Origin of the sequence: Streptomyces sp. NPDC090108 (genome assembly GCF_044747185.1) — a bacterium.
Classification (GTDB): Bacteria; Actinomycetota; Actinomycetes; order Streptomycetales; family Streptomycetaceae; genus Streptomyces.
Map to the genome: position 1 here is coordinate 57,672 of NZ_JBIVDQ010000009.1, position 113,501 is coordinate 171,172.

At 73.2% G+C, this 113,501-nt stretch carries 97 protein-coding genes, 8 tRNA genes and 1 other RNA gene (2 of these 106 cut by a window edge); 53 read left to right on the forward strand and 53 right to left on the reverse strand.

Annotated features, from left to right (window positions below; genetic code table 11):
• From purF to ACIPRD_RS28445, 4 genes are all read right to left on the reverse strand, one after another.
• A protein-coding gene (purF, locus tag ACIPRD_RS28430) for an amidophosphoribosyltransferase (protein WP_401567138.1) crosses the window boundary here: on the reverse strand, positions 1–1,040 show its 5' portion. Its footprint begins 490 nt before the window's first position; 1,040 of the gene's 1,530 nt are visible here — the first part of the coding sequence; the start codon lies at positions 1,038–1,040; its stop codon lies off the left edge, out of view.
• 201 nt (positions 1,041–1,241) lie between these two features.
• Entirely contained in the window at positions 1,242–1,739 is a 498-nt protein-coding gene (locus tag ACIPRD_RS28435) for an META domain-containing protein (RefSeq protein WP_401567140.1), read from the reverse strand.
• 75 nt (positions 1,740–1,814) lie between these two features.
• Positions 1,815–2,612: a sterol carrier family protein gene (locus ACIPRD_RS28440; protein ID WP_401567143.1), complete on the reverse strand. Its 798-nt coding sequence runs from the start codon at positions 2,610–2,612 to the stop codon at positions 1,815–1,817.
• Between the two features lie 10 nt (positions 2,613–2,622).
• A complete protein-coding gene (locus ACIPRD_RS28445) occupies positions 2,623–3,279 on the reverse strand; it encodes a helix-turn-helix domain-containing protein (RefSeq protein WP_356402340.1) in 657 nt (218 codons plus the stop codon).
• A gap of 95 nt (positions 3,280–3,374) precedes the next feature.
• Between ACIPRD_RS28445 and ACIPRD_RS28450 the strand changes: the two genes are divergently transcribed.
• Entirely contained in the window at positions 3,375–4,847 is a 1,473-nt protein-coding gene (locus ACIPRD_RS28450; RefSeq protein ID WP_401567146.1) for an MFS transporter, read from the forward strand.
• Between the two features lie 151 nt (positions 4,848–4,998).
• On the opposite strand, the gene purL is transcribed toward ACIPRD_RS28450, so the two are convergent.
• The 3 genes from purL to purS are packed head-to-tail and all read right to left on the reverse strand — an operon-like array spanning position 4,999 to position 8,194.
• The gene (gene purL / locus ACIPRD_RS28455; protein ID WP_356402336.1) at positions 4,999–7,257 is read right to left on the reverse strand and encodes a phosphoribosylformylglycinamidine synthase subunit PurL; all 2,259 of its coding nucleotides are present in this window, start codon (positions 7,255–7,257) and stop codon (positions 4,999–5,001) included.
• Positions 7,254–7,934 (reverse strand): phosphoribosylformylglycinamidine synthase subunit PurQ, encoded by a 681-nt coding sequence (gene purQ, locus ACIPRD_RS28460; protein WP_356402333.1) that lies wholly within the window; start codon positions 7,932–7,934, stop codon positions 7,254–7,256. Before purQ ends, purL begins: the two co-directional genes overlap by 4 nt.
• A complete protein-coding gene (gene purS, locus ACIPRD_RS28465) occupies positions 7,931–8,194 on the reverse strand; it encodes a phosphoribosylformylglycinamidine synthase subunit PurS (protein WP_015659417.1) in 264 nt (87 codons plus the stop codon). The genes purQ and purS overlap by 4 nt, the downstream gene beginning before the upstream one ends.
• Before the next feature lie 310 nt (positions 8,195–8,504).
• Here purS and ACIPRD_RS28470 point away from each other — a divergent pair, with 310 nt between their 5' ends.
• The 4 genes from ACIPRD_RS28470 (at position 8,505) to ACIPRD_RS28485 (ending at position 9,844) form a co-directional block, all read left to right on the forward strand.
• Complete coding sequence (locus tag ACIPRD_RS28470) at positions 8,505–8,822, forward strand: Lsr2 family protein (RefSeq protein ID WP_356402331.1); 318 nt, start codon at positions 8,505–8,507, stop codon at positions 8,820–8,822.
• 191 nt (positions 8,823–9,013) lie between these two features.
• Positions 9,014–9,085: transfer RNA gene (locus tag ACIPRD_RS28475), tRNA-Gly, on the forward strand.
• 79 nt (positions 9,086–9,164) lie between these two features.
• A tRNA-Gly gene (locus ACIPRD_RS28480) sits at positions 9,165–9,237 on the forward strand.
• Positions 9,238–9,768: 531 nt separating this feature from the next.
• Positions 9,769–9,844 (forward strand) — tRNA-Gly (locus tag ACIPRD_RS28485).
• A gap of 104 nt (positions 9,845–9,948) precedes the next feature.
• Here the strand turns inward: ACIPRD_RS28485 and ACIPRD_RS28490 are convergent.
• The 6 genes from ACIPRD_RS28490 to ffs form a co-directional block, all read right to left on the reverse strand.
• Positions 9,949–10,848 carry a phosphoribosylaminoimidazolesuccinocarboxamide synthase gene (locus ACIPRD_RS28490; RefSeq protein ID WP_356402329.1) on the reverse strand — a complete coding sequence of 300 codons (900 nt, stop codon included), beginning with the start codon at positions 10,846–10,848 and terminating at the stop codon, positions 9,949–9,951.
• 92 nt (positions 10,849–10,940) lie between these two features.
• Positions 10,941–12,431 (reverse strand): N,N-dimethylformamidase beta subunit family domain-containing protein, encoded by a 1,491-nt coding sequence (locus ACIPRD_RS28495; protein ID WP_401567151.1) that lies wholly within the window; start codon positions 12,429–12,431, stop codon positions 10,941–10,943.
• 321 nt (positions 12,432–12,752) lie between these two features.
• On the reverse strand, positions 12,753–14,765 hold the full coding sequence (locus tag ACIPRD_RS28500; protein ID WP_401567153.1) for a hypothetical protein: 2,013 nt from the start codon (positions 14,763–14,765) through the stop codon (positions 12,753–12,755).
• 350 nt (positions 14,766–15,115) lie between these two features.
• On the reverse strand, positions 15,116–16,375 hold the full coding sequence (purD, locus tag ACIPRD_RS28505; RefSeq protein ID WP_401567156.1) for a phosphoribosylamine--glycine ligase: 1,260 nt from the start codon (positions 16,373–16,375) through the stop codon (positions 15,116–15,118).
• Positions 16,376–17,334: 959 nt separating this feature from the next.
• Positions 17,335–19,677, reverse strand: coding sequence for a DNA polymerase III subunit gamma and tau (locus ACIPRD_RS28510; protein ID WP_401567160.1), 2,343 nt, complete (start codon positions 19,675–19,677; stop codon positions 17,335–17,337).
• Positions 19,678–19,858: 181 nt separating this feature from the next.
• An RNA gene (gene ffs, locus ACIPRD_RS28515) (signal recognition particle sRNA small type) lies at positions 19,859–19,957 on the reverse strand.
• 119 nt (positions 19,958–20,076) lie between these two features.
• On the opposite strand from ffs, the gene ACIPRD_RS28520 reads away from it, so the two are divergent.
• Positions 20,077–20,164, forward strand: a tRNA-Ser gene (locus ACIPRD_RS28520).
• A 101-nt stretch (positions 20,165–20,265) separates the two neighbouring features.
• On the opposite strand, the gene ACIPRD_RS28525 is transcribed toward ACIPRD_RS28520, so the two are convergent.
• Positions 20,266–21,924, reverse strand: coding sequence for a ricin-type beta-trefoil lectin domain protein (locus ACIPRD_RS28525; RefSeq protein ID WP_401567162.1), 1,659 nt, complete (start codon positions 21,922–21,924; stop codon positions 20,266–20,268).
• Between the two features lie 548 nt (positions 21,925–22,472).
• Here ACIPRD_RS28525 and ACIPRD_RS28530 point away from each other — a divergent pair.
• Entirely contained in the window at positions 22,473–22,826 is a 354-nt protein-coding gene (locus tag ACIPRD_RS28530) for a VOC family protein (RefSeq protein WP_356402317.1), read from the forward strand.
• A gap of 375 nt (positions 22,827–23,201) precedes the next feature.
• Complete coding sequence (locus ACIPRD_RS28535; RefSeq protein WP_356402315.1) at positions 23,202–23,726, forward strand: hypothetical protein; 525 nt, start codon at positions 23,202–23,204, stop codon at positions 23,724–23,726.
• Positions 23,727–23,903: 177 nt separating this feature from the next.
• On the opposite strand, the gene ACIPRD_RS28540 is transcribed toward ACIPRD_RS28535, so the two are convergent.
• The 5 genes from ACIPRD_RS28540 to ACIPRD_RS28560 all read right to left on the reverse strand — a co-directional run bounded on the left by ACIPRD_RS28540 (position 23,904) and on the right by ACIPRD_RS28560 (position 30,890).
• A complete protein-coding gene (locus ACIPRD_RS28540; protein WP_401567166.1) occupies positions 23,904–24,863 on the reverse strand; it encodes a DUF4331 family protein in 960 nt (319 codons plus the stop codon).
• 106 nt (positions 24,864–24,969) lie between these two features.
• Entirely contained in the window at positions 24,970–25,800 is an 831-nt protein-coding gene (locus ACIPRD_RS28545) for a poly-gamma-glutamate hydrolase family protein (protein ID WP_401567169.1), read from the reverse strand.
• Positions 25,801–25,837: 37 nt separating this feature from the next.
• Positions 25,838–27,934 (reverse strand): copper resistance CopC/CopD family protein, encoded by a 2,097-nt coding sequence (locus ACIPRD_RS28550; protein ID WP_401567171.1) that lies wholly within the window; start codon positions 27,932–27,934, stop codon positions 25,838–25,840.
• 66 nt (positions 27,935–28,000) lie between these two features.
• Positions 28,001–28,627 carry a GNAT family N-acetyltransferase gene (locus ACIPRD_RS28555; protein WP_356402308.1) on the reverse strand — a complete coding sequence of 209 codons (627 nt, stop codon included), beginning with the start codon at positions 28,625–28,627 and terminating at the stop codon, positions 28,001–28,003.
• Complete coding sequence (locus ACIPRD_RS28560) at positions 28,620–30,890, reverse strand: penicillin acylase family protein (protein WP_401567503.1); 2,271 nt, start codon at positions 30,888–30,890, stop codon at positions 28,620–28,622. The genes ACIPRD_RS28555 and ACIPRD_RS28560 overlap by 8 nt, the downstream gene beginning before the upstream one ends.
• 75 nt (positions 30,891–30,965) lie before the next feature.
• On the opposite strand from ACIPRD_RS28560, the gene ACIPRD_RS28565 reads away from it, so the two are divergent.
• From ACIPRD_RS28565 to ACIPRD_RS28600, 8 genes are all read left to right on the forward strand, one after another.
• Positions 30,966–31,694: a siderophore-interacting protein gene (locus ACIPRD_RS28565; RefSeq protein ID WP_401567173.1), complete on the forward strand. Its 729-nt coding sequence runs from the start codon at positions 30,966–30,968 to the stop codon at positions 31,692–31,694.
• Between the two features lie 24 nt (positions 31,695–31,718).
• Entirely contained in the window at positions 31,719–32,339 is a 621-nt protein-coding gene (locus tag ACIPRD_RS28570) for an HhH-GPD-type base excision DNA repair protein (protein WP_401567176.1), read from the forward strand.
• A 92-nt stretch (positions 32,340–32,431) separates the two neighbouring features.
• Positions 32,432–33,100, forward strand: coding sequence for an HdeD family acid-resistance protein (locus tag ACIPRD_RS28575; RefSeq protein ID WP_356402300.1), 669 nt, complete (start codon positions 32,432–32,434; stop codon positions 33,098–33,100).
• A 94-nt stretch (positions 33,101–33,194) separates the two neighbouring features.
• A complete protein-coding gene (locus ACIPRD_RS28580) occupies positions 33,195–33,518 on the forward strand; it encodes a hypothetical protein (protein ID WP_356402298.1) in 324 nt (107 codons plus the stop codon).
• A gap of 62 nt (positions 33,519–33,580) precedes the next feature.
• A complete protein-coding gene (locus ACIPRD_RS28585; RefSeq protein WP_356402296.1) occupies positions 33,581–33,706 on the forward strand; it encodes a hypothetical protein in 126 nt (41 codons plus the stop codon).
• Between the two features lie 200 nt (positions 33,707–33,906).
• On the forward strand, positions 33,907–34,098 hold the full coding sequence (locus ACIPRD_RS28590) for a YegP family protein (RefSeq protein WP_356402294.1): 192 nt from the start codon (positions 33,907–33,909) through the stop codon (positions 34,096–34,098).
• 150 nt (positions 34,099–34,248) lie between these two features.
• Complete coding sequence (locus ACIPRD_RS28595) at positions 34,249–34,545, forward strand: type II toxin-antitoxin system VapB family antitoxin (protein ID WP_003986294.1); 297 nt, start codon at positions 34,249–34,251, stop codon at positions 34,543–34,545.
• 97 nt (positions 34,546–34,642) lie between these two features.
• The gene (locus ACIPRD_RS28600) at positions 34,643–35,281 is read left to right on the forward strand and encodes a LytR C-terminal domain-containing protein (protein WP_356402291.1); all 639 of its coding nucleotides are present in this window, start codon (positions 34,643–34,645) and stop codon (positions 35,279–35,281) included.
• Positions 35,282–35,394: 113 nt separating this feature from the next.
• Here the strand turns inward: ACIPRD_RS28600 and upp are convergent, their stop codons facing one another.
• Positions 35,395–36,030 carry a uracil phosphoribosyltransferase gene (upp, locus tag ACIPRD_RS28605; protein ID WP_356402289.1) on the reverse strand — a complete coding sequence of 212 codons (636 nt, stop codon included), beginning with the start codon at positions 36,028–36,030 and terminating at the stop codon, positions 35,395–35,397.
• Positions 36,031–36,521: 491 nt separating this feature from the next.
• Between upp and ACIPRD_RS28610 the strand changes: the two genes are divergently transcribed.
• From ACIPRD_RS28610 to ACIPRD_RS28640, 7 genes are all read left to right on the forward strand, one after another.
• Positions 36,522–37,055 (forward strand): hypothetical protein, encoded by a 534-nt coding sequence (locus tag ACIPRD_RS28610; protein ID WP_356402287.1) that lies wholly within the window; start codon positions 36,522–36,524, stop codon positions 37,053–37,055.
• A gap of 59 nt (positions 37,056–37,114) precedes the next feature.
• On the forward strand, positions 37,115–37,546 hold the full coding sequence (gene tadA, locus ACIPRD_RS28615; RefSeq protein ID WP_356402464.1) for a tRNA adenosine(34) deaminase TadA: 432 nt from the start codon (positions 37,115–37,117) through the stop codon (positions 37,544–37,546).
• 46 nt (positions 37,547–37,592) lie between these two features.
• Positions 37,593–37,677 (forward strand) — tRNA-Ser (locus ACIPRD_RS28620).
• A 172-nt stretch (positions 37,678–37,849) separates the two neighbouring features.
• On the forward strand, positions 37,850–38,029 hold the full coding sequence (locus ACIPRD_RS28625) for a hypothetical protein (protein WP_356402286.1): 180 nt from the start codon (positions 37,850–37,852) through the stop codon (positions 38,027–38,029).
• Positions 38,030–38,039: 10 nt separating this feature from the next.
• The gene (locus ACIPRD_RS28630; RefSeq protein WP_401567181.1) at positions 38,040–38,333 is read left to right on the forward strand and encodes a Dabb family protein; all 294 of its coding nucleotides are present in this window, start codon (positions 38,040–38,042) and stop codon (positions 38,331–38,333) included.
• Between the two features lie 193 nt (positions 38,334–38,526).
• Positions 38,527–39,399, forward strand: coding sequence for an RNA polymerase sigma factor SigF (locus tag ACIPRD_RS28635; protein WP_401567506.1), 873 nt, complete (start codon positions 38,527–38,529; stop codon positions 39,397–39,399).
• A 312-nt stretch (positions 39,400–39,711) separates the two neighbouring features.
• Positions 39,712–40,647, forward strand: a complete 936-nt coding sequence (locus ACIPRD_RS28640) for an RNA polymerase sigma factor SigF (protein WP_356402282.1) — start codon at positions 39,712–39,714, stop codon at positions 40,645–40,647.
• A 250-nt stretch (positions 40,648–40,897) separates the two neighbouring features.
• Here the strand turns inward: ACIPRD_RS28640 and ACIPRD_RS28645 are convergent, their stop codons facing one another.
• Positions 40,898–41,092: a hypothetical protein gene (locus tag ACIPRD_RS28645; protein ID WP_356402280.1), complete on the reverse strand. Its 195-nt coding sequence runs from the start codon at positions 41,090–41,092 to the stop codon at positions 40,898–40,900.
• 204 nt (positions 41,093–41,296) lie between these two features.
• Between ACIPRD_RS28645 and ACIPRD_RS28650 the strand changes: the two genes are divergently transcribed.
• From ACIPRD_RS28650 to ACIPRD_RS28665, 4 genes are all read left to right on the forward strand, one after another.
• Positions 41,297–41,791 carry a MarR family transcriptional regulator gene (locus ACIPRD_RS28650; protein WP_356402278.1) on the forward strand — a complete coding sequence of 165 codons (495 nt, stop codon included), beginning with the start codon at positions 41,297–41,299 and terminating at the stop codon, positions 41,789–41,791.
• Between the two features lie 13 nt (positions 41,792–41,804).
• Positions 41,805–44,348 carry an MFS transporter gene (locus ACIPRD_RS28655; RefSeq protein WP_401567186.1) on the forward strand — a complete coding sequence of 848 codons (2,544 nt, stop codon included), beginning with the start codon at positions 41,805–41,807 and terminating at the stop codon, positions 44,346–44,348.
• 91 nt (positions 44,349–44,439) lie between these two features.
• Positions 44,440–45,261 (forward strand): YceI family protein, encoded by an 822-nt coding sequence (locus ACIPRD_RS28660; RefSeq protein ID WP_356402274.1) that lies wholly within the window; start codon positions 44,440–44,442, stop codon positions 45,259–45,261.
• 181 nt (positions 45,262–45,442) lie between these two features.
• Positions 45,443–45,913, forward strand: coding sequence for a PPOX class F420-dependent oxidoreductase (locus ACIPRD_RS28665; protein WP_356402273.1), 471 nt, complete (start codon positions 45,443–45,445; stop codon positions 45,911–45,913).
• Positions 45,914–46,013: 100 nt separating this feature from the next.
• Here the strand turns inward: ACIPRD_RS28665 and ACIPRD_RS28670 are convergent, their stop codons facing one another.
• From ACIPRD_RS28670 to ACIPRD_RS28710, 9 genes are all read right to left on the reverse strand, one after another.
• Positions 46,014–46,772 (reverse strand): TetR/AcrR family transcriptional regulator, encoded by a 759-nt coding sequence (locus ACIPRD_RS28670; RefSeq protein ID WP_401567189.1) that lies wholly within the window; start codon positions 46,770–46,772, stop codon positions 46,014–46,016.
• A 110-nt stretch (positions 46,773–46,882) separates the two neighbouring features.
• Positions 46,883–48,316 (reverse strand): MFS transporter, encoded by a 1,434-nt coding sequence (locus tag ACIPRD_RS28675; protein WP_356402268.1) that lies wholly within the window; start codon positions 48,314–48,316, stop codon positions 46,883–46,885.
• Between the two features lie 92 nt (positions 48,317–48,408).
• Complete coding sequence (locus ACIPRD_RS28680) at positions 48,409–50,634, reverse strand: ArnT family glycosyltransferase (protein ID WP_401567192.1); 2,226 nt, start codon at positions 50,632–50,634, stop codon at positions 48,409–48,411.
• On the reverse strand, positions 50,631–52,055 hold the full coding sequence (locus ACIPRD_RS28685; protein ID WP_401567195.1) for a glycosyltransferase: 1,425 nt from the start codon (positions 52,053–52,055) through the stop codon (positions 50,631–50,633). The genes ACIPRD_RS28680 and ACIPRD_RS28685 overlap by 4 nt, the downstream gene beginning before the upstream one ends.
• Before the next feature lie 68 nt (positions 52,056–52,123).
• Entirely contained in the window at positions 52,124–53,854 is a 1,731-nt protein-coding gene (locus ACIPRD_RS28690) for an ATP-binding protein (RefSeq protein ID WP_401567196.1), read from the reverse strand.
• The gene (locus ACIPRD_RS28695) at positions 53,851–54,591 is read right to left on the reverse strand and encodes a response regulator transcription factor (protein WP_356402260.1); all 741 of its coding nucleotides are present in this window, start codon (positions 54,589–54,591) and stop codon (positions 53,851–53,853) included. Before ACIPRD_RS28695 ends, ACIPRD_RS28690 begins: the two co-directional genes overlap by 4 nt.
• 120 nt (positions 54,592–54,711) lie before the next feature.
• The gene (locus tag ACIPRD_RS28700) at positions 54,712–55,584 is read right to left on the reverse strand and encodes a DUF2797 domain-containing protein (protein ID WP_401567199.1); all 873 of its coding nucleotides are present in this window, start codon (positions 55,582–55,584) and stop codon (positions 54,712–54,714) included.
• Between the two features lie 24 nt (positions 55,585–55,608).
• The gene (locus ACIPRD_RS28705) at positions 55,609–56,652 is read right to left on the reverse strand and encodes a Bro-N domain-containing protein (RefSeq protein WP_401567201.1); all 1,044 of its coding nucleotides are present in this window, start codon (positions 56,650–56,652) and stop codon (positions 55,609–55,611) included.
• Positions 56,653–56,719: 67 nt separating this feature from the next.
• Complete coding sequence (locus tag ACIPRD_RS28710) at positions 56,720–57,094, reverse strand: HGxxPAAW family protein (RefSeq protein WP_401567203.1); 375 nt, start codon at positions 57,092–57,094, stop codon at positions 56,720–56,722.
• 422 nt (positions 57,095–57,516) lie between these two features.
• Here ACIPRD_RS28710 and ACIPRD_RS28715 point away from each other — a divergent pair, with 422 nt between their 5' ends.
• Complete coding sequence (locus ACIPRD_RS28715) at positions 57,517–58,434, forward strand: LLM class F420-dependent oxidoreductase (RefSeq protein ID WP_401567206.1); 918 nt, start codon at positions 57,517–57,519, stop codon at positions 58,432–58,434.
• Between the two features lie 146 nt (positions 58,435–58,580).
• Here ACIPRD_RS28715 and ACIPRD_RS28720 read toward each other — a convergent pair.
• Both ACIPRD_RS28720 and ACIPRD_RS28725 read right to left on the reverse strand, forming a co-directional pair.
• Positions 58,581–58,653: transfer RNA gene (locus ACIPRD_RS28720), tRNA-Arg, on the reverse strand.
• A gap of 283 nt (positions 58,654–58,936) precedes the next feature.
• Positions 58,937–59,027, reverse strand: a tRNA-Ser gene (locus tag ACIPRD_RS28725).
• A 220-nt stretch (positions 59,028–59,247) separates the two neighbouring features.
• Between ACIPRD_RS28725 and ACIPRD_RS28730 the strand changes: the two genes are divergently transcribed.
• Both ACIPRD_RS28730 and ACIPRD_RS28735 read left to right on the forward strand, forming a co-directional pair.
• The gene (locus ACIPRD_RS28730) at positions 59,248–59,736 is read left to right on the forward strand and encodes an SSI family serine proteinase inhibitor (RefSeq protein WP_356402460.1); all 489 of its coding nucleotides are present in this window, start codon (positions 59,248–59,250) and stop codon (positions 59,734–59,736) included.
• A 360-nt stretch (positions 59,737–60,096) separates the two neighbouring features.
• A complete protein-coding gene (locus tag ACIPRD_RS28735) occupies positions 60,097–64,800 on the forward strand; it encodes a PAS domain-containing protein (RefSeq protein ID WP_401567209.1) in 4,704 nt (1,567 codons plus the stop codon).
• Between the two features lie 197 nt (positions 64,801–64,997).
• Here ACIPRD_RS28735 and ACIPRD_RS28740 read toward each other — a convergent pair whose 3' ends face one another.
• The 3 genes from ACIPRD_RS28740 to ACIPRD_RS28750 form a co-directional block, all read right to left on the reverse strand.
• A complete protein-coding gene (locus ACIPRD_RS28740) occupies positions 64,998–66,641 on the reverse strand; it encodes a long-chain fatty acid--CoA ligase (RefSeq protein ID WP_356402458.1) in 1,644 nt (547 codons plus the stop codon).
• Between the two features lie 112 nt (positions 66,642–66,753).
• Entirely contained in the window at positions 66,754–67,455 is a 702-nt protein-coding gene (locus tag ACIPRD_RS28745; protein WP_401567212.1) for a SigE family RNA polymerase sigma factor, read from the reverse strand.
• 276 nt (positions 67,456–67,731) lie between these two features.
• On the reverse strand, positions 67,732–68,046 hold the full coding sequence (locus ACIPRD_RS28750) for a hypothetical protein (RefSeq protein ID WP_356402246.1): 315 nt from the start codon (positions 68,044–68,046) through the stop codon (positions 67,732–67,734).
• 368 nt (positions 68,047–68,414) lie between these two features.
• On the opposite strand from ACIPRD_RS28750, the gene ACIPRD_RS28755 reads away from it, so the two are divergent.
• The 4 genes from ACIPRD_RS28755 (at position 68,415) to ACIPRD_RS28770 (ending at position 72,675) form a co-directional block, all read left to right on the forward strand.
• A complete protein-coding gene (locus ACIPRD_RS28755; protein WP_356402244.1) occupies positions 68,415–69,281 on the forward strand; it encodes a bifunctional DNA primase/polymerase in 867 nt (288 codons plus the stop codon).
• 151 nt (positions 69,282–69,432) lie between these two features.
• The gene (locus ACIPRD_RS28760) at positions 69,433–69,873 is read left to right on the forward strand and encodes a hypothetical protein (RefSeq protein WP_356402242.1); all 441 of its coding nucleotides are present in this window, start codon (positions 69,433–69,435) and stop codon (positions 69,871–69,873) included.
• A 474-nt stretch (positions 69,874–70,347) separates the two neighbouring features.
• Positions 70,348–71,148, forward strand: a complete 801-nt coding sequence (locus ACIPRD_RS28765) for a DUF2637 domain-containing protein (RefSeq protein WP_356402240.1) — start codon at positions 70,348–70,350, stop codon at positions 71,146–71,148.
• A gap of 222 nt (positions 71,149–71,370) precedes the next feature.
• The gene (locus ACIPRD_RS28770; protein WP_401567216.1) at positions 71,371–72,675 is read left to right on the forward strand and encodes a hypothetical protein; all 1,305 of its coding nucleotides are present in this window, start codon (positions 71,371–71,373) and stop codon (positions 72,673–72,675) included.
• A 16-nt stretch (positions 72,676–72,691) separates the two neighbouring features.
• Here ACIPRD_RS28770 and ACIPRD_RS28775 read toward each other — a convergent pair whose 3' ends face one another.
• The 3 genes from ACIPRD_RS28775 to ACIPRD_RS28785 are packed head-to-tail and all read right to left on the reverse strand — an operon-like array spanning position 72,692 to position 74,265.
• Positions 72,692–73,117, reverse strand: coding sequence for an arsenate reductase ArsC (locus tag ACIPRD_RS28775; RefSeq protein ID WP_356402236.1), 426 nt, complete (start codon positions 73,115–73,117; stop codon positions 72,692–72,694).
• A gap of 27 nt (positions 73,118–73,144) precedes the next feature.
• Entirely contained in the window at positions 73,145–73,888 is a 744-nt protein-coding gene (locus tag ACIPRD_RS28780; protein ID WP_401567219.1) for an aquaporin, read from the reverse strand.
• Positions 73,885–74,265 carry a metalloregulator ArsR/SmtB family transcription factor gene (locus ACIPRD_RS28785; protein WP_356402232.1) on the reverse strand — a complete coding sequence of 127 codons (381 nt, stop codon included), beginning with the start codon at positions 74,263–74,265 and terminating at the stop codon, positions 73,885–73,887. Before ACIPRD_RS28785 ends, ACIPRD_RS28780 begins: the two co-directional genes overlap by 4 nt.
• Positions 74,266–74,344: 79 nt before the next feature.
• Between ACIPRD_RS28785 and ACIPRD_RS28790 the strand changes: the two genes are divergently transcribed.
• On the forward strand, positions 74,345–74,809 hold the full coding sequence (locus ACIPRD_RS28790; protein WP_401567223.1) for an ArsI/CadI family heavy metal resistance metalloenzyme: 465 nt from the start codon (positions 74,345–74,347) through the stop codon (positions 74,807–74,809).
• A 42-nt stretch (positions 74,810–74,851) separates the two neighbouring features.
• On the opposite strand, the gene ACIPRD_RS28795 is transcribed toward ACIPRD_RS28790, so the two are convergent.
• The 3 genes from ACIPRD_RS28795 to ACIPRD_RS28805 all read right to left on the reverse strand — a co-directional run bounded on the left by ACIPRD_RS28795 (position 74,852) and on the right by ACIPRD_RS28805 (position 77,493).
• Positions 74,852–75,637 (reverse strand): GltA, encoded by a 786-nt coding sequence (locus ACIPRD_RS28795; RefSeq protein WP_401567226.1) that lies wholly within the window; start codon positions 75,635–75,637, stop codon positions 74,852–74,854.
• A 138-nt stretch (positions 75,638–75,775) separates the two neighbouring features.
• Positions 75,776–75,862 (reverse strand) — tRNA-Ser (locus ACIPRD_RS28800).
• 122 nt (positions 75,863–75,984) lie between these two features.
• Positions 75,985–77,493, reverse strand: coding sequence for a trypsin-like peptidase domain-containing protein (locus ACIPRD_RS28805; RefSeq protein ID WP_401567229.1), 1,509 nt, complete (start codon positions 77,491–77,493; stop codon positions 75,985–75,987).
• A 333-nt stretch (positions 77,494–77,826) separates the two neighbouring features.
• Here ACIPRD_RS28805 and ACIPRD_RS28810 point away from each other — a divergent pair, with 333 nt between their 5' ends.
• Positions 77,827–78,654 (forward strand): glycerophosphodiester phosphodiesterase, encoded by an 828-nt coding sequence (locus tag ACIPRD_RS28810; RefSeq protein WP_356402223.1) that lies wholly within the window; start codon positions 77,827–77,829, stop codon positions 78,652–78,654.
• A 67-nt stretch (positions 78,655–78,721) separates the two neighbouring features.
• Here the strand turns inward: ACIPRD_RS28810 and ACIPRD_RS28815 are convergent, their stop codons facing one another.
• Complete coding sequence (locus ACIPRD_RS28815; RefSeq protein ID WP_401567529.1) at positions 78,722–78,847, reverse strand: hypothetical protein; 126 nt, start codon at positions 78,845–78,847, stop codon at positions 78,722–78,724.
• Here ACIPRD_RS28815 and ACIPRD_RS28820 point away from each other — a divergent pair.
• Positions 78,804–79,355 carry an ATP-binding protein gene (locus ACIPRD_RS28820; RefSeq protein ID WP_401567233.1) on the forward strand — a complete coding sequence of 184 codons (552 nt, stop codon included), beginning with the start codon at positions 78,804–78,806 and terminating at the stop codon, positions 79,353–79,355. The two genes, ACIPRD_RS28815 and ACIPRD_RS28820, sit on opposite strands and share 44 nt — an antisense overlap.
• A 244-nt stretch (positions 79,356–79,599) precedes the next feature.
• On the forward strand, positions 79,600–80,565 hold the full coding sequence (locus ACIPRD_RS28825) for a DUF5926 family protein (RefSeq protein WP_401567235.1): 966 nt from the start codon (positions 79,600–79,602) through the stop codon (positions 80,563–80,565).
• A 245-nt stretch (positions 80,566–80,810) separates the two neighbouring features.
• Here the strand turns inward: ACIPRD_RS28825 and ACIPRD_RS28830 are convergent, their stop codons facing one another.
• On the reverse strand, positions 80,811–81,596 hold the full coding sequence (locus tag ACIPRD_RS28830; RefSeq protein WP_401567238.1) for a hypothetical protein: 786 nt from the start codon (positions 81,594–81,596) through the stop codon (positions 80,811–80,813).
• Positions 81,597–81,651: 55 nt separating this feature from the next.
• Entirely contained in the window at positions 81,652–82,317 is a 666-nt protein-coding gene (locus ACIPRD_RS28835; protein WP_356402219.1) for a bifunctional DNA primase/polymerase, read from the reverse strand.
• 491 nt (positions 82,318–82,808) lie between these two features.
• Here ACIPRD_RS28835 and ACIPRD_RS28840 point away from each other — a divergent pair, with 491 nt between their 5' ends.
• Positions 82,809–84,425: a SpoIIE family protein phosphatase gene (locus ACIPRD_RS28840; protein ID WP_401567510.1), complete on the forward strand. Its 1,617-nt coding sequence runs from the start codon at positions 82,809–82,811 to the stop codon at positions 84,423–84,425.
• Between the two features lie 166 nt (positions 84,426–84,591).
• The gene (locus tag ACIPRD_RS28845; RefSeq protein ID WP_401567240.1) at positions 84,592–86,079 is read left to right on the forward strand and encodes an aminopeptidase P family protein; all 1,488 of its coding nucleotides are present in this window, start codon (positions 84,592–84,594) and stop codon (positions 86,077–86,079) included.
• 164 nt (positions 86,080–86,243) lie between these two features.
• On the opposite strand, the gene ACIPRD_RS28850 is transcribed toward ACIPRD_RS28845, so the two are convergent.
• Entirely contained in the window at positions 86,244–86,693 is a 450-nt protein-coding gene (locus tag ACIPRD_RS28850; protein ID WP_356402216.1) for an ATP-binding protein, read from the reverse strand.
• 505 nt (positions 86,694–87,198) lie between these two features.
• Here ACIPRD_RS28850 and ACIPRD_RS28855 point away from each other — a divergent pair.
• From ACIPRD_RS28855 to ACIPRD_RS28900, 10 genes are all read left to right on the forward strand, one after another.
• The gene (locus ACIPRD_RS28855) at positions 87,199–88,122 is read left to right on the forward strand and encodes a hypothetical protein (RefSeq protein ID WP_401567242.1); all 924 of its coding nucleotides are present in this window, start codon (positions 87,199–87,201) and stop codon (positions 88,120–88,122) included.
• Positions 88,123–88,339: 217 nt separating this feature from the next.
• Positions 88,340–89,128: a YcnI family protein gene (locus ACIPRD_RS28860; RefSeq protein WP_401567245.1), complete on the forward strand. Its 789-nt coding sequence runs from the start codon at positions 88,340–88,342 to the stop codon at positions 89,126–89,128.
• 90 nt (positions 89,129–89,218) lie between these two features.
• Positions 89,219–89,875 (forward strand): SCO family protein, encoded by a 657-nt coding sequence (locus ACIPRD_RS28865; protein ID WP_356402210.1) that lies wholly within the window; start codon positions 89,219–89,221, stop codon positions 89,873–89,875.
• Positions 89,872–90,336: a copper chaperone PCu(A)C gene (locus ACIPRD_RS28870; RefSeq protein ID WP_356402208.1), complete on the forward strand. Its 465-nt coding sequence runs from the start codon at positions 89,872–89,874 to the stop codon at positions 90,334–90,336. The genes ACIPRD_RS28865 and ACIPRD_RS28870 overlap by 4 nt, the downstream gene beginning before the upstream one ends.
• Positions 90,337–90,349: 13 nt before the next feature.
• Positions 90,350–92,560, forward strand: coding sequence for a copper resistance CopC/CopD family protein (locus ACIPRD_RS28875; protein WP_401567249.1), 2,211 nt, complete (start codon positions 90,350–90,352; stop codon positions 92,558–92,560).
• Positions 92,561–92,568: 8 nt separating this feature from the next.
• A complete protein-coding gene (gene efeB, locus ACIPRD_RS28880) occupies positions 92,569–93,852 on the forward strand; it encodes an iron uptake transporter deferrochelatase/peroxidase subunit (protein ID WP_401567252.1) in 1,284 nt (427 codons plus the stop codon).
• Between the two features lie 206 nt (positions 93,853–94,058).
• A complete protein-coding gene (gene pheA / locus ACIPRD_RS28885) occupies positions 94,059–94,991 on the forward strand; it encodes a prephenate dehydratase (protein ID WP_401567255.1) in 933 nt (310 codons plus the stop codon).
• Between the two features lie 911 nt (positions 94,992–95,902).
• Positions 95,903–97,180 carry a serine--tRNA ligase gene (gene serS / locus ACIPRD_RS28890; RefSeq protein ID WP_401567258.1) on the forward strand — a complete coding sequence of 426 codons (1,278 nt, stop codon included), beginning with the start codon at positions 95,903–95,905 and terminating at the stop codon, positions 97,178–97,180.
• Positions 97,177–97,995: an HAD family hydrolase gene (locus tag ACIPRD_RS28895; RefSeq protein WP_401567259.1), complete on the forward strand. Its 819-nt coding sequence runs from the start codon at positions 97,177–97,179 to the stop codon at positions 97,993–97,995. Before serS ends, ACIPRD_RS28895 begins: the two co-directional genes overlap by 4 nt.
• A gap of 115 nt (positions 97,996–98,110) precedes the next feature.
• Positions 98,111–98,524 (forward strand): hypothetical protein, encoded by a 414-nt coding sequence (locus ACIPRD_RS28900; protein ID WP_401567262.1) that lies wholly within the window; start codon positions 98,111–98,113, stop codon positions 98,522–98,524.
• 110 nt (positions 98,525–98,634) lie between these two features.
• Here the strand turns inward: ACIPRD_RS28900 and ACIPRD_RS28905 are convergent, their stop codons facing one another.
• From ACIPRD_RS28905 to ACIPRD_RS28920, 4 genes are read right to left on the reverse strand one after another with little or no spacing between them, the layout of a single operon-like run.
• Complete coding sequence (locus ACIPRD_RS28905) at positions 98,635–99,354, reverse strand: ABC transporter permease (RefSeq protein ID WP_356402193.1); 720 nt, start codon at positions 99,352–99,354, stop codon at positions 98,635–98,637.
• A gap of 10 nt (positions 99,355–99,364) precedes the next feature.
• Positions 99,365–100,276: an ABC transporter ATP-binding protein gene (locus ACIPRD_RS28910; RefSeq protein ID WP_356402191.1), complete on the reverse strand. Its 912-nt coding sequence runs from the start codon at positions 100,274–100,276 to the stop codon at positions 99,365–99,367.
• 49 nt (positions 100,277–100,325) lie between these two features.
• Entirely contained in the window at positions 100,326–101,249 is a 924-nt protein-coding gene (locus ACIPRD_RS28915) for an ABC transporter permease subunit (protein WP_356402189.1), read from the reverse strand.
• Positions 101,239–102,204: an ABC transporter ATP-binding protein gene (locus tag ACIPRD_RS28920; protein WP_356402447.1), complete on the reverse strand. Its 966-nt coding sequence runs from the start codon at positions 102,202–102,204 to the stop codon at positions 101,239–101,241. Before ACIPRD_RS28920 ends, ACIPRD_RS28915 begins: the two co-directional genes overlap by 11 nt.
• A 311-nt stretch (positions 102,205–102,515) precedes the next feature.
• On the opposite strand from ACIPRD_RS28920, the gene ACIPRD_RS28925 reads away from it, so the two are divergent.
• Both ACIPRD_RS28925 and ACIPRD_RS28930 read left to right on the forward strand, forming a co-directional pair.
• On the forward strand, positions 102,516–104,276 hold the full coding sequence (locus ACIPRD_RS28925) for an SDR family oxidoreductase (RefSeq protein WP_401567266.1): 1,761 nt from the start codon (positions 102,516–102,518) through the stop codon (positions 104,274–104,276).
• A gap of 280 nt (positions 104,277–104,556) precedes the next feature.
• Positions 104,557–105,105 (forward strand): RNA 2'-phosphotransferase, encoded by a 549-nt coding sequence (locus ACIPRD_RS28930; RefSeq protein ID WP_401567269.1) that lies wholly within the window; start codon positions 104,557–104,559, stop codon positions 105,103–105,105.
• A gap of 177 nt (positions 105,106–105,282) precedes the next feature.
• Here the strand turns inward: ACIPRD_RS28930 and ACIPRD_RS28935 are convergent, their stop codons facing one another.
• On the reverse strand, positions 105,283–106,185 hold the full coding sequence (locus tag ACIPRD_RS28935) for an LLM class flavin-dependent oxidoreductase (protein WP_356402183.1): 903 nt from the start codon (positions 106,183–106,185) through the stop codon (positions 105,283–105,285).
• A 602-nt stretch (positions 106,186–106,787) separates the two neighbouring features.
• Between ACIPRD_RS28935 and ACIPRD_RS28940 the strand changes: the two genes are divergently transcribed.
• Entirely contained in the window at positions 106,788–107,696 is a 909-nt protein-coding gene (locus ACIPRD_RS28940; protein ID WP_401567272.1) for a Cof-type HAD-IIB family hydrolase, read from the forward strand.
• A 109-nt stretch (positions 107,697–107,805) separates the two neighbouring features.
• Here the strand turns inward: ACIPRD_RS28940 and cydD are convergent, their stop codons facing one another.
• The 3 genes in view from cydD to ACIPRD_RS28955 are tightly spaced (at most 58 nt apart) and all read right to left on the reverse strand, a layout consistent with a single transcriptional unit that may run on beyond the window.
• Positions 107,806–111,426, reverse strand: coding sequence for a thiol reductant ABC exporter subunit CydD (cydD, locus tag ACIPRD_RS28945; RefSeq protein WP_401567275.1), 3,621 nt, complete (start codon positions 111,424–111,426; stop codon positions 107,806–107,808).
• A gap of 58 nt (positions 111,427–111,484) precedes the next feature.
• A complete protein-coding gene (cydB, locus tag ACIPRD_RS28950; protein WP_401567277.1) occupies positions 111,485–112,489 on the reverse strand; it encodes a cytochrome d ubiquinol oxidase subunit II in 1,005 nt (334 codons plus the stop codon).
• A gap of 15 nt (positions 112,490–112,504) precedes the next feature.
• Positions 112,505–113,501, reverse strand: partial view of a cytochrome ubiquinol oxidase subunit I gene (locus ACIPRD_RS28955; RefSeq protein ID WP_401567280.1) — the 3' portion only. Its footprint extends 512 nt past the window's final position; only the last 997 of its 1,509 coding nucleotides appear in the window; its start codon lies beyond the right edge, outside the window — the gene reads right to left on this strand; it ends in the stop codon at positions 112,505–112,507.

Here is a 113,501-nt window from a genome sequence, read left to right on the forward strand (position 1 = left end):
ATGAAGGTCCGGCCGACGTAGGCGTTCTTGACCAGGCCGGTGCCGAACGGGATGCCGGAGGCCTCCGCGTAGCCGACGGCGGCCGGGGTGCCGGACTCCGGGGTCGGTATCACCAGATCCGCGTCGACCGGGGCCTCCTTGGCGAGGCGCCGGCCCATCTCGACACGGGACAGGTAGACGTTCCGGCCGGCGATGTCGGTGTCCGGGCGGGCCAGGTACACGTACTCGAAGACACAGCCCTTGGGCTTCGCTTCCGCGAATCGCGAGGTGCGGAGGCCGTTCTCGTCGATGGCGACGAACTCGCCCGGCTCGATCTCGCGCACGAAGCTCGCACCCACGATGTCGAGCGCCGCGGTCTCGGAGGCGACGACCCAGCCGCGCTCCAGCCGGCCGAGGACCAGCGGGCGGATGCCCTGCGGGTCGCGGGCCGCGTAGAGCGTGTGCTCGTCCATGAAGGCGAGGCTGAAGGCGCCCCTCACCTGCGGGAGGACGCGCTGCGCGGCCTCCTCGACGGTCAGCGGCTTGCCGTCGGTGTCGACCTGGCCGGCGAGGAGCGCCGTGACGAGGTCGGTGTCGTTGGTGGCCGCGACCCGGGTGGAGCGGCCGTTGGTGTCCTTCGGCAGGTCGGCGACCATCCCGGCGAGCTGCGCCGTGTTGACCAGGTTGCCGTTGTGCGCGAGGGCGATGGAACCGTGCGCGGTGGCACGGAAGGTCGGCTGCGCGTTCTCCCACACCGAGGCACCGGTGGTGGAGTAGCGGGCATGTCCGATGGCGATGTGCCCCTGGAGCGAACCGAGGGCTGTTTCGTCGAAGACCTGGGAGACCAGGCCCATGTCCTTGAAGACGAGGATCTGGGAGCCGTTGCTTACCGCGATTCCCGCGGATTCCTGACCCCGGTGCTGGAGGGCGTAGAGCCCGAAGTACGTGAGCTTTGCGACCTCTTCGCCCGGAGCCCAGACACCGAAGACGCCGCAAGCGTCCTGGGGGCCCTTTTCGCTGGGAAGCAGATCGTGATTGAGTCGACCGTCACCACGTGGCACGCCACCGAGTGTAGGCGAGGCCGACCGCTGGTCCGAATTGGGGATACGTGCCGGTCTCCGATCCTGGAATGCCGATCACCTTGGTTGTTTTCGGGTTTTCGCAGGTCAGAGCGTTGGGCTCGAAACCGGTCCGGTGCGCGGGCGGCTCCGGGGCGGCCTCGGGGGCCCGTTACGCGCGCACCACGAGTGAGGTGTCGCACATCAGCCGGGGGCGTTCCGGCTGAGATCCACCCGCTCCCCGTGACCTGTGGTGAGGGTGAGTTTCCCTTTGTCCGCCCGGCTGCTGAGGGTGTGTCGGCCGAGCACACCGGCGAGCGTCCGCTCGAAGGTCATGCGGGCGGGGTCGCAGGCCATCCGGGTCGTCCGCAGGGCCCCGAAGGCGATCCGGTCGCCGTGCACGGTGACCGGCGCGCTGAAGAGGTTGCAGCCGAGACTGCCGCCCGCCCTTCCCTCCCCGTCGCCGCGGCCGCCCGCGGAGTCCAGGTCGACACGGAGGCGGGCGGCGGCGGGGGCGCGCAGGGTCGTGCCGTGGGCGGTGACGCTGTCGACGCGCCAGTCGACGCCGGCCACCGGGTCGCGCGCCACCGAGCCGCTGCCCGCCGCCCCGCCGCTGCCGGCCGCCTCGCCGCCGCAGGCCACCACGAGCGGGAGCAGCGCGGCGGCCAGGATCGGATACCTGTTCCTCTTGTGCCGGTACATACCGATTCGACGCGCCTCGGCAGCATCCGGTTCCGCTGCCGCGGGCGCGGCGCCGGAGAACGCCGGGCGGGGGCTTCAGTCCATGAGCGGCAGCAGCTGCGAGAGGTCCGCGCGCTCGCCGCTCGCGCTGACCTCGGCGCGCCCGAGGGCGTCGCTCCAGGACGTGCGGCCGGTGGCGAGCCGGATCCAGGTCAGCGGGTCGGTCTCCACCACGTTGGGCGGGGTGCCGCGGGTGTGCCGGGGGCCCTCGACGCACTGCACCACGGCGTACGGCGGCACGCGCACCTCGGTGGTGCCGCCGGGGGCGCGCAGGGCGAGGGCGTCGAGCAGCAGCCGGGTGGCCGCGGCGAGGGCCTGCCGGTCGCAGGGCACGTCGAGGCCGGACACGGCGGCGTTCAGGTCGTCGGTGTGGACGACGAGTTCCACCGCACGGGTGACGAGGTAGTCGTCCAGGGGCAGCGCGCCGGTGTCCGACCGGACGAGCCGGCCGGCCGGATGCGCGGCGAGAAGCCCGCGCAGGTCCCGCTCCGCCTCCTCCAGGAAGGCGCCCGGGTCGGGGTGGCGGGCGGCGAGGTCCCGGACGCCCGCGTCGGCCGCGGCGGCGCCGCAGGCCGAGCGGGAGGGCCACTGGACCACCTGGACGTCCTGCCGGAGCGGAGCCGGGGCCGCGACGGCCCGGCCGACGTCGGCGACGGCCTCCCCGATGTGCGCGACCAGCTCCCCTGCGGTCAGGCCGCCGAGCCGGGTGGGCAGGGCGAGCTGTCCGGGGGTGAGACCGCCTACGGCCTGCCGCAGGTGGCCGAGTTGGGCGAGGACCGCCGCACGGGTCCTGGCGGGGTCGTAACTGCGGGCACGCTTCTTGGCCGGAGGCATGGCGGTGAGCCTATGCCTCCGGGCCGCGGCCCTTGACGGCGAAGTCCCGCAGTCCGTTCTCCACCAGGCCGAAGGCGACACGGGCGCGTTCGGCGGCGTCGGCGGCGACCCGGTCGGCGCTCTCGCCCTCCGCGACACGGCGGTGGTGCTCCTCGACGAGGGCGTTGCGGGCGGCGCTGAGGGTGGCGGCTGCGACGGTGGCCTGCATCAGGTCCCCGGTCTCGGCGGCCAGAAGAGCGGCCAGTTCCCGGGTTCCCCTCTGCGCGGCGAGGAAGGCGCGCTCCATCAGGACCGGTGTCCCGAGAACCAGTTGACGCACCTGTCGGGCGAACGGGTCGGGGGTCAGGCCGATCGCGGGGTCGCGGCCCTCGACCAGCTCCAGGAACTGCCGACGCACGGCGTCCACGGCGGACTCGCCCGGCTTCCGTTCGCGCACCGCGCGGGCCACGTCGCCGAAGTGCTCCTCCATCGGCCGGAAGACCAGGTCCTCCTTGGTGCCGAAGTAGTTGAAGACGGTCATCTTCGAGACCTCGGCGGCGTCGGCGATCTCCTGCACGGAGACGTTGTCGAAGCCCCGTTCCACGAAGAGGCCGATCGCGGTCCGGTAGATCCGGTGCGCCGTCTGCAGCTTCTTGCGCTCGCGCAGCCCCATCGCCTCTTCCGCCATGTCAGCACCTTACCGCGACGAATTTTAGGCTGAGCTCAACTTTTGTTACGGATGAAATATTGACTCGGTATACGCAAGGCGGCCATGGTGGGCGCATGAGCCCGATCCAGCGCCGACTCGGCTTCCTCGTCTGCCTCGTCACGATCGTCCTGGCCGTACTCGACACGCAGATCGTGTCCGCGGCGACCGTCCCGATCGTCCGGGACCTGGACCCCGCGCACGGCATCGCCCGCATCCCCTGGCTGGTCAGCGCCTACTCGCTGGCCTCCGCCGCGATGCTGCCCCTGTACGGCAGGCTCTGCGACGTGCTCGGCGCCAAGCCCGTCTTCCTGGGCGCCCTCGGCGCCTTCCTGACCGGCTCGGCCTTGTGCGGCGCGGCCCCCTCGCTCGGCTGGCTGATCGCCTCCCGCGCCGTGCAGGGCATCGGCGCGGGAGGGCTGATGAGCGTCACGATGGTGGTGATCGCACACCTCAAGGGCCCCGAGGAGAAGAGGAACGGCGGCGCGGCGGCGGGCGGTTTCGTCGCGGGCGGCGCGATGTCCGTCGGACCGTGGCTCGGCGGCTTCCTCTCCCAGCACGCCGACTGGCGCTGGGCCTTCCTCATCAACCTGCCGCTCGGCGTTGCCGCGCTCCTCACCGGCGCCGTGGTCCTCCGGCTCCCCGGCGCCGGCCGCGACCGCTCTGTCGACGTCCCCGGCGCCGCCCTCGCCGCCACGTTCGCCACCGCGCTGCTGCTGGTGACCGAGTGGGGCGGCAAGCAGTACGCCTGGACCTCCCCGCAGGTGCTCGGCACGGCCCTGGCCTGCGCCGCCTCGCTCGCCCTGCTGCTGCGCCGCCGGCGGACCGTGTCCGAGCCGATCCTGCCGCCCGCGCTGTTCCGCGTCCCCGAACTGCGCCTGGGATTCGCCCTCCAGGGCCTGACCGGCCTCGCCCTGACCGGCGCGATCTACTACGTGATGATCTATCTCCAGGTGGCCCGCGCCGTCCCCAGCTCGTCCGCCGGACTGTTCCTCCTCCCCATGGCGGCGGGCATCATGACCGCCGGCGTCGTCACCGGCAGGCTCGGCGCCCGCGGCCGGTCCGAGCGGACGTTCGTGATCAGTGGGTCGGCCGTCACCCTCGCGGCGTTCCTGCTGCTGGCCGACACCGGGACCGGCACCTCGCTCTGGCAGGTGCGCGGCGCCCTGCTGCTCCTCGGCGCCGGCTTCGGCCAGCTCCTCGGCCAGCTGGTCCAGCTCGCGCAGACGGCGGCCCCCGCGCACAGCCTCGGCGTGGCCACGACCGCCGGCCGCTTCTTCCAGACCCTCGGCACGGCGCTCGGCGCATCCCTCTTCGGCACCCTGCTCGGCCGCCTCTACGACGGGCCCGGCGGCATCGGCTCTCTCGCCGCGCTGCGCGGCGCCGAGCGGGTGCGGGGCGTGGCGGCCTACGTCTCGGCGATGGACACGGTCTTCCTGTGCGCGGCCGGGATCATGCTGCTGTGCCTGGTCCTGGCCGTACGCCTGCCGAGGAACCGGCCCGCGCCGCAGGAGCCCGGCGAACCGGTGCGCGAGCCGGTCCCGGCGTGAACTCCCCCGCGCGCCCGGCGTCACCGGCGCGCGGACCGGACCTCGCCCGGCATCACCCGGCGCACGGGAAAGGCCCCGGGCCGGGTCACCGGCGCACGGGGAAGGCCCCGGCCGGGGGTCCGGGCGGGGCCTTCGCGATCCGGTGCGCCGCTTACGCGAGCAGCGCCGGGATCGTCGCCTCGTGGGCCTCGCGCAGCTCGGCGAGGGGCAGGCTGAACTCGCCCTGGACCTCGACCGCGTCACCGTCGACGACACCGATGCGGGTGGCCGGCAGACCCCGCGCACCGCACATGTCGGTGAAGCGCAGCTCCTCCGAACGCGGCACGGCGACGACGGCACGGCCGGCCGACTCGGAGAGCAGGAAGGTGAAGGCGTCCAGACCGTCCGGGACGATCAGACGGGCGCCCTTGCCGCCCAGCAGCGCGGACTCGACCACGGCCTGGATCAGACCGCCGTCGGACAGGTCGTGCGCGGAGTCGACCATGCCGTCGCGGGAGGCCGAGATCAGGATCTCGCCCAGCAGCCGCTCGCGCTCCAGGTCCACCTTCGGGGGCAGACCGCCGAGGTGGTCGTGGACGACCTGCGACCAGGCCGAGCCGCCGAACTCCTCGCCGGTGTCGCCGAGGAGGTAGAGCAGCTGGCCCTCCTCCTGGAAGGCGACCGGCGTACGGCGGGCCACGTCGTCGATGACGCCGAGGACGGCGACCACCGGCGTCGGGTGGATGGCCGCCTCGCCCGTCTGGTTGTACAGCGAGACGTTGCCGCCGGTCACCGGGGTGCCGAGCTGGAGGCAGCCGTCCGCCAGACCGCGCACGGCCTCCGCGAACTGCCACATCACGGCCGGGTCCTCGGGCGAACCGAAGTTCAGGCAGTCGGAGACGGCGAGCGGCTTGGCGCCGGTCGTCGCCACGTTCCGGTAGGCCTCGGCGAGGGCCAGCTGCGCGCCCGTGTAGGGGTCCAGCTTGGCGTAACGGCCGTTGCCGTCCGTCGCGATGGCGACGCCCAGCCCGGTCTCCTCGTCCACGCGGATCATGCCGGAGTCCTCCGGCTGCGCGAGGACGGTGTTGCCCTGCACGAAGTGGTCGTACTGCGAGGTGATCCACTTCTTCGACGCCTGGTTGGGCGACGCGACCAGCTTCAGGACCTGCTCGCGCAGCTCCTGCGACGTGGCCGGGCGGGGCAGCTTGTTCGCGTCGTCGGCCTGCAGGGCGTCCTGCCACTCGGGGCGCGCGTAGGGGCGCTCGTAGACCGGGCCCTCGTGCGCGACCGTGCGCGGGTCGACGTCGACGATCTTGCCGCCGTGCCAGAAGATCTCCAGGCGGTCGCCGTCGGTCACCTCACCGATGACGGTGGCGATGACGTCCCACTTCTCGCAGATCTCCAGGAAGCGGTCGACCTTCTCCGGCTCGACCACCGCGCACATGCGCTCCTGCGACTCGCTCATGAGGATCTCCTCGGGCGAGAGCGTGGAGTCGCGCAGCGGCACGTCGTCCAGGGTGACGCGCATGCCGCCGGAGCCGTTGGAGGCGAGCTCGGAGGTGGCGCAGGACAGCCCGGCCGCGCCGAGGTCCTGGATGCCGACGACGAGCTTCTCCTTGAACGCCTCCAGGGTGCACTCGATGAGGAGCTTCTCCTGGAAGGGGTCGCCGACCTGGACGGCGGGGCGCTTGCTCGGCTTGGCGTCGTCGAAGGTCTCGGAGGCGAGGATCGACGCGCCGCCGATGCCGTCGCCGCCGGTCCGGGCGCCGTAGAGGACGACCTTGTTGCCGGTGCCGGAGGCCTTGGCGAGGTGGATGTCCTCGTGCCGCATGACGCCGATGGCACCGGCGTTGACCAGCGGGTTGCCCTGGTAGCAGGCGTCGAAGACGACCTCGCCGCCGATGTTGGGCAGGCCCAGGCAGTTGCCGTAGCCGCCGATGCCGGCGACGACGCCGGGCAGCACGCGCTTGGTGTCGGGGTGGTCGGCCGCGCCGAAGCGCAGCGGGTCCACCACGGCGACCGGGCGGGCGCCCATCGCGATGATGTCGCGGACGATGCCGCCGACGCCCGTGGCCGCGCCCTGGTAGGGCTCGACGTAGGAGGGGTGGTTGTGCGACTCGACCTTGAAGGTGACCGCGTAGCCCTGGCCGACGTCCACCACACCGGCGTTCTCGCCGATGCCGACGAGCATGGCGTCCGACTGCGGCGCCTTCTCGCCGAACTGGCGCAGGTGGACCTTGGAGGACTTGTACGAGCAGTGCTCGGACCACATGACCGAGTACATGGCGAGCTCGGCGCCGGTCGGGCGGCGGCCGAGGATCTCCACGACCCGCTCGTACTCGTCCTTCTTCAGACCGAGTTCGGCCCAGGGCAGCTCGACGTCGGGGGTCGCGGCCGCGTGCTCGACCGTGTCCAGAGGCGTCCGGCTCATGCGTTGACCAGCTTCTTGAGGATCGAGGTGAAGAAGGGGAGACCGTCGGTGCGGCCCGTGCCGATCAGCGGCTCGACGGCGTGCTCGGGGTGCGGCATGAGGCCCACGACGTTGCCGGCCTCGTTGGTGATGCCGGCGATGTCGTTGAGCGAGCCGTTGGGGTTCATGTCCAGGTAGCGGAAGACCACCCGGCCCTCCGCCTCCAGCTGGTCGAGCGTGTAGGCGTCGGCGACGTACCGGCCGTCCATGTTCTTCAGCGGGATGTGGATCTCCTGGCCCTCGCGGTAGTCGCCGGTCCAGGCCGTCCCCGCGTTCTCCACCCGCAGCTTCTGGTCGCGGCAGATGAAGTGGAGGTGGTCGTTGCCGAGCATTCCGCCGGGCAGCAGGTGCGCCTCGGTGAGGACCTGGAAGCCGTTGCAGATACCGAGGACCGGAAGGCCGGCCTTCGCCTGCTCGATGACGGTCTCCATCACGGGCGAGAAGCGGGAGATGGCTCCGGCCCGCAGATAGTCGCCGTAGGAGAAACCGCCGGGCAGCACCACGGCGTCGACCTGCTTCAGGTCCTTGTCCTTGTGCCACAGGGCGACCGGTTCGGCGCCCGCGAGGCGGATGGCGCGCCGGGTGTCACGGTCGTCGAGACTCCCCGGGAAAGTGACGACGCCAATACGAGCGGTCACTTGGCCGCCTCCGCGACTTCTTCCACCTTGACGGTGAAGTCCTCGATCACCGTGTTGGCGAGGAAGGATTCCGCGAGATCGTGGATGCGGGCGAGGGCGGCCTCGTCGACCGGCCCGTCAACTTCCAGTTCGAAACGCTTTCCCTGGCGGACGTCCGAGATCCCTTCGAAACCCAGACGTGGCAGCGCACGCTGGACCGCCTGGCCCTGGGGGTCGAGGATCTCCGGCTTGAGCATGACGTCGACTACGACGCGTGCCACTGGCACTCCCGGTGTGTGGTGCTGAGCAGGTTCCTTCAGACTACCCGTACAAAATTTCTACGCGGGTAGAGTTGGAGGAATCTACGTGACCCGCATCACGATCGAGTGTCGAACGCCGACCTCCGCCAAAAATTCTGGGAAAGTTCTACGGTCCACCCGCGGCACGTATTGCACCCGGACACGCGGAAGGATTTAGTCGGGCTTCACATTTGATTGCCGGGCACTGTACAAATGAATTGGCAATAGCCGATACTCGGCACGTCATCGCTGGTGAGCTGTATCGACGTGCCGCACGAAGGGACCGATATTCGTGGCGCAAAAAGTCGTGGTCACTCTCTTTGACGACATCGACGGCTCGGAAGCGGCGGAAACGATCGCCTTCGGACTCGACGGCAAGTCGTACGAGATCGACCTGAACGAAACCAACGCCAAGAAACTGCGCAAGGCGCTCGCGCCGTACGTGGAGGCCGGCCGCAAGCGCGCACGGTCCGGCAAGGCGTTCAAGCAGACGGAGGTCGCCCCCGACCCCGCGGCCGTCCGCGCCTGGGCCCAGGCCAACAAGATGGACGTCCCCGCCCGCGGCCGGATCCCCAAGAAGGTCTACGAGGCGTTCAGCTCCGCCCAGTGAGCCCGCGAAGGGGCAGCTCCCCAGGGTCCGTCAGCGGGCCCTGGGAGCCGTTCACTTGACCGGGTGAGGTGGCGCGCGGCGCCCGCGGAGGAACCCGCGGCGGGAACCGACTTGCGCAACCCCCCTGCTGATCAGCTAATGTCTGGAACACGCCGAGGGGCGAGGCCGGAAGGCCGGATCCCGAGGACCGTGCGGGTGTAGTTCAGTAGTAGAACATCCCCCTTCCAGGGGGAAGGCGCAGTGTGCGATTCCTGTCACCCGCTCTGGCACCGGTCAGAACCACTCTTGTGGATCAGGTAGGCTGGTGCTCGCACCGATCGGTGGGAGCCGGTCGGGAGCAGTGCGGACGTAGCTCAGTTGGTAGAGCGCAACCTTGCCAAGGTTGAGGTCGCGAGTTCGAGCCTCGTCGTCCGCTCGGGAAAAAGACCCCGGTCCTCTGGACCGGGGTCTTTTCGTTGCCCTGACGCCCGCCATCGGCACCCGTCGCGTGACGGTCGCCACACCCCCGGCACCCGGGCCACCCGTCCGCCGGGCGTCGGCCGCCACCGGCCACGGGCCGCCCACACTCCCCGCACCCCTGAACCGGACCCTCGCCGCCGGACCGCACAGGCCCGCCCCGAAGGCGGCCGGCGCCGGACGGCCCGCCGGGACCGCTCGGACCGCGCACGCCGGAAACCACTGCGCGGAAACGGAGTTGGCCTCCTTCACGGCCGCCCCGGGAGCCTTCCCGCCGACCGCCCGGAAGGCCGGAGCGCCGGGACAGGCGGCCGACGGGGCACCGCTCGCGGAGATCGCCGAGATCGCCGAGCGGTCCGGCCCGTCGCCGGCGACCCGCGGAACCACCCCTCCCGGAGCCCCGCCGGACCCGGCACCGGGAACCGTCGCGCGGAGGTGTGTCCCGCGCACCCCCGAGAGTAGGTATAGTTATGCCTGCGCACAGCGCGTTGCGGACGTAGCTCAGTTGGTAGAGCGCAACCTTGCCAAGGTTGAGGTCGCGAGTTCGAGCCTCGTCGTCCGCTCCATTCAGAAGGCCCCCGGTTCACACCGGGGGCCTTCTGCGTTGTCCGGACCTGCCCGGGGCGCCGGTGTTCCCCCGGCGCGCTGCCGGGGGTGCACCGGAGTCGGATCACGACCAGTTCGCGCCCGTCAGCCGCTCGTACGCCTCCACGTACTTCGCCCGCGTGGCCTCGACGACCTCGTCCGGCAGCGGCGGCGGGGGCTGCTCGCCGCGGCGGTCCCAGCCCGAGGCCGGCGAGGTCAGCCAGTCCCGGACGAACTGCTTGTCGTACGAGGCCTGCGCGCGGCCCGGCTCCCACTCGGCGGCCGGCCAGAAGCGGGAGGAGTCCGGGGTGAGGACCTCGTCGGCGAGGACGAGGGTGTCACCGTCGAAGCCGAACTCGAACTTGGTGTCGGCCAGGATGATCCCCCGCTCGCGGGCGATGTCCCGGGCGCGGGCGTACACGGCGAGGGTGGCCTGGCGCAGCTGCGCGGCCGTCTCGGCGCCCACCTGGCGGGCGACCTCCTCGTAGGAGACGTTCTCGTCGTGCTCACCCACCTCGGCCTTGGTGGCCGGGGTGAAGATCGGGCCGGGGAGCTCGGAGCCGTCCACCAGGCCTTCGGGGAGGGCGAGGCCGCAGACGGTGCGGGACTCCTCGTACTCGGCGAGGCCGGAGCCGGTGAGATAGCCGCGGGCCACGCACTCGACCGGGACCATGCGCAGCGACTTGCAGACCAGCGTGCGGCCCGCCCAGTCGGCGGGGGCGTGCTCGGGGAGTTCGGTGCTGATCACATGGTTGGGGGCCAGATCGCGCAGCTGGTCGAACCACCACAGGGAAAGCCGGGTGAGGACGCGGCCCTTGTCGGGGATCTCGGTGGGCAGCACCCAGTCGAAAGCGGAGATGCGGTCACTGGCGACCATCACGAGATCGCCCGCCTCGTTCCGGTACAGCTCGCGCACCTTTCCGGTGTGCAGGTGGACCAGGCCCGGAACCTGGACCGGCTCGGGCTTTTCTACGAATCCGGACACGGTGCCTCCCCGTGGTTCTGTCCAAGTGCCTCGATTCTCCCGTATCCGGAAGATCGGCTGTGACCAGGGGTGTCCGTGACGGCCGGACGCCCTCAGTCCCGCTTGCAGATACGGTCCAGCAGGTTCGCCGTGGCCCGCTGGACGCGAGGGTCCACATGGCCGGGACGGTCCAGCGCCGGCGACCAGGCGAAGGTGCCGGAGGCGAACACCCAGGCGCCGGACGGGGCCCGGTAGAGGGAGGTCTCCTGATGGCGCAGGACGCCCTCGCTGTCGCTGTACGGGGAGTGCGCGAGCAGGATGCGCTCCTCGTGCTCGGGCAGGGCGGTGCGCGGGAAGTAGCGGTCGGCCTCGCCGGCGACCAGGCCTTCGATCTCGTCGCCCTCGTGCGCGCCGGTCGCGTCCCACAGCCAGTGGCCGGCGTTGCGGACGATCAGCGGATGCGGCTCGGGCACCCGGCCCGCGTACTGGATGCCGACCACCTGCTGCTCGGGCCGGTCGATCTCCCGCCAGAGCAGCGACCGGCCGGGGCCCTTGCGCTTCCGGCAGGTCAGCAGCCGGTCCGGGACGCCCGACGGGGACGGCCCCAACTCCACCTGCCAGTACATAGTGTTGGCGGAGAGGAAGACCAGCGAGGTGCCGCGGTCGCGGGCCTGCTCGACGGCCCGGCGCATCGGCACCGACCAGTACTCGTCGTGCCCGGGGAAGACCAGGCCGCGGTAACGGGCGGGGTCGACGCGTCCGGCGTGCAGATCGCGGGCGTCGGCGTACGCGAGGTCGTAGCCGTAGCGCTCGGCCCAGCGGATGAAGTCGTAGGCGTGGCCCACGTGCAGGGGCAGGCCGGCGCCCGCGTACGGGCGGTCGAAGGAGACGGTGGTGGCCGCGTCGGCCTCGCCGAGGAGCCGGCCCTTCTCGTCCCACGCGTGGTAGAGGCTGGCGCCGGTGCGGCCGTCCTCCGGGTAGAGGTTGTACGCCTGCCAGGTGATGTCGGGCAGCAGCAGGAGCAGGTCGGCGGGGTGGTCGTCGCGGATGGTGAACGGCACGTGGGAGCGGTAGCCGTCGGCGGTGGTCAGGACGGCGACATAGGCGCCGATCCGCCACTGCGCGGGCACCTGGAGACGCCAGGACAGCCACCAGTGGTGGCAGGAGACCGTGCGGTCGGCGGCCAGCGGCGAGGGCTGGACGATGCCGGACAGCCGGGGGCTGGTGGTGATCTTCGCGGCGCCGTGGCCGCTGTAGTGGCCGATCCGGTAGATGTCCACGCTGAACTGCTGGGGCGGGTCGACCGTGATGTGGAAGTCGATCGCCTCGCCGGGCGAGACCGCTCCGGTGGAGGTGAAGCCCTTGATCTGGCGGCGCACGTCGTCGGCGGAGCGGGGGCCGGGGCCGGCCGAGCGGGGGGCCGGGACGTGCGTGGCCGTGGAGTGCGGCTGGGGCGGGTCGATGTACCAGGGCACGACCTGGCCGGTGTCGTCGAAGTAGGTCTCGCTGCCGCGCAGCCAGGGAACCGGGCCCTGTCCGAAAGGGTCGGTGACGGCGTGCGCGAGTGCACCGGACTCCCAGCGGCGAATGTGGTCCGAGGCCATGGAACGCTCCCCTCCCTCAGCCCCCGTCGTCTGCGTCGGTGGTGCTCGGCCGTGCTGTCGTATGTCGCACGCCTTTGCCATGGGCGTTGTCGGTCCCAGCACATCACATAACGCACGGGTTCGGTCACGGTTCGTTGCGAATTGGCCTGAAGTGGAAGAGGCTGCTCCGTTACGTCCTTCCGATCGCCGGGAGCCGGGGTGCCGGCGATCGCGGGACCCCGGGCCGGTACGGCACCGGAGGCGCGGCGCGCGGGGTACAGGGTGCGGGCTGCGGGGTGCGTGGCCGGCGGTGGCGGGGGCCGGGATCCGGTCCCGGCGGGGTCAGATCAGCCGGACCGGCTTCTCCGGGCGTATCCCGGACGCGGCCAGCCAGTTGCGCAGCGGGCCCGGATCCCCCTCCTCGATCAGGCTCAGCACCTTCGGTCCGAGGTCCGCCGCCCGCTCCCCGCCCAGCAGCAGGGACGGCCCGTCGAGCCAGTCGAGCGCGGGCTGCGCCCCGGCCGTGTCCACCGCGGCGCAGCACACCATCGCCGTGACGTGCTCGGCGAGCAGGTCGCGTCCGGTGCGCGGCGGCTGGAGGGGGAACAGCGGCAGGGAGCCGTCCTCCCACAGCGCGCTGTCGTGACCCTGCCCGGCCGCCGTCGCGCCCTTCGGCGTGGAGACCTCCTCCCGGGCCAGCTCGGCGCTGAGCCCGGCGGCGAGGGCGGAGCTGCGCTCGGTGGCGGGGTCGGCGTCGTCCTCCTCGTCGGAGAAGGGGAGAGGGGCGGACTCGTCGGGGTCGGGCCCGTCGGGGGCAGATCCGTCGGGGGCAGATCCGTCGGGGGCAGGTCCGTCGGAGGGTCCGTCAGGAAGGAGCGGCGCGGGCCCGTCGGGGAGGAGCGGCGCGGGTTCGTCGGGGACGGGGAGGGATGCGGGTTCGTCGGGGACGGGGAGGGATGCGGGTTCGTCGGGGACGGGGAGGGATGCGGGTTCGTCGGAGACGGGGAGGCGGGCGGGGCGCTCCCGGTCCGCGGGGCCCTCGACGCGGTGCGCGGGTTCGGTGAGGTGGTCCAGGACCCGGGCCAGAGTGGGACCGCCCGGGTCGGGGGCGGACGGGTCGGCGGCGGGGCGGACCCCGAGGGTGTCGAGGACGCGGTGCAGACGGGCCGCGCCCGCGCGCCAGGTGCGGTCGACGACCTCCTCCGGGTACGACTGCCAGTCCACCGGCGCCCACTCCGGGCCGGGCTCGGCGGGGCCGCCGTGAAAGAGGCGGGCGGCGAGCAGGGAGGCGGCCTCGTCCACCGCGCCGGGCTCCTCCAGCAGGTCACAGGCGGGGCGCTCGCCGAGGCGCGAGGCGAATCCCTCGGCCAGGCGGTCGCGCCGGGAGAGCTCGGTGAGCGCGGCCACGACGCCCGCGTCCAGCCGGGAGGGCCAGCGGCCCATGCGCCAGGCGGGCAGTGCCACCTTGGTCAGCAGCCGGTCCCAGCCCGCGTAGGCGAGGCCGACCTGTTCCTGGGCGACGATCCGCAGGCCGTAGTCCACCGACTGGGCGCGCTCGGCGGCCGCCGCCGCGACCCCGCGCTCCATGAGCACGGCGTGCTCCCGGACGCCGCGCAGCAGCAGCCGGGCCACCCAGCCGAGCGCCGCGCACACACCACGGGTCAGCGGACAGCGGCCGGGAGTGGCGGCGACGGCCACCGCGGCGTCGAGTCCGCGCACGAAGCGCCGGGCGGCGGCTATGTCGGGGTGCGCGGAGGGTCCCGTACCGGCGACGACCGGGGCGAGGACCGCGCGCAGTTCGCCGACGCGCATCCACCACAGGAAAGGGGAGCCGATGACGAGGACGGGTGCGGTGTCGGTGCGCCGCCGGGTGTCCCCGCGGGACCCGCGGTCCCCTGACCGGCCGCCCGGACCGTCCTGCGCCTGGGCCGGCGGCGGGCCGTGGGCCCGGTGGGTGCGGTCCTCCAGCCAGCTGTCGCAGTCCGGAGTGACGGCTATCGCCGAGGGCGCGGGGACGTCGAGCCGGTCGGCGAGGTCGCGCACCAGCCGGTAGAGGTCCGGGGCGGACCGCTCCGGGACGGTGACGGTCGGGGTCACGGCGGGACGGGCCCGTGCCACGACCAGGGCGATACCCGTCGTGACCAGCAGGACGAGCAGCGCGGACACGCCAACGACCCAGCGGGCCGTGTCCCAGCCCGGGCCGGTGAAGTGCCCGGTGGCACCTCCGGCCAGCAGGATCACCTCGGCGGCCGCGGGCAGCACCGCGACGCCGAGCGCTCGGCCCCTGACCCGCAGCACGGCCAGGGCATGGGAACGCGCTGCCCGCGCGCCCGCTTCCCCACCGATTCCGGTCATGAGCGGTCCTCACCCCCTCCCTGCCGATGCCGAGCCGTCCTGGCGTTGCCCACTCCCCCACTGTGACATCCACCACTGACATCGCAATGCCGGTGGGCCAAGTGCCGGAATGCTTGCGCCGCACCCTAGTTGGGGCCTCGGCCCCCGTCAGCCGGATAGCCGATTGCTCACTCGATGGAATGGCTCTGGTCAGAGGTGAGTGACAGAAAGCAATGATCAGGCCGAGGATCGGGGTCCGGGGACCGGCCGCCGCGGGGCGGCCGGGGGACGTCGGATCAGCAGCCGGGGGACGCCGGAGCAGGGGCGGGGCCGGGGGTACGCGTAAGCCCCCGTACCCCCGTCCCGATGCGCTACGCGCCTGCCGCGCCCGCGGCCTTCGCCGCGATGTCCGTGCGGTGCTGGGAGCCGTCGAGACCGATGCGGGTCACCGCGCGGTAGGCCCGCTCTCGGGCCTTCGCCAGGTCCTCGCCGGTGGCCGTCACGGACAGCACGCGGCCGCCCGCGCTGACGACCGCGTCGCCGTCCCGCCGGGTCCCGGCGTGCAGGACGTAGGCCTGCGGGGCATCCTGTGCGGCCACCTCGTCGAGGCCGGTGATCGGGTCACCGGTGCGCGGCGCGCCCGGGTAGTTGTGCGAGGCGACGACCACGGTGACGGCCGCGTCCTCGCTCCAGCGCAGCGGCTCCAGGTCGCCCAGGGTGCCGTTCGCGGCGGCGAGCAGGAGTCCGGCCAGCGGGGTCTTCAGACGGGCCAGGACCACCTGGGTCTCGGGGTCGCCGAAGCGGGCGTTGAACTCGATGACCCGCACACCGCGCGAGGTGATGGCCAGACCGGCGTACAGGAGCCCGGAGAAGGGGGTGCCGCGCCGGCGCATCTCGTCGACGGTCGGCTGCAGCACGGTGCGCAGGACCTCGCCGACCAGCTCCGGCTCGGCCCACGGCAGCGGCGAGTAGGCGCCCATGCCGCCCGTGTTGGGGCCCTCGTCCCCGTCCAGGGCCCGCTTGAAGTCCTGCGCGGGCTGGAGCGGTACGACGGTGTGCCCGTCGGTGACGGCGAAGAGCGACACCTCGGGCCCGTCGAGGAACTCCTCGATGACGACGCTGTCGCAGGCGGCCGCGTGTTCCTTGGCGGCCTCGATGTCGTGCGTGACGACGACACCCTTGCCGGCCGCCAGCCCGTCGTCCTTCACGACGTAGGGGGCACCGAAGGCGTCGAGCGCCTCGGCGACCTCCGCGGGGGTCGTGCAGACGTACGACCGTGCGGTCGGGACCGCCGCCGACGCCATGACGTCCTTGGCGAAGGCCTTGGAGCCCTCCAGCCGGGCCGCCTCGCGGGAGGGGCCGAAGACGGGGATGCCCGCCTCGCGCACCGCGTCGGCCACACCGGCGACCAGCGGGGCCTCCGGGCCGACGACGACGAGGTCGGCCTCCAGCTCACCGGCCAGCGCGGTCACGGCCTTGCCGTCGAGCGCGTCGACCTGATGCAGCTCGGCGACCTCGGCGATGCCGGCGTTGCCTGGGGCGCAGTACAGCGCGGTGACGTCGGGATCGAGGGACAGGGAGCGGCACAGGGCGTGTTCGCGGGCGCCGTTGCCGATGACAAGGACCTTCACGGGGGTCAGCCTAATGGAGAGGTGCCCGAAGACCGGGGGGCGGGGAAGCTGTGGGATCGCACAAGGGAGGCGGGGGGCCGCCTCTTCGTGGATCCGCCGGGTTGCCGGTCGCCGGGTTGCCGGTCGCCGGGCTGGCGGCCGCCGGGCTGGCGGGCTGGCGGGCTGGCGGGGCGAGGTCGCCGGGCTGACGGTCGCGGACTGAGCGCAGGTCCGGCGCGGGAGCCGTCGGCGGAGCGGGCCTGCGGACCCGGCTGCGGGGGGGGTGCCGGGTTCGGGGTGCCGGGTGCGGCCCAGAGCGCAGGTCCGGCGCGGGAGCCGTCGGCGGAGCGGGCCTGCGGACCCGGCTGCCGGGGGGGCGGGGTGCCGGGTTCGGGGTGCCGGGTGCGGCCCAGAGCGCAGCGCTCGGGGCGAAGGCGATCCCGGGGGCGGGCAGCGGGCCGGAGGGATGCCGGATCGGGGCCCGTCGCGGCTCGTCGGGGCCCGACGCCGACCGTCCACCGGTGGGTCCACGGCCCGGAAAGCCCGCAGCTCCCGGCCTCCGGCCCACGGCCCCGGATTCGCATACGCATGCCGCGCGGGAGCGGAAGGGGGCCGGTGCCGGGGCCACCGCCGACAGGCAGGCCTCGGCCGGGGACGCTCCAGCGTGCGGGACCGCGTACCGCGCCAGGGTGCGGCGGGAGGCTCCGGAGCGCGCTCAGGCACGGAGTGCTGGAGTCCACGAGGACCGGACCCACAGGCTGCCAGGTCCGGCCGGACACGCGTCAGCGTGCGGGACGGCGCATCGCGCCGGAATGGCGGGCGGCACGTCGGGGCGGCAGGTGGCTCGGGGTTGCTCGGGCATCCCGTGACCCCTGGGCCGAAGAGGACCAGGGCCACGGGCGGCAGGCACCCGGCCGGACACGCGTCAGCGTGCGGGACCGCCGATCGCGCCGGAGTCGCGAGGCGGCTCCCGGCGTCGGCTACTCGTTGGAGAACTCTTCGACGACCGTCGCGCCCAGTTCCCGCACGATGAGGTCGTGGCCCGAGAGGGCCGACTCGTCGAGGTCGGGGTCGTCGTCCTCCGGGGTGTCGTCCTCCGGAGCGACGGGAACCGGCTCGGGCGCTCTGGCGGGCTGCGGGCCGGGAGCGGAAGGGGCCGGCGCGGACGGGGCGCCGCCCCGGGATGCCGCGGGGGCGGGGGCGGCCGGCTGGGTGGCGGCGGGGGCCGCGGGGGCGCCGTAGCCACCGGTGGGCGCGCCGCCGTAGGCAGCGCCGCCGCCCGCGCCGAAGCCGGACGCGCCACCGGGCGGCGGGGGCGCGGAGCCGCCCGACGGGTCGATGATCGACTCGATCTTCCACTGCACGTTGAACTGCTCGGCCAGCGCCTGGCGCAGCACGTCCTCGCTGCCGCTGCTCGCGAAGTTGTCGCGGGCGCCGGAGTTCACGAAGCCGATCTGGAGCGTGGTGCCGTCGAACCCGGCCACCTGGGCGTTCTGGCTGAGCAGGATCCAGGTGAACCGGCGGCGGTTCTTGACCGCCTCCAGGATGTTCGGCCACAGCATGCGGGGGTCGATCCCGCCGACGGGAGCGGCCGGAGCCGGGGCCTGGGGCGCGGCCGGGGCGCTCGGTGCCGGAGCGGAGACGGCCTGGGGCTGCGCCGGGGCCTCCTGCGGAGCGGCGGGCGCGGGCGAGGCCGCCGGGGCCGCCGTACCTCCCGAACCCGCCGCGGCGGCCGTGGGCCAGCCACCGGGACGACGGCCGCCGCCGGCCGGGGCCGCGGTGGGCCAGGCGCCCGGGGCCGCGGCGGCCGGAGCGGGAGCGGACGTGGGAGCGGCGGCCGGGGCGGGAGCCGGAGGCTGGGCGGCGGGGGCCACCGGCGCCGGGGCGGGAGCGGGCGTAGGCGCGGGCGTGGGCATCGGCGTGGCGGCAGGTGCGGGAGCGGGAGCGGGCGCCGGGGGGACTCCGCCACCGCTGCCGGGGCCGCCGGGCGCGCCCGGACCCCGTACGGCCGCCCGGGCCGCGGCGAGGCCACCGCCGGACGGCACGGGTGCGCCGCCCCCGGCGAAGTCACCGCCGCCGGCGCCCATGCCCGCGGGCATCGGGGCGTGGGCCTCGGGCCCGGGGACGTATCCCATGGCGGGAGCGGCGGGGGCGCCGGAGAGGTTCACGCCGCGTTCGAGACGGTCGAGGCGGGCCATGAGGGACCGCTCGTCGCCGTAGGCGGCGGGGAGCAGCACGCGGGCGCAGATGAGTTCCAGCTGGAGGCGCGGCGAGGTGGCGCCGCGCATCTCGGTGAGGCCCTCGTTGACGAGGTCGGCGGCGCGGCTCAGCTCGGCGGCGCCGAAGGTCTCCGCCTGGGCCTGCATGCGCTCCAGGACGTCGGCGGGGGCGTCGATGAGCCCCTTCTCCACGGCGTCCGGGACGGCGGCGAGGATCACCAGGTCCCGGAGCCGCTCCAGGACGTCGGTGACGAAGCGGCGGGGGTCGTTGCCGCCCTCGATGACACGGTCGACGACCTCGAAGGCCGCCGCGCCGTCGCCGGTGGCGAAGGCCTCGACGACGGAGTCGAGCAGGGAGCTGTCGGTGTAGCCGAGCAGGGAGGTGGCCATGGTGTAGGTCACACCCTCCTCCCGGGCGCCGGCGAGCAGCTGGTCCATGACGGACATGGAGTCACGCACGGAACCGGCGCCGGCGCGCACCACCAGCGGCAGCACGCCGTCCTCGACCGGGATGTCCTCCTTCTGGCACACCTCGCCGAGGTAGTCGCGCAGGGTGCCGGGCGGGACCAGCCGGAACGGGTAGTGGTGCGTGCGCGACCGGATCGTCCCGATGACCTTCTCGGGCTCGGTCGTCGCGAAGATGAACTTGAGGTGCTCCGGCGGCTCCTCGACGACCTTCAGCAGGGCGTTGAAGCCGGCCGACGTGACCATGTGGGCCTCGTCGATGATGTAGATCTTGTAGCGGCTGCTCGCGGGGCCGAAGAAGGCCTTTTCGCGCAGCTCACGGGCATCGTCCACACCACCGTGGGAGGCGGCGTCGATCTCGATGACGTCGATGGAGCCCGGCCCGTTGCGCGCGAGGTCGCGGCAGGACTGGCACTCGCCGCAGGGGGTGGGAGTGGGACCCTGCTCACAGTTCAGGCAGCGGGCCAGGATGCGCGCGCTGGTCGTCTTGCCGCATCCGCGCGGACCGCTGAACAGGTACGCGTGATTGACCCGGTTGTTCCGCAGCGCCTGCTGCAGCGGGTCGGTGACATGCTCCTGGCCGATGACCTCGGCGAAGGACTCCGGGCGATAGCGGCGGTAGAGCGCGAGAGACGACACGCATACGAGGTTATAGGCGCCCACCGACAACCGGCTCCGCCGAAAGCTCCGACCTCGGCATGCGCCCGGTTCCGGCCGGGATTCCGCCCCAGCCGTCGGCCCGGGCCTCGGCCTCCGCCCCGCCCGGGATCCCGGCCCCACCGTGGGCCCGGCCCAGCCGTACCGGCCTGGCCCGCCCCGGAACGCAAGCGCCCCCCACGCACCCGCCAGAGCCGACCTACCCTTGCTGCCTTCCGGCCCTGGGGGAGTTCAGTCAGATAGCGCCGCGTGAGGGGCTGCGCAAAGAGTACCCGATCCGAGCCCCTGGGGCGTAACCCGTCCTCGCCTCGCGGAGGCACCCGTCCGGGTCAGCGGGAAGAGGTTCGTGAGCACCCCCTCGGGTCATGTAATGTTTGCCCCGGAGGATTCGCCTAGTGGCCTAGGGCGCACGCTTGGAAAGCGTGTTGGGGGCAACCCCTCACGAGTTCGAATCTCGTATCCTCCGCCAAGTGCCTCACCGGGCACTAAGTCGAAGGGCCCCACCGCTTGCGGTGGGGCCCTTCGGCGTATGTGGCTGCGGTACGCAGGCGGTGATATCCGGAGGGTGGGTCAGGCCAGGGAGAATTTCTGGGCTGCGGAGTTGTTGCAGTCCCAGATCTGGAGGCGGGTGCCGTTGGCGGTGGCGCCGGAGGGGGAGTCGACGCAGCGGCCCGTGGTGGGGTTGGAGAGGGAGCCGTCGGCGCCCGCGACCCAGTTCTGGTAGCCGCCGCCGTTGCACGTGGCGAGCTGGAGCTTCGTGCCGGCCGCGTTCACGCCGCCGGCGATGTCCAGGCACTTGCCCAGCGTGCGCAAGGTCTGGCCGTTCCAGGTCCACTTCTGGTCGAGGGAGGTGGCCTGCTGGCAGTCCCACAGCTGGACCGCGGTGCCGTCGCCGCCGGTGTCGTCGCCCGCCACGTCCACGCACTTGCCGCCCGGACCGTAGATCGGCGTACCGATGGCGAACTGCTGGGCGCCGGAGGCGTTGCAGTCCCAGATCTGCAGGCGGGTGCCGTTCGCGGTGGCGCCCGAGGGGGAGTCGACGCACCGGCCCGACGTCGGGTTGCGCAGCGTGCCGTCGGGCTGGCGGACCCAGTTCTGGTAGCCGCCGCTGTTGCACGTGGCGAGCTGCAGCTTCGTGCCCGCGGCGCTGTTGCCGCCGGCGATGTCCAGGCACTTGCCGAGGGTCTGCAGGGTCTGGCCGCTCCAGGTCCAGTGCTGGTCCTTGGCGCCGGCCTGGCAGTCCCACAGCTGGACCGCGGTGCCGTCGCCGCCGGTGTCGTCACCCGCCACGTCCACGCACTTGCCGCCCGGACCGCTGATGGTCTGGCCGCTCACCGAGCCGCCGCCACCGCCGCCCCCGGAGCCGGGTCCCTTGTTGTAGACGGCCACCGAGTCGATCACCAGCCTGCCGCCGGAGACCGTGGCCGCGTTGGGGCCGCCGCCGAAGGCGTCAGGGAAGCCGCCGCCCATCGCCAGGTCGTAGATGATGAAGAACGGGTGGTCGACCGCGTCCGCCCAGGTCGTCGCGTCGACCTGGCCCGCGTTGACGGTGAAGAAGTTGTTCCCGTCGAGGTAGAAGCGGATCTGCTCCGGCGACACCGAGCGGTCGATCTCCGCCGCGTAGTCGTGGAAGCCGGTCTGGCAGCCGGAACAGGCGCGTTCACCCGAACCGATGCCCGTCGACTCGTTGCACGGCCCGCCCGGGTTCACCCCGCAGTGCAGGGTGCTGAAGTCGGAGCTGCGGCCGTTGATGTCCTCCATGATGTCGATCTCGCCCGACTTGGGCCAGGTGACACCGGAGCGCAGCGGTGCGCCGAGCATCCAGAACGCCGGCCAGTAGCCCGCGCCGTTGGCGGTGGTGACGTTCGGCTGCTGGAGGACCGACTCGATGCGTACGACTCCGCCGGCCGCGGCGCCGAAGCCCGCCGACTGGGTCTCCACCCGCCCGGACGTCCACCCGGCCCGGGGGTCGGAACCGGAGTGCAGGGCCTGGAGCACCAGGTGGCCCTGGCCGTCGTAGAAGACGTTCGACGTGCTGTTGGTCATGGTCTCGATCTCACCGGTGCCGAAGCTGCTGCCCGGACCGGTGTCGTACTTCCACAGGCTCTGGTCGATGCCGGTGCCGGAGGCACCGTTGAAGTCGTCGCTCCAGGTGAGGGTGAAACCCGACGGCGTCGGAGGCACCGCCGCCTCGGCGTCCAGCGACGCGACCGCGGTGGTCGCCGTCATGACCGCGACGACGGAGACCAGGTTGAGTAATGTCCGCCATCTGCCGCGCCGCGGCTCCGCACTTCTCAGGCGCATCCGACCGACCTCCGGGGGAAAGGGCGTGCTCGTGTGGGGATGTGGGGGTTCGCTGCGACGTCTCCGGCGGGATGTCACCGGGTCCGTGACGCCGGGACACGCCGGCCTGACCCGCGGGACGGGCAGCCCGAGAGTGTCATGTACATAGCTTGTCCGTCGGTCCGTCGCCCGACAAGAGAACTCGCACGTTCTTCCCCTCGGAGCCCGTGCAGCCCCGCGAAGCACGGGAAGCACGGGAAGGCCGTGAAGCCCGTGGACCCCGTGAAGCCCTCGAAGGTCTCGAAGCACCTCCCGCCCCGTCGACGCATCCCGGCCCCCTCGATGCGCTCCGCCCCCTCGGCGCACCCCGGCACCCTCGATGGCACCCCGACCCCTCGGCGCACCCCCGCCCGGGGAGACACCCGCCCGGGGAGACGCCCGCGGCCCCCGTCCGAGGCCTGTTCCGGACGCCCCCGCGCCCCTAGGCTCGCGAAATGACCTTGGAATGGCGCAACGTGATCGTTCACTCGGCAGACCCGGCGGCCCTGGGGCAGTGGTGGGCCGACGCCCTCGGCTGGACCGTGACCCACACCTCCGACGTGGAGTTCGAGATCCGCCCGGAGCCGGGCCGTACGCCGGGCATCGAGTTCGTCCTCCTCGAGGAGGCCAAGAAGTCCAAGAGCCGGCTGCATCTCGACTTCGTGCCCGACGACCAGGACGCCGAGGTCGCCCGGCTGGAGGCACTCGGCGCACGGCGGGTCGACATCGGCCAGGGGGAGCGGTCCTGGGTGGTCATGGCCGACCCCGAGGACAACGAGTTCTGCATCCTCGGCCGGCGGACTCAGTAAGCCCCTGGCCCCCCTAGGTCCCGCCGAGGCCCCTGGACCCCGCAGACGCCTGGACCGCCGTAGGTCCCTCGCCGACGGCCGGGGCCGGTGGGAGTCGGTCGGAGCCAAGGGGAGCCGCCGTCCTGGAAGGGCAGCGGGACGGCGGTCCCGGGCGCGGTCCCGGCCCGGATGGACACACCTTGCGGGGCGGCGGAGCATGGGAGGCAGGGGCAGCACACCGGTCATCCACGACCGCGTGGACGCCATGCGGCCGTACGTCCGCGCCCCCGCGCCCGGACAGGGTCCTCGCGGGGTTTCCGTCGCGGTCCGGCATGCTCTCGTTCCCGCTGCGAGCCGCCGCGTCGGCATGCCCTTCCCGTCCCGGGAGGAAGAACGATGACCCGCACCCGACGTCTCGCGATGCTCACCCCGCTGTTCGTGTCGGCCCTGGCCCTCGGCCCGGTCGTCACCGCGCACGGGGCGGACCGGCAGGCCCCGGCCGCCCCCGCCAAACCCAGGTGTGTCCTCACCCAGGACACGGCCAACTCCAAGCCCGACGACCCGAAGTTCACCCTCTCCGCCTCCGGCTTCGAGTCGGGCTCCGTGTCCTTCTCCGGCGGCAACGGAGGCGGGGCGGCGAAGACCACGAACGGGTCCTTCTCCGTCAGCAACCTGGGACCCGGCCGCTACACCGCGACCAGTGACGAGGACGGCACCGTCAACTGCGGCCGCACTCCCGCCGACAAGAGCGAGCGCAAGGACGCCAGGGCCCAGTACCGAAAGGGCTTCGCGGACGGCTTCTCGGCGGTCAGGGAGCACTGCGGCGCGAAGCCCAAGCAGGGCGCCGCTAAGGGCGACAAGAACTACGAGCGCGGGTTCAGGGACGGCGCGGACCTCGCGGCCAAGCGGTTCTGCCACTGAGCGCATCCGCCACTGAGCGGCTCTCCCACCGAGCGGCTCTCCCACCGAGCGGTTCGCCACCAAGCGGCCGCCGGTGGGCGCTTCCGCCACTGAACTCCCCCGGGGCGAGCGGTCCGGCCGGGGACGGATCGCTCGCCCCCGGCCCCTGTTCACAACTCACGCCGGACGGCGTCGGGTTCAGGACGTCGGGTGCGGGTGACCCAGGTAGGGGAAGTCCGGGAGCAGGTCGGTGTGGGGTGCGATGTGGTCGTCCGTGATCTTTCCGCCCGAGACCATGGCGAGCCGGGCCGAGGTGACGTCGTCGGTGAGCGTACGGCCGTTGGGGTACGCCGCCGCCTCCGCGCGGTCGTACCGCAGCACGTCGGGCAGCACGGTGCGCAGCGCCCGCTCGGCGTCCTCGGCGCCGTAGCCGCCGGTGTGGGCGAGCACGGCGCTCCACGGTTCCCGGTAGGTGTCCCAGTCGTCGGCGGGTTCACCGGCGTTGTACCGGTCCTTGACCTCGTCGGCGTTGAAGTACGCGGTCAGGGAGGGGTGGGCGCCCCGGTCCACGGAGACGAGTTCGCCGTCCTGCCGCACGCTGACCCGCGCCCAGACGCCGATCGGGCCGTCGCCCAGTTCCTCGTCCGGGACCTCCAGGACGATGCCGAAGACGTTCTTGTCGATCCCGAAGTCCTTGCCGGTCCACCGGAATTCGTCGGTGATCCCCTCCAGGTCCGCGAAGAAGGGGTCGCTGCGCAGGCCCGCCGAGAAGCGGAGGCCGTCGGCGTCCACGATGTTCGGCTCCGGCCCGAAGGCGACCTCCGCCTCGGAGACGATCACCTCGCCGCCGGCCGCGTGGTCCCGCGCCCGCGCTCCGGTGGCCCGGTGGACGGTGACCGTCTGACGGCCGTCGGCGGGCTCGGAGAAGACGAAGCTGTAGGCCAGGTCGGCGACGGCGTCCCCGTCGGTGTCCACGTTGATCCGGTACACGGCGTCCGGGTGGAACGCCTCGCCCTGAGTGGGCGCGAACGGGTTCACGTTCATGATCAGGACGGTGCGTCCGGCCTCGGCGGCGGGGAAGGCGAAGACATCGGTGAGGTCGAGGCGGGCGTCGTCCTTGGGGGAACGCAGATGGGGACCGCTGAGGTGGTGGGACATGGTGACCTCTCGGTGAGTGGCTGCCCCCCTCGCACCGCACGCGTCGTTCCAGACAACCACAGCGCCCCGCCGCCTGCCCGGTGACGGCAGCGGCGTCCCGGGCGGGTCAGCGGGAGCGGCGCAGGACCCCCAGTCGCCGTACGCCGTCGGTCAGCGCGGCCGTCACCCGCGGCGGGGGCGACTCCGGGGCACCCCGCACCCGGTCGGGGCGGGCGGTCCGCGCGGCGAGGGGCAGCTCGACCTGCACCCCGCCCGCCCGGGTCAGGTTCACGGGGTTCCGCGGGTTCAGACCGCGCAGACCCGACGGGACGGCGTCCGGCTCGGCCACCGCCTCGAAGGACGGGGCGAGCTGGGCGAGGGCCCCGGCCATGGCGCGGGCGGCCGCGCGGTCGGTACCGCCCAGGAAGATCGACCGGGACGCGTCCGGTCTCAGGTGGCCGTGCAGGGACACCACCAGGGCCACCCGGGCGAGGAAGTCGCGCAGGGTCTCGCAGTGGGGGACGGACATCCGGTGCGAGGGGATGTGCACCGGGTCGCCCTCGGGCTGTGTGAAGACCAGGCACGTGGCGTCGGTACGGGCGGCCACCTCCCGGGCCAGTTCCGCCGTACCGCCCTCCCGGCCGCCGTGCAGCGCGAGCACGCCCACGTCCGAGCGGAGGGTGAGGGTGGCGAGGAACTCCACCCCCTCGATCACGACCCGCTCGACCCGCTCGACCCGCTCGCCTCGGTCCCCCCGCGGAGTCCGCACGGCCCGCACCGCCTCCTCGGCCCACCGGGCCCGAATCCCGGCCCGCTCACCGGCCCGCTCAGCCTCGTCATCGGCCCTGCCGTCGACCCGCCCGGCCCAGTCGTCGACCCGCCCGGCCCAGTCATCGGCCTGCACGGCCCGGTTGTCGGCCTGCCCGGCCCCATCGCCCGCTCGGTCGTCCGGGGTCACTCGCACCTCCCGCGCGTCTCACCCCCAGGAAACCCGCTCAGCCCGTCACCCGCACCGTCCTGGACACGGTCACCTGGTCCACCTCCGACACCCGTACCGTCGCCTTCATCGTCCAGTTCCCCGCCATCGGCAGCTGGAAGGAGTCGGCGGCCCAGTAGCCGCCCCGGTCGGTGACCTCGGTGTCCAGGGGGCCGATCCGCCGGGCCGGGAGCGTGAGGGTGATGCGGAGTTCGGGGACGGACGACAGGCCGCCGTCGGGGCCGTAGACGACGGCCTGGACGGAGTTCGTGCCGACCCGGCCCGCGTCCAGGGTGATCTGCACCTTGCCGTGGCCGCGGGGCGTGCCGACGTCGAAGGGGATGGTGGTGACGGAGGCGGTGGGGATGCCGGCCGCCGTCGCGGTCTGCGCCTCCGCCGCCGCGCGGCCCGGCAGGGTGCTGGTCAGCAGGGTCGTCAGGACGAGGACCACGACCCCCACGGCCACCTCCGCCAGCACCGAGCGGCCGAGGTGGCGGTAGAGGCGCGCGGGCGACGACGAGGACGGGTCCGGTGAGGCCGGTGAGGAGAGGGACAGGGGCACGGACCGCGACCGGACCGGTCCGTCGGCCCCCTCGGACCCGGCGCGCCCACCGGCCCCTGTGCCCCCACCCGACGAGCCGGACCCACCGGCCCCTGCGCCCCCACCGGACGAGCCGGACTCACCCGCCGCACCAGACTCACCGGACTCACCAGCCGCACCGGGCAGCGCCGGACCGCCGGCCGGCTGCAGAACGCGGCCGGGGGCCGGCGCGGCGGACGGCAGCGCGAGCCGCAGCGTCCAGTTGCGGGACCAGGACGCCGCCATCAGCAGCAGCGTCACGGCGGCCAGCTTGGCCAGCAGGGTGCGGCCGTAGGTGGTGCCGGTGAGCGCCTGCCAGGAGCCGAGGCCGCGCCAGGACTGGTAGACGCCGGTCACGACCAGGACGGTCACCGCGGAGAAGGCGAGGCGGGAGAAGCGGAGGACGACGCGCGGCGGCAGTGCGGCCGGGTCGGAGGAGGCACGGCGCAGCGTCGTCAGCAGCGCGGCCAGACCGCCCAGCCAGGCCGCCATGGCGAGCAGGTGGAGGCCGGCGGAGGTGATGGCCAGGGGCACCTGGACGCCGGCCGAGGCGTGTTCGGACGCCGCCCAGGTCAGGGAGAGGAGTACGGCGAACACCGTGCCGGCCGCGAGGGCGTCCCGGCGCGGGACCCTGCGCCGCCAGCGCCTCGGCAGCAGCCCGCGCGCGCGCTTCAGGACCAGGGCGAGGACGGCCGCGCCGAGCAGCAGGGCCAGGCGCAGGAGGAGGAGTTCGCCGGGGCGGCTCGTGACCGTACGGGCCAGGGAGGAGAGGCCGAAGGCCCGCAGCGGGGAGGTGCCCTCCTCGTAGGGGCCGCGCAGGAGGAACAGCAGGACCGTCGAGGCGCACAGGGTCCCGCCGCCGGTGAGCAGCAAGGGGCGCAGGTGGGAGCGGCTCGGCGGGCGGCAGTACGCCACGAAGGCGGCCGTGCCCAGGAGCAGGGCCACGGCCAGGTAGGCGAGATAGCGCGCGATGTCGTACAGGCGGGTGGTCGTGCCGTCCTCCGCCGGGGCGGCAGGTACGCCGGTGATGGCCGCCGAGCGATGGCCGACCGAGAAGGTGAGCGCGCCGGACACCGGGTGGCTGTCCGCCGACACCACGCGCCAGGCGACGGTGTAGGTGCCGTCGCGCAGGTCCGCGGGGAGGGTGACGCGGGCGGTGTCGGAGCGGCCGGGCGCGTGGTCCGCGGCGCCGGTGCGCAGGCGGTGGTTCCCGGGGTCGTAGACGCGGAAGGAGTCGGTGAGCAGGCCCACCGACTCGGTGAAGGTCAGTGTCACGTGCCGGGGGGCGTGCGCGATCACGGTGCCGTCCTCCGGATCCGTCCCGCGCAGCGCCGCGTGGGCGGAGGCGGGGACGGCGGTGCCGAGCACGCCCAGGACGCCGAGGAAGAGGGTGGTGCACAGCAGGAGCAGGCGGCGCGGGCCGCGCGGCCGGCGGGCGCTCCGCGGGCGCCCGGTCCCGACGCGGGGGCCCGCGGCACCGGCCGGGACGCCGGTGTCGTCGCGGCCGTTCGGTTCGTCGTACTCCTTGGTGCGCACGTCACCCGCCTTCCGTCCGTGGAGCCACCACTCCCCTGATACGTACGGACGGCCGCGCCCTCTCGCTCAAACCGTGGCCGTCTCCTCCGGGAAGACCGTCTCCCTGGTGAGGAAGGCCAGCCGGGCGCGCTTCTCCGGGAGGTACACGTCCGGCAGGTCGATCTCGGGCAGGACGACCTCGGGGCCGGTGACGAAGCCCTGGCGCGCGAAGCGGGTGATCGCCTTGGTGTTGCGCGCGTCCGGGTCGACCACGATCCGGCCGCGGTCCAGGACCAGCAGGACGTACGACGTCATCGCGGACAGCAGCGCGGCGGTCCAGCCGGGGCGCCGGCCGTCCGGTCCGGCGGGGGCGAGCAGGAGGTGGACGCCGATGTCGCCGGGGCGGACGTCGTAGCACTCGCCGACCCGGTCGGCGCCGGGCTCGTAGGTCTGGAGCAGGGCGGCCGGCACGCCGTCCTTGAGGACCAGATGGGCGTGGTGGGTGTCGAGGGTGGCCATGTGGGCGTAGATCTCGGCCACTTGGGCGCGGCTGAGGCCGTTCATGCCCCAGAACACGGCGCGTTCCTCGCTCGCCCAGGCGTGGACCGTCTCCGCGTCGGCCTGCGGGTCGAGGGGGCGGATGCGGACGGTGCCGTATCCGTCGACGTGCCGTTCGTGGACGGGGGTCGGGGTGCCGTACCGGTCGTCAGACATCGCTCTTCTCGGTCCTCTCTGCCTTCACTGTCACGTCTGCCGTGTCGTCTGCCATGTCGTCTGCCATGCCGTCCGCCGTCCTGTCCGGCGTCTCGTCCGGCGTCCTGTCCAGCACCCCGTCCGGCGTCTCGTCCGGCACCCCGTCCAGCACCCCGCCAGGCGTCGCGTCCGGCGGCTCGACGTCCTCACGCGTGAGGACGGTCCAGTCGGTGACCACGGGTGCCAGGTCCCCGGCGAGCCACAGGGGGAGCTGGTCGTGGTGGTGGGGTCCGCCGGGGACGCCGTCCGCGCCGAACGGGACCACCCACCGGCTGTCCTCGCGGCGGGCCAGGTCCCACACGTAACGGGCGGCCGGGCCGCGGGCCGCGCGGTCGGTGAGACCGGGGACGGCGGAGGTGCACAGCACGCAGTCGTGGTCGCCGGCCAGGCCGGGTTCGTCGTGCCCCTCCTTCGGCAGCGCACGCCAGGGGGCGAGGCGGTGGGTGTCGGACCAGGTGCCGGCCGGGGGTGCGGCGGCCACCTCCTCCAGGGCCGCGCGGACCGCCGCGTCCCGGTCGACGCCGTACAACTCCTCGGCGGACAGCAGGTGTTCCAGGGCGAATCCGATGCGCGGGGTGAGGGCGAGCCAGGGGAGCAGGACCTCGGGGTAGGCGGGGCTCTCGGTGAGGGGCGCGAACACCGGGTGCGCGGCCAGCCGTCGTACGACCGCGGTGCGCACCGCCGCGTAGACGGCCGCGTCGGTGCTGCCGGCGTCCATGTGGCGGTCCCAGGACAGGAGCCGGCCGCGGAGGCGGGCCGCGCCCGGGGTGAGGCCGTCGAGGGCGGCCAGCCGGTCCAGCAGGGGCGCGGCGGAGCCGAGGTGGGTGTCGGTGTGGATCGCGGGCATGCCGGCGGCCGACCAGGTGCGGCGCCCGGCGAGGAGGGCGCGGATGCGGTCGGCGCGGTGGGACGGGGCGAACTCCACGCCGAGGGGGCCGGCGAGGCCGCGCTGGTTGGCCATCACCGCGATGCCGTCCTCGGGCAGGCCGCGGGCGGTTTCGTGCCAGCCCTCCCACGCGTGGCCGGGCTCCCAGGCGGGCACCGGGCGGACCCGGTTGGCCCACGCGCGGACGGGGACGCGGCCCGCGACGCGGTGCAGCACCCCGCCTCCGGTGTCGGCGGCCTGGACGACGTTGACCGGCTCGGCCCAGGCGTCGAAGGCCCGGTCGACGTCCGCGACCGTGCGGGAGCGCAGCAGCGGCAGGAGGGCGCCGAAGCCCAGGTCGTCCGTCACCCGGGGCGGGTGGCGCAGGGCGAGGGCGACGGGGGGCCCGGCGTGGGTGTCCGGCACCGCGTCCAGGCCCTCGGGCCCGCCGGCGACGACGGGTCCCCGCTCGGTCTCGATCACCTCGATCTTGGCGGGCGCCTCCCCCGCCACCCCGACGGTCTCGGTGTGCCGGTGGGCCGCGTGCCACTGTCCGTCGGGTCCGAGGGCCTCGACGCCCGCGCCGGTGCGCCGCAGGCGTTCGCGGTAGAGGTCCTGGTAGTCGGCCATGGCGTTGGTGATGGACCAGGCGGCGGTGCCGGTGTGGCCGAAGTGGGGGATGCCGGGGACGCCGGGGACGGCGAGGCCGACGACGTCGAACTCGGGGCAGGACAGCCGGATCTGCTGGTAGACGCCGGGGTCCTCGATGAAGCGGTGCGGGTCGCCGGCGAGCAGCGGCAGCCCGGAGTCGGTGCGGGTGCCGTCGAGGAGCCAGCCGTTGCTGCCGGCGGTGCCGGGGCCGTCGGTGGCGAAGAGACCGGCCGCCCCGGGGCCGAGGTGCCGTACCGCCTCCTCGCGCCACAGTTTGGCGGGGAAGCCGGCGAAGAGGATGTGGGTGGTGAGCCAGACGCCGAGCGGGGTCCAGGGCCGCCAGGTGCCGGGGGCGAGGGAGACGCGGGCGAACTCCGGTGCGCGGGCGGCCCCTTCGGCCAGTCCGGCGTTGACGCCCTCGGTGTACGCCCGCACCCAGTCGGCGGTCTCGGGGTCGTCCCTCTCCAGTGCGGCGAAGCAGCGCCTGGCGGTGTCGTCGAGGCGGGCGCGGCGGGCGAAGACGTCCCAGGGGAGCGCCTCCGCGCCCAGGAAGGCCGCGGTGGTGCCCTGCGAGCGGTGCCGCTCGACCTCGATCTGCCAGGCCCGGTCGCGCGCGGTCACGCGGCCCTGGGCCCAGGCGAGTTCGCGCGCGCCCGAGGCACGCAGATGGGGAATGCCCCAGGCATCCCGGTAGGTCTCGGTGGTCACCCCGGACACCCCTTCACTTTAGGTTAGCCTTGCCTAAGTTAGCAGTCGGGGAATCGTACGCGAGGGGTGGACCGGATGGCGCAGGCGCGGCGGGGCTGGGAGGGTGCGGTCCTGAGGCTGATGGGCGCGAAGGACTTCGTGTGCACGGTCACCGGGGCGGAGGACGTCACCCCGCACTACCGGCGGCTCAGGCTGGACGACGGCGGACTGCTGGCCGCGGCCGGCGTCCACCCCACGATGTGGGTGCGGCTGTGGTTCTCCGACGCCTCCGGGCGTCCGCACCAGCGGGCCTACACCCTCGTCGACCCCGACCCCGCGACCGGCACCTTCGGGCTGGAGTTCGCCCTGCACGAGGGCCGGGCCTCGGACTGGGCGCGCGCCGCCCGGCCGGGCGACACCATCGAGGCGACCGTGCAGGGCACCGGGTTCCAGCACCCCGAACCGGCACCCTCGCATCTGGCCCTCGTCGGCGACACCGCCTCGCTGCCCGCGATCGGCTCCCTTCTCGGGGCGCTGGACCGGACACCGGCGACCGTCTGGTTCGAGGGCTCGCTCGACGGCCTGCCGCTCCGCCGCGACCCGTCCCGCCACGAGTTCCGCGAGGTGCCCCGCGAGGACGGAGGCGGCCGCCTCGCCGCCCGGGTGCGCGCCGAGCTGCCCGGCGTCCTGTCCGCCACCCCCGACCCGTACGTCTGGATCGCCTGCGACACCGCGACGACCCGGGGCATCGCCTCGTACGTCCGCAAGGAACTGGGCGTGCCGAAGGCGCGGCTGCACGCCCTCGGGTACTGGCGGGCGGACTGAGCCGGCGCGCGGGATCATCGGCCCATGGACGTCACTCTGCACCTCGCCCAGGACCCCGACGCCGACGCGCTGCTCGGGCGCAGTCCGCTCGCCGCGCTCACCGGGATGCTGCTGGACCAGCAGATCCCGATGGAGTGGGCGTTCCGGGGTCCGGAGACGATCGCCCGCCGGATGGGCGCCGACGACCTCGACGCCCACGACATCGCCGCGCGCGACCCGGAGGCCTTCGCCGCGCTGCTCTCCGAGAAGCCGGCCGTCCACCGCTACCCGGGCTCGATGGCCAAGCGCGTCCAGGAGCTGTGCCGGTACCTGGTCGAGCACTACGACGGCGACGCCGAGGCGGTGTGGCGGGACGTCGCCACCGGGACCGAACTGCGCGAACGGCTGGAGGCGCTGCCCGGGTTCGGCAAGCAGAAGGCGCAGATCTTCCTCGCCCTGCTCGGCAAGCAGCTGGGGGTCCGCCCCAAGGGCTGGCGGGAGGCCGCCGGGGCGTACGGCGAGGCCTCGTCGTACCGTTCCGTCGCCGACATCACCGGCCCCGAGTCGCTGGCCAAGGTGCGGGCGCACAAGCAGGAGACGAAGGCGGCCGCGAAGGCGGCGAAGGCGGCGAAGGCGGCGAAGGCGGCGAAGAGCACGGGGAAGTGACGGCCCGGGGCTGACGGGGGAGAGACTCCCCGGCTCCACCGGCCGGCCCCTCCCGGGTGGCGGGGCAGGCCCGGACGGTCCAAGCATGGAACATGACCGAGGCTTCCACCGGCGGCTCCTCCTGGGACCGCGAGTCCGACGACCGCAGTGTCCACTCACCCCACGCACCGCACGGGGTGCACGAACCCGAACCGCCCTTCGAGGGCCCCCTGCACGCCCTGTCCCGAGCCGCGTGGCAGGTCGTCCTGCTCACCGGCATCGCCTCGCTGATCCTGGGCGTGCTGGTGCTGGTGTGGCCGGGCCCGTCCCTGCTCGTCGCCGGCATCCTGTTCGGCGTCTACCTCGTGGTCAGCGGCGTCTTCCAGCTGATCTCCGCCTTCGGCACGCACAAGAAGACCTCTCTGCGCGTCCTGGCCTTCCTCAGCGGCGGCCTGTCGATCCTGCTGGGCCTGCTCTGCTTCCGGGGCCCCATGCAGTCGATCCTGCTGCTCGCGCTGTGGATCGGCATCGGCTGGCTGATCCGCGGGATCACCCAGACCATGGCCGCCGTCTCCGACTCCTCGATGCCCGGCCGCGGCTGGCAGATCTTCCTCGGGGTCATCACCTTCATCGCCGGCATCGTGCTGATCGACTCGCCGTTCGAGTCGGTGGCCGTGCTGACCCTGGTCACCGGCTGGTGGCTGATCGTCGTCGGCATCGTGGAGATCGTCACCTCGTTCCAGATCCGCAGCCGGGCCCGGAAGATCCCGCAGACGGTATGACCGCCGTCAACCACGGGGCCCGCGGGGTACGCCGAGCGAGCGGATCTCGCCGCCGCACGATGAACCCCGCGCCTCGCACGGGGAGATGAACAGGGTGAGCACCGCACGCCGCCGCCCGCCGCGCCACCGCACGTGGCCACGGCTGCTCGTGCTGCTGCTCGCCCTGCTCGTGCCCGGCGCGCACGCGCAGGCCCAGGCCGCGCCGGCGCTGACCGCGTCCGCCGAGACCACCGAGCACGACACCCTGGACACACTGCTGCGGCCGCCCGCGCGCACCCTGCACCAGGCGGACGCGCCCGAACGCGTCGCGTCCCTGCCCGGCCCCGCGCCCGCCGGGGCGGCGGCCCGCCCGCACCCCGCGGCCCCCGGACCGTGTTCCTCCCTCTCGCTGCCCCGCACGGTGGTCCTGCGCTGCTGACCCGCGCCTCGCTCACGCAAGGCACCTGTCAGTCCGACGCGAGGAACACGAGGAACACCGTCATGCCCACCGACCCTTACGCGGTCCTGCGCGCCCTGCTGCGCGCGGAGGCCAGGCGCAGCACACCTCCTCCCCGGCCGAACCGCGAATCGCCCCCGCCGCAGCGCCCGGAGAAGGCCGGCCGCTGAACCGCCGGCGGAGGCGGCACCGCGCCTCCGCCGGATCCCGGTCCACAGGCTGCCTCCGCCGGATCCCGGTCCACAGGCTGTGGACAGACCCGCCGCACGGACGCGGCCGGCGCCGCGGGTCCCGCCCCCTCGTCAAGCTGCGTGGACCCCTCACCCGGCTTAGCGTCATCACAGGGGGCAGATCCGAGAGGTGACACGCCATGACCGGCAAGTTCGAGGTCTACGAGGACAAGAACCACAAGCACCGCTTCCGCCTCAAGGCGGGCAACGGAGAGATCATCGCCGCGAGCGAGGCCTACGAGAGCAAAGAGTCCTGCATGAAGGGCATCGAGTCGGTGAAGCGGAACGCTCCCACCGCTCCCGTGGTCGACAAGGAGCAGCCGACGGCCTGACGGTCCGTCGCCCGGTGTCCCGCCGCCCCGCCCCGGCGGGACACCGGCACGCCGGTAGTCCCCCGTATGCCCAGATTGCCGCTTCTTTTCGGGCGGTGCACTCCGCCGCCATGGCTGCGCCCGGAACGCCTCGCCCGGTAGGCTTTCCGTGTGATCTTCAAGCGCATCGGAAACGGCCGGCCGTACCCCGACCACGGCCGGGAAAGCACCCGGCAGTGGGCGGACGTCGCGCCGCGCCCGGTCCGCCTCGATCAGCTCGTGACCACCAAGCAGCAGCTCGATCTGGAGACGCTGCTGGCCGAGGACTCGACGTTCTACGGCGACCTCTTCGCGCACGTCGTGAAGTGGCAGGGCGACCTGTATCTGGAGGACGGCCTGCACCGCGCGGTCCGCGCCGCCCTCCAGCAGCGCCAGGTGCTGCACGCACGCGTGCTCGAACTCGGCTGACCCCGGCGGCACTCCCGTTGACCCTTTCGGGTTCCACTGGGCGCCGTCGACTGATCATCTAATAGGCATCTCCGCCGCGGCACACTACGCTGCGCCCATGAGCATGCTGACTCCCCCCGGCATGGGTGGCCAATACCGGATCACGGGGGACAAGTACCCCCGGATGCGCCCTCCTCGGCGGCGCGGCAGGCTGGTGACCGCCGTCGCGGCGTCCGCAGCAGTGCTGGGCCTGATCGGCTGGGGCACGCTGCAGCTCATCGACGTCTTCACCGGCGGAGACAAGCACATCTCGGCGGCCACCAAGGCGGACTGCCGGACCGCGGTGCAGCCCGTCACCCGCAGCAGGCCGGCCCCCCGGCCGGGCACGATCACCGTGAACGTCTACAACGCCACCGCGCGCAGCGGGCTCGCCAAGCAGACGGCGGACGAGCTGAAGAAGCGCGGATTCCGGATCGGCGCCGTGGGCAACGCGAGCAAGGACTTCGACAAGAAGGTCAAGGGTTCCGGGGTGCTCCTCGGACCCGCCGCGGCCCTCGACACCTCGCTGCCGGTGCTGACGACCCAGCTCGCCGACGCCGAGCGCCGCACGGACGCCGCGCGCAAGGGCGCCGACCTCGACCTGATCATCGGTGACGGCTTCAAGTCGCTCACCCAGCGGGCCGCCGCCGACCTGGCCGTGGCCAAGCTGACGTCGCCCGGACAGGCCGCCGACGCGCCGAAGAAGAAGGGCTGCTGAAAAGGCGGGCCCGCCGCGACGGCGGCGGGCCCTGACACCGCGCGGCCGGTCCCCCGCGGCCGCGTGACGCGGTGCCGCGCGGGACCGGCCGGGTGCGGCTCGGCGTCGTACCGCTACTCGGCGGCGCCGTACAGGCGGTCGCCCGCGTCGCCCAGGCCCGGGATGATGTAGCCGTGCTCGTTCAGGTGGTCGTCGACGGCCGCCGTGACGACGGTCACCGGCGTCCCCGCCAGCTCGCGCTCCATGACCTCGACGCCCTCCGGGGCGGCGAGCAGGACGACGGCGGTGACGTCGTCGGCGCCGCGCTTGATCAGCTCCTGGATCGCCGCGACCAGGGTGCCGCCGGTGGCCAGCATCGGGTCCAGGACGTACACCTGGCGGCCCGAGAGGTCCTCCGGCATACGCGTGGCGTACGTGGACGCCTCCAGCGTCTCCTCGTTGCGGACCATGCCCATGAAGCCCACCTCGGCGGTCGGCAGCAGCCGGACCATGCCGTCCAGCATGCCGAGGCCGGCGCGCAGGATCGGCACCACCAGCGGGCGGGGACGGGCGAGCTTGACGCCCGTGGTCCGCGCGACCGGCGTCTGGATGTCGACGGCCTCGGTGCGCACGTCCCGGGTGGCCTCGTAGGCGAGCAGGGTGACCAGCTCGTCGGCGAGACGGCGGAAGGTGGCGGAGTCGGTGCGCTGGTCGCGCAGCGTGGTGAGCTTGTGAGCGACCAGAGGGTGGTCGACGACATGGAGACGCATGTCTCTAACAGTAACCGCGCCCGGCCACCGCTCGCTCTGACGGCAAACCGCCCGTCCGGGGGAAGGGCCGGAACGGCCGGCCGCAGAGGCGTGTCCGCGCCCGCCCCGCCACGCGCCGGCCGCGCCACGCCATGCGCGGGCGTACGTTCCGCCGACGGCCCCCGCCGTCGTACGGTCCTGTACGCAAGGACCGCGGGGAAGAACCCGGCAGGAGGGACCGACGCCCGCCCAGGCGTCGCGGAGACGGCCGTGCGTGGGCATGCGGAAAGCCGCGTACGATCCGCAGGTGGTGGCAACAAGTGCGCTGGTGGGTCGAAGCGGGATCCACGATCGAAACAGCCAGACACAGGGAGCCGAAGACGTCCCCTGAACGCCTTGTTTCTGCCACGATTCCGAGTGGGCGGGGCTCGGAGCGCAAGGCTTCGCTCCGTCCAGGACCTCCGCCGGGGGGACCCCCAACCGGCACGCCTCTGACCAGTGGGAGAGTCACGGTGTACTTCGCCGCACTGCTCGCGCGCACCGAAGACGGGTGGAAAGCGAGCGACACAGAGCTCGACGATGTGGAGACCCTGTCGGATCTGGCCGACCTGGCCCGGGAAGCCTCTCCCGAGGAGGACACCGTGCTCGTCCTGATCGAGCAGGAGGACGCCTGGTTCGGCGTCGTCCGCGTCGACGGCGAGGACGACCCCCGCATCTACGTCTCGGACGCCGCCGCAGCAGCCCGCAGCGCCTACGGTGAGCTGCTGCTCACGGACGAACTGCTGGGCCGCGACCCGGATGCCGACGACGGCACCGACGTGGACTCCTTGGACCTCGACGGCACGGAGGACGGCGAGTCCGGGGACGAGGACGAGGAGGACGGCCCGTCCGCCGACGCCGTCCCGCACAGCCCGGTCGGCGACAGCGAGATCCTCGACGACCTCGGGATCGCCGAGAAGGAGCTGCGCACCCTGGACGCCGAGGACGCCCTCGGCGCGATCGCCGAGGCCCTGGGCGCCTCGGAGGTCCTGGAGACCGTCCGCTGACCGCACCACCGCACCCGCACGGCGCACCGGACCCGGTGCGCGACCCCTGGCGGCCCGCCATGCGGCTCGCCCTGGCCGAGGCCGAACACGCCGTCCGGGGCGGTGACGTCCCCGTCGGGGCCGTCGTCCTGTCCCCGGACGGGACGACGGTGCTGGCGACCGGGCACAACGAGCGCGAGGCCACCGGCGACCCCACGGCGCACGCGGAGGTCCTCGCGCTGCGCCGGGCCGCCGGCGTCCTCGGGGAGTGGCGGCTGACCGGCTGCACGCTCGTGGTCACCCTGGAGCCCTGCACGATGTGCGCGGGCGCGCTCGTGCAGTCCCGGGTGGACCGGGTGGTCTACGGCGCCCGCGACGACAAGGCGGGCGCGGCCGGCTCGCTGTGGGACGTGGTGCGCGACCGCAGGCTCAACCACCGCCCCGAGGTCGTCGAAGGTGTGCTGGCCGGGGACTGCGCACGGCAGCTCACGGAGTTCTTCCGGGACCGCTGACCCGCCGATTTCGAACCACGCCCCACCTTGCTGTAAGGTCTCCCTCGGTAGCGTGTCCGAGCGGCCGAAGGAGCTCGCCTCGAAAGCGAGTGTGGCGCAAGTCACCGAGGGTTCAAATCCCTCCGCTACCGCCGAAGAAGGGCCCCGTCGAAAGACGGGGCCCTTCGTGCATGTGTTTCACGCCGCGGCACGGCGGACGGCAAAGACCTTCCGCGCACGGGGCGTTGATCTCCGCCGGTGGGTGACGGTTACACTCGCCGCCGGCAGCAGGGGGCCCACGGGCCACGGACAGGGGAGGCCGCGGTGGCGGTGAACGCCAAGAAGATCGCCGTGTACGCGCTCGTGGTCTTCGCGCTGTACGTCATCATCACGGACCCGGCGAAGGCCGCGGACTACGTCCAGATAGGCTTCGAGGGCATATCGGACGCGGCCAAGGCCATAGGCGACTTCATGACGTGGGCCGCCGACGGAGGAAAGAGCTGAGGTACCCCCCATGATCCGCCACCTGGTTCTGTTCAAGCTCAACGAGGGCGTCGACCGCGACGATCCGCGGGTCGCGGCGGGCGTGGCCGCCTTCCGGGCGCTCGGCGGCGAGATCGGGGAGCTGCGCTTCTGGGAGTGCGGCTGGAACGTCACCGACCGGCCGATCGCCTACGACTTCGCGATCAACTCGGCCGTCGAGGACAGGGAAGCGCTGGTGCGCTACCTGGAGCACCCGGCCCACCAGGAGGGTGTGGCCCTGTGGCGGGAGTTCGCCACGTGGGTGATCGCCGACTACGAATTCTGAGCCGCGCGCCGGTCACGGCCGCTCGCGGAACTCCGGCCCCCCGCCGTCCCGGCGGGGGGCTTTCGTGCGTCCGGTGCCCCGACTTGGCGGCGTTTGAACTCAACACGACGTAATGCGGTGCTTGCACACAGTGCACATGTCTTGTGATGCTATGACCGCTTTTGACGGATGATTGACCGATGAAGAGGTGGCGTTGACCGTGTCGGCCAGTACTGCGCCGCCCCAGGCGGAGGCCTCCGCCCCCCCCCCCGTTCCCCCGTCTCCGGCCCCGTCTCCGGACCCCTCCCCCGCCCCCGAGAAGCGCCGCGGTGCCGACACCCGCGCGCTGACCCAGGTGCTCTTCGGCCAGCTCAAGGACCTCACTCCGGGCTCTCCGGAGCACAACCGGGTGCGCGGGGCGCTCATCGAGGCCAACCTCCCGCTCGTGCGCTACGCGGCGGCCCGCTTCCGCTCCCGCAACGAGCCGATGGAGGACGTGGTCCAGGTCGGCACCATCGGCCTGATCAACGCCATCGACCGCTTCGACCCGGAGCGGGGCGTGCAGTTCCCGACCTTCGCGATGCCGACCGTGGTCGGCGAGATCAAGCGGTACTTCCGGGACAACGTCCGCACCGTCCACGTGCCGCGCCGGCTGCACGAGCTGTGGGTGCAGGTCAACAGCGCGACCGAGGACCTGACGACCGCCTTCGGACGCTCGCCGTCCACCGCCGAGATCGCCGAGCGCCTCAGGATCAGCGAGGAGGAGGTGCTGTCCTGCATCGAGGCGGGACGCTCGTACCACGCCACCTCGCTGGAGGCCGCGCAGGAGGGCGACGGGCTGCCCGGCCTGCTGGACCGGATCGGCTACGAGGACCCGGCCCTGGACGGCGTGGAACACCGCGACCTCGTCCGGCACCTGCTCGTGCAACTCCCCGAGCGCGAACAGCGGATCCTGCTGCTGCGCTACTACAGCAACCTCACCCAGTCGCAGATCAGCGCGGAACTCGGGGTGTCCCAGATGCACGTCTCCCGGCTCCTCGCGCGGAGCTTCCAGCGGCTGCGCTCCGCCAACCGCATCGAGGCATGACCGGCGCACGGGAGCACGGAGCGGAACACACCAGCTCGCACGCGTTCGCAAGCGGGATCGAACGGTAACCGCGGAGAGCGAATCACGCACCGGAGTCTTTCTCGGCGGTTGTGCGCCGAAAGACCGTCAGACCCCTTGTTTCCAGGGCCGATTCGCATCTTGCATGTCGACATGTCACTACAGCGCGTTGCCGACATGTGACATTCTGCGGGAAGCGCGTTTGCCGTGGCTCCGGCTCCGGTATTCAGGTGAAGGCCGCGCTGCCGTCCATGGCAGCGCACCGCGACCGTCCCGCGACCCAAAGGGGGTGGCATGTCCGCAGACCAGGGCAGCTCGAAGGTACTCACGCCCACGAGCGAGGCAGCGCCCAAGAAGCTCGATGTTCTCGACGTCCTCGACACCGTGGAAGGCGTCACGCCTCTCGATGCCGTGCCGGCCCCGGCGGGTGCGGCCGCGGCCGACGCCCCCGTCCTGCCGGCCACGGGTGACATCGACACCCGCACCCTGTCCCGCTCCCTGTTCCTGCGGCTCGCCGCCCTGGACGAGCACAGCCCCGAGCGTGCCTACGTCCGCGACACCCTGATCGAGCTGAACCTCCCGCTCGTGCGCTACGCGGCGGCCCGCTTCCGCTCGCGCAACGAGCCGATGGAGGACATCGTCCAGGTCGGCACCATCGGCCTGATCAAGGCGATCGACCGCTTCGACTGCGAACGGGGCGTGGAGTTCCCGACGTTCGCCATGCCGACGGTCGTGGGCGAGATCAAGCGCTTCTTCCGCGACACCTCGTGGTCGGTGCGCGTGCCGCGCCGGCTCCAGGAGCTGCGCCTGGCCCTGACGAAGGCCAGCGACGAGCTCTCCCAGAAGCTGGACCGTTCGCCGACGGTGACGGAACTGGCGGCGGCCCTCGGGGTGTCCGAGGAGGACGTGGTCGACGGTCTCGCCGTCGGAAACGCCTACACCGCCTCCTCGCTGGACTCCCCGGCCCCGGAGGACGACGGCGGCGAGGGTTCGCTGGCGGACCGGCTCGGTTACGAGGACAGCGCGCTGGAGGGCGTGGAGTACCGCGAGTCCCTCAAGCCGCTGCTGGCGAAGCTGCCGCCCCGCGAGCGACGGATCATCATGCTCCGCTTCTTCGCGAACATGACCCAGTCGCAGATCGGCGAGGAGGTCGGGATCTCGCAGATGCACGTCTCCCGGCTGCTGACCCGGACGCTGGCGCAGCTGCGGGACGGGCTGATCTCGGACTGAGCCCCGGCGACGGCGGAGCGTCGGGACAGGGCGCCGGCACCCCCGGCGCCCGGAGACGGAGTCCGGCGCTTCGTACGGCGGCGCGCGCAGCCGCCCCCGCCGGCCTCGCGGCCGGTGGCCTCGCGGGGCATTCCGCAGGCCGGCACGGCGGTGCCGGCGCCCCGCGCATGTGGTGACCCGCGTGACGGCACAGGCAGGTCACCGGGAGCGGGAACCGCTCTCGGCGACGTCGGTGCCGCCCGCGAGGGTGTTACTTGAGCGCGAGCCACGCCACCGCGGCGACGACGGCCACGGCGACGACGATGCCGAGGATGAGGCCGACGCGCGGACCGGAGGAAGTGGCCTGCTGAACCTGCGCCGGCGGCGCCTCGTCGACGAAGGCGCGGAACATCTGGGTGCTGCCTGCGGGGTCGTAATTGCCCTGAGGGCCCTGGGTGTTAGCCATGGGCCGAGACACTAGCGAATCCCGGACCACGGCCCAAGTGCGGGGCCACCGGGACAGAAGAGGGCACGTCACCCGCGCTCACCTGCACATTTACTATCGCAATACTTGCCTTTGCCAAGTTTTTGCGCCGCCCTACCCTCCATTATTTGCCTGCGGCAACCAAGCACCCTTACGGTTGCCTCAAGCAACAATTACGGAGGTGTCATGGCCGAGCAGGCGCAGTTCGAGGAACTGGCGCGGCAGCTCAGTGCCGTCGGCGCCGTGAAACGGGACCTGGGGCGCATCCTGCCGCCCGACTGCCCGGCCGGGTCGGCCACCGTGCTGACCCTGCTCGGCCGTCACGGCGACATGCGCATGAGCAAGCTCGCCGAGCTGCTCGCCGTGGACATGTCGGTCACCAGCCGGCATGTCACGCACGTCGCCGTACGCGGCTGGATCGAACGGTCCCCGGACCCCGCGGACAAGCGCTCACGCATCCTGCGTCTGACGCCCGCGGGCCTGGAGCAGCTCGACGAGCTGTCCCGGCGGACCAGCCGGCTGCTCTCCGAACGGCTGGCCGACTGGAGCGACGAGGACCTCGCCCAGCTCATCCGGCTGATGACGCGCATGCGCGCGTCCTTCGGCGACTGCCGCTCCGTCCCGGCACGGCCATCCGCACCCGTAGTCGACGAGACCACCCGTACACCCGCAAGCACGTAAGAGAAGGAAGCTCATGGCAACAACCACACCGTCCGGTGTGCGGGCCCACGCCAAGCACGGGGGAGGCCCCGAGCAGGCCCCCATGACCCACCGGCAGATCATGGAGGCGCTCTCCGGTCTGCTGCTCGGCATGTTCGTGGCCGTGCTGTCCGGCACGATCGTCTCCAACGCCCTGCCGAAGGTCATCGGCGACCTGGGCGGCGGCCAGTCCGCCTACACCTGGGTGGTCACCTCCGCCCTGCTGTCGATGACCGCGTCCACCCCGCTGTGGGGCAAGCTCGCCGACCTGTACAGCAAGAAGGCGCTCGTCCAGATAGCCCTGGTCATCTACGTCGCGGGCTCCGTGGTCGCCGGTCTGTCGCAGAACCCCGGCATGCTGATCGCCTGCCGCGTGGTCCAGGGCATCGGCGTCGGCGGTCTGACCGCCCTGGCGCAGATCATCATGGCCGCGATGATCTCCCCGCGTGAGCGCGGCCGTTACTCCGGCTACCTCGGTGCCACGTGGGCCGTGGCCACCGTCGGCGGCCCGCTGATCGGCGGTGTCATCACCGACACCTCGTGGCTGGGCTGGCGCTGGTGCTTCTACGTCGGCGTGCCCTTCGCGGTCATCGCGCTGATCGTGCTCCAGAAGACCCTGCACCTGCCCGTCGTGAAGCGTCAGGTGAAGGTCGACTGGGCCGGCGCCCTCTTCATCACCGCGGCCGTCTCGCTGCTGATGGTCTGGGTGACCTTCGCGGGCGACAAGTACGACTGGGTGTCGTGGCAGACGTACACGATGGTCGGCGGCTCGATCCTGCTCGGCCTGGTCTTCGTCCTGATCGAGTCCCGCGCCGGCGAGCCGATCATGCCGCTGCGCCTGTTCCGCAACCGCACCATCACGCTCGCCTCGCTCGCCTCGCTGTTCGTCGGTGTCGCGATGTTCAGCGGCACGGTCTTCTTCAGCCAGTACTTCCAGCTGGCGCGCGACGAGTCCCCCACGATGTCGGGTGTCCTGACCATCCCGATGATCGGCGGTCTGTTCGTCTCCTCCACCGTCTCCGGCCAGCTCATCACGCGCACCGGACGCTGGAAGGGGTGGCTGGTCAGCGGTGGTGTGCTGACGGCGGCCGGCCTGGGCCTGCTCGGCACGCTCCGGTACGACACCGCGTACTGGAAGATGGCCGTCTTCATGGTCCTGGTGGGCATCGGCCTCGGCATGATGATGCAGAACCTGGTGCTCAGCACGCAGAACCAGGTGTCGGCCGCCGACCTCGGCTCGGCCAGCTCCACGGTCGTCTTCTTCCGCTCCCTCGGCGGCGCGATCGGCGTCTCCGCGCTGGGCGCGATCATGTCCCACAAGATCACCGACTACGTCAAGGACGGCCTGGCCGCCCTGGACCCGAAGTACGCCGCCGCCCTGGCCGGTTCGAAGTCCAGCGACAGCATCCCGGACATGGACGCTCTCCCCGCGCCGCTGCGCACGGTCATGGAGAGCGCCTACGGCCACGGCATCGGCGACGTGTTCCTGATCGCGGGCTGCCTCGCGGCGGCCGCGTTCCTGATCACGCTGTTCATCAAGGAGGTCCCCCTGCGGGCCAAGAGCGCTCCGGCGCAGGACACCACCGAGACGCAGGCCGCCGAGACCGTCGCGGCCGCCGCGCAGACCCTCGCCGCGGCCGAGGCCGCCGCGCCCGCCCCCGAGCAGGTCCCCGTCCCGGCCCTGGCCGTGGCGGACACCGGCGAGGGCACCGGTGCGGCTCCCGCCGCGCAGCCCGCCGCCCTCGCGGCCTCGGACACCTTCGAGCCGTCCGGCCCGGCCGGCGTCCCCGTCCACGGTTTCGTCCGCGGCGCGGAGGGTGCCCCGGTCGCCCAGGCCGCGGTCACGCTGATCTCGCTCTCCGGCCGCCAGCTGGGCCGCGCGGTCACCCAGGCCGACGGCTCCTACGCGGTCGACGCGCCGGGCACGGGCTCGTACGTCCTGATCGCCGCCGCCGACGGCCACCAGCCGCAGGCGTCCACGGTCGTCGTGCAGGACGGTCCGCTGTCCTACGACATCCTGCTCAGCGGCACCAGCGGGCTGACCGGTGTGGTCCGGGCCGCCGGGAGCGCGCAGCCGGTCCGGGACGCCATGGTGATCGTCACCGATGTGCGCGGGGACCTGCTGGCCACCGCCGCCACCGGTGAGCAGGGCGAGTTCGGCTTCGCCGACCTGGTGCCCGGCATGGTGACCGTCGCGGTCAACGCGGGCGGCTTCCGGCCGCGCGCGCTGCCGGTCGAGGTCGCGGCCGCCGGGATCACCCGGGTCGAGGTCGACCTGGACGCCGGCGCCCGGCTCCAGGGTGTCGTACGGGCCCCGCACGGCCCGCTGGCCGACGCCCGCGTGACCCTGGTGGACCAGGCGGGCAACGTGGCCGGCACGGCCACCACCGGAACGGACGGGGCGTACGCCTTCGCCGACCTGGACGCCGGCGAGTACACCGTGATCGCCACGGGCTACCCGCCGGTGGCCTCCGCGCTGACCGTCACCGGCGCCGGAACCGACGGACACGACATCGAACTCGCCCACCCCGGCGAGTAGTTCACCCCCGGCCCGTGGTGCGCGCCTCCCGCGCGCACCACGGGCCGGACTCTTTGCGACCAATTTTTGTGCTTTTACAGGGAGATACGGGATGGGACTGACCGCGAGAATCCGCACCCGGGACGGTTGGGCCGTGTCGCACGCGGTCGTCACGGTGACCGACGCGACCGGATCGCAGGTGCTGCGGGCCGAGGCGGACGCCGAGGGGACCGTGCGGGACACCACCGCGCTGGCGCCCGGCGCCCACACGGTGATCGTGACCGCCGTGGGCTACGCGCCCGCGGCCTCCAGCGCGATCGTCACCGCGAGCGGCCGCGCCGAGGTCGGCACGGTGACCCTGGCCCGGCAGGGCGGCACCGAACTGCCCCCGCCCGGCACCTGGACCATCGACCCGGCGCACTCCTCCGTCGCCGCCGTCGCCCAGCACCTGGGCATCTCCAGCGTGCGCGGCCGGTTCACCGAGTTCGGCGGCACGATCGAGATCGCGCCCGGTGACCTCGCCGGGTCCCGGGTGGACGCGGTGATCCGGGCCGCGACCATCGACACCGGCAACGCGATGCGCGACACGCATCTGCGGTCCGCCGACTTCCTGGACGTCGAACAGCACCCGGAGATCACCTACCGGGGCGGCGAGCTGACCCAGGCGGGCCCCGACCGCTGGACCGTGCACGGCGAGCTGTCGATGCACGGCGTCGTCCGCCCGGTCGACCTGGACCTGGCCTACCTCGGCACCGGCGCCGACCCCTGGGGCGGCACCCGCGCCGCCTTCCGCGCCACCGCCGAACTCCACCGCGAGGACTTCGCGATGAACTACAACCAGATCCTCCAGGCCGGCATCGCCGCCATCGGCACGACCCTCCGGGTCGAGCTGGACATCCAGGCGGTCCAGGGCGACTCCCTGCCCACCGCCTGAACCACCCGCCCCTCGGACCGCGCCGCCCCGCGTGCGGCGGCCCGGCCCGGGGGGCGGCGGGCTCCGGGTGAGCGGCGGCCGCGGGGACGGCGGGCCCGGGGGAGACACCCAGGGGTGACGTGCCGGTCGTACGCACAGCGGGATCGGGCGGACCGGGTCCCGCGCGTTCTACGCTGCGGCCATGGCACCCCACATCGCGACGAACACCCGAGTGTCCCTCGACGGACTGCTGGACTTCGTACGCCCCCGCCACCGCGCGATCCTGCTCACCCGCCGCGCCGACGGCAGCCCCCAGGGCTCCCCGCTGACCTGCGGCGTGGACGACTCCGGCCGCATCGTGATGTCCACCTACCCCGAGCGCGCCAAGACCCGCAACGCCCGGCGGGACCCCCGGGTCAGCCTGATCGTCCTGAGCGACGACTGGAACGGCCCCTGGGTCCAGATCGACGGCACCGCCGAGGTCGTCGACAGCCCCGACTCCGTCGAGCCCCTGGTCGAGTACTACCGCAACATCGCCGGTGAGCACCCCGACTGGGACGAGTACCGGCAGGCGATGGTCAAGCAGGGCAAGTCCGTCGTCCGGGTGACGCCGGAGAAGTGGGGCCCGGTGGCGACCGGCGGGTTCCCGGCCCGCCTCGCCGAGCAGGAGTAGCGGCGGGCGGGCGCCGGCGGACGGGCGGAGGCCGGCGGCGGGTGCGCGGGGCCCGGCGGCGGGCGGCGGCAGGCCGCGGGTCAGTCGCGGTCAGCCCCGGTCAGCCGCGGGCGACCATCGCCTCGATGCCGGCGATCAGCAGGTCCAGGGCGAAGGCGAAGTCGCGGTCCAGCATCTCCGCGACCGTGTCCCCGCCCCGGGCCGCCATCAGGTCCTCCGACTCACGGAACACCTCGGCGGATCCCGGTGCCTCGGACACCAGCTCCATGGCCTGCCGGTGGAACTCGTCGGCGCTCAGCCCGGTGTCCGCGATCCGGGCGAAGAAGTGGCCCTCGATCGTGCCGAAGCCGTAGACGAACTGGAAGACGGCCGAGATGGCCCCCGTCACCCCGTGCGCGGGCAGCCCCGCGCGGCGCACCACCCGCTGGACCACCCGGGAGAAGGCCAGGGAGTTCGGGCCGATGTTGAGGTAGCGCCCGGCGAGCGGGGACAGCCAGGAGTGCCGCGCCAGCAGCGCCCGGTACTCGGCCGCCAGGGCCCGCAACTGCTCCCGCCAGTCGGCGTCCGCGTCCTCCAGGTCCGGCAGCGGCAGCTCCCCGAAGGCGGCGTCCAGGGCGAGTTCGAGCAGATCGTCCTTGGTGTCGACGTACCAGTACAGGGACATCGCGGTGACGTCCAGCTCGCCGGCGAGGCGCCGCATGGAGAACTTCTCCAGCCCCTCGGTGTCCAGCAGCCGTACGGACACCGAGGTGATCCGGTCCCGGTCCAGCCCGGACGGCTGTCCCCCGCGTCCGCCGCGCCGCTCCTTGCCCTCGAGCCAGACGCTGTCCCGCGCCGGCCGCCCGTCCGCCTTCGCCATCGACGCACCCTCCTGGAACTCCGGCCACTCCTCACGATGCTAGGCGCAGGCCGGGGGGCCGGGGGAACCGCGCTACCGGCCACGGTCGGCCCGCGTCCGTTCCCCCGCTCTCAGACGGCCGCGCGCTCCGCGCGCCGCAGCAGACCCGCCGCCAGCAGCCCGCCGAGCAGCACGGCGACGGCGCCCACCAGCTGCCCGGCCCCGAGCCCGGACGCGAGGGACTTCCCCGAGGCGACGGAGGAACTGAGCACCGCGCCCAGGACGGCCACGCCGAGGCCGTTGCCGAACTCGGCGACGGTGCCGTTGATCCCGGCCCCGACCCCCGCCTTCTCCGGCGGGATCGCGCTCATGATGGCGTGGGCCATCGCGGGGTTGGCGACCGCGCATCCGACACCGATGAGCACCAGCCCGAGCAGCGTGCCCGCGTACCCGGCGGAGTCCAGCTCCGCGATGGACACCAGGCCGCAGGCCATCAGCGCCATGCCCAGCCCGATCGCCACCGGCGTCCCCAGCCGCGCCGCCCACTTCGCGGACACGCCGGTGAAGTTGAGCAGGACGACCGACAGGGCCAGCGGGGCCGTGCGCAGCCCCGCCTCCAGCGGGCCGTACCCGAGCACCAACTGCAGGTGCTGGGTCAGCAGGAACAGCGCCCCGCCCATCCCGAAGGTGATGAGCACGGCTCCGGCGACCGCGCCGGTGAACCTGCGGTCGCGGAAGAACTGGACGTCGACCATCGGCTCCGCGGTCCGCCGCTCCCACAGCGCGAAGACGGCGAGCACCACCACGGCCGCGCACGCGGCGCCGAGCACCCGCGGCGAGGTCCAGCCGTGCCGCGGTCCGGAGATGACCGCGAACACCAGCGTGGCCATGCCGACCGTCGACAGCAGCGCGCCGGGCAGGTCGGGGCGGGACCCGTCCGCGGGCGGGTTCTTCGACTCCGGCACGAACACCACCGCCGCGGCCACGCCCAGCACCGCCACCGGGAGGTTGACCAGGAAGACCGCGCCCCAGGAGAAGTGGTCCAGCACGAAGCCGCCGATGAGCGGGCCGGCCGCGAAGCCCAGCGAGTTCACCGCGCTCCAGACGCCGATCGCCTTCGGCTGTTCCGCGGGCGCGAAGATCTGCATCGCCACGGCGAGCGTGGTGGTCAGCAGCAGCGCCCCGCCGACGCCCATGCCGGCCCGCGCGGCGATCAACTGGGCGGTGGTACCGGCCAGTCCGGCCGCCAGCGAACCGAGCCCGAACAGGGTCAGCCCCGCGATCAGCATCTTCTTGCGGCCGTACCGGTCCGCGGCGCTCCCCGCGGTGAGCAGCAGGCCCGACTGCACCAGGGAGTAGGCGTTGATCATCCACTGGATGTCGGAGGTGGACGCGTGCAGCGCGCGGGTCAGCGAGGGGATGGCCACGTTCAGGACGGTGTTGTCCAGCAGGACGGTCAGCTGGGCCAGGCAGATCACGCCGAGGATCAGCCAGCGCCGGGGGTGGCCGGAGGGGCCGGGGCCGGAGGCCTCGGAGGAGCCGAGGGAAGGGGACGCGGTCGACATGCCGTACACCGTATAGGACTTCCTATACGGTGTACGGCACATTTTCGGGTGCCCGGCCGGAGTGGGGCAGGCCGGGGAGCCGGCCCCGGGCGTCAGCTTCCGGAGGGCCGGGTCAGGTCGTAGAACGTGGCCGGACCGGCCGTCACCTTCGTGAAGTTCTTCTCCACCCAGGAGGTGATCGCCGATGCGGTGCCGCTGCCGCCGCTCCGGCCGCGTTCGCCCATGCCCATGCCGCCGCCCATGCCGCCGCCGGAGATGAAGTAGTGGATCCGTCCGTCGGTCACGTACTTCTTGAACTCGGCGAGCGTCGGGGACGGGTCGGTCCCGTTGAAGCCGCCGATCGCCATCACCGGGTCACCGGTGGCCAGCTGGTAGCTCGCGGCGTTCTGGGAGCCGACGGACGCGCCGGCCCAGGTGTAGTGCCCGGCGTCCTTCTCCAGCAGCTTCTTCGCCGCGGCGGAGACCTTCGCGCCGTCCAGCAGACCGCCGAGGCCGCCGCCGCGTCCGCCCTCGCCGGGGAACGCGCCGCCCGGGAAGCCGCCGCCGGGGAATCCGCCCGTCCGGCCGTTGCCCTGGCCCTGGCCCTGCGGTGCACCGTTCTGCCCGGGCGTCCCGCCGCCCGGGAGGCCCTGGCCCGGCGCGGGCATGCCCCCGTTGGCATTGCCGTTGCCGTTCCCGTTCCCGTTGCCCTGGCCCTGCATGCCGCCGCCGAAGCCGCCCCGCGTCCCGCCGCGTCCGCCGCCGGGACGGCCGCCGCCGAAGCCCATCGTGCTCGCGCCCGCCGGGCCCGCCGTAGGAATGGACCCGGTGTGCGCGGAGGCCACCGTGCTCAGCGTGAACGCCGTCGGACCGGCCAGCGCGGTCACGAGCGCCACCGACGCGGTGGCGAGGGCGAGGGGCCGGGAGAGCCGGCCGGCGAAGACCAGCCCCAGCGCCGCCAGGAGGCCGCCGGCCAGCACCGGCAGGCGCAGCCACGGCAGGTAGTCCGAGGTGCGCTCCAGCAGGACGTACCCCCACACGGCCGCGGCCACCGCGGAGGCCGCCAGCGTGAGGGCGGCCCAGGTCTGCGCCCGCCGCTCCCACAGCAGACCGGCGCCCATGCCGATCACGGCGGCGACGTAGGGGGCGAGGGCCACCGTGTAGTACTGGTGGAAGATGCCCGCCATGTAGCTGAACACCGCCATCGTGATCAGCATCGAGCCGCCCCACACCAGGAACGAGGCGCGCGTGACGGACGCCCGCCGCAGTCCGCGCGTCGCCCACAGGCCCGCGGCCAGCAGGATCAGCGCGGCCGGGATCAGCCAGGAGATCTGGGCGCCGACCTCGGCGCCGAACATCCGGTCCCAGCCGGTCTCGCCCCAGCCGCCGCCGCGGCCACCGCCACCGCCACCGACGCTTCCGGTCTCGTCGCCGCTGATCCGGCCGAGGCCGTTGTAGCCGAAGGTCAGCTCCAGGAAGCTGTTGTGCTGCGAGCCTCCGACGTACGGCCGCGAGGAGGCCGGCCACAGCTCGACCACCGCGACCCACCAGCCGCCGGAGACCACGAGCGCGAGGGTCGCGAGTCCCAGCTGGACCAGCCGCCTGAGCGGCCGCACCGGAGCGCAGAAGGCGTACACCAGGGCCAGCGGCGGCAGGATCAGGAAGGCCTGGAGGGTCTTGGCGAGGAACGCGAAGCCGATGGCCACGCCGGCCCACACCAGCCACCTCGTCCGGCCGTCCTCGACCGCGCGGACGACGAAGTAGCAGGCCAGCGACATCAGCAGGGCGAGCATCGCGTCCGGGTTGTCGAACCGGAACATCAGCGCCGCGACCGGGGTGAGCGCGAGGACCGCGCCCGCGACCAGACCGGCCACCGGACCGGACCGGCGGCGTACCCCGGCGTACACGACGGCCACCGTGCCGACGCCCATGAGGACCTCGGGCACCAGCAGCGCCCAGGTGTTCAGGCCGAAGATCCTGACCGACAGCTCCATGGGCCACAGGAACGCCGAGGGCTTGTCGACGGTGATGGCGTTGCCCCCGTCCAGCGAGCCGAAGAAGAACGCCTTCCAGGACGTGCTGCCCGCCTGCACGGCCGCCGTGTAGAAGGAGTTGGACCAGCCGGAGGCGGAGAGGTCGTACAGGTAGAGCAGGAGCGTGGCGGCCAGCAGGCCGAGAAAGGCCGGGCGCACCCCGACCGGGTCCTCGGGGCGGCCGCGCCACAGCCCGTGCACGACGGACCTCCGCCCGGTGCCGCCGGACGCGGCGGCGGCCGGGGACGGCGGCGCCGGTGCGGGCACGCCGCCGTGCGGGGCCGGGGAGTCGTAGTGGGTGGTCATCGGGGGTCCCTCTGGTCGGTGTCGTGGACGTACGGCGGGTTCGCCGCGCGGGCCGGCATGGCCGGGATGTACGGGACCTGCGGGGCCTGTTGGGCCTGTTGGGCCTGATGCGTCTGATGCGCCTGATGCGCCTGATGGGCTTTCTGCGCCTGATGGGCCTGCGGCACCTCGGGGCCGCGGCCGGCGCTGTCCGGGAAGACCCAGGCGCGGAAGAGCAGGAAGCGCAGGACGGTCGCGGCGAGGTTGGCCGCGACGAGCACGCCCAGCTCGGTGGAGTGGGCGGGACGCGCGGTGGCCGTGTTCAGGGCGGCGAGCGAGCCGCTGGTCAGGGCGAGCCCGATGGCGAAGACCACCAGGCCCTGCGCCTGGTGCCGTACGGCACCGCCCCGGCCGCGCACCCCGAAGGTGAGGCGGCGGTTGGCGGCCGTGTTGGCGACCGCGGAGACCAGCAGGGCGAGCGCGTTGGCGGTCTGCGATCCGCAGAAGTGCCGGAAGCCGCTGTAGAGGAGCAGATAGAACAGGGTCGACAGGCCGCCGACCACGCAGAACCCGACGAGCTGGCGGGCCAGGCCCCGCGGCACGTCCTGGATCTCACGGTCGCGCGGGTCGTCGCCGAAGGGCCGGGCGAGCCGGTCCAGCGGGAGCGAGCCGGAGGTCAGCGCCCGCCCGACCCGCCACACGCCCCTGAGGTCGTCGGTCGCGGTGCGCACGATGTGGACGGTGGAGTCCGGGTCGTCGACCCAGTCGACGGGCACCTCGTGGATGCGCAGCCCCGCCCGCTCGGCCAGCACCAGCATCTCGGTGTCGAAGAACCAGCCGGAGTCCTCCACCAGCGGCAGCAGCACCTGGGCCACCTCGCGCCGGATCGCCTTGAAGCCGCACTGCGCGTCGGAGAAGCGTGCCTGGAGCGAGCCGCGCAGGATCAGGTTGTAGGTCCGGCTGATGAACTCGCGCTTCGGGCCGCGCACGACCCGCGAGGCGGGCGCGAGCCGGGAGCCGATCGCCAGGTCCGAGTGGCCCGAGATCAGCGGCGCGACCAGCGGGAGCAGGGCGTTGAGGTCGGTGGACAGGTCGACGTCCATGTACGCGAGGACCGGTGCCTCGGAGGCGGACCACACGGTCCTGAGGGCGCGGCCGCGGCCCTTCTGCTCCAGCCGGAAGCACCGGACCTCGGGGATCTCGGCCGCCAGCAGGGCCGCGACCCGCGGGGTGGCGTCCGTGGACGCGTTGTCCGCGACCGTGATGCGGAAGGCGTACGGGAAGGTCCGCGCGAGGTGCTCGTGCAGTCTGCGCACACACGGCCGGAGGTCCTTCTCCTCGTTGTAGACGGGGATCACCACATCCAGGACGGGCGTGCCGGCGTCTGTGGCCGGGAGATGCTCCCGCGCCGGCAGGGTGCCGGGAGAAGAGTCGGTTCGCATGGGACCGACTCTTCTCAAGTGGCCTGTCGTGCCCGTGTGGTGACGCTGTGCCGTGCCTGTGAGTCGAGTTACCGGTCCGCGTCACCGGCCGCGCCGGCCGTCCCGCGGGCGGCCACGGCCGGGCCCGCGGCGCCCATGACACCCGAGGCACTTGAGGCACCCGAGGTATCTGGGACACCTGGGGCACCCATGGCACCCATGACGCCCACCGCATCCCAGGTGCCCGACGCGTCAACGGCGTCCGTGGTGGTGCCCGCCGGGCCGGCGGCGCCGTCGAGCGAGGGCAGGCGCACGGAGAACGCCGTACGGCCCGGGACGCTCTCCACCGTCACCGAGCCACCGTGCGCGGCGGCGACGGCCCGCACGATGGCGAGCCCCAGACCGGTGGAACCGGTGGCACGGGAACGCGCGGAGTCTCCGCGCGCGAACCGCTCGAAGACATGCGGCAGCAGCCCGGCCGGGATGCCCGGCCCGTTGTCCTCGACGTCGGCGCACAGCCACGGACCGTGCCGCCGCACGCGCGCGGTGACGGTCGTCCCGGGCGGGGTGTGGGTACGGGCGTTGGCCAGCAGGTTCACCAGCACCTGCTGGAGCCGGGCCGCGTCGGCGAGCACGAGCGCCGGTTCGTCGGGCAGGTCGAGCCGCCAGGTGTGGGCCGTTCCGGCGGCGCGGGCGTCGCTGACGGTGTCCACGAGCAGCGGCACCAGGTCGGTCCGCTCGAACCGCAGCGGCCGTCCCGCGTCCAGCCGGGCGAGCAGCAGCAGGTCCTCGACCAGGAGGGTCATCCGGGCCGCCTCGGACTCGATACGGCCGAGCGCGTGCCGGGTGTCCGGGCCGACCTGTTCGCGGCCGCGCCGGGTCAGCTCGGCGTAGCCCCGGATGGAGGCGAGCGGGGTGCGCAGCTCGTGACTGGCGTCGGCGACGAACTGCCGGACGCGCGTCTCGCTGCGCTGCCGGGCGTGCAGGGCGTCGTGGACGTGGTCCAGCATGCGGTTGAGCGCGGCGCCGACCCGGCCGACCTCCGTGTGCGGATCGCACTCCGCCTCCGGGACGCGCTCGCTGAGGTTCACCTCGCCGCTGTGCAGGGGGAGTTCGGAGACACGGCCGGCGGTGGCGGCGACCCTGCGCAGGGGGCGGGTGGCCACGCCGACGATGACGGTGCCGGCGATCCCGGCGGCGACGAGCGCCGCGACGGTGACACTGACCTCTATGAGGATCAGGGTGCTGATGGTTCCGTCGGTGTCCTTGGTGGGGATGCCGACGTAGAAGTCGCCGTTCGGTCCGTGGGCGTACGTCACCCGGTAGGAGCCCAGTCCGGGCACGTCCACGGTGTGCGCGTCGTCGTCGTGCGGGACGGAGCCGAGCGCGGTCAGCTGGGTGCCGCCGAGAACCTTGGGCTTCATCTGCAGGGTGGCGGTCGACTTGAAGCCGAGCACTCCCTCGGCGGCACGGCCGTCCACGACCCGGGCCACGACGGTGAACTGCGGCTGCGGGCCGCGGGTGACGAAGTCGGACAGGGTCTTCTCCCCGCCGAACCGGCCGCTCCGCCCGATGTCCGGCGCGGCCGGACCGCCCTGTCCGGGCGGGGCGAACCGCCCGGACACCCGCTTACCGGCCTCGTGCAGTCCCCCGTCCAGCTGCTCGTACAGATGGGAGCGCAGGGCCAGCGTGGTCACGCTGCCGATCACCGCGCACACCACGGCGATGAGCGTCACGGACGCGACGACGAGCCGTGTCCGCAGGGTGCGCGGCTGACCCGCCCGCCGCACGCGCGCGTGCGGCCGGCGCCGGCCGCTCATGCCACGGCGGGCTTGATCAGGTACCCCGCGCCGCGCCGGGTGTGGATCATCGGCTCCCGGCCGGCGTCGATCTTCCTGCGCAGATAGGAGATGTACAGCTCGACGACATTGGCCTGGCCGCCGAAGTCGTAGGACCACACCCGGTCCAGGATCTGCGCCTTGCTGAGCACCCGGCGGGGGTTGCGCATGAGGAAGCGCAGCAGCTCGAACTCGGTGGCGGTGAGATGGATGCCCACCCCGGCCCGCCACACCTCGTGGCTGTCCTCGTCCAGGGTCAGGTCGCCCACCACGAGCACGGACTCCGAGCGGCGGTCCGCCGCCCCGGCCCGGCGGATCAGCCCGCGCAGCCGGGCCACGACCTCCTCCAGGCTGAACGGCTTGGTGACGTAGTCGTCGCCGCCCGCGGTGAGCCCGGCGATCCGGTCCTCCACCGCGTCCTTCGCGGTCAGGAACAGCACGGGCACGTCGGGCAGTTCACGGCGGAGCCGGCCGAGCACCGCCAGTCCGTCCATGTCGGGCAGCATCATGTCCAGCACGACGGCGTCGGGCCGGAACTCGCGTGCCGCCTGCACGGCGCCCTGCCCGTCCCCCGCGCTCCTGATCTGCCAGCCCTCGTACCGCAGAGCCATGCTCAGCAGTTCGGTGATCGACAGCTCGTCGTCCACCACCAGCACGCGGACGGGGCTTCCGTCCGGCCTCAGCAGTTCGGTGCGCCCTTGGGGGGAGGTCGTCGTCATGGTGCACACCTTGTCGGCGACCTCTGAGAAGAGACTTTCCTCCGTCTGTGATTTTCCTGAGAAAGGCACAGGCGGCTCCCAGGAAGCACCCGGGAACGGGCGCGGCTCCCGCGCGCGCCGTCAGAAGAGTCCTTCCTGCTCCTTCTTGAACTCCCTGATCGGCACGGTGATTTCACCTTCCGGTGAGTCCAGCGGCGTCAGCTCCCAGCCGGTCAGCAGGCGGGTGTCGAGGACGACGACGCCCCTTCCGGCGACGGCGAGATGCAGATCGGGTCCGGCGGCGGCGACCAGCTCGCCGCTCACGCGGCCGCCCGGCAGGAGTTCCACCACGCCGCCGACGGCCGGATCCGCGCCGGTGATCCCGAACACACCCACATGGTCGACGACTTGGCAGGGTTCGCGGGTGAGCGACTCGGGCCAGCCGCCGAGGGCGACGGCCCGCGTGTGCAACTCCTCGATCTCCGCGGCGCGTTCGGCTTCCGTGGCCGGCAGGGCGGAGCGCACCGCCCGCTTCACGGCGTACGGGATCCGGTCCGGGACCTGGAGGGCGGCCCGGAGCAGTTCCTCGGTGCGCCGGGCCGCCATCAGCGGACCGGTGCCCAGCCAGCTGAAACACACGGCACCCTGTTCCAGCAGGCGTGCCGGACCGCGTTCCAGGGCCGTGATGCCGACCTTGACCAGGCCGGGGCCGAACCAGGCGAGGTAGACACGGTAGGGCCGGGGGTCGTCCGCGATCGTGTCGGCGGCCACGGAGTGCGCCCGGTCCAGCCGCGCGCACTCCTCGCACCGCGCCCCGGTGCTCCGCCCCGGCACCGCGGCCACCACCGGGCACGCGTGTCCCCGCGCGCCCACGCACCGCCGCGCCGATCCGTCCGCGACCGCGAAAGCGACCCGCTTCCCCCGGGTCAGCACGCTGCGCCGCCCCCCGTCCCAGAGCAGCACGGGCCCGCCGGTCGACCAGCGCTGTCCGGAACATCTCCACATGTGTGCCATCACCCGTGAGCGTAGAGGCAGCCCCTACGGCAGGGCGTACACCGGCATCCCGTCCGCCGCGCTCCCCACCTGCCGCATGCAGCCCCGCTTGATCAGCATGCGCAGGCAGTCGTGCACCCGCTCGAGCGTCAGCCCGGTCCGCTCGGCGACCTCCTCCAGCCGGCAGGGCACCGGCCCGCGCACCAGCGCCGGGGCGAGACAGGCCGCAACCGCGTGGACGTCCTCGGTGACGACCAGATTCCGCTCCCTCCAGACCGCGAGCAGCAGCTGGGCGTTCATCACCGGGGGCGGGACCGGCGGAGGCTGAGGCGCGGGGGCCCGAGCGGGTGCCGGTGCAGGTGTCGGTGTCGGTGCCGGTGCAGGTGTCGGGGGCCGCAACCGCTCAGCGATGAGGTCGAGGGTGTCGGCGATACGTACGAGGACGTCCTGGACGCCGCCGACGCGGGCGCCGATGGCGCCGAGACGCTCGTTGCCGCGGCCCAGTTCCGCGTTGGTGCGGCGCGTCTCCTCGATCCGCTGGAGATCCGCGACCGCGAGCGCCTCGTCCGCCCGGATGTTCCTCTCCTCCAGCCGGACGATCGCGTCGGCGACCTCCTGGGGCATGAGGTAGGCGGTTCCACCGGTGGGGGCGGGCTGCATGGGGGCGGTCCGGAGCGTGTAGGAACCTTCACGCTGGACGGTCTCGATCACTTCGGAGACCCAGGCTTTGAAGGGTGCGCACTCCGGCTTCGTACAGCCGTTGATGAGAGTGATCAGGCCACGCAGATTCACCATACGCATCGATCTTTTCAGGCCATGACCTGCGACTTTGCTCGAAGCGTCCACTCCATAGACGCTTCGGGCAAGATCTTCGAGAGACTGCTGGCTCTCGGCTGCGACATGCCACAGCACGGCTTGCCGCGTGTTCGCGTAACCGAGGTTCACGGCCACGTCCACTGCCGGGAACCAGTGCTCACCGTCCGGCGTGGTCAGCCTCCGCACGCGGGCTCCCGTGGCCGCGAACACGAAGTCGTCGATCTCGATCACGTCCTGTTTCCGCCCCGACCACGCGTCGTCCTGCTCGTACATCGAGCATCACCTCCACCCCGGAAGCTAGGGACGCAAGATCCCCAACTTTCCTTCAGGGAAGGCGCATTCACTCGATAGGGGACAGAGGTATCGATTCATCGGAAGACGCCCCCGGGCTCGCGCTCAGCGGGCCCGGGTGTTCGGGCGGGGCTCCTCGGCCCGCCAGGCGGCAGGACACGCAGCCCGGGTGTCCTGCGCGGGCGCCGGTGTCCCGTGCCCGCATCCCCCACTGGCCCCGGGACCGCACTCCCGGCGGTTTTCCCCAGCCGGAGAGGTGGAGGGCCCAGGTGACCAGGACGCTCACCCCGGCGAGCACCAGGCCCACCACGGCCAGTGGCCAGGAGGTCGTACACACCCCCGCCCCCAGCAGGCCGGTTCCGGCTGTGGCGACAGCGAAGCCGGTCCAGCCGGCGATCGTGTGTCCCTCGTCGTGCAGACTCATGGGCACCCCCAAGCAATCCGTCTCCCGGGCCGAGACGTCCACATCCGAATATCCCAGGCCCCGCCCGCCTCAGGAAGACCACCGACCGCCCGGCCCGCCCGGCTCCGGGGACACCTGGCTCACGCCCGGCTCAGGGGGACACCCGGCTTACGGCCGGCCCGCCCGGCTCCGAGGGACACCCGGCTCACACTCAGCTCGCACGGCTCAGGGGGACACCCGGCTCACGCCCAGCCCGCACGGCTCAGGGGGACACCCGGCTCACGCCCAGCCCGCCCGGCTCAGGGGGACACCCGGCTCACGCCCGGCCCGCCCGGCTCCGGGGAAACACCCGGCTCGCACCCGGCTCGCCCGGCCGACACCCCCGCCCGTCTCCCCGCGCGGCGCCGGCCCCGCGACCCTAGGCTGGCGGCAGGAGGTAGCGGATGCGACTGGGCCTGCACGCGCTCGGCATCGGCGACGGTGCCCGTCCGGAGATCGTCCGGGCGGTGGCCACGGCCGCGGAGGCGCACGGTTTCGCACGGCTGTGGTGCGGCGAGCACGTGGTGCTCGTGGACGCGCCCGCCTCCCGTTACCCCTACTCCGCCGACGGCCGGATCGCCGTGCCCGCGGACGCGGACTGGCTGGACCCCCTGCTCGCCCTGACCTACGCGGCGGCGGTCACCAGCCGGATCGAACTCGCCACCGGCGTGCTCCTGTTGCCCGAGCACAACCCGGTCGTGATCGCCAAGCAGGCCGCCACGCTCGACGTGCTCTCGGCCGGGCGGTTCAGCCTCGGTTTCGGGGTCGGCTGGTCGGCGGAGGAGTTCGAGGCGCTCGGCGTCCCCTTCGCCGGGCGCGGACGGCGGACCGAGGAGTACCTCGCCGCGATGCGCGTCCTGTGGAGCGAGGATCCGGCCTCCTTCGCGGGGGAGTTCACGCGCTTCGACGCGATCCGCGTCAACCCGAAGCCGGTGCGCGGCGGCCGGCTCCCGGTCGTGGCCGGAGGCAACGGCGCCGTCGCCCTGCGCCGCGCGGCCGCGCTCGCCGACGGCTGGTACGGCTTCGGCGTCGCGGTGGCCGAGACCGGCGCGCACGTCGCGTCCCTCGCCGCCGAGTGCGCCCGCCTCGGGCGCTCCTTCGACGGGTTCACGGTCGCCGTGGCACCGGCCGACGCCACTCCGGAGGACCTGCCCGCCCTCGCCGCCGCGGGGGTCACGGAATGCGTGGTCGTCGGCGCGCCCCCGGCCACCCCGGACGCGGCGGCCGCCTGGGTCGCGGAGCTCGCCAGGACGTGGATGGTGACAGGGACGGGAACGGGGACGGCGACAGAGACGAGGACGGGGTCGGCGGCGGGGAATTGACCGCGGGGGCGCGCTCGCGAACGGCCGGCGGATTCCCTTTCGCCCGGCGGGGATCAGGAACCGGGCGGAGAGATCGCGGCCCGGCCGGAGATCCGTTCCCGGAAACACCGAAGGCCCCGGATCTCTCCGGGGCCTTCGGTCTGCTGTGCACTCGGCAGGATTCGAACCTGCAACCTTCTGATCCGTAGTCAGATGCTCTATCCGTTAAGCTACGAGTGCTTGTTCTTTTGTTTTTGTCTTTGTTTCCGGCCCTTTCGGCCCGTCCCGGCGACAGGAAGAACATTACATGACTGCCGCCGCCATGTGAAATCCGATCCACACACCCCTTGTGACCTGCAAAAACGCAGATCCGGCCGCACGGGTGCGCGGCGGCGGGACGCAACGGGCCGGTGCCGCGGAAGACCCACGGAAGACACGGGAGATCACTCGTGGGGCACGAGGGAATCCGAGGCGGAGAACACCGAAGCCCCGGTCCTGGGGACCGGGGCTTCGGATCGAGGTGCGGAGGCGGAGGGATTTGAACCCTCGATGGGGGGTAAGCCCCAAACCGCATTAGCAGTGCGGCGCCATAGACCGGACTAGGCGACGCCTCCAGCACAACCATTCCCGCGAGCGCGCGAACGGTGCGTGCAGATGATGACACAGACACGTGCGGTGTCACCAATCGCCCCCCACGGTACTAGGCGCGGGGGCCACAGAGCAAAGGGCTTACCGGGCGGCGCGGCAGGTGGCGGACACCGCCGGGGAGCCGAGGCACCGGCGGGGAGCCGGCGGGGACCGCAACGTCCGGGGAGCGTGCGCGTTGGGCAGGGCATGGTCTCCTTCCTGCCCGGCGTCCCGCGCGGCGCCCTCGTGTCCTCCCTCGCCGCCGCCCTGTCCTCCCTGACGGCCCTCGGCGCCGTACCGGCCGCGGCCACGCCCGGTTCCGCGCCCGCGGCACCGCCGCCCGTACGGCCCGAGGACCGGGCCGGCGACCACCTCACGGTCGTCGTCCGGCACGCCGGTCCCGGCCGGGACGGGACGTACGAGGTGTCCTGTCATCCCGCCGCCGGGGATCACCCGGACGCGGCGGGAGCCTGTCGCGTGCTCGACGAGAACACCCAGTGGGGACGGGACACCTTCGCCCCGGTACCCCCCGGAAGCATCTGCACGCTGATCTACGGCGGCCCGGCCACCGCCCATGTCACCGGCACCTGGGCCGGCCGCCCGGTCGACGCCCGGTACGACCGCGGCAACGGATGCGAGATCGGCCGGTGGGACCGGCTGGTGCCCCTCCTCCCGGACATGAACGCCTCCGGATGAGGGACACGGGGCGCGAGGGGACACGGAGGCGCGAAGGAGTACGGCCGCCGAGCCGCGACCACGTCACCCCCGCGCAGCCCCCGCGCCGTCACCACGCAGGCCCCGTGCCGTGACCGTAAAGGTCCGGCGAAGGTCTCGGGCGGGCGGCACCCGCCCGGGAGGGGGATCGGCGCGGCACCGTACGTACAGAAGAGGAGGTGCGGTCACCTGTTCGGCATCACTTCGTCGTGCGACCTCCCTCTCATCCGGCAACGCGCCCCCGACTCCTGCCCTTAGACTCCCTCGCGTGACACGCTGCGGGCCGGTTGGCAAGATGGCCCGAGCGGTCGGCAAGGTGCGGTAACAGGGAGGAAGCGTCTCGTGAGCAGCAGGCCATCCCGAGGCGCTGCTCGCCTCGCGGCGATACTCGACGCGCTGCCCGACGCGTTGGTCCTGGTCAACGCCAACGGGACCGTCGTGAACGCCAACACCATCGCCCTGGAGGCCTTCGAGGCCCCGGGCACGGCACTCGTGGGGCGTGGGCTGCTCGATCTGCTGCCCGAGTTCGACTCCAGGCTGATCCCGGGCTCCATGCGGCGCCCCGATCACATGGACCCGCGCGGACGGACCAAGCCGACGCGGATGGTCGCGCGGCGCACCGACGGGACCGAGTTCCCGGTCGAGGTCACGAGCGCGAACCTGGAGAACGGCCAGCAGGCGTACGACGGTTCCGGCTACACCGGCGACGAACTGCTGATGATCGTCGTACGGGACCTGTCCGGGACCGTGGACACCGAGGCCGAACTGGCCCGCTCGCAGCGGCAGACCGAGATGATCCTGCGGGCCGCCGCCGAGGGCGTCGTCGGCACCGACACCGACGGGCGGATCGTGCTCGTCAACCCGGCGGCCGCCCAGATCCTGGGCTTCCGGGCCGGCGAGCTGGGCGGCAAGGAACTGCACACGCTCTTCCTGCACTCCCGCGCCGACGGCTCCCCCTTCCCGTACGACGAGTCGCCGCTCGCCGACACCCTGCGCTCCGGGCGCAAGCACCGGGTGCGCGGGCAGGTGCTGTGGTCCAAGAACGGCGACAAGGTCGCGGTCGACCTGACGACCGCGCCCGTGCGCGACGGCGACCAGCTCGTCGGCGCCGTCATGACCTTCACCGACCGCCGCCCCTACGACGCCCTCGCCGACGAGAAGAGCACGCTGGAGCAGGCGCACGCGGACGAGGTGGAGAAGCTCTCCGAGGAGCACGCCTCCGACCTCACCGCGCTGCGCCAGCAGCACGTCACCGAGCTCGACGAACTGCGCGAGCGGCACACCGCCGAACTCAAGGAGCTGCGCGAGCAGCACGACGAGGAGGTCGCGGCCGGCGAGGAGCGGTACGCCGCGCTCGGCGAGCGGGAGAAGGACCGGTACGAGGCCGTCTCCGGCCGGCACGAGCAGTTGCTCACGCTGCTCGGCGGGTCCCTGCGCGGACCGCTGGACGAGCTGCGGCGCGAGCTGGCCGCCCTCGCCGCGGACGACGCCGGCCAGCTGTGGCCCGAGGCCAACCAGGTGCTGCACCACCTGTCGGCGGGCTACTCGCGGATCACCACCCTCATCGACAACGTCCTCGGCTACCAGCGGCTCGACGCGGGCACGGAGGACATCACCCGGACGAAGGTCATGCTCGACGCCGTCGTCGCCGCCGGCGTGGACGGGGCCGTCGAACTGATCGGGCCGGGCCGGGTGCAGTTCGCCGTGCACGCCCCGCCCATCGAGGCCGAGGTCGACCCGCAGCGGCTCGCGACCGCGCTCGCGCACCTCGTCGCCGACGTGGCGGGCGTGGACGCGACCGGCAACTCGCCCGTTTCCACGGGCGGTTACCTGGACAACACCGTCGTGGTCGCCGCCGCGCAGCGCGGCGAGGTGGCCCGCATCGAGGTGCGCGGCCCGTACGCCGGGGGCGACCCGGTGCACGAGCCGATCGTGCGCGGCATCGTGCGCGCCCACGGGGGTGTGCTGCAGACGCACGAGGTGCCGGGCATGAGCGGCAGCGCGTACGTCCTCGAAGTACCGCTCGGGGGCGGGGCCGGAGCGGTCGCCGCCCGGGTCCCGGACCCCAGGGAGGCCGTGGCCGCGGAGGCCGTGCCGGACACCCCGACCGAGCAGGTCGCCGTGGGCAGGCGGCGGGCCCGGAGGTCCTCCACCGACGCGTTCCTGGAGATCGAGGTGCCGGGCCAGGCTCCGGCCGAGGGCCCGAACGGCGACGGCGAGGCCGCCGTGCCGACCGGCCGGCGCCGCAGGCGGGCCGGCGCGCCCGCCGAGGAGGCGGGCCCGATCGCGATCGAGAGCGCGGAGGCCTCCGGTTCCGGAGGCACCGGACGGCGTCGCGGACGCCCCGCCGAGATCGGCTCCGGCGAAGGCGGCCCCGCGGGCGCGGTGCCCGCCCTGGGTGCCGCGGGAGTCGTGGTGACGGCGGCCGAGCACGCCGCCGGGGCCGCCGCGTCCGGTTCGGGACTCGGCGGGGCCGTGCCGCCCCAGGGGGTTCCCGTGCCCGCCGGGCAGCGTGCCCCGCAGGACGGCGTCCGGCCGCAGGCGGCCCTGCCGCCCGCGCTGCCGGCACCGGCGGCCGCCGGGAACGTTCCCGATGCCGACGAGGCGGAGGACGACGGTACGGCCGACGGCGGGGAGCCGACCGGCCGGCGCCGGCGTGCGCTGGCCGCGGCCGCGGACCGTGCGGCGGCGCAGGAGGCCGGCGGGCGCCCCGTCTTCGCGCTGCCTCCCGCCGAGGCCGACCGCTCGCCCGAGTACATGGCCGCCGAGGGCGCGCCCCTCGCTCTGCCCGCGGGCCCCGGGGCCCCGGGCGTCGCGGCACCGGCATCGGCACCGGCACCGGGCGAGGACGGACGGCACGACGCCGTGGCGGCCGGCCCGGACGAGGACCACACTCCGCCGCAGCCGCATCCGGCCACCGCGCCGACCGGCCGCCGCCGCAGGGCTGTCGCGCCGCCGGCGGAGGCCCCGGAGGCCGTCGCGGTCCCGCAGGCTCCGCAGGCCGTGCCGGTCGCCCCGGGGGTTCCCGCACAGACGGCCCAGGTTCAGCCGGCTCAGGTTCAGGCCGCTCAGGTTCAGGCGGCTCCGCAGGGCGTCGCCGTCGAGGCATCCGCCGCCGGGCAGCCGGTCCCCGTACCGGGCGCCCCGGCGCAGACCGCCCCGCAGGCGGGCCCCGTCGGCCCGGCCGGCGTGGTCGCTCCGGGCGGCATCGTCGCTCCGGGTGGTGCCGTGGCCCCCGCGGGAGTCGTGGCGCCGGGCGGTGTCCCGGCACAGGCCGCGCTCCCCGCGCAGGCAGGACTCCCCGCGCAGGCCGGGCTTCCGGGCCAGGCGGGCGTCGTGGCGGCGCCCGGTGCCGTGGCCCAGGCCGCGCCCGGCCAGGCCGTGCCGGCCGCCGGGGGTGTCGTACCGGCGCAGGGCGTCGCGGGCCAGGGCGTGCCGGTGGCCCCGGGACAGCCGGTGGTTCCGGGACAGCCGGTTCCGGCGCAGGCCGTACCCGGTCAGCCCGCGCAGCTCGCTCCCGGGCAGCCCGTTCCCGGACAGGCGGTCCCGGCGCAGCCCGTGGCCCCGCAGGCCGTGGCGGGTCAGCCGGTGCCCGCGCTCCCGGGTCAGCCGGTTCCCGCACAGCCCGTACCCGGTCAGCCGGTCCCGGTTCCGCCGGGCCAACCGCAGCCCGCTCCCGCCCCGCAGGCCGGTCAGCCGGCCGCGGCTCCCGCGGCCCAGCCGCTCCCCGTCGAGGCCGCCCCCGGCACGGCGCAGACCCCGGCGACCGGGGTGCCGCAGCAGTGGCCCGGCACGGACGGCACGTCCGGCGCGGGCACGCAGGCCCCGCAGGCCGGCGCCGCGGCGGACGCCGCCCAGGCGTCGCGGGCCGCGCAGCCGCTGCCCGCCGAGGCGTCCGGAGCGACGGCGGACCCGAACTCCACCCAGGGGCGCGCGATCAGCGTGCGCACGCTGGGGCAGGGGGTGCCGTTCGCCCGGCAGGCCCTGCAGGTGCAGCAGCCCGGCGCGACCCCGCCCCCCGGCTCCCCGGGCGGCTCCGGCCGCCGCCGGAAGCTGGGCACCCCGCCCGATCCGGCCGCGCGCCCGGGCCAGCAGCCGGAGCAGCCCGGCCGGCCGAACCCGGCCGAGGCACCGGCCGGGCAGCCGTCCGCGGCGGGACAGTCCCGGCTGGCGCCGAACACCGAGGGCGCCGGACGGTCGTACGCCATAGGAGCTCCGGACGCGAACGCGGACGAGGGTCCCGAGCCCCTGGACGGTCCCGGTGGCGCCGTCGAGGTGTCGGACACCCCGCGTCCGCAGCCGCTGGACGACGAGCTGCCCCCGGAGCCGCTGGACAACCCGCGCCGGCTGCTGGTGTGGCCCGCGCCGGACGTGACGACCCAGCAGGCGCTGAGCGACCGCGGCTACCGGCCCGTCATCGTGCACTCCCGCGAGGAGGTCGACGCGCAGATCGCGGCCTTCCCGGCGGCGCTGTTCGTGGACCCGCTGACCGGTCCGATCACCCGTACCGCGCTCCAGTCGCTGCGTCAGGCGGCGGTCGCCGCCGAGGTGCCGGTGATGGTCACGGCGGGACTCGGGCAGGCCACGCGCGAGGCGGCGTACGGCGCCGACCCCGCCGTACTGCTGAAGGCGCTGGCACCGCGCGACAGCGAGCAGCACCCGCCGCGGGTCCTGCTGATCGAGGAGCACGCGGAGATCGCGCTGGCGCTGACCTCGACGCTGGAGCGGCGCGGGATGCAGGTGGCGCGGGCCGCGAGCGACGCCGACGCGGTGACGCTGGCGGGGCAGTTCCGGCCGAACCTCGTGGTGATGGACCTGATGCAGCTGCAGCTGCGGCAGGCCGGCGGCACCGGGATCATCGACTGGCTGCGCGCGAACGGCCAGCTCAACCGCACCCCGCTCGTCGTCTACACCGCCGCCGTCGACACGGCCGACCTGCCGGGCCTGGCCTCGGGCGAGTCGGTGCTGTTCCTCGCGGAGCGGTCCACCAGCGACGAGGTCCAGGCCCGGATCGTGGACCTGCTGGCCCGGATCGGCACGAACTAGACGACCGGCGGCGACCCGGCCGATCGCCGGCGCCCGGCCGTACGCGGGGGCGGGCTCGGCGCCGGGCCGTATGCGAGGCGGGCGGCCCCGGCGGCTGTCCTGTCCCGGCGGCTGTCCCGCCCCGGCGGCGCGTTCCCGCGGCGGAGGTCGCGGGAACCCCCGGGCACGGGGCCCAGGGGTTCGCGGAGGACCGGCGGTCAGAGGGTCGTGACCTCCAGCTCACCCTCCGCGTACTGCCTGCGCAGCACCTTCTTGTCGAACTTGCCCACGCTCGTCTTCGGGACCGAGGCGATGACCGCCCAGCGCTCGGGCAGCTGCCAGCGGGCGATCCGGGCCTCCTCCGCGAGGAAGGTGCGCAGGGTCGCGAAGTCGGCGCCGGCGCCCGCCTTGAGCACGACGGTGGCCAGCGGCCGCTCGCCCCACTTGTCGTCGGGCACGGCGACCACGGCCGCCTCGGCGACGTCCGGATGCGACATCAGCGCGTTCTCCAGCTCGACCGAGGAGATCCACTCGCCGCCGGACTTGATGACGTCCTTGGCGCGGTCGGTGAGGGTGAGGAAGCCGTCGGGCGAGATGATGCCGACGTCACCGGTCTTCAGCCAGCCGTCCGCGCTGAACTTGTCGTCCGGACGCAGGGGTTCGCCGTCGGGGCCGTTGTAGTAGGCGCCCGCGATCCACGGACCGCGCACCTCCAGCTCGCCGGCCGACTCGCCGTCCCAGGGCAGGCGTTCCCCGTCGGGGCCGGTGAGCCGCGCCTCGACGCCGGCCGGGAAACGGCCCTGGGTGAGGCGGTAGGCGAACTCCTCCTCGGTGCCCACCGCGTGGGCCGGGGGCCGGGAGACGGTGCCGAGCGGCGAGGTCTCCGTCATGCCCCAGGCGTGGCAGACGCGCATGCCGAGCTCGTCGAAGGCCAGCATGAGCGAGGGCGGGCAGGCCGAGCCGCCGATGGTGACCTGGGTGAGCGTGGAGACGTCACGGGGACGGGCGCGCAGCTCGCCGAGCAGGCCCTGCCAGATCGTGGGGACGGCGGCCGCGTGCGTCGGCCGCTCGCGCTCGATCATCTCGGCGAGCGGGGCGGGCTGCAGGAAGCGGTCGGGCATCAGCATGTTGACGCCGGTCATGAACGTGGCGTGCGGCAGCCCCCAGGCGTTCACGTGGAACTGCGGCACGACGACGAGCGAGGTGTCCCGGTCGGTCAGGCCCATCGACTGGGTCATGTTGACCTGCATGGAGTGCAGATAGATCGAACGGTGGCTGTACACCACGCCCTTGGGGTCGCCGGTGGTGCCGGAGGTGTAGCACATCGCGGCGGCCCGGCGTTCGTCGATCTGGGGCCAGTCGTAGGCGGTGGGCCGGCCCGCGATCAGCTCCTCGTACTCGTGGACGCGCGCGGTGGCGCCCTCCAGCGGTGAGCGGTCGCCGGGTCCGCAGACCACGATGTGCTCCACCGTCGGCAGCCCGGACAGCAGCGGCGCGAGCAGCGGGACCAGCGAGCCGTTGACGATGATCACGCGGTCGGCGGCGTGGCCGACGATCCACGCGAGCTGCTCGGCCGGCAGCCGCAGGTTCAGGGTGTGCAGCACCGCGCCCATGGAGGGGATCGCGAAGTACGCCTCGACGTGTTCGGCGTTGTTCCACATGAGGGTCGCCACGCGCTCGTCCTCGCGGACACCGAGCCCGTCGCGCAGCGCGTGGGCGAGCTGGGCCGCGCGGGTGCCGATCTCGGCGAAGGTGCGCCGGTGCGGCTCGTCCTCCCCGGTCCAGGTGATCACCCGTGAGGTCCCGTGGACCGTCGACCCGTGGGTCAGGATCCTCGAGATCAGCAGCGGTACGTCCTGCATGGTGCTCAGCACGGCGTCCTCCCGGGTGATATCGCCTGCGCGGCAGTAGGGGCTGCGCTGATTCTGCGCACATACCGCGCGGTATGTCACTAGCGGGAGCGTGATTCACCCCTCAGCGGACGAGTCCGAGCTCCGGATCCTCGCGCAGTTTGCCGAGCGCCCGCGACACCGCCGACTTCACGGTGCCCACCGAGACCCCGAGCACCTCCGCGGTCCGGGCCTCGCTGAGATCCTCGTAATACCTGAGGACGACCATCGCCCGCTGGCGTGCCGGCAGCTTGGCGACCGCGCGCCACATGGCGTCGTGCAGCGCCTGCCGCTCGGCCTGGTCCTGCGTGCCGGGCACGGGGTCCGGCTCGGGCAGCTCGTCGCAGGCGAACTCGTCGACCCGGCGCTTGCGCCACTGCGAGGTCCGCGTGTTCAGCAGGGCCCGGCGCACATAGCCGTCGAGCGCGCGATGGTCCTCGATCCGCTCCCACGCGACGTACGTCTTGGCCAGCGCGGTCTGCAGCAGGTCCTCGGCGTCGCTCGGGTTCGCGGTCAGCGAGCGGGCGGTGCGCAGCAGGACGGTCTGCCGTGCCCGCACGTACGACGAGAAGGAGGCGTAGCCGGCGTGCGAGGGGTACGAGGGCGGAGCCTGACGGGACGGGCGCGAGGGGGACGACGGAGACGAGGAGGACGAGGGGGACGCCGCGCGCGGGGTGGGAACCGGGGCCGGTGCGGGCGGGGAATGCCGGGCGGGCGGCGCGTGCGGGGCAGCCTGCCGCGCCGGTGCGGCGGCGGCCGAGGCACTGGTGCAGACAGGTGTGGTCACGTCTTCCACGCTAGGAGCGGACCGCGTCCCGGGGATCGCCCCCAGGTGCCGAAACGGGGTCCCCCTCAGGTTGTAGGGGCCGGTCCGCCCGCACCTCCTGAAGGTGGAGGGCCGGACCCCCCTCCCCTGCCGGGTCGGCCCCGAGAGGGCGCCGTGCGGGCGGGCGCCACGCCCCCAACGCCCGCGCGGCGGTACCGAAGTACCGCCGCGCGGACGTGTGACGACCCCGGAGCACACCCCGCGGGACCCCTCAGCGGAAGGGGCCCCGCCCCAGACTCACCCCCACAGGGGGCCGAAGTGGACGGCGACGTTCGAGTTGCCCTGCTGGATGGCGGTGAAGGCGGAACCGTTGACCTGTGCGGTGTTGCTCTGGTTCGAGGCGCCCGAACCGACGGCGTTCTGCTGGGTGGTCGACGAGTTGCCGTTGTTGTCGTGCCCCACCCCGCTGCCGATGACGCTCGCCACACCCGCGTTCGATCCGTCGTCCGCGATGGCGCCGTTGTCCGCCGCCGCGACGCCCGAGAAGAGGGCGACCGCGAGCGGAAGGGCGGAGACGGCGGCGAGAACGCGGGCGGTACGGATGCTTGCCATGTTGTTCCTCCAGAACCATGAACTCGGCGGCCGGAGCGGCCGTAGTGCGTGAAGTACTGCTGTTGTCGGGGCAGTTGGCCGACCGCCTCGACTTCGTGGACGACGTCGCGAGTCCAGAGTTGCCCAGCGGAACGGCACGGAACCACCCCGGGCGGCCTGATTCGCACGCAAGCGTGATGACATGTCGATAAACCCCTTTCGCCACCTTTCCCGCCCTCACGCCGCACGACCGGACGGATCGGACCTTCCCTCCTCAAGCGCCCCAAGCGGCGAACCGTTCCCGCACCTTTCCGGCCGATCTGTCCCACATCGGCGTGTCGCCCTCACGCCCCCTTCCCTTTCTCGAACACGAGTACGAACATGGATGCATGGCCACCATCCACCGGCAGGCCACGGCCCTGGCCCTCGCGTACGCCCTGTCCGCCGCCGAGCGCGGCCTCGCGGTCATCCCGCTGTCCCGGACCAAGCTCCCGGCCCTGCGCTCCCCGCATCACGGCGACACCCCGCCCGCCGCCTGCCACGGCGAGTGCGGCCGCTTCGGCCACGGGGTGTACGACGCCTCCGCCGACCCCGTCCGCGTCCGCGCGCTGTTCGCCGCGGCCCCGTGGGCCACCGGGTACGGCGTCGCCTGCGGCCTCCCGCCGTACCGCCTCATCGGCGTCGACCTGGACACCAAGCCCGGCACCGACGCCCCGGCCGCCCTGCGCGCCCTGGCCCTGCGGCACCGGTTCACCGTCCCGGCCACCGTCGTCGTCCGCACCCCGAGCGGCGGCCATCACCTGTGGCTGGCCGGACCGCCGGACGTCGTGGTCCCCAACTCCGCGGGCCGGCTCGCCCCCGGCATCGACATCCGGGGTGCCGGCGGCTACCTGGCCGGCCCCGGCTCGCGCACGTCCTACGGCGTCTACACGGTCGCCCCCGGCGCCACCCGTCTGCCGCCCGCCGCCTGCCCGGAGGCCCTGCTGCGCCTGCTGCTGCCCCCGCCCCGCACGGCACGCGCCGTCCCGGCCTCCACCACCGGACAGGGCGCGGGCCTGGTCCGGTTCGTCCTCGACTCCGACGCGGGCACCCGCAACACCCGTCTGTACTGGGCGGCTTGCCGCGCCCATGAGAACGGCATCGGACCCGCCCTGACCGAAGCCCTGGTCGAGGCGGCCCGCGCCACGGGCCTGACCGAACGCGAGGCCCGCGCGACGATCGCGTCGGCCGCCCGGATGTCCGGCCGCCTCCCGTGAGCCCCGGCGGGCGGCCGTACGCAGAGAGGCCCGGCGGGCGGCCGCTTCCCGCGGCCTGCATGCGCCCCGGGCGGCCGGAGCTCCGCCCGCCCTGGCTAGAATCCGCCTGCCCTGATGGCGGAATGCACGATTCCCATCTCTGAGAGAGTCCATGAACAAGCGTAGAAACCGTCAACTCCTCGAAACGGCCTCGCCTCTGCTGCTGGGCGGTGAGCAGGTCGAGCTCACCGGAATGGCGAACGTCGGTTCCGTCTCGGCCAAGCGCCAGATCCTCACCACGGCGCTGGTCGCCGCCGTGTCCGCCGGCACCGTCATAGCCACGGTCCAGCCCCGCCCGATGTACTGGGTGCTGACGGACCAGCGGCTGCTCTTCTTCGACGGCAAGACCGCCACGGGCAAGCCGGGCAAGCTGCTCGTGAACATCCCGCGCCAGATCATCACGGCGGCCCCGCTGAGCCGGGCCCTGCTGGGTCTGGGGCTCAAGACGATGCTGACCGTCCAGGGCCAGGACAAGGCCCTCAAGATGGTGTTCCCGCCCGCCGCGAAGGCCGCCGGACGCGACTTCGCCGCGCGGATCCCGTCCTCGCTCTGACACCGGGCCGCACACGCTCGCTGTGACACCGGGCCGCACACGCTCGCTCCGGCACCGGCCGCACGCGCCCGTTCGCTCGCTCGCTCCGACACCGGGCCGCACACGGAAGGGGTGTCCTCCGCCGGGGGACACCCCTTTTCGCGCACCTGTTCCGCATTCGCTTCGGCCGGGTGTTCCCCTGGGCCGTCCGCGATCACTCCTGCGGGGGAGTCAATCCCCCGAACGCCGTACATCCGCCTGCCGATCACGCTCGTTAAGCGGACGTGACGGGGAGCAAGCGGGTGCGGAGAAAGGATTCTTCCGGTCGGTACCCGCTCGTACCCCGGGATGTTCTTCCGACCCCGGTCAGGGACAGGGCGGCCGGCCGGCCGCGGGCTGCCGCGCAGGGACCGGCGGCGCCGGCGCCGTGCCGGACACCCTCCCGCTCCCGCGTTCCGGACGGAAATCTCGCATACGGGCGTGGAGGCAATTCGGATGGACCGGTACAGCGACGAGGCACACCTCTACGGCCCGCAGTACCCCCTGAGGCCGGACCAGGACCCGCCGCTCCAGTACGGCGTCCCGCAGGTCCAGTACGGCACCGTCCCGCCCAGCCAGTACGGCACCGTCCCGTTCCCGGCGCAGCAGTCCTGGAACGGCCCGGCACCGGCCGCCACCCTGAACCCCTGGGACCTGGACGAGGAACTGGCCCACATGCTCTCGGCGGAACCGGCGCCCTCCCCGGCACCGGCTTCGGCACCCGCGCCGGTACCGGAGCCGCGGCCCGCCTCCGACCCACCGGACCGTATGCCCGGCCGGAGCGAACGGCGGCGTATGCAGCGGCAGTCGCGCCTCCTCGTCGTCGGCGGACGGCACATCACCCAGGCCACGATCCTCATCGCCGTCATCGCGGTGTGCGCGGCCTCGCTGCTGGGCTGGTCCATCAGCTACACCTACGGTCAGCTCCGCGCGATCGCTGAAACGGTACTGCCGGGAAGACTGGCGCACTGGTGGCCGCTCACGGTGTACGGACCGTGGTTCGTGGCGGCCCTGTCGATCCTGCGGGCGACCGTCCAGCACCAGCGCGCGCCCCGCTCCTGGGGCGTCCTCCTCACGGCCTCGGCCATGGCGGTCGCGCTGTGCGTCAGCCACTCCTCCCGCTCGCTGCTGGCCTACGTGATGCTCGGCGTCCCGCCGATCACCGCCCTGGTGTGCTTCTGGGAACTCGTCGGCCAGCTCTCCTCCAAGTACCGCACCCGGCAAGGGGCGCACGCCCAGCACAGGCCGGGGGCCTGAGGGCGGATCCGTGCCGTTGCGGGGCTTCGGCGGCGGCGTGACACTTGGGGGGAACGAGACCCGCGGTGGCAGTGCCGGGGGCCTCCCGCCGACCGGGAGGGCCCGTCCGGCGGCCACATTCCGGTGGTCCCGGGCCCGGCGCCGTCCGCTGCCGCGAGGGTCGTCCGCCGTGTGCCGCCGCGAGCGCCGTCAGCCGTCGCGAGCCACGGATGGAGCGGCTCCATGCACTTCCTCAAGCGCACACCGGCAGCCCCCGCCCTCGCGGTACTGGGTCTCCTCATGACGGCGACCGCCGCTCCGGCGGATGCCGCCGCGGCAGACGCCGCCGCACCGGCATCGGCGGCGCGGGCCGCGCCCCCCGCCGTCTCCTGCGCCTGGCCCGCCGTCGTACGCCCCGGCAGGCTGAACTTCGCCTTCCCCGAGACGAACGCCACCTACTGGATGATGCCGTACCGTCTGGCGGCCGGGGACCGGCTGACCGCCCAAGGGACCTATCCGGCCGCCCGGTTCACCTCGCTGACGACGTACGACGCCAAGGGCGCCCCGGTCGACTCGCTCGCCGACCGCCAGATGACCCCGGACCCCGGCAGCAGGAACCCGTTCGCCCAGGAGCAAGCCGGCACCGACACGGCCCGGCACCGCTACACGGTCACCGTGAAGCCCGGCGTAACGGCCGGCTCCGGCGGCAACACGCTGGCCGCCGGCGCCGGCGGCGCGGACTCCGGAACCGGCTTCCTGGTCCTGCGGATCTACGTGCCGGACAACGAGGCCGACCCCACGGGCGGCGTGCCCCTGCCCGCGCTGTCGGTGCGGCACAGGAACGGCGACACCAGCTCGGTGAAGACGTGTCCGGGGGCCGGTTCGGCGAAGGGGGCCGCGGGACCGCTGGCACAGTTCCTCAGGCAGCGGGTGCAGGAGGACAGAGCCGCCGGAGGCTTCGAGGGCTGCGGGAACTCCACCGCGAAGGCCCCCGGCTTCGCGCTGCCGAAGAAGGCCTCGGGGTACTTCCCCAACCCCTACAACAAGTACCTCTGCACCCCGGTCGCGCACGAGGCCGGACGGATCGTCGTCATCCGCGGCAAGGCCCCGACGTTCCCGCACACCAGCGACGGACAGTCGGTCCTCACCAGGACGCAGGTCCGCTACTGGTCGCTCTGCCAGAACCAGTGGCGGCTGCCCTACCCGGCGACTTCCTGCGCGGGCGACTTCCAGACCGCCGTGGACAAGGACGGCCGCTACACGATCGTGGTCTCCACCCCGCAGGACCGCCCCGCCGGCGCCACCACGGCCAACCGCGTGACCTGGATCCCCTGGGGCCCCACCGACGTCACCGGCATCCTGCTCTTCCGCACGATGCTTCCGGCGGACGGCTTCCACCAGGCCGTCCAGGACGTGGGCAAGAACCAGAACCCGGCCACGGTCATGGGCGACTACTACCCCGACATCAGCTACTGCGCCAAGGACCGCTTCGCCGAGGGCGGCGCGGCGGCCTGCGCGACCAGCGCGCAGGCGGGCCGGTCCGGCTGACGCTCGGCTCGTCCAGTCACCCTCGGCGCTCCGGAGCGATCCCGTCGAGCAGGCCGCGTACCCGCTTCTCGATCTCGTCGCGGATGGGGCGGACCGCGTCGACGCCCTGGCCGGCCGGGTCGGGGAGCCGCCAGTCGAGGTAGCGCTTGCCGGGGAAGACGGGGCAGGTGTCGCCGCAGCCCATCGTGATGACCACGTCGGACGCCTGCACGGCCTCCACGGTGAGCACCTTCGGCACCTCGGCAGAGATGTCGATGCCCGCCTCCGCCATCGCCTCGACGACCGCCGGGTTGACGGCGCCGGCGGGCGCGGACCCGGCGGAACGCACCTGTACGCGGTCGCCCGCGAGGTGGGTGAGGAACGCGGCGGCCATCTGGGAACGGCCCGCGTTGTGGACGCAGACGAAGAGCACGGAGGGGCGCTCGGCGGCGGGAGTGGTCATCGGCATGTCTTTCTGGACGGAATGCGGTCAGGAGCGGGTGGGGGCGGCGGGTTCGGGCTCGGCCGGAGAGGGAACGGTGCCGGTCCTCGCGGGTGCGGGGCGTCCGAACACTGCGGTCACGAGCCCCAGCCCGACGGCCGTGCCGATCAGTTGGGCCGCGACGAACGGACCGAGCGAGCCCGGGGCGATGCCGGCGAAGGTGTCGGTGAAGGCGCGGCCGACGGTGACCGCGGGGTTCGCGAACGAGGTGGAGGACGTGAACCAGTACGCCGCGCCGATGTAGGACGCCACGGCCACGGGCCCGACGTGCGCCCGGCCGGTACGGGCGAGCCCGAGGACCAACAGAACGAGCCCCGCGGTCGCGACCACCTCGCCGAGCCACAGATGACCGGCGTAGCGCTCGTGGACCGACCACCGCACCAGAGGCCTGCCGAACATGGCGTCGGCCACGACGGCACCGGTGACGGCTCCCGCGAGTTGCGCGGGGAGGTACGCGGCGACGTCCCGCAGGGCCGGGCCGTCCTTGCCGCGGCGGCCCGTGAACCAGGCCGCGAGCGTGACGACCGGGTTGAAGTGGGCGCCGCTGACCGGCCCCAGGAGCGCGATGAGGACGCCGAGACCGAAGACCGTGGCCAGCGAGTTGGCCAGCAGCTGCACACCGGGGTCCCGGGTCAGCTCGGTCGCCTGGATCCCGGAACCGACGACCACCGCGACCAGGGCGGCCGTCCCCACGGCCTCGGCGAGGGCACGGCGTGCGAGCGGGGCGCTCACCCGGAGGCCTCCGTCGCCCGCGAGGCCTTCAGGAAGGCGGCAAGGCGGTCGAGGGTGGCGGGCAGGGCCCAGTAGTAGACCCATGTGCCCCGGCGTTCGCAGTCGATCAGACCGGCCTGCCGGAGCAGCTTGAGGTGATGCGAGATCGTCGGCTGGGACAGGTCGAACGCCGGCGTCAGGTCGCAGACGCAGACCTCGCCGCCCGCGCGCGAAGCGATCATCGAGAGCAGACGCAGACGCACCGGATCACCCAGCGCCTTGAACAGCTTCGCCAGCTCGGCGGCCTGGTCCTCGTCCAGGGGCGCGGTCACCAGACCCGGGCAGCACGCACCGGTGCCGTCGCTCGCACCGAGCACCACCAGCTCTTGTTTCGACATGCGTCTATGTTGACACTCTTCGATCCAGGCGACAAGCTCGTATCGACAGACATCGATGCAAGCCGATGGGAGCCTTGCCATGTCCCGTGCTCAACTCGCCCTGCGTGTCGGCGATCTCGAAGGGTCGATCGCCTTCTACTCGAAGCTCTTCGGCACCGGTCCGGCCAAACGGCGCGAGGGCTATGCCAACTTCGCCATCGCCGAGCCCCCGCTCAAGCTCGTCCTGATCGAGGGGGAGCCGGGGCAGGAGACCCGTCTCGACCATCTCGGCGTCGAGGTCGGCTCCACCGCCGAGGTCGGCGCCGCCGCCGGCCGCCTGAAGGACGCCGGCCTCGCCACCTTCGAGGAGAGCGACACCTCCTGCTGTTACGCCCTCCAGGACAAGGTGTGGGTCCACGGCCCCGGCAAGGAACCCTGGGAGATCTACGTCGTCAAGGCCGACGCCGGCACCCTCGGCAAGAGCGCCACCCCCGGCGACGACGCCTGCTGCACCACTCCGGCCGGTGGGACCGCCCCGGCGGCTTCCGGCTGCCACTGCGGCTGACCAGGCGGCGGACGCGCTCCGCGGACGCGCCGGACCGCCCCTTCAGAGCGCCTTACCGGCAGTCCCGACAGTGACCGGCCGCGATGGCCGCCAGCGCCATCCGAGTGTCCGCATGCTCTCCGCGCGATCGAGGACCGCCTTGGTCCGGATCGCCGCCTCTTCCTCGTCCCGGTGTTCCGGGGAGGCCGTGGACTGGCGCGGGTGTTTCCGGTAGATCCCGCCGGGCTTCTCCTGCATCCAGCCGTCCGACACGGCTTCGGCGGCGAGCAGCGGCCCCACGTCCTCCAGGGCGGGGAGCGCCGGCCAGCCTCCCACCGCGAGGAGCAGACCGGTGTAGTACGTCGCCATGGTCCCCACGACAGCCAGGGCTCCCTGACGCAGCCCCTCCGCGAGCAGTCCGGCGGGGAGGCGGCCGGGGGGCGGGTCGTACGGGCCGGGGGTCAGGCTCCCGTCCGGGTGCAGATCCAGGCAGGGCGCGACGGTCCACGCGAGATCCGGGTGCGCCCCGAGCGCCTCGATGTCACGGGCCAGGACGTACGGGTCGGGGAACAGGTCGTCCGCGTCCAGCGAGCGCGTGAGGACGCCGGTGGCACGGGTCAGCGCGAGTGTCCTCGTCCGTGCCGCACCGCCGGCCCGGCCGGTCCCCTTGGATATCCAGGGCTCGTCGGGGACCCTGGCCAGCGGCTTCCCCGTCCTGCCGTCCTCCTGGACGATCCACTCCAACGACCAGCCCGCCGGCAGCCGTTGACCGGCGACACTCTCGTAGGTCTCGGGTAAATAGGCGTCCCCGCCGTCGAACACCGGCGTGATGACCGAGATGGTCGGCATGACCGACACTCCAATCTGGTGACGAACCGCGGCTCCGCGCGGTCGCGGGACAGAGGATGCCAGTCACCCCGGTGCACGCAGAAGGGGTGCCCCGGATTCCGGGGCACCCCTTCTGACCTGCACTGTCTATGACCTCTGCGGAGGCGGTGGGATTTGAACCCACGGTGACATCGCTGCCACGACGGTTTTCAAGACCGTTCCCTTCGGCCGCTCGGGCACGCCTCCCCGCGCCGCCCACCTGGGGCGGAGCGGGTACAGCGTACCGGGATCGGGCGGAGTCGTGGGGGCGGGCCGGTCGTGAAGGGGCGGGCCGCCGCGCGGAGCGTCCCTCCACGCGCGCGTGGCGGTCAGCTGTCGCCGACGCGGGAGCCCAGGGTCAGCTGGACCGTGTGGTCCTGGCCGCCCCGCTTGTAGGTGACGGTGACCCGGTCGCCGGGCTTGTGCGTCCAGATCTCGCCGATCAGGGTCGGGCCGCTGTCGATGACGGAACCGTCGAGCTTGACGATGACGTCGCCGGGCTTGAGGCCGGCCTGGGCGGCCGGGCCGCCCGACTCGACCGGGGAGGAACCGCCGGCGCCCTGGTCGGTGATCTTCGCGCCGTTGGTGGAGTCCTCCAGGGAGACGGAGGCGCCGATCTTGGCGTAGACCGGCTTGCCGCTCCTGATCAGCTGCTGGGCGACGTACTTGGCCTGGTTGATCGGGATGGCGAAGCCCAGGCCGATCGAGCCGGACTGGCCGGAGCCGAGGCCGCCGCTGGTCGAGGACTGGATCGCCGAGTTGATGCCGATCACCGCGCCGGCGGCGTCCAGCAGCGGACCGCCGGAGTTGCCCGGGTTGATGGACGCGTCGGTCTGCAGGGCGCTCATGTACGACGCCTTGCTGCTGGCGCTGCCGTCGCTGGAGGCCACCGGGCGGTTCTTGGCGCTGATGATGCCCGTGGTCACGGTGTTGGACAGGCCGAAGGGGGCGCCGATGGCGATGGTCTCGTCGCCGACGGCCACCCTGTCGGAGTTGCCGAGGGCGAGCGGCTTGAGGTCCGACGGCGCGTTCTTGAGCTTGATGACGGCGACGTCGTACCCCTGCGCGTGGCCGACGATCTCCGCGTCGTACTTCCGGCCGTCGGGGAAGGTGGCGGTGAGCTTGCCGCCGTCCACGGCGTCCGCGACCACGTGGTTGTTGGTGACGATGTGGCCCTGGGTGTCGAAGACGAACCCGGTGCCGGTGCCGCCCTCGCCGTTGGTGCTCTCCGCCTCGATGGTGACCGTGCTGGGCAGCGCCCGGGAGGCCACGCCCGCGATGGTGCCGGGAGCGCGCTTGACCTGCTCGGCGTTGCCGTCGGCGGCGGAGACGGTGGTGGAGCCGTGGCTGTCGTTGTCCTTGGCCAGCGTGTAGCCGAGGCCGCCGCCCAGGCCGCCCGCGACCAGCGCGGCCACCAGGACCGCGGCGATCAGTCCGCCGCGGCCGCCGCCCGGCCGGGGAGCGGGCTGCTGGTACGTCGAACCCCAGCCGCCGCCGGAGCCGCCGTCGGCGTACGCGGGGGTGGCCGGGGGCGGGGGCGGCCAGGCGCCGTGGGCGGCGGGGGCCGCGTAGGGGTCGCCGGAGGCGGCGGGGCCGTACGGCTGGTGGGCGTCGGGGCCCTGGCCGGCGGGGTACGCCCCCTCGGCCGGGGCGGGGTAGGTGTGCGCGGCGTTCGGCGCGCCCTGCTCCGGCGGGCCCTGCGGCACCGGCGGAAGCGAAGCCGTCGGCGCGCCTCCGTCGGGTGCGGGGCCCTGCGGGGAGGCAGCGGGAGATTCCACCGGCACGGGAGGTGCGGACGGGGACGGGGGTACCGCGTTGCCCTCGTTCTCGGTGCTCACAGCTCTTCTCCTCGATCCACGGCTGTTGTCGTCGGTCGCACTCGGACCCACTCGCTCATGCTCGGTCACGTCGGCATGGCGTGCACGGCCGTCGTCCGGGCAGCGCGAGCCCGGTGCGATGCGGCTGCGCATGGTTCCGATCCTGTTGTACGCAATCAGCTTTTCCCACGGGCCGTCAGAGCACCATAAGCGGTGGCTGTGGGTCCGGAGCGACTCTTTATATAGGACTGTTCCGACAAACATTACATAGGCGTGTATTCCTCACGCCCGGTTCGCCGGGCGGACCCGTCCGGGACCGTCACACGTACCCCGCGACGGTGGGACCATGACGCGGTGACCCACGCAGCACAGCGCGCCCCGCAGGTCGTAGCCCACCGGGGAGCCTCCGAGGACGCGCCCGAACACACGCTCGCCGCGTACCGCAGAGCGATCGAGGACGGCGCCGACGCGCTGGAGTGCGACGTCAGGCTGACCGCCGACGGCCACCTGGTCTGCGTCCACGACCGGCGGGTGAACCGTACCTCCAACGGCCGGGGCGCCGTCTCGGCCCTGGAACTGGCCGACCTCGCCGCCCTGGACTTCGGTTCCTGGAAGTCGCGCGAGGCCTGGCGCGGCCGGGACGAGGAGCCCGACTGGGAGCACCGCCCCGAGGACCGCGAGGAGACCTCCGTCCTCACCCTGGAACGGCTGCTGGAACTGGTCACGGACTCCGGCCGGCGGGTGGAGCTGGCCATCGAGACCAAGCACCCCACGCGCTGGGCGGGGCAGGTCGAGGAGCGGATGCTGACGCTGCTGAAGCGGTTCGGCCTGGACGCGCCGCCCTCCGCCGCCGAGTCGCCGGTGCGGATCATGAGCTTCTCCGCGCGCTCGCTGCACCGTGTGCACGCCGTCGCGCCCACGCTGCCGACGGTCTATCTGATGCAGTTCGTCTCCCCCCGGCTGCAGAACGGCCGGCTGCCCGCAGGCGTGGGGATCGCGGGACCCTCGATCCGGATCGTGCGCCACCACCCGGCGTACGTGGAGCGCCTCAAGCGGGCCGGCCACCAGATCCACGTGTGGACCGTGAACGAGCCCGAGGACGTGGACCTCTGCGTCGGCCTGGGCGTCGACGCCATCATCACCAACCGCCCGCGCGCGGTCCTCGGCCGCCTCGGCCGCTGACCCGCGCGGCACACCCCCGGGGGAGTGCTCCGGCGCGTTCGAACCGTGGCCGGAGGTTGCGAATGCGTCACCGGAAGTGGATTGGCCGGTTTCCGGTCCAGGCCAGGAGGGCATCCACTCCGTGGCGTGGGGCGAAGGAGGTCTCGGGGGTGGCGTTGGTGGTGGCACAGGAGGTGCCCACGTCGTCGAGCATGGCCGTACCCCATGGCCCTGCGGGCGTGGGGAACGCGAGACACCGGATGCGCGCGCAACTGCGCGGCGGCGGGGTCCCCGAACCGGTCATCGACGATGCCGTTCTGATCCTTTCCGAACTGCTGAGCAACGCGTGCAAACACGGGCGCCCCCTGGGCGGCGCGCTCGCCGGGGACGGTGCCGTGCGCGCCGCCTGGCGGGTCGACCCGCGCGGGCGGCTCATCGTGGAGGTGACGGACGGCGGCGGACCGACCCGCCCGGCCCCGGCCCACCCCTCGGTCACCGCGCACGGCGGCCGCGGGCTGAGCATCATCGAGGCGCTCGCCGACGACTGGGGCGTCCAGGACGGCATCCGGGGCGAGGTGACGGTCTGGGTGGTGGTCCACGAGGACGTGCACGACCCGGACGCGGGATGCCGGCAGGACGCGTTCGCCGCCCCTCTCACGGCTTCCTCGGTCCCGGACCTGGCCGGACTGGACTTCGCGGACGCGTTCGAGATCCTGGACTGAGCGGACGCGTCGGGGACGCGTGGACCGGGCGGGGCCCGGACCGGACCGCGCCGGCCTCGACCGCCTCCGCCCCGAGCGCCCCGGCCCCGACCGTGCCCGACCGTCCCCGGCCCGAGCGCACCGGACCCGACCGCCTCCGCACCGCCGTCGCCATGTGTGGGTTGCCCACAGGTTCACCGCGCCCGAGGCACGAACGGCTAGGCTCCCGGCGTACCAGATGAGCCGCACCCGGGAGACAGCCACGATGGCGAAGAAGCGACCCCAGACGAAGGCCGAGCGCCCGCAGATCACGGACGGGGAGATCCCGGTTGTCGGCGCCCGTGAGCCCTGCCCCTGCGGCAGCGGCCGGCGCTACAAGGCCTGCCACGGCCGGGCCGCCGCGCACGCGGTGACCGAGCTGGTGCAGCGTCCGTTCGAGGGGCTGCCGGGCGAGTGCGACTGGGTGGCGCTGCGCGAGCTGGTGCCCGCCGCCACCGTCGCGCTGACCCTGAAGGGCGGCCTGCCCGAGGGCGTCCCGGCGGTGTCCCTGGCCACGGTGCTCCCGATGGCGTGGCCCGCGCTGCGCCGCGACGACGGCTCGGTGCTGCTCGGCCTGCAGAACGACACGGCCTCCGGCGACATCAGCCGCGACCTCGCCGACACCCTCCAGCGCGCGCTGGAGGCGGCGCCCGGCACCCCGGTGGAGGGCCGCCGCGCCCCGGCGGACGGGCCCCGGCTGCAGGATCTGCTCGACCTGGACGGCACGTTCGAGCCGGTCGTGCACAGCGGGTTCGAGTTCTGGGTGCCGGACGCGGAGAACGCGGCCCCCGAGGTGACCGCCTCCCTGGAGCGCGCCAACGCCGCCGCCATCCCGACGGTGAAGCTGTCGGGCGTGGAGGCCGCCTACTGGTGCGAGACCCCGGACAAGAACCACCTGCGCTGGGTCATGCCGCACGCCGAGGAGCAGCTTCTGGACGCTCTCGCCCGCCTGCACGCCGCGGGCCGCGCCGGCCTCGGCGAGGGCACCCGGCTGGTGGGCTCGTTCCGTGCTCACGGCCTCACCGTGCCGGTCTGGGACCTGCCGAGCTCGGTCACCGCCGAGGACGTGGAGAAGCCGGCCGCCGAGTTCGCGGAGCGTCTGGCCGCCGCCCTCGCCGTCACCGAGCCGCTCACGGCCGACGAGCGCCGCGCACGCGGCGGACTGACCAACCGCCAGGTCACGCTGAGCTGACCCGGGTGCCCCGCGCCACGCCGCGGCCGGCCGGACGGCCCGCCGCGGGGCGGCAGGGGCGGAGGTGACCCCGGTCACAACTCCCGGACGTCACAGGGAAATCGATGTCCGAATAGCCGAGATCGAATTTGCGAACCGGCGATCTCTTGTTACCGTTCGAGTAGCCCGGTTGCTGGTGCATCCCCCGTCGCCAGCAACCGGGCCTTTCCGTGTCCGCAGGGCGGCGCACAGCGCACCGCGGATCTTCAACTTCCCTCTGCGTCGGCCGAGTTGCTGCCCGAACGCAGCAGCAGCGGACCACCGGCCCCCTGCGCGGAGAACTCGCTGACGGCCGTGTAGTCACCCGGCGAACCCATGGTGCGGCCGCGGGGTGTCTCGCAGGTGGCGGGCTCGTCGTCGGCTCCCGTGACGCAGTGCGTCCGCACGGTCCGGCCGGCCGGACCCAGCAGGCTCAGCACGGCCTCCAGGGCGTCGCCCGTGGTGTTGCGGTAGTAGGTGCGCGCCCAGGTGTCCTCGCCCTGCGTCATGACACAGGTCTGCGCCTCGATGCCGTCGGGGGAGGAGAGTTCGGGCCCGCAGCGGGCGGCGGTGGCCAGCCCCAGGCCGAGCACCAGCGGCGACCTGCCGGGAGCGGGGGACGCCTTCCCGGAGCCCCCGGCCCCGGACGCGCCGCCCTCACCGCCCTCACGCGCACCGCTTCCACCCGCGACAGCGCCGCCGTCCCGCCAGTCCGCGTCGGCGTCCCGCCCGGCCCCGTCACCGGTCTGCCAGGTCTCGTCGCCGCCCCGGCCGGACGCGCCGTCGTCCCGGCCGGACGCCCGGGCTCCGGGCGGCGCGTCCTTCCCCGCGGTCCGCGCGGAGCCGTCCACCTGTCCCGCGTTCGCGGTCAGCGGCAGCACGACCGCGGCCGTCACCACGCCCAGGAGCGCGAGCAGACGCAGCCGTGGGCTGCCCAGACCGCCGCGGCGCGGGCCTCGGGCGACATGGCGCCCGGAAACTCGGGTGCCGTGGCGCCCGGAAAATCGCTGCATGGGCGGAACATAACGAGCGCGGACGGCCATCCGGGCCCGCCCGGCCCCGACACCCCTACAACTCGGGCGCGCTCACACCCGTACGAGTGAGGGCCTCGACCACGGCGTCCACCACCGCCTCCACGTCGGGCACCCAGGGCGAGGCGGAGCCGGGCAGCGGGGCGCGCTCCCAGCGGACGTCGCCCTGGCCCGTCCCGGACGGCGGCAGGGCGACATAGCCGCCCTCGCCGTGGAAGCGCAGGGAGCCGGGCACGAAGTCCTTGGCGTAGAGCAGTTCGCCCAGCTGCTCCATCGTGTACGGCTTGACGAGCAGGGCCCAGCGGGTGGGCGCCGCGACGACCGGGCCGAGGCGCATGCCGCGGCCGTCGAGCAGCCGCAGCGCGCGGGCCGCGGCGGGCGCCGGGAGGCTGACCGCGCACGGGGCCCTGCCTCCGGTCGCGAGGATCACGGGCGCGCTCGGGCGGTTGGCCCACCACCAGCGCACCATGCGCTCGTCGGTGGTGGCCGCGAGCAGGCCGGGGTCGAAGGGATGCGCGCCGGGGACCGTGCACTCCGGGTCGGGGCAGCCGCAGCCGGCCCGGCCCTGCGGGTCCGGGGCCACACCCGGGAGTACCGGCCACTGCCATTCGGTCGCGAAGGTCAGGGCCGCGCTGATCAGCTCAGGCCTCCCGTCGTTCCGCCTGGACAGGAGCCTGCGTCGCCTTCCGAGGATCTCGCGCATGAGCGCTCGTTCCTTTCCGTTGCACCGCTGGCAACACCGAGGACCACATCACACCATGTGTCGATCACTTCACTGTGCGTACCTGATGGCGCATCACACCCCAGCGCGTGGCAGGGGGAACCCCAGAGAGTCGAGCGTGGGCCGCGTCCGTAGTGCGTCGGACAGGAGCAGGGGCGCGGCACGGGGGGTGGCGAAGTCTGGCGTTTTGCTGTCGCGCGTATTTCTCTTCGCCTCCGCCACGGGAGGATGGGGCTCGGCCGTCGGTGGCTATGACGCCCGGGTCCGCCGCCAGGTTCCGGGTGGTCCCCCGACCACCCCTGGTCTTCTCCGAGTACGTACCCATCACGACCGTAGTGACGCTCCGTGGAGCGAGGCCAGTCGACCGCAATGAACCGTTCCCTAAGTCAGTTTCAAGCCAACTTGACAGTAAGGCAAGGGTTTCGGAAGGAATCCACTTCGGCCTCATGGACACCAGGAATCCCCGCAGGACAATGCTGGACATCCCCTCACGAGTGCGTGTACATGTGGAGCCACTGCCGACGGCGCAGAATGACATGGGGGTTTGCGATGCTTCTCAGCAATACGCACCGGTCCGAAAGCCGGACGCCATGAACGCCCCCCACCCTCCGAAAGTGGCTGGAATCGATTCAACGGTTCCCCCTCCCGCCCACACTGTCGCGCCTGTCGCATCCCTCACAGCTCCCTCCACGACACCGGGTACCCCCGCCTCCCCGGACCCCACTCCCTGTGCCCCCACCGGTGCCGCTCCCGCAGGTCCCGCCCCCGGCACCCTGCTCCAGGACCGGCTGGCCGGGTGGGTCTCGGACCTCACGACGCTCCACGAACTCACCGAGCGGCTGGCCCGCACGACGACGCTCGACGCCGCCCTGACGGAGCTGCTCCGCGCCGGCTCCGCCCTGGTCGGCGCCCGCCGCGGGCTCGCCGTCCTGGACCCCGCCGGCGGAGCGGGCCCCCGCACCACCCTCGGCCTCGGCCTCGGCCGCGCCGACCTCGGGCACATCGAGACCGTCCCGGGCGGCTCACTGCCGTACGCCACCCTCCTCGACGGCGGCACGCCGGACGCCACCGAGATCGTGCACGCCGACCTGTTCGCCGAGGACGGCCTCGACCCCCGCCACCGCGAGGTCGCCGCCCGCCTGGGCTACGCCGCCAGTTACGCGCTGCCTCTGTCCGCCGAGACCGCCGGCCGGCTCGGCGCCGCCGTGTGGCTGTACGACGAGCCCGCCGAGCCCGACGAGCACCACCGCCACCTGGCCGGGCTCTACGTCCGCCACGCCGCCGAGCACATCGCCCTGCTCGCCGAGGTGGAGCGCACGCGCGCGTGCGCGGCGGCCGTCGCGGAGGAGCTCCTGCCCTCCCGGCTGCCCCGGGTGCCCGGCGTCCGGCTCGCCGCCCGGCACCGCACCGGCCCGGACGGCGGCGGCGACTGGTACGACGCCCTGCCGCTGCCGGACGCCGCCCTCGGCCTGTCCGTGGGCTCGGTCACCGGATCCGGCCCCGGCACGGTGGCCGCCATGGGCCGGCTGCGCGCCTCCCTGCGGGCGTACGCCGTGATGGAGGGCGAGGACCCGGTCGCCGTCCTGTCCGACCTGGAGCTGCTGCTGCGGCTGACCGAGCCCGCCCGCTGCGCCACCGCGCTGTTCGCCTACTGCGAGCCCGCCCTGCGCCGGATCACCCTGGCCGGCGCCGGGCACAACCCGCCGCTGCTGACCGGCGAGCGGCGCACCGAGTTCGCCGAGACCTCCGTCTCCGCGCCGCTCAACATGCTGGCCTGCTGGGAGGCGCCCAGCCTGGAGATCCAGGCGGAGCCGGGAGAGACGGTCCTGCTCTACACCGACGGGCTGCTGCGCCGTACGGGCGACCCGATGGACCGTGCCTTCGCGCGGCTGCACGCGGCCGCCGCGGGCGTCCCGCGCGCCCTGCGCGCCGACCCGGGCGCCGTCGCCGACCACGTGCTGCGCACGGTCCTGCCCGACGGCCCGGACCCGGCGGCCGAGCCCGGCCGCACGGGCCGCCGGGACGGGGGCGCCCGGCCGGGGAACGGCGGCGGCGAGGACGTCGTCCTGCTCGCGGTCCGCTTCGACTGAAGCCCGGGGCACGCCCCCGGGCTCCTGGCATGACCGGGCATAACAGCACGTCCTGGCCCGGTCGCTCTCCGGTGCGACCGTACGATGATGGTGGTCCCCGGCCCGGCACGCGGGCGTGACGCCGCGGACCTCCGGGGGACCACACGCCGTACCGAGGAGGATTCACGTGTCCGACGAGCTCAACCCGGCCGACCTGGACGCAGCCGCTACCGCGGCGGGCCCGGAGGCCGAGGCCGAGGAGCCCATCAAGCAGCGGAAGAACGGCCTGTACCCGGGCGTCTCCGACGAGCTGGCCGAGAACATGCAGTCCGGCTGGGCCGACACGGAGCTGCGCGACCTGAAGCCCGTCCCGCAGGCCGCCGAGACCGCGCGCCGCCGCGCCGCGCTGTCCGCCCGCTTCCCGGGCGAGCGCCTGGTCGTCCCCTCGGGCAACCTGAAGACCCGCTCGAACGACACCGAGTACGCCTTCCGCGCGTCGACCGAGTACGCGTACCTCACCGGCAACCAGACCGAGGACGGCGTCCTGGTCCTGGAGCCCACCGCGGACGGCCACCAGGAGACGATCTACCTCCTGCCCCGCTCCGACCGCGAGAACGGCGAGTTCTGGCTCTCCGGCCAGGGCGAGCTGTGGGTCGGCCGCCGCCACTCCCTCACCGAGTCCGAGGCGCTCTACGGCATCCCGGCCTCCGACGTCCGCGAGCTGACGGAGAAGCTGCGCGAGGCCGGCGGCCCGGTGCGCGTCGTGCGCGGTCACGACGCCGGTGTCGAGTCGGCGCTGACCGACAAGGTCACCGCCGAGCGCGACGAGGAGCTGCGCGTCTTCCTCTCCGAGCTGCGCCTGGTCAAGGACGCCTTCGAGATCGGCGAGCTGCAGAAGGCCGTCGACTCCACCGCGCGCGGCTTCGAGGACGTCGTGAAGGTCCTCGACAAGGCCGAGGCGACCTCCGAGCGCTACATCGAGGGCACCTTCTTCCTCCGCGCGCGCGTGGAGGGCAACGACATCGGCTACGGCTCCATCTGCGCCTCCGGCCCGCACGCCTGCACCCTGCACTGGGTCCGCAACGACGGCCCGGTCCGCTCCGGCGACCTGCTCCTGCTGGACGCGGGCGTCGAGACCCACACCCTGTACACGGCCGACGTCACGCGCACGATGCCGGTGAACGGCACGTACACGGCCGTCCAGAAGAAGATCTACGACGCCGTGTACGAGGCCCAGGAGGCCGGCATCGCGGCCGTGCAGCCGGGTGCCAAGTTCCGCGACTTCCACGACGCCGCCCAGCGCGTGCTGACCGAGAAGCTCGTGGAGTGGGGCCTCGTCGAGGGTCCGGTCGAGCGTGTCCTGGAGCTGGGCCTGCAGCGCCGCTGGACCCTGCACGGCACCGGCCACATGCTCGGCATGGACGTCCACGACTGCGCCGTGGCGCGGACCGAGACCTACGTCGACGGCACCCTGGAGCCCGGCATGGTCCTCACCGTCGAGCCCGGCCTGTACTTCCAGGCCGACGACCTGACGGTCCCGGAGGAGTACCGGGGCATCGGCGTCCGCATCGAGGACGACATCCTCGTCACCGAGGACGGCAACCGGAACATGAGCGCCGCGCTGCCCCGGAGCTCCGACGAGGTCGAGGCCTGGATGGCCTCCCTCAAGGGCTGAGCATCGAGGGCTGAGCTCAAGAACCGGGTCTCAAGGACCGAGTCTCAAGGGCTGAGTCTCAAGGGCTGAGTCTCAAGGGCTGAGTCTCAAGGGCTGAGCGGGACCTGACGGCCGGGTGCGGAACGACGCGCCCGGCCGTCGGCGTCCGCCGGTCCCGGACCCCTTCACGCCGTGAGCAGGGTGGGGTCCTTCGTCCACTTCAGGATCTTGTCGAAGCTCACCACCGTGCCGGCGCGGCCCGGCTTGGCGCCGATGTGGACGTGGTCGGCGAGCTCCCGGATCAGACACAGGCCCCGGCCGTGCTCGGCGTCCGCGCGGGCCTGCCGGGGTGCTTCGTGACCCCGGACGAGACCGGGCCCCGAGTCGGCCACCTCGATACGGCACTTCTCCCCGTCCAGGTACGCCGTCACCCGGTATCCCCCGGACCGGCCGCCGCGCACCGCGTCACCGCCGTGCTCGACGGCGTTCGCGCAGGCCTCGGTGAGGGCGACGGACAGGTCGTAGGAGACGTCCGGGTCGACGCCCGCGGTCTCCATCGTGCCGACCAGCAACCGCCGGGCGAGCGGCACGCTCGCGGCATCGCGGCGCAGATGGAGTGACCACCAGATGCTCATGCTCCAGCCTCCTGGCCGCGGCTCGACATACCAGTACCTATTGCCGCGCGTGCCCGCCCGTAAGCACTCCGCCGACGTGACACCGCCCATACGGTCGATGCGCCCGTGGACGAATCGGTGTATGGGTGGACGACTTCCGGCCGCTGCCGGGCAGCCGTAAAGGCGAGCGCGACCGGCCGGGGACGCGCGCCCGGCGGCTCCTCGAACAGGCCGGATCCGGCCCGGAGCGCTCCCGGACCGGGCCGGGGGCGGGCACGGGAACAGGAACGGGAACAGCGGGAACCGGACAGATCCGGGGCAACTCCGGGGCAGGAGCGCGACAGGCCCGCAGCATGGCCGGATCCGGCCCACGACCGGGGACGCGGGGCGCCACCGGGCGGGGGAAGCGGGCCGGGGACGCGGGGCGGCGGCGGCCCGCGAGCGCGTGCGCCGCCGTCCGGGTCCGGCGGAATCCCGCATCCTGCCGGAGGACGCCCGGGGGCGCAGTGCGATGATGAGCCCCGCCATGACTGCCCCCCAGCCGCGCACGACGCGCCCCGGACCCGAGGTCCGGCTTCTGCGGGCCGCGGTGTTCGCCGCGGTCTGTGTCGTGCTGGCCGCGGCCGGGCACAGTCTGGCCGCCTGCGCGCACGTGCCCCTGTGGACGCTCGGCGCGGGCTTCCTGGGCACCCTGCTGCTCGTCGTACCGCTCGCCGGCCGCGCCCGTTCCCTGCCGGGCATCGCCACGCTCCTCGCCCTCGGCCAGACCGCGCTGCACACGCTGTTCGGGCTGGCCCAGCACGGGACCGCGGGCACCCCGTGGACGCGGACGGTGCTGATGGGCCCCATGGCCTCCATGGGTCCGGGAGCGATGGGCGCGACCGGAACGGCGGGGACGGCGGGAGCCGCGGGCGGGGCGGACACCTCGCTCCACGGCGGCGCGCTGGTGGCCGAGGCCGCGCGGCTCATGTGCGGCGCCTCCCCCTCCGCGATCACCCCGGGGCACGCCTACCGCCTGCTGCTCGACGCCCACCTCATCGACTCCTCGGGCCGGCTCGTCGGCGGCGCGCCCGCCCTGCCGCACGCCTACGACGTCACCGGCCCCTCGTCGGCCCTGCTGCCGTCCCTGCCGATGCTGCTCGGCCACGTCCTGGCGGCCCTCGCCGCCGGCTGGCTGATGCGCCGGGGCGACCTGGCCGTGCTGCGGCTGATCGAACTGTCGGCGCACTCCGTCGCCGAGGGCTTCGCGGAAGGGGCGCTCGTACGGTCCCTGCGCGCGGCGCTCACGCTGACACGCGCCCTGTGCACCGGTCTGACGCCCGTCACCGGGCCGCTGCCGCACGGCCGCCGCACCGCCCGGGACGAGGCGCCCGCCCCGCACACCATCACGCTCCAGCACACGGTGATCCGGCGCGGGCCGCCCGCCGCCGCGTTCCTCCTCGCCGCCTGACGCGACGCGACCTCCACCGCACCCCGTTCCGGTCCACCCGGCGGGAGCGGTCCCGAGGGGCCGCCGTCACGCGGCACGCGCGCCCGCGCGGCAAGCCCGCCCCGCCCCTCCCCCGCACCTGTGCACCGTGCACCCCGTGCGCCCGGGCCGAGCGGTCGCCGCACGGCGCGCACCCCTCATCCGTCACGGACCTCACTCAGAGTGGAGTGCTCCTGTCATGCAGGCTTCTCGTATCGCCACGCGCGTCCCGTCCCGCGTCGTCACCCGTGTCGTCGCCGCCACCGCCGTCGCCGGCGTGGCCGTGCTCGCGCTGTCGGCCCCCGCCTTCGCGCACGTCTCCGTCCAGCCCGAGGGCGCCGCCGCCAAGGGCGGTTACGCGGTCGTCGACTTCAAGGTCCCCAACGAGCGCGACGACGCCTCGACCACCAAGCTCGAGGTGAACCTCCCGGCCGACCACCCGCTGGCCTCCGTCATGCCGCAGCCGGTGCCCGGCTGGAGCGTGAAGGTCACCCGCTCCAAGCTGGCCAAGCCGCTCACCATGCACGGCGAGAAGATCGACGAGGCCGTCACCAAGGTCACCTGGACCGCCGACGGCAAGGGCATCGAGCCCGGCTACTTCCAGAAGTTCCCGCTCTCCCTCGGACAGCTGCCCGAGGACACCGACCAGCTCGTCTTCAAGGCGCTCCAGACGTACTCCGACAAGGAGGTCGTGCGCTGGATCGAGGCCCAGCAGGAGGGCCAGGAGGAGCCCGAGAACCCGGCACCGGTGCTGACCCTGTCCGCCGCCACGGACGACCACCACGGCACTGCCACCGCCGACGACGCCGCCGACAAGAGCGACGGCAAGGCCGGCGACAAGGACGGCGCCACGACCGAGCGGACCACCGCCGCGGACACGGAGGGCGGCAGCGACACCACCGCCCGCGTGCTCGGCGTCGTCGGCATCGTGACCGGCGTCGCGGGCGTCGCCTACGGCGTCCTCGCCGGACGCCGCCGCACCGCCTGACCTCACCGTTCCGTGTGCGCACCGGGGCCGTCCGACACGCCTCGACGACCCCGGTGCGCACCGGAGTTCACACATCTGGGACATTTCCTCATGCGCACCAAGACGTTCGTGACGGCCGCACTGCTCGTGTCGGCCGCCACCGCGACCCTCTCCGCCTGCGGCAGCGGCGACGACTCCGCCTCACCCGTCTCCTCGGTCTCCCAGGAGACCGGCTCGGGCAAGGCCGCCACCGTCCTCGACCAGCCCTTCGCCAAGCCGGACCTGGTCCTCACCGACACCCACGGCAAGAAGTACGACCTGCGCGCCGAGACCAAGGGCCGGCCCACGCTCGTCTACTTCGGCTACACGCACTGCCCCGACGTCTGCCCGACGACCATGAGCAACATCGCCGTCGCCGAGAAGTCGCTGCCCAAGGCCGAGCGGGACGACCTGAGGGTCGTCTTCGTGACCACCGACCCCGGCCGCGACACCCCGGCCGAACTGGGCAAGTGGCTCAAGGGCATCGACCCGCAGTTCATCGGCCTGACCGGTGACTTCTCCGCCATCCGGGCCGGCGCCCGCTCCCTCGGCATCTCCGTCGAACCGACGACGAAGGACAAGAACGGCAAGACCGTCTCGGTGCACGGCACCCAGGTCATCGCCTTCTCCCCGAAGACCGACGGCGGTTACGTCCTCTACGGCGAGGACGCCACGGTCGACGACTACACCAAGGACCTGCCGAAGCTCGTCGAGGGGGCCAGGCCGTGAGGCGTTCCGTCCGCGCGGGCCGTGCCGCCGCGGGAGCAGCCGCTCTCGCCGGGGCCCTGGTCCTCGCCGGCTGCGGCACCGGCTCCCCGAAGGCCGAGCTGTCCGTGAGCGGGTCGTACATGCCCCAGCCGGTCTCCGACATGGCCGCGGGCTTCCTCGTCATCAGCAACAAGGGCGGCCAGAAGGACGAGCTGACCTCGGTCAGCAGCGACGCCGCCGGCGAGGTCACCATGCACAGCACCACCGGCGGCACGATGGTCGAACGCAGCTCCTTCGCCATACCCGCCCACGGACGGCTCGTGTTCAGAAGCGGCGGCAACCACCTGATGTTCGACGGGCTGAAACGCGAGCCGAAGCAGGGCCAGAAGGTGACCGTGAGACTCACCTTCGCCGAATCCGGCCCCCTCACCGTCGAGATGCCGGTGCGGTCCGCCACGTACAACCCGTCGACCGGCCACTGAGGGAGGGACCATCGTGACCCGCACCATCACCCCCCGCCTGCGGACCCTGGTGCTGCTGCTGCTCGCCGTCACCGGCGCCCTGTTCGCGGGCGCCGGGCCGGCCTCCGCACACGCCGCGCTGACCGGCAGCGACCCCGCACAGGGGGTGGTGGTCCCCAAGGCACCCACCCAGGTGTCGCTGACCTTCTCCGAGACCGTGGCGCTGAACGACGGCTCGCTGCGCGTCCTCGACCCCCGGGGCAAGCCGGTCCAGACGGGCAGCCCCGTGAACGTGAGCGGGACGACCTACGCCGTCCGGCTGAAGGACGGCCTGGCCAAGGGCACCTACACGGTCACCTACCAGGTCGTCTCGGCGGACAGCCACCCCGTCGCCGGCGCCTACACCTTCTCCGTCGGGGCGCCCTCGCAGACCGTCGTCTCCGGCACCGGACCGGTGGCCGGCGGCGGGATCGTCGGCGCGCTCTACGGGATCGGGCGCTACCTGTCGTACGCCGGGTTCATCGTGCTCGCCGGCGGCGCCGCCTTCGTGCTGGCCTGCTGGCAGCGCGGCGCGGGCGTACGGGCCGTGCAGCGGCTCGTGGTCGGCGGCTGGCTGACGCTCACCGCCGCCACCCTGTGGCTGCTGCTCCTGCGCGGCTCCTACACCGGGTCCGGGAAGCTCGGCGACGTCTTCGACCTGGACCTGCTCGGCCAGGTCCTGCAGACCAAGACCGGTGCCACGCTGGTCTCCCGGCTCCTGCTGCTCGCCGCCGCCGCGCTCTTCATCGCCGTCCTCTTCGGCGCCTACGCCCGGACGACGGCCACCACCGACCCGGACGACGGCAGCGAGCGCCCGCGGACCGCCGCGGGCGGGAACGACGCGGGCGGGAACGGCGCGGGCGCGGAGGCCGGGACCGGGGGAGCCGCGGACGAGGAGGTCACCGACGAGGAAGCGGCGGACGAGCAGGCCGCGCGGCGCGACCTGACCTTCGGCCTCTCGATCGGCGGCGTGGTCGTGGCCGCCGGCCTGGCGGCGAGCTGGGCGATGGCCGAACACGCCTCCACCGGACTCCAGCCGGGCATCGCCATGCCCGTCGACGTCGTGCACCTGCTGGCCGTCGCCGCCTGGCTCGGCGGCCTGACCACCCTGCTCGTGGCGCTGTACCGGGCACCCGCCGACGCCCCGGTCGAGGCCGCGGTCGTCCGGCGCTTCTCCCGCGTCGCCTTCGGCTCGGTCCTCGCGCTGGTCGCCACCGGCACGTACCAGTCCTGGCGCCAGCTCGGCTCCTGGTCGGCGTTCACCGGGACCCGGTACGGCCAGCTGCTGCTGGTCAAGATCGGCCTGGTGGCGGTGCTGGTCGGCGTCGCCTGGATCTCACGGCGGTGGACGGCACGCCTCACGGACCCGGCGGAAACCGGAGCCGAGGCCGGAGCCGAGGCCGAGGTCGGAGCCGAGTCGGAGGTCGGAGCCGGAGCTGAGGCCGGAGCCGGGGCCGGGGCCGCGGTCGGTGCGGCCGCCGCAGGCGGCGTGCGGTCCGTCCAGGCCGGTGCCGAGGCCGCCGACAGCGCCGGAACCGGAACCGAGAGCCCGACCGGAACCACGACCGCGACGACGACCACGACAGGTGACCGCACCAGGGACGGTGAGCGCGCGGAGGACGGTGAGCGCGCCGCGCAGCTCGCCCGGCAGCGGGCCGCGGTGGACGCCGCCCGGGACAAGCGGCTCAGGGACGGCGATCCGAACCGCTCCGGGCTGCGCCGCTCGGTGCTCGCCGAGGCGGGCGTCGCGGTCGTCCTGCTCGCCGTCACCACCATGCTGACCCAGACCGAACCGGGCCGTACCGAACAGGACGCCAGGGCCGCCGCCCCCTCCCCCAGTTCCTCGGCGTCGTCGTCCTCGTCCGGGGCGGTGACCCTGGACATGTCCTTCGACACCGGTGGCACCGACGGCAAGGGCCTGGTCCGCATCGACATCGACCCCGCACGCGTGGGCGGCAACGAGATGCACGTCTACGTGCAGCGGCCCAACGGGCGCGCCTTCGACATCCCCGAGGTGAAGATCGCCTTCACCCTGGAGGCGAAGCGGATCGGGCCGCTCACCGTGAACCCCGACCACATCACCACGGGCCACTGGGCCGCGGACGGCGTGCAGATCCCCGTGGCCGGCGACTGGAAGATCGCCGCGACCGTGCGGACCTCCGACATCGACCAGGTGACCGTCTCCAAGAACACGCAGATCGGCTGAACGACACCATGCCCGACCAGTCCATCACCCAGGCCCGCACTCCCGGGTCCGAGGCGCGCGAGCCCGGTTCCGGCGGCGGCCGGGGCGTCTCCCGGCGCGCGCTGCTCGGCACCGCCGGGGCCACCGGGCTCGTCCTCGGCGCGGCGGGCGGAGCCGTGGGCTACACCGCCGCGCCCGCGCAGGCGACCCCGCTCACCTCGGTCGGTTCCGGGCGGGCGATGTTTCACGGGAAACATCAGCCCGGCATCACCGAGGGACTCCAGGCACGCGGCCACCTCGCCGCCTTCGACCTGATGCCCGGAGCGGGCCGCAAGGAGGCGGCCGCTCTGCTGCGCCGCTGGTCGGCGGCCGCCGAGCGGCTGATGGCGGGCGAGGCCGCCCCGCACGGCGACACCGGCGTGGCGCGCGACTCCGGCCCCTCCTCGCTGACGGTCACCTTCGGCTTCGGCCACAGCTTCTTCGCGAGGACCGGCCTGGACAAGCAGCGCCCGGCCGCGCTGGACCCGCTGCCCGACTTCTCCGCCGACCGCCTCGACAAGGCGCGCAGCGACGGCGACCTGTGGGTGCAGATCGGCGCCGACGACGCCCTGGTCGCCTTCCACGCGCTGCGCGCGATCCAGAAGGAGACGGGCGGCGCGGCCCGTGTGCGCTGGCAGATGAACGGGTTCAACCGCTCCCCGGGCGCCACCGCCCACCCCATGACGGCCCGCAACCTCATGGGGCAGCTCGACGGCACCCGCAACCCCAAGCCGGCCGAGCCCGACTTCGACCGGCGGATCTTCGTGCCCGGCGACGGGCAGCCCGCGTGGATGGCCGGCGGCTCCTACGCCGTCGTACGCCGTATCCGCATGCTCCTCGACGACTGGGAGAAGCTGTCGCTCCCCGCGCAGGAGGCGGTCGTCGGGCGCCGCAAGGCCGACGGGGCCCCGCTGTCCGGGGGCGCCGAGACCACGCCGATGGACCTGGAGAAGGCCGACGCCAAGGGCGAGTACGTCGTCCCGCTCAACGCCCACGCCCGGATCAGCCGGCCCGACCAGAACGGCGGCGCGGCCATGCTGCGGCGCCCCTTCTCCTTCCACGACGGCTTCGACGCGGACGGCGTGCCCGACGCGGGGCTGCTGTTCGTCTGCTGGCAGGCGGACCCGCTGCGCGGCTTCGTGCCCGTGCAGCGCAAGCTCGACCGGGGCGACGCGCTGTCGCGGTACCTCCGGCACGAGGCGAGCGGCCTGTTCGCCGTGCCGGGCGGGGCGGCCGAGGGGGAGTACGTGGGGCAGCGGCTGCTGGAGGGGTGAGGTTCCGGGGCGTACGGGGTGGAGCTTCCGGGGCCTACGGAGGAGAGCTTCCGGCGCATACGGATGGGAGCTTCCCACGTGGACGGAGGGGAAATCGGGCCGTCCACTGGGCCGTCCGGGTGAGGTTCCGGGGTCGAAACCACCCGGACGGGTGGCTCTCGTGAGACGGAGAAGCCGGGTTCCGGTGCGGCCATTAGGGTGAGGACATGCCAGCGAGCTATGCCTATCTCGGTCCCGAAGGCACCTTCACCGAAGTCGCCCTGCGCACGCTTCCCGAGTCGGCCACACGGGAGCTCATCCCGTACGTGTCGGTGCAGTCGGCGCTGGACGCCGTCCGCACGGGTGAGGCCGAGGCCGCGTTCGTGCCGATCGAGAACTCCGTCGAGGGCGGCATCACCACCACCCTGGACGAGCTGGTCGCGGGCGAGCCGCTGATGATCTACCGCGAGGTGCTGCTGTCGATCACCTTCGCGCTGCTGGTCCGCCCGGGCACCGAGCTCACGGACATCAAGACGGTCTCCGCGCACCCGGCCGCCCAGCCGCAGGTGCGCAACTGGCTCAGGAAGAACCTCCCCGACGCCCTCTGGGAGTCGGCCGCCTCCAACGCGGACGCCGCGCGCCTGGTCCAGGAGGGCCGCTACGACGCCGCCTTCGCGGGCGAGTTCGCCGCCGCACGGTACGGCCTGGTGCCCCTGGAGACCGGGATCCACGACGCGGAGAACGCGCAGACCCGGTTCGTGCTGGTCGGCCGCCCCGCCCGGCCCGCCGCGCCGACCGGCGCCGACAAGACCTCGGTGGTGCTCTGGCAGCGGGACGACCACCCCGGCGCGCTGCAGGACCTGCTCGGCGAGTTCGCCGGCCGGGGGATCAACCTGATGCTGCTCCAGTCCCGTCCGACCGGCGCGGGGATCGGCAATTACTGCTTCTGCATCGACGCCGAGGGGCACATCTCCGACCGCCGGATGGCCGAGGCCCTGATGGGGCTGAAGCGGATCTGTCTCCAGGTGCGATTCCTCGGCTCCTATCCGCGCGCCGACATCAGGCCGGGCGAGGGCCGGCCGATCCTGCCCGGGACGTCCGACGCGGAGTTCTCGGCCGCGTCCGACTGGGTGGCGCGCTGCCAGGACGGCCGGTTCTAGGGGGCGTCTCTTCGATCTTCGTGGAACAGGCCGCGGCGTCCGGTGCGGTGCCTCGGCGTGCGGCCGGACCGCCCTCGTACTGGGCGTACGTGGGCGGTTCGGCCGTGCGGCGAGGTGCCGTGCCGGACGTCGAGGACCCACGAAGATCGGGGAGACGCCCCCTAGGCCCTGTCGTCGCGCTCGCGCCGGTAGTACCTGCGTATCTTCGTTGTCCACAGAAGTTATCCACAGGTCAGCTTCTCGACCTGGGGACAAGTCGATAAGAACGTGCCGCACGGTCGACAAATCGCCCTTCAGGTCCCAAGAGAGGTCACCGGCGCGCACATCACCCTTCGTCCACCCGTTTCCTTTGGTTCATCTTTTGGGGCGACCCCTTTCCATCCGAAAGTGGGCGTCATGGCACGCTGGAGCGAGAATTCCTCGGCAAGAGCGACAGTTCCGGAGTGATCAATTCCGAAATCCACAGAGTTTCCACACAGCCTGTGGATAACTTTGCCCAGGGTGTGGATTCCTGTGGACAACGGCACCCCCAAGTCCCCCGCCCCACAAGGGAGTCCGGTCAACGGGGGGTCCGGCCGCTGCCCCGTTCCAGGTAATGAACGGCCTTTATTGACCCGCCCGGCACGATGCGCCGGCCACGCGTCCGCCGTACATCCGCCGCGGATGTCGCGGATCCGCGGCGGATCCGCCGCTCGTCCGCCGTCCGCCGTTCGCCCGCCGTGCGTCCGGCACGCCGCGGATCCCGTGCGCCACGGCTGACATCACCCGCCCCTGCATCCGCCCCCGCACTCGCCCATGTGCTCGTCCGGCGCTCGTCCGGCACGCTGCGCAATGGCCGCATAGCGCCATGTAAGACGCGAGCCTCAATAGTGAGTCGTGGCCCGCGAGCTCGCACCGGTAGCCTTGGCCCCGTGATTGACCTTCGCCTGCTCCGTGAGGACCCCGACCGTGTGCGCGCGTCCCAGCGCGCCCGTGGAGAGGACGTCGCGCTCGTCGACGCCCTCCTCTCTGCCGACGAGCGGCGCAGGTCGTCCGGCGTCCGCTTCGACGAGCTGCGAGCCGAGCAGAAGCAGCTCGGCAAGCTGATCCCCAAGGCCACTCCCGAGGAGCGCGCCGAGCTGCTGGGCCGTGCCGAGCAGCTGAAGGCCGACGTCAAGGCCGCCGAGGCCGAGCGCGACGAGGCCGACGGCGAGACCCAGCAGCTGCTGCTCCGCCTCGGCAACCTCGTCTACCCCGACGTCCCCGTCGGCGGCGAGGAGGACTTCGTCACGCTGGAGACGCACGGCACGATCCGCGACTTCGGCGCCGAGGGCTTCGAGCCCAAGGACCACCTGGAACTGGGCCACATCCTCGGCGCGATCGACGTCGAGCGCGGCGCCAAGGTCTCCGGCTCCCGCTTCTACTTCCTCACCGGTGTCGGCGCCCTGCTGGAGCTGGCCCTGGTGAACGCGGCGATCGCGCAGGCCACCGAGGCCGGCTTCACGCCGATGCTGACCCCCGCGCTGGTCCGCCCGCAGTCCATGGCCGGCACCGGCTTCCTCAGCCAGGCGGCCGAGGACGTCTACCACCTCGCCAAGGACGACCTCTACCTGGTCGGCACCTCCGAGGTCCCGCTCGCGGCGTACCACATGGACGAGATCATCGACGCCGACCGGCTGCCGCTGCGCTACGCCGGTTTCTCCCCGTGCTTCCGCCGCGAGGCCGGCTCGCACGGCAAGGACACCCGCGGCATCTTCCGCGTCCACCAGTTCGACAAGGTCGAGATGTTCTCGTACGTCGCTCCGGAGGACTCGCAGGCCGAGCACAAGCGCCTGCTGGAGTGGGAGAAGCAGTGGCTGACCTCGCTGGAGCTGCCGTTCCGCGTCATCGACGTCGCCACCGGCGACCTCGGCGCCTCGGCCGCCCGTAAGTACGACTGCGAGGCGTGGATCCCGACCCAGGGCAAGTACCGCGAGCTGACCTCGACCTCGGACTGCACCGAGTTCCAGTCCCGCCGCCTGTCGATCCGCGTCCGCGACGGCAAGCAGGTCAAGCCGCTGGCGACGCTCAACGGCACCCTGTGCGCCGTACCGCGCACCATCGTGGCGATCCTGGAGAACCACCAGCGCGCCGACGGCTCCGTGTACGTTCCCGAGGTGCTGCGTCCGTACCTCGGCGGCCGGGAGGTCCTGGAGCCGGTCGCCAAGTGAGCACCGAGTCCTCCGCCGCCGGGTTCCCGTACCAGCTGATCGCCACCGACCTCGACGGCACGCTCCTGCGCGGCGACGGGTCGGTCTCGGGGCGTACCCGTGACGCGCTCGCCGCGGCCACCGCGGCGGGCGCCGCGCACCTCGTCGTCACCGGCCGCTCGGTCCCCTGGACCGTGCACATCCTCGAGGACCTCGGTTACGAGGGCCTCGCCGTGTGCGGCCAGGGCTCCCAGATCTACGACGCCGGGCAGCGCCGCCTGCTCACGTCCGTCACCCTGGACCGGCAGCTCGCGGGCGTCGCCCTCGCGAAGATCGAGGCGGAGGTCGGCCCGCTGCACCTCGCGGCGAGCCGCGACGGCCTGGACGGGGACGTGCTGGTGGGCCCCGGCTACGCGCCCGCCGGTCATCTGCCGGCGATCCCGCTCACCGACGCCGCCGACCTCTGGTCCGCGCCGCTCAACAAGATCTACATCCAGCACCCGACGCTGAGCGACGACGAGCTGACCGAGGTGGCCCAGCGCGTCGCGGGCGGCTTCGTCACCGCCGTGATGGCGGGCGCGGGCATCGTGGAACTGCTGCCGCTCGGCCTGACCAAGGCCACCGGTCTCTCCCTGGCGGCCCGCCGCCTGGGCGCGAAGGCCGCGGGCACCATCGCCTTCGGCGACATGCCCAACGACATCCCCATGTTCGCCTGGTCCGCCCACGGCGTGGCCATGGCCAACGCCCACGACGACCTGCGCGCGGTGGCGGACGAGGTGACGGCGTCGAACGAGGACGACGGCATCGCGGCGGTGCTGGAGCGCCTGCTGGGCTAGCGCCCGTCTTCCGGATCGGGCCGGGCCCGCGGTCCGGGCTCAGCCTGCCTTCCGGGTCAGCCCGGGCCCGCGGTCCAGGGCCGTACGACGCGGGGCGCTGCTAGATTCGGCGCCCATGCGCTCACGCGACTACGACCTCGACTTCCGCGACAGCTCCGCCCGCATACGCACCTGGGGCATCGTCCTGCTGGGCGTCGCGGGTCTGCTGTGGACCTGGTGCGCCGTACTGCTGCTCACGCCGTACGAGGCCGACCGTGAGCCCGGCGACCGGTACCCGGAGAAGTGCGAGGCGCGTCTGTTCACGGACCGCGGCACCGCCAACGAGGGTGTCTTCAGGGGCGACTACTGCGCGGACGAACGCGACTGGCCCGAGGCGCTCCTCGTGCTCGGCCTGTCGGTCCCGGTGTCGGCCGCGGGCGCCGCTCTGCTCACCACGGGGGTGGTGAGCAGGCGGATGAGCGCTCACGCGGAGGCCATGCGCGAGCTGGACAAGATCGCCGAGCAGCGGGCGGCCGCACAGCCGGGGTGACGCCGGTCCGTCCCGGCGGGTGGGGCACCACCGATGTGCCCGGCCCACCGGGACGGAACGCCACCGAACCGGCCGCCGCGCGCCCGGGCGGCGGCGTCAGGACAGCGGGCCTACTCCTCGCCCGCCAGCGTCAGCGCGCGCAGCTTCTGCCCGGCGTACCAGGTGGCCAGCACGGTGACCGCGATCAGCAGCACGGTGGCGGTCGTCAGGCTGACGTCGGAGGTCACCAGGTCCCCGCCGGCGACCTTGTGGGCGACCGCGAGCGACCACTGCTGGACGCTCAGCGTGCGCGCGCCGGGCACCAGCGAGCCGAAGAGCGCCTCCCAGACCAGCGCGTAGACCAGCCCGAAGACCACCGCGTGCCGCGACACCGTGCCCAGCAGCAGGAACAGCGCGGAGTAGGCGATGGAGGACACCAGCGCGGCGATCGTGTAGGCGACGGCGATCTGCTGCCCGTTGCCGTTGAGGATCAGGCCGGCGATCAGGGTCGGCAGCGCGGAGAACACCATGGTGACCGCGATGGCCACGATCAGCTTGGTGAAGATGATCGTGGGCCGCTTCAGCGGCTTGGACAGCAGGTAGACGACGGAGCCGTCGTCGATCTCCGGGCCGATCGCGCCGGTGCCCGCGATGACACCGACGATCGGGACCATGGTGGCGATCGCCAGACCGCTGAGGACGTCGGAGGCCGTCTGGTCGTCGGCGCCCGACAGGGCACGTACGGCGACGGCGATGACGATGAGCAGCATCGGCAGCGCGCCGAGGATGAGCGCACGGCGACGGCCGAGCAGGGCTCGGTAGGTGAGCCGGGCGACGGTGGGGTCGTACATCTTCGGCCTCCTACGCCGCGACCAGATACGAGAACACGGACTCGAGGGACTCGTCGGACGGCGAGACCGTGAGGAGCCGGATGCCGTGGTCACGGGCGACCTTCGGCAGCAGAGCGGTGAAGCGGCCGAAGTCGACGGCCTGGACGCGCAGCGCGCCCTCGGCGTGGTCGACCTCGATGCCGGACGTCGAGGGGTCGGCGATCAGCGCGGCCGCGAGGGCGCGGTCGTCGCTGGAGCGCACGAGATAGCGGTGCGGGCGGTCCGTCATCAGCCGCCGGATCCTGCGGAAGTCACCGCTGGCCGCGTGCCGTCCGGCGACGATCACCTCGATGTGCCGGGCGAGCTGCTCGACCTCCTCGAGGATGTGCGAGGAGAACAGCACCGTGCGGCCCTCGTCGCCCATGCGCCGCAGCAGGTCCATGAGCTGCATGCGCTGGCGCGGGTCCATGCCGTTGAAGGGCTCGTCGAGCAGGAGCAGCGACGGGTCGTGCACCAGGGCGCTCGCCATCTTCACGCGCTGGCGCATGCCCTTGGAGTAGGTGGAGATCTGCCGGTCCTGCGCGTACTCCATCTCGACGGTGGCCAGGGCCCGCGCGGCCGCCTTCGCGCCGAGACCGTGCAGTTCGGCGTTGGCGAGGACGAACTCGTGGCCGGTGAGGAAGTCGTACATCGCCTCACGCTCGGGGACGACGCCGATGTGCCGGTAGATCTCCTCGTTGCGCCACACCGGGGCGCCGTCGAGGGTGACCGTGCCGGTGGAGGGGGCGAGGAATCCGCCCATCATGTTGATGAGGGTGGACTTCCCGGCGCCGTTGGGGCCGAGCAGGCCGGTGACACCGGGACCGATGGTCATGGTGACGTCGTTGACGGCGACCACGTTGCCGAACCAGCGGGAGACGTGGTCGATGGAAAGAGTGGTCATGGGCGCGGCCCGTTCCTGGGAAGGGTGGTGGTGGGCGACGGGTGGGCGGTCACAGGCCGGCCTTCTTGTAGCGGCGCAGCAGCAGGCCGTACGCCGCGGCGATCAGGCCGAGGACGACGAGGACGTACACCACTCCCTGCCCGGTGGAGGGGCCGTTCCCGCCGGGGAAGGAGGAGCTGCCGCCGAGGAGGGAGGACTGCACGCCGTCGATCAGCGTGACGGGCGAGAACAGGCCGATCCAGGGCTCCGCACCGGTGCGTCCGTGCAGGTCGGAGATGCCCTGGAGGGTGGAGACCGCGCCGTAGGAGATCGTCAGCACCGCGATCACGGCGGCGATGCCGAACCCGCGGCGCGGGGTGACGGCCGCGATGACCAGGCCGATGCCGGCGAACAGCAGCGACAGCAGGGCCACCGACACCAGTCCCTCCCCGAACTGCCGGGTCTGGTGGGCGAACCCCATCTTGGCCAGCAGCGAGCCCAGGTAGAGCACGACGAGCGGGGCGCCGGTGAGGATGAACAGCGCGGACGCGAGCGCCGCGAACTTCGCCAGGACGTAGTCGGCGGTCTCGATGGGCCGCGAGAAGTACAGCGGTACGGTCTTGAAGCGCAGGTCGCGCGAGACCGCCTGGGGTGCCTGCGAGGCGACGTACAGGCTGATCACGGCCTGCATGATGATCGCGTAGCGGGTGAAGGCGTGGGACATCTGGAGCTCGTGCGCCTTGGTGAAGACGGCGACCGCGACCACGATGGCGGCGGGCACGCACATCACCACGAACAGCAGCATCGGCAGCACCTTGGACTTCACCGAGCGGCCGAGACCGTAGGCACCGCGCAGGGACTGCGAGTACAGCGAGCGGCGGGCGTAGGCGCGGCCGAGGCGCGGTCCGTCGTAACCGCGGTAGCCGATGTCGTGGATGCGGGTCTGGTCGCCGGCCGGGGTCGCCGCCGGCTGGAGGGGCTGCTCAACCGCCATGGCCGACGGCCTCCTTGCGCTGCTCGTCGCTGCTGGTGAACACCTCGGAGATGCGGTGCCGGCGCTGTTCCATGCGCACCAGGCCGAGTCCCAGGTCGGCGACGACGTCGCGCACCAGGTCGTACGTCTCGTCGCCGGTGGCCGTCAGCAGCAGGATGTGGCCCGCGCCGGGCAGGCCGTCCCCGTCGCCGTGGGTGTCCACGCCGCGCGCCCGCAGCGCCTCGCGGACCGCGCCGGTGCCGTCGGGGTGCTCGTCGCTGTCGGTGACCTCGATGGCGAGGGTGGTCGTGGTCTGCGTGAAGTCGGTGGTGGAGCTGGAGCGCAGCAGCTTGCCGCCGTCCACGACCACGACGTGGTCGCAGGTGCGCTCCAGCTCGCCCAGCAGATGGGAGGTGACCAGGACCGAGATGCCGAAGTCGGTGTGGATGCGGCGGATCAGGCCGAGCATCTCGTCGCGGCCGACCGGGTCGAGACCGTTGGTCGGCTCGTCCAGGAAGACCAGCCGCGGGTCGTGCACCAGGGCCTGGGCGAGCTTGACCCGCTGCTTCATGCCGGTGGAGTAGCCGCCGATGGGGCGGTAGCGCTCCTCGTACAGACCGACGTGGCGCAGGGTGTCGGCGGTGCGCTCACGGGCGGCGGCGGGCGGCAGGCCGGACATGCGGGCCATGTGCACGACGAACTCGGTGGCCGAGACGTCGGGCGGCAGGCAGTCGTGCTCCGGCATGTAGCCGACGCGCTCGCGGATGGCGGCGCCCTCGGTCGCCACGTCGAGGCCGAGCACCTCGGCGCGGCCCTCGGTGGCGGGGGACAGACCCAGCAGGATCTTGATCAGGGTGGACTTGCCGGCGCCGTTGGCTCCGACGAGTCCGGTCACACCGGCTCCGATGTCCACGGACAGCCGGTCGAGCGCGGTCACCCGGGGGTACCGCTTGCTCAGGCTTTCGGTCGCGATCACAGTCACGACGTCGACGGTAGTGACCGGGGCCACCGCGGTCGTCAGACCTCAGAGCCGTCTTCGCGTCAGACCCCAGTAGTACGGGGCCCTGACGTGAGGATGAGGGGCACCCCTGAGGGGCGGCACGGGGATGACGCGGGCGAGTGGGGGGACCGGCCCTTGATCCCGCACTGTTGACGTCCTCTCTAACAACTGCGACATTCACCAGGGCCGAGGGGGTGTCTCTTCGCGCGGATCGGGCCCGCGAAGGTCGGGGAGACGCTCCCGAGGGCGGCCGAGCGTGGGGATGTGCGGCACCGGACGGAGGACACATGTCACTGAAGGGCGCGCGTGAGCGCCGGGTGCGAACCGGCGGGATCGAGCTGTGCGTCGCCGAACTGGGCGATCCCGGCCGTCCGACGGTGGTGCTGGTGCACGGCTACCCGGACAGCAAGGAGGTGTGGTCGCAGGTCGCGGTCCAGCTGGCCGAGCGGCGCGGATTCCATGTCGTCCTGTACGACGTCCGCGGCCACGGACGCTCGACGGCGCCCCGGCCGCTGCGCGGCGGCTTCACCCTGGCCAAGCTCACGGACGACTTCCTGGCCGTGGCCGACGCGGTCAGCCCGGACCGCCCGGTGCACCTCGTCGGGCACGACTGGGGCTCGGTGCAGTCCTGGGAGTTCGTCACGGTCGCCCGCACCCGGGGCCGCATCGCCTCGTTCACCTCGATGTCCGGGCCCTCCCTCGACCACTTCGGGCACTGGATCGACGCCCGCGTGAAGCGTCCGACGCCCCGCCGGGTGGGTCAGCTCCTGGGCCAGGGAGCCAAGTCCTGGTACGTCTACCTGCTGCACACCCCCGCCCTGCCCGAACTGGCCTGGCGCGGCCCCCTCGGCAGACAGTGGCCGAAGCTGCTCCAGCGGGCCGAGAAGCTGCCCGCCGGCGACTACCCGACCTCCTCGCTGCCCTCCGACGCCGCCCACGGCGCCTGGCTGTACCGGGACAACGTCCGCGCCCGGCTGCGCAGGCCGCGTCCGGACGCGTACTCCCACGTGCCCGTGCAGCTCATCACCCCGCAGGGGGACGCGTTCCTGTCCGAGCGGCTCTACGACGACCTGGAGCGGTGGGCACCGCGGCTCACCCGGCGCACCCTCCCGGCGAAACACTGGATCCCGCGCAGCCGTCCCGACCAACTCGTCTCCTGGATCGACGAGTTCGTGACCGGTGTCGAGAAGGGGCGCACCGCCACGGCCCCTGCCGTCCGCCACACCGACCGTTTCCACGGCCAGTTGGTCCTCGTCACGGGCGCGGGAAGCGGTATCGGCCGTGCCACGGCGCTGAGGTTCGCGCAGAGCGGGGCGCGCGTGGTGGCCGTCGACCGGGACTCCGGATCGGCCGCCCGCACCGCCGAGTCGGCGGTCCTGGCGGGTGCTCCGGCGGCCTGGGCGGAGACGGTGGACGTCGCCGACGAGCAGGCGATGGAAAAGCTGGCCGAGAGAGTGCACCGCGAGCACGGGGTGGTGGACGTCCTCGTCAACAACGCCGGGATCGGTCTGTCGGGCTCCTTCTTCACCACCACCTCCGCCGACTGGCGCAGGGTCCTGGACGTCAACCTGTGGGGTGTGATCCATGGTTGCCGCCTGTTCGGCGCACGCATGCTCGAACGCGGCCAGGGCGGCCACATCGTCAACATCGCCTCGGCGGCCGCCTACCAGCCCTCACGTGCGCTGCCCGCCTACGGCACCTCCAAGGCGGCGGTGCTGATGCTGTCCGAGTCCCTCCGCGCCGAACTGGCCTCGCGGGACATCGGAGTCACCGCGATCTGCCCCGGCTTCATCGACACCGGCATCACCTCGGCCGCCCGCTTCACCGGCGTCGACGAGGACGAGGAACGCCGGCTGCGTGAGCGGGCGGCGCTGCTGTACGGAAAGCGCAACTACCCGCCGGAGAAGGTCGCCGAAGCGATCATGGACGCCGTGGTCCACGACCGTGCGGTGGTTCCGGTGACCCCGGAGGCCCGGAGCATGCACCTGCTGTCGCGTTTCGCGCCAAGGATGTTGCGGAGGATCGCCCGCGTGCAACCGAGACTCTGAGCGGCTTCTTCCTTTTCTCCAAGGTCAGTTCGCCAATCCGTGCGCAGAGCGGACATGTTGGGCTCTTCCGCTCCATCAGCCCTCAACCGACACGGAGTTGCCGAACAGCCGCGCATCGCGCTGGAGTTGTCCACAGTCCGCCCATGTTCCGTGTGGATAACTCCAGTTGGCTGTGGATCAAACCTCGGAGGGAAAAGAACCTGCGTGATCCGCGTCTCTCCGCCATCCTGTCGCCATGACCTCTGATGCCGACCATACGAAAGAAGGACAAGCGGGAAAGATGGACGACCAGCGCGTGGTGAAGGTGTCGAAGTACCTCTCGAAGCACCTGCGTCACCAGCCCGGACGCATCGGGCTCACCCTCGACGCGGCCGGCTGGGTCGGGATCGACACCCTGCTCGCCGCGGCGGCCGCCCACGGCTTCCGGATCACCCGCGAGGAACTCGACCATGTCGTGGCCGCCAACGACAAGCAGCGGTTCGCGGTCGACGGCCCGATGATCCGCGCCAGCCAGGGCCACAGTGTCGACGTCAGCCTCGGACTCCCCCCGGCGACCCCGCCGCCGTACCTCTACCACGGCACGGTGCCGGCGAGCGTGGAAGCGATCCGGGCCACGGGGCTCAAGCCCATGCGCAGGCACGACGTCCACCTCTCGGCGGACCGGGAGACCGCGACCCGGGTCGGCGCCCGCCGCGGCAGGCCCGTCGTCCTCACCGTCGACGCCGGTGCGATGCACCGCGACGGCCATGTTTTCCAGGTCAGCGCGAACGGCGTCTGGCTGACCGGAGCCGTGCCCCCGCGCTACCTGCGCTTCCCCGGGCCACGCTGACACGATCCCGCCCGCCGGGCCCCGCTGAGACCGTCCCGCTCCGGGGCCCCGCTGAGACCGTTCCGCTCCGGGCCCCGCTGAGACCGTTCCGCTCCGGGCCCTGCTGGCACCGTCCCGCCCCGCCGGGCCGCCCCGGAAAGGGGGACGGGGCCGGAACAGGGGGCGGGACGGCCGCGCTCACGCCAGCTGCGCCGGAGCCTCCAGGGCGATCCGCTCGAAGACCTTCTGGTCGGCGGCGAAGTCGGAGTCCGGGATGGGCCAGTGGATCACGATCTCGTCGAAGCCCAGCTCCTGGTGGCGCCCCGCAAAGTCCACGAACGCGTCGAAGGACTCCAGCGGACGGCCGCGGTCGGGGGTGAAGCCGGTGAGCAGGATCTTGTCCATCCCGGCCACGTCCCGGCCGGCCTCCGCGCACGCAGCGGACAGCTTGCCCAGCTGCCCGCGCAGCGCCTCGACCGACTCCTCGGGAGTGCCGTTCTCGTACAGCTTCGGGTCGCCGGTGGTCACCCACGCCTGCCCGTGGCGCGCGGCCAGCTTCAGACCGCGCGGGCCCGTGGCCGCGACCGCGAACGGCAGCCGGGGCCCCTGCACACAGCCGGGGATGTTCGTCGCCTCGTGCGCCGAGTAGAACCGGCCCTCGTGCGTGACCGTGTCCTCGGTCAGCAGCCGGTCCAGCAGCGGCACGAACTCGGCGAACCGGTCGGCACGCTCTCGCGGCGTCCAGGGATCCTGCCCGAGCGCGGTCGCGTCGAAGCCGGTGCCGCCGGCACCGATGCCGAGCGTGATCCGGCCGCCCGAGATGTCGTCCAGGGACACCAGTTCCTTGGCGAGCGTCACCGGGTGCCGGAAGTTGGGGGACGTGACCAGGGTGCCCAGGCGCATCCGCTCCGTGACGGCCGCGGCGGCGGTCAGCGTGGGCACGGCACCGAACCAGGGGCCGTCCCGGAAGCTTCGCCAGGACAGGTGGTCGTAGGTGTAGGCGCTGTGGAAGCCGAGCTGTTCGGCGCGCTGCCACGCCTCGCGGCTCCCCTCGTGCCAGCGGCGGTACGGGAGGATCACGGTGCTCAGACGCAGACTCATGCCTCAGAGCCTACGGCGGCGCCCGCCGTGTCCGGACAGCGGCGGACGAGCCGGACACGCAGCGCGGACGGCCGCCGGGACGTCCTGCGTGCCGGACACCGCTCCGGCGCCCCGCCCCACGTGCCCCCGGCGCCACGGGCCGTGTGAGGAACCTCTCCGCCCCGGTCCCTCCACGCGCCGCCCACGATCCCGCAGCGCTCCGCCCCCGGTCCCTCCACGCGCCGCCCACGGGGATCCCGGGCGCGGGCCCGGGCCCCTCCCCGGGCCGCCCACGATCCCGCAGCGCTCCGCCCCCGGTCCCTCCACGCGCCGCCCACGGGGATCCCGGGCGCAGGCCCGGGCCCCTCCCCGGGCCGCCCACGATCCCGCGGCCCTCCGCCCCCGGTCCCTCCACGCCCCGCCCACGGGGATCCCGGGCGCAGGCCCGGGCCCCTCTCCGGGCCGCGCGGGCGGCGCCCCCGCTTCGTCTCCGCGTCGTCCCCGCTTCGTGCCCGCGCCGTCCTCGCGCCGTCGCGTCCCTCCCGCCGCGGCCGCCGCTCCGCACGGCTCCGTCCGGCCGACATCACACGCCCGCGAAGGCGCGCATGCGCGAGAATGACGCGATGACCTCAGCGACCAGGCGGCCCGGGACCCCGGCCACCCCCACGTTCCCGGCCTCGCCCGCACCGGAAGACTCCGCGGGGCCGCCGCCGCGGCTGATCGCCACCGACCTCGACGGCACGCTGCTGCGCGACGACGGTTCGGTCTCCCCGCGGACCGTGGCCGCCCTGTCGGCCGCGGAGGAGGCGGGCATCGAGGTCTTCTTCGTCACCGGCCGCCCGGCCCGCTGGATGGACGTCGTCAGTGATCACGTGCACGGGCACGGCCTGGCGATCTGCGGCAACGGCGCCGCCGTGGTCGACCTGCACGGCGGCCCCGGCGCCCACCGGTTCGTGAAGGTGCGCGAGCTGGCCAGGGAGAACGCGCTGACGGCCGTACGGCTGCTGCGCGAGGCGGCGCCCGGCACGATGTACGCGGTCGAGCAGACCTTCGGCTTCAACCAGGAGCCGGCCTACCCCAAGCTGCACATGGAGATACCGGGCACGCTGCTGCCGGCCGAGGACCTCCTCGCACCGGACGGCCCGGACGCCGACCAGCCCGTGCTCAAGATCCTCGCCTTCCACCCCGAGCTGGACCCCGACGCCTTCCTCGAAGCCGCCCGGCGCGCGATCGGCGACCACGCCGGTGTCACCCGGTCCAGCCCCAGCGCCCTGCTGGAGATCAGCGGTCCCGGCGTGTCCAAGGCCAGCACGCTGGCCCTGTGCTGCGCCGAGCGCGGCATCGCCCCCGAGGAGGTCATCGCCTTCGGGGACATGCCCAACGACGTCGAGATGCTGACCTGGGCCGGACGGTCCTACGCGATGGGCAACGCCCACCCCGACGCCGTCGCCGCCGCCTCGGGCCGTACGGCCTCCAACAACGAGGACGGCGTGGCGGCCGTGATCGAGCGCCTGCTCGACAACCGACGCTGACCCCGGCCGGAGCCGCCCGGCCGACGCCGATCCCGGCCGGAGCCGCCCGGCCGTCGTCGACCCCGGCCGGAGCCCCCCGGCCGTCGTCGGCCCCGGTCGGGGCCGCCGGTCAGCGCGCTCCGACCAGCGACTCCGCCTCCGCCTCCCGCCGCGCCATCGCGCGCAGCGGACCGTCCGCCTCGACCAGCTCCGCGTAGGGGCCGCGCTGCACCACCCGGCCGGCGTCCAGGACGACGACCTCGTCGACGGCGTCGAGCCCCGCGAGCCGGTGGGTGATCAGCAGCGTCGTGCGGCCCTCGGTGGCGGCCAGCAGATCCGCGGTGAGCGCGTCCGCCGTCGGCAGGTCGAGGTGCTCGGCCGGCTCGTCCAGGACGAGCACGGGGAAGTCGGCGAGGAGCGCGCGGGCCAGCGCGAGGCGCTGACGCTGCCCGCCGGACAGCCGGGCCCCGTGCTCGCCGACGTGCGTGTCCAGCCCCTCGGGCAGGCTCGCCACCCAGTCCAGCAGCCGGGCCCGGGTCAGCGCGTCGCGCAGCTCCTCGTCGGTGGCGTCCTTCCGCGCGAGCAGCAGGTTCTCCCGCACGGTGCTGTCGAAGAGGTGCGCGTCCTGCGCGCACAGCCCGACCAGCCGCCGTACGTCGTCGCCGTCGAGCGTGTCCGCCGGGACCCCGGCAAGCGTGTAGCTGCCCGAGTCCGCGTCGAGGAACCGCAGCAGCACCTGGGCGAGCGTGGTCTTGCCCGAACCGGAGGGACCGACCACGGCGATCCGGCGGCCCTCCTCCAGGGTGAGGCCGACTCCGGCGAGCGCGTCGCGCCGCTGGCCGTCGTGCCGGGCGGTCAGGTCCCGGACCACGAGCGGGAAGGGCGCGGCGGGCGCCGTGGCGGGCCGCTCCGGCTCGTGCACGGGATCGGGGGCGTCGAGCACCTCGTACACCCGCTCCGCGCTGCGGCCCACCCGCTGGCGGTACCGCACCGCCAGCGGCATCCCGAGGACCGCCTCGAAGGCGGCCAGCGGGGTGAGGACGACCACGGCCATCAGCACGCCGCCGAGCCTGCCGTCGGCCACCGCGTGGGCGCCGAGCGCCGCGGCGGCCGTGACGGTGAGGCCGCAGATCAGTGCGGTCAGACCGTCACCGAGGCCGGTGACGGCGGCCGCGCGCGAGGCGATCCGGGTGAGCGTGCCGTCGGCCTCCCGCGCGGCGGCAGCCCGGAACGGCAGGGCTCCGGCGACGGTCAGCTCGGCGTTTCCGGTGAGCAGGTCGGTCACCCGGGTCGCGAGCACGCCCCGTGCGGGCGCCAGCCGCCGCTCGGTACGCCGGGCCGCGGCCGCGGTGATCAGCGGAACGCCGACACCGGCCGCGAAAAGGCCCACCGCGAGGGCGGCCCCGGCCTCGGGCAGCAGCCACGCCGTGAAGCCGACGGCGCCGGCGGAGACGACCGTCGCGACACCGGCGGGCAGCAGCCAGCGCAGCCAGTAGTCCTGGAAGGCGTCCACGTCGGCGACCAGCCTGGTGAGCAGGTCGCCGCGCCGGGTCGCCCGCAGACCGGCGGGAGCGAGCCGTTCCAGCCGCCGGTAGACGGCGACCCGGGTGTCGGCCAGCATCCGCAGCACGGCGTCGTGCGAGACCAGCCGCTCGGCGTACCGGAAGACGGCCCGCCCGATGCCGAAGGTCCGCGTCGCCGTCACGGCCACCATCAGGTAGAGCACCGGGGGCATCTGCGAAGCGCGCGAGATCAGCCACCCGGAGGTCGCCATCAGCCCGACGGCACAGCCGAGCGCCAGGCTGCCGAGGAACAGGGCCAGGAGGAGCCGGCCGCGTCGGGGTCCGGCCATGGCCCGCACGCGCGCCAGGACGTGCCTCCGCGAGGCGCTGACGCCGGTCTCCGGCGTGTACGCCACATCCCGCGGATCCTCGGCCGGGGCCGTCTCGTCGAAAAGCCCTGAGTCCGCCGCGTCCACCGCGGCCGTGACGGTCCCGGGGGCGAGGGCGTCGGCGCCGGAGACCTCCGCGGCGGCCACGAGGGCGTCGTCGGAGGAGACCGGCGTGCCGCCCTCGGGAGCCTCCGCCCCGGCGGCCGCCTCCGGGGACCCGGCGGCCTCCTCGGACAGGTCCAGACGCACCACGCGGTCCGCGGCCTCCAGCAGCGCCGGCCGGTGCACCACCAGCAGCACCGTGCGGCCCACGGCCAGCCGGCGTACGGCGGCCACGACCTCGGCCTCGGTCGCTCCGTCCAGGGCGGCCGTCGGCTCGTCGAGCAACAGGACCGGCCGGTCCGCGAGGAAGGCACGGGCCAGCGCCAGGCGCTGCCGCTGTCCGGCGGACAGCCCGGCTCCGTCCTCACCGAGCAGGGTGCCGGCGCCCTCGGGCAGCGCGTCCACGAACTCCAGCGCGCCGGCGTCCCGCAGTGCCGCGCGCACGGCGGTGTCGTCGGCGTCGGGACGGGCCAGCCGGACGTTCTCCGCGATGGAACCGGCGAACAGGTGCGGGCGCTGCGGCACCCAGGCGATCCGGGACCGCCATTCCTGGAGATCGAGACCGGCGAGATCGGCTCCCCCGATCAGCACCCGGCCTCCGGTGGGCTCCACGAAACCGAGCAGCACGCTGAGCAGCGTCGACTTGCCCGCGCCGCTCGGGCCGACCAGTGCCACGGTCTCGCCCGGTGCGACGGTGAAGGACGCCCCGGTGACGGCGTCCGACGACCGGCCCGGGTACCGGACCGTCACCTCGTCGAAGGCCAGCGCGCCGGCGGGGACCTTCGCGGTGCCCGACGCCGGGACCGGGGTCTCCAGGACGGCGAAGATCTCCTCCGCCGCCGCCAGGCCCTCCGCGGCCGCGTGGTACTGGGCGCCCACCTGGCGCAGCGGCAGATAGGCCTCCGGCGCCAGCACCAGGATGACCAGGCCGATGTACAGGTCCATGTCGCCGCGCACGAGCCGCATGCCGATGGTGACGGCGACGAGCGCGACCGACAGCGTGGCCAGCAGCTCCAGGGCGAAGGAGGACAGGAAGGCGATCCGCAGGGTCTTCATGGTGGCCTGGCGGTACTCGCCGGTGATCTTGCGGATGGACTCGGCCTGCGCCTTGGCCCGGCCGAACACCTTCAGCGTGGGCAGTCCCGCGACCACGTCCAGGAAGTGTCCGGAGAGCCGGGACAGCAGTCCCCACTGGCGGTCCATCCGGGCCTGGGTGGCCCAGCCGATCAGCATCATGAAGATCGGGATGAGCGGCAGGGTGACGACGATGATCGCCGCCGACACCCAGTCCTCGGTGACGATCCGCGCGAGCACGGCCACCGGGACGACCACCGCGAGCCCCAGCTGCGGCAGATAGCGCGAGAAGTAGTCGTCGAGAGCGTCGACACCGCGGGTGGCCAGGTTGACCAGCGAACCGGTCCGCTGACCGCTCAGCCAGCCGGGACCGAGCGCCGCCGCCCGCTCCAGCAGCCGTTCCCTCAGCTCGGCCTTGACCGCGGCGCTGGCCCGGTGGGCCGCGAGCTCGGTGAGCCAGGAGACCAGCGCCCGGCCGCAGGCGACCGCGGCCAGGAGCAGCAGGGGAGTGGCGAGGTCACCGGCGGACAGTCCGTGCTGGAAGGCCCCGACCACCACCTCGGCGATGAGCATCGCCTGGGCGATCACCAGGAGGGCTCCGAGGCCGCCCAGAACGATGACGGCCATGAGGAAGAAGCGCGTCGCGCCGGCGTATCGCATCAGGCGGGGATCGATCGGTTTCACGTGAAACGTGTCTTTCATCCCGAGGGTGTGTTTCACGTGAAACATACCCTTCGCAGGCTCAGTGCGCGGCTTCGGCGATGTGCTGCGTGCCGATCCGCTTGCGGAACACCCAGTAGGTCCAGCCCTGATAGAGCAGCACGACCGGGGTGGCGATCGCGGCACACCAGGTCATGATCCTCAGGGTGTACGGGCTCGACGCCGCGTTGGTCACGTTGAGGCTCCAGGCGCTGTCGAGCGTGGAGGGCATGACGTTCGGGAAGAGCGACAGGAACAGCATGGCCACCGTGGCCACGACGGTCACACCGGACAGGGCGAACGCCCATCCCTCACGTCCCGCGCGCGTCACCGCCAGCGCGGCCGCCAGGGCGGCCACCGCGACGACCAGGGCCACCAGGCTCGCGGCGTCGCCGCTGTGGGCCTGCGTCCAGAGCAGGAACCCGAGCACCACCGCGAGGGCGGGAAGACCCATCCGCAGGCCCAGCTTCCTCGCCCGCAGGCGGATGTCCCCGGAGGTCTTGAGCCCGGCGAACACCGCCCCGTGGAAGGTGAACAGCAGGAGCGTGGTCAGGCCGCCGAGCAGGGCGTACGGGTTCAGCAGGTCCGCGAGACCGCCGGTGTACTCGAAGTGCCGGTCGATCTTCACGCCGTACACGATGTTCCCGAAGATCACGCCCCAGAGGAACGCCGGGATCAGCGAGGCCCAGAAGATCGCGGCCTCCCAGTTGCGCTGCCAGTTCTCCTCGGGCCGCTTGGCCCGGTACTCGAAGGCCACGCCTCGCACGATCAGGCAGACCAGCACGGCCAGCAGCGGCAGGTAGAAGCCGGAGAAGAGCGTGGCGTACCAGTCCGGGAAGGCGGCGAAGGTGCCGCCCGCCGCCGAGAGCAGCCAGACCTCGTTGCCGTCCCAGACGGGTCCGATCGTGTTGATCAGGACCCGGCGCTCGGGCCGGTTCCGGGCCAGCAGCTTGGTGAGGACGCCGATACCGAAGTCGAAGCCCTCCAGGAAGAAGTAGCCGGTCCACAGGACCGCTATCAGGACGAACCAGACGTCATGAAGGTGCATGGCTGTTCCCTCGGCCTAGTAGGAGAAGGCCATCGGCTTGTCGGCGTCCCGCAGGTCGCCGCCGATCTTCGTGGGCGGGTTGAGGTCGTCCTCGGTCAGCTCGGGCGGACCGGCCTTGACGTACTTCACGAGCAGCCTGACCTCGACCACGGCGAGGACCGCGTACAGCGCGGTGAAGACGATCAGCGAGGTGAGGATCTCGGCCTGGGAGACGCCGGGGGAGACCGCGTCCCGGGTCTGCAGGACGCCGTAGACGGCCCAGGGCTGACGGCCCGTCTCGGTGAAGATCCAGCCCCAGGAGTTGGCGATCAGCGGGAAGGCCAGGGTCCAGACCGCGGCGCGCCAGAACCAGGCGGTCTGCTTCGGGCCGAGCGCCTTGTTCCTGAACAGCACGAGCCGGGGCACCTCGTCCTCGGCGACCCGCAGATGCCCCGGCAGCATGAACTTCTTGCGGGTCAGCCAGAGCCCGGCCATGCCCAGGGTGAAGGAGGCCATGCCGAAGCCGATCATCCAGCGGAAGCCCCAGAAGGCGACCGGGATGTTGGGCCGGTAGTCCCCGGGCCCGAACCGCTGACGCTCCGCCTTGTTCACGTCGTTGATGCCGGGGACGTAGGAGGAGAAGTCGTCGTTGGCGAGGAAGGACAGCAGGCCCGGGACCTCGATCGCGACGGTGTTGTGCCCCTTGTCCACGTCGCCGTAGGCGAAGACCGAGAAGGGCGCCGGCTTCTGCCCGTCCCACAGCGCCTCGGCGGCGGCCATCTTCATCGGCTGCTGGCGGAACATGACCTTGCCGAGCACGTCACCGCTGACCGCGGTGAGCAGACCGGCGACGACCACGGTCACCAGGCCGAGCCGGAGCGAGGTCTTCATCTCGCGGATGTGCTTCTTGCGGGTCAGGTGGTAGGCGGAGATGCCCACCATGAACGCGCCGCCGGTCAGAAAGGCCGCGGCCAGCGTGTGGAACGCCTGGCTGAGCGCGGTGTTCTGGGTCAGCACCGCCCAGAAGTCGGTC

Excerpts from the sequence above, each read along its gene's own strand:
- ACIPRD_RS28435 (WP_401567140.1), bottom strand. The coding sequence starts at position 1,739 with ATGTACCGGCACAAGAGGAACAGGTATCCGATCCTGGCCGCCGCGCTG.
- ACIPRD_RS28440 (WP_401567143.1), bottom strand. The coding sequence starts at position 2,612 with ATGCCTCCGGCCAAGAAGCGTGCCCGCAGTTACGACCCCGCCAGGACC.
- ACIPRD_RS28445 (WP_356402340.1), bottom strand. The coding sequence starts at position 3,279 with ATGGCGGAAGAGGCGATGGGGCTGCGCGAGCGCAAGAAGCTGCAGACG.
- ACIPRD_RS28450 (WP_401567146.1), top strand. The coding sequence starts at position 3,375 with ATGAGCCCGATCCAGCGCCGACTCGGCTTCCTCGTCTGCCTCGTCACG.
- purL (WP_356402336.1), bottom strand. The coding sequence starts at position 7,257 with ATGAGCCGGACGCCTCTGGACACGGTCGAGCACGCGGCCGCGACCCCC.
- ACIPRD_RS28495 (WP_401567151.1), bottom strand. The coding sequence starts at position 12,431 with ATGGCCTCGGACCACATTCGCCGCTGGGAGTCCGGTGCACTCGCGCAC.
- ACIPRD_RS28500 (WP_401567153.1), bottom strand. The coding sequence starts at position 14,765 with ATGACCGGAATCGGTGGGGAAGCGGGCGCGCGGGCAGCGCGTTCCCAT.
- ACIPRD_RS28525 (WP_401567162.1), bottom strand. The coding sequence starts at position 21,924 with ATGACGGCGACCACCGCGGTCGCGTCGCTGGACGCCGAGGCGGCGGTG.
- ACIPRD_RS28530 (WP_356402317.1), top strand. The coding sequence starts at position 22,473 with ATGACCTTGGAATGGCGCAACGTGATCGTTCACTCGGCAGACCCGGCG.
- ACIPRD_RS28535 (WP_356402315.1), top strand. The coding sequence starts at position 23,202 with ATGACCCGCACCCGACGTCTCGCGATGCTCACCCCGCTGTTCGTGTCG.
- ACIPRD_RS28540 (WP_401567166.1), bottom strand. The coding sequence starts at position 24,863 with ATGTCCCACCACCTCAGCGGTCCCCATCTGCGTTCCCCCAAGGACGAC.
- ACIPRD_RS28555 (WP_356402308.1), bottom strand. The coding sequence starts at position 28,627 with ATGTCTGACGACCGGTACGGCACCCCGACCCCCGTCCACGAACGGCAC.
- ACIPRD_RS28565 (WP_401567173.1), top strand. The coding sequence starts at position 30,966 with ATGGCGCAGGCGCGGCGGGGCTGGGAGGGTGCGGTCCTGAGGCTGATG.
- ACIPRD_RS28570 (WP_401567176.1), top strand. The coding sequence starts at position 31,719 with ATGGACGTCACTCTGCACCTCGCCCAGGACCCCGACGCCGACGCGCTG.
- ACIPRD_RS28575 (WP_356402300.1), top strand. The coding sequence starts at position 32,432 with ATGACCGAGGCTTCCACCGGCGGCTCCTCCTGGGACCGCGAGTCCGAC.
- ACIPRD_RS28585 (WP_356402296.1), top strand. The coding sequence starts at position 33,581 with ATGCCCACCGACCCTTACGCGGTCCTGCGCGCCCTGCTGCGCGCGGAG.
- ACIPRD_RS28590 (WP_356402294.1), top strand. The coding sequence starts at position 33,907 with ATGACCGGCAAGTTCGAGGTCTACGAGGACAAGAACCACAAGCACCGC.
- ACIPRD_RS28600 (WP_356402291.1), top strand. The coding sequence starts at position 34,643 with ATGAGCATGCTGACTCCCCCCGGCATGGGTGGCCAATACCGGATCACG.
- upp (WP_356402289.1), bottom strand. The coding sequence starts at position 36,030 with ATGCGTCTCCATGTCGTCGACCACCCTCTGGTCGCTCACAAGCTCACC.
- tadA (WP_356402464.1), top strand. The coding sequence starts at position 37,115 with ATGCGGCTCGCCCTGGCCGAGGCCGAACACGCCGTCCGGGGCGGTGAC.
- ACIPRD_RS28630 (WP_401567181.1), top strand. The coding sequence starts at position 38,040 with ATGATCCGCCACCTGGTTCTGTTCAAGCTCAACGAGGGCGTCGACCGC.
- ACIPRD_RS28640 (WP_356402282.1), top strand. The coding sequence starts at position 39,712 with ATGTCCGCAGACCAGGGCAGCTCGAAGGTACTCACGCCCACGAGCGAG.
- ACIPRD_RS28645 (WP_356402280.1), bottom strand. The coding sequence starts at position 41,092 with ATGGCTAACACCCAGGGCCCTCAGGGCAATTACGACCCCGCAGGCAGC.
- ACIPRD_RS28650 (WP_356402278.1), top strand. The coding sequence starts at position 41,297 with ATGGCCGAGCAGGCGCAGTTCGAGGAACTGGCGCGGCAGCTCAGTGCC.
- ACIPRD_RS28655 (WP_401567186.1), top strand. The coding sequence starts at position 41,805 with ATGGCAACAACCACACCGTCCGGTGTGCGGGCCCACGCCAAGCACGGG.
- ACIPRD_RS28660 (WP_356402274.1), top strand. The coding sequence starts at position 44,440 with ATGGGACTGACCGCGAGAATCCGCACCCGGGACGGTTGGGCCGTGTCG.
- ACIPRD_RS28665 (WP_356402273.1), top strand. The coding sequence starts at position 45,443 with ATGGCACCCCACATCGCGACGAACACCCGAGTGTCCCTCGACGGACTG.
- ACIPRD_RS28670 (WP_401567189.1), bottom strand. The coding sequence starts at position 46,772 with ATGGCGAAGGCGGACGGGCGGCCGGCGCGGGACAGCGTCTGGCTCGAG.
- ACIPRD_RS28675 (WP_356402268.1), bottom strand. The coding sequence starts at position 48,316 with ATGTCGACCGCGTCCCCTTCCCTCGGCTCCTCCGAGGCCTCCGGCCCC.
- ACIPRD_RS28680 (WP_401567192.1), bottom strand. The coding sequence starts at position 50,634 with ATGACCACCCACTACGACTCCCCGGCCCCGCACGGCGGCGTGCCCGCA.
- ACIPRD_RS28685 (WP_401567195.1), bottom strand. The coding sequence starts at position 52,055 with ATGCGAACCGACTCTTCTCCCGGCACCCTGCCGGCGCGGGAGCATCTC.
- ACIPRD_RS28690 (WP_401567196.1), bottom strand. The coding sequence starts at position 53,854 with ATGAGCGGCCGGCGCCGGCCGCACGCGCGCGTGCGGCGGGCGGGTCAG.
- ACIPRD_RS28695 (WP_356402260.1), bottom strand. The coding sequence starts at position 54,591 with ATGACGACGACCTCCCCCCAAGGGCGCACCGAACTGCTGAGGCCGGAC.
- ACIPRD_RS28700 (WP_401567199.1), bottom strand. The coding sequence starts at position 55,584 with ATGGCACACATGTGGAGATGTTCCGGACAGCGCTGGTCGACCGGCGGG.
- ACIPRD_RS28705 (WP_401567201.1), bottom strand. The coding sequence starts at position 56,652 with ATGTACGAGCAGGACGACGCGTGGTCGGGGCGGAAACAGGACGTGATC.
- ACIPRD_RS28710 (WP_401567203.1), bottom strand. The coding sequence starts at position 57,094 with ATGAGTCTGCACGACGAGGGACACACGATCGCCGGCTGGACCGGCTTC.
- ACIPRD_RS28715 (WP_401567206.1), top strand. The coding sequence starts at position 57,517 with ATGCGACTGGGCCTGCACGCGCTCGGCATCGGCGACGGTGCCCGTCCG.
- ACIPRD_RS28730 (WP_356402460.1), top strand. The coding sequence starts at position 59,248 with ATGGTCTCCTTCCTGCCCGGCGTCCCGCGCGGCGCCCTCGTGTCCTCC.
- ACIPRD_RS28740 (WP_356402458.1), bottom strand. The coding sequence starts at position 66,641 with ATGCAGGACGTACCGCTGCTGATCTCGAGGATCCTGACCCACGGGTCG.
- ACIPRD_RS28750 (WP_356402246.1), bottom strand. The coding sequence starts at position 68,046 with ATGGCAAGCATCCGTACCGCCCGCGTTCTCGCCGCCGTCTCCGCCCTT.
- ACIPRD_RS28755 (WP_356402244.1), top strand. The coding sequence starts at position 68,415 with ATGGCCACCATCCACCGGCAGGCCACGGCCCTGGCCCTCGCGTACGCC.
- ACIPRD_RS28760 (WP_356402242.1), top strand. The coding sequence starts at position 69,433 with ATGAACAAGCGTAGAAACCGTCAACTCCTCGAAACGGCCTCGCCTCTG.
- ACIPRD_RS28765 (WP_356402240.1), top strand. The coding sequence starts at position 70,348 with ATGGACCGGTACAGCGACGAGGCACACCTCTACGGCCCGCAGTACCCC.
- ACIPRD_RS28770 (WP_401567216.1), top strand. The coding sequence starts at position 71,371 with ATGCACTTCCTCAAGCGCACACCGGCAGCCCCCGCCCTCGCGGTACTG.
- ACIPRD_RS28775 (WP_356402236.1), bottom strand. The coding sequence starts at position 73,117 with ATGACCACTCCCGCCGCCGAGCGCCCCTCCGTGCTCTTCGTCTGCGTC.
- ACIPRD_RS28785 (WP_356402232.1), bottom strand. The coding sequence starts at position 74,265 with ATGTCGAAACAAGAGCTGGTGGTGCTCGGTGCGAGCGACGGCACCGGT.
- ACIPRD_RS28790 (WP_401567223.1), top strand. The coding sequence starts at position 74,345 with ATGTCCCGTGCTCAACTCGCCCTGCGTGTCGGCGATCTCGAAGGGTCG.
- ACIPRD_RS28795 (WP_401567226.1), bottom strand. The coding sequence starts at position 75,637 with ATGCCGACCATCTCGGTCATCACGCCGGTGTTCGACGGCGGGGACGCC.
- ACIPRD_RS28815 (WP_401567529.1), bottom strand. The coding sequence starts at position 78,847 with ATGCTCGACGACGTGGGCACCTCCTGTGCCACCACCAACGCCACCCCC.
- ACIPRD_RS28825 (WP_401567235.1), top strand. The coding sequence starts at position 79,600 with ATGGCGAAGAAGCGACCCCAGACGAAGGCCGAGCGCCCGCAGATCACG.
- ACIPRD_RS28830 (WP_401567238.1), bottom strand. The coding sequence starts at position 81,596 with ATGCAGCGATTTTCCGGGCGCCACGGCACCCGAGTTTCCGGGCGCCAT.
- ACIPRD_RS28835 (WP_356402219.1), bottom strand. The coding sequence starts at position 82,317 with ATGCGCGAGATCCTCGGAAGGCGACGCAGGCTCCTGTCCAGGCGGAAC.
- ACIPRD_RS28840 (WP_401567510.1), top strand. The coding sequence starts at position 82,809 with ATGCTGGACATCCCCTCACGAGTGCGTGTACATGTGGAGCCACTGCCG.
- ACIPRD_RS28850 (WP_356402216.1), bottom strand. The coding sequence starts at position 86,693 with ATGAGCATCTGGTGGTCACTCCATCTGCGCCGCGATGCCGCGAGCGTG.
- ACIPRD_RS28855 (WP_401567242.1), top strand. The coding sequence starts at position 87,199 with ATGACTGCCCCCCAGCCGCGCACGACGCGCCCCGGACCCGAGGTCCGG.
- ACIPRD_RS28860 (WP_401567245.1), top strand. The coding sequence starts at position 88,340 with ATGCAGGCTTCTCGTATCGCCACGCGCGTCCCGTCCCGCGTCGTCACC.
- ACIPRD_RS28865 (WP_356402210.1), top strand. The coding sequence starts at position 89,219 with ATGCGCACCAAGACGTTCGTGACGGCCGCACTGCTCGTGTCGGCCGCC.
- efeB (WP_401567252.1), top strand. The coding sequence starts at position 92,569 with ATGCCCGACCAGTCCATCACCCAGGCCCGCACTCCCGGGTCCGAGGCG.
- pheA (WP_401567255.1), top strand. The coding sequence starts at position 94,059 with ATGCCAGCGAGCTATGCCTATCTCGGTCCCGAAGGCACCTTCACCGAA.
- ACIPRD_RS28900 (WP_401567262.1), top strand. The coding sequence starts at position 98,111 with ATGCGCTCACGCGACTACGACCTCGACTTCCGCGACAGCTCCGCCCGC.
- ACIPRD_RS28905 (WP_356402193.1), bottom strand. The coding sequence starts at position 99,354 with ATGTACGACCCCACCGTCGCCCGGCTCACCTACCGAGCCCTGCTCGGC.
- ACIPRD_RS28910 (WP_356402191.1), bottom strand. The coding sequence starts at position 100,276 with ATGACCACTCTTTCCATCGACCACGTCTCCCGCTGGTTCGGCAACGTG.
- ACIPRD_RS28915 (WP_356402189.1), bottom strand. The coding sequence starts at position 101,249 with ATGGCGGTTGAGCAGCCCCTCCAGCCGGCGGCGACCCCGGCCGGCGAC.
- ACIPRD_RS28925 (WP_401567266.1), top strand. The coding sequence starts at position 102,516 with ATGTCACTGAAGGGCGCGCGTGAGCGCCGGGTGCGAACCGGCGGGATC.
- ACIPRD_RS28930 (WP_401567269.1), top strand. The coding sequence starts at position 104,557 with ATGGACGACCAGCGCGTGGTGAAGGTGTCGAAGTACCTCTCGAAGCAC.
- ACIPRD_RS28935 (WP_356402183.1), bottom strand. The coding sequence starts at position 106,185 with ATGAGTCTGCGTCTGAGCACCGTGATCCTCCCGTACCGCCGCTGGCAC.
- ACIPRD_RS28940 (WP_401567272.1), top strand. The coding sequence starts at position 106,788 with ATGACCTCAGCGACCAGGCGGCCCGGGACCCCGGCCACCCCCACGTTC.
- cydB (WP_401567277.1), bottom strand. The coding sequence starts at position 112,489 with ATGCACCTTCATGACGTCTGGTTCGTCCTGATAGCGGTCCTGTGGACC.